Below are 115,343 nucleotides of genomic sequence, written 5' to 3' on the forward strand. Positions count from 1 at the left end.
TCGCTCAGCCGCAGCAGCATGTCTTCGGCCGATACCTTGTCTTCGTCAAGCAGGGTAATGATGGCGTGCAGCGTGTTGAACAGGAAATGCGGTTGCAGCTGGGATTTCAGGGCGACCAGTCGTGACTGTGCGAGATCGGTGGCCAGTTGACTGGCCTCCAGCGTGCGCTGCGCCTGCTCGGCATGGAAGTGCATCGCCTGCTGTATCGCAAACAGGGCCCAGTAGGTCAGCATCCCCACCGCGAAATGCTGGGCAAGGAAATAGCCCAGCTGATCGACGAAGCCGCTGGGCTCGAACAGCGTGGAGACCAGTGCGCCGGTGATCATCGCCATGAAGGTGACGGCGAGGCTGGCGACGAGTTGTGGGCCCAGCCCGAGCAGGTGCCGCCCTGGCTGCAGGGGATAACGCACGGCCAGCCGGAACACCAACGGCGCCAGCGCAGCCCAGCTGTACCACTGGATCATCGACCAGCGCAGGTGATCGAACAGGGCAGCGGCCTCGCCATTGAGCGAGCGGGTGAGTGCGTTCTGCAGGGCGAACACGATGGCCACTGCAGTCCAGACGGCGAGGTAGGACGTCCATCCGATGCGGGTCGTGCCGAGGCGGATCTTCATTGCGGTATCCCGTGCGCCCGACGTTCGGAGCTGGCCCATCCTAGGCCCGGTGGGGAGCGGGCGGAAGCGCTGTGGCGGCCGGCTGCGATTGGTCCGCGCTGGCTGACGATTGGTCCCGGATCGCTTGTGGGGCGAGTGCGTGCAGCGCGTGATGCAGAGGCCGGACCGCGCCGCCACGTCGCTGCGACCGGTCCACCGCCACCTACTGGAACCCGTGACATGCCCATGATCCGATTCGCTGTCCTTTCCCTTCTCTCCGCTGCAGCCACCGTGCACGCAGGTGAGGGCGTCCGCTATCTCGAACTGCTCAACCGCGCCCATGACAGCGTCACGGGTGTCGCGGTGGCACCGGCCGGTACCGACCGCTTCCGGCAGGTCGACATCGACCTGCTGCCTGGCGGCGGCGGGGCCACCCGGCTCGCGGTGGCCAACACCGGTTGCCGCTACGATCTGCGCGTTGCGTTCCGCAACGGCCAGCAGGTGGTGTATCCCAACGTGGATGTGTGCAAGGGCGGCAAGCTGGTGATCAGCAGCCAAGCCAAAGATGGACGTTACCCGCTGACGGCATCCACGCCGTTGTAGCGCCGAGCCGTGCTCGGCGGACTGCGTGGTCGTCCAGCCCGCTGCGCTCACCGACCGTGGGTCGGCGCTACCGAACTGCCTCGGCCGTTGTAGCGCCGAGCCGTGCTCGGCGGACTGCGTGGTCGTCCGGCCCGCTGCGCTCGCCGACCGTGGGTCGGCGCTACCGATCTGCGTCGGCCGTTGTAGCGCCGAGCCGTGCTCGGCGGACTGTGTGATCGACCGGCCCGCTGCGCTCGCCGACCGTGGGTCGGCGCTACCGAACTGCCTCGGTCGTTGTAGCGCCGAGCCGTGCTCGGAGGACTGCGTCGTCGTCCGGCCCGCTGCGCTCGCCGACCGTGGGTCGGCGCTACGGAGCTGCTTCGGTCGTTGTAGCGCCGAGCCGTGCTCGGCGAACTGCGTGGTCGCCCGCCCCGCTGCGCTCGCCGACCGTGGGTCGGCGCTACCGATCTGCTTCGGCCGCTGTAGCGCCGAGCCGTGCTCGGCGGACTGCGCGGTCGTCCGGCCCGCTGCGCTCGCCGACCGTGGGTCGGCGCTACCGATCTGCCTCGGCCGTTGTAGCGCCGAGCCGTGCTCGGCGGACTACGTGGTCGTCCGGCCCGCTGCGCTCGCCGACCGTGGGTCGGCGCTACCGATCTGCTTCGGACCCTGTAGCGCCGAGCCGTGCTCGGCGGACTCCATCCGGCCCGCGAATCGTCAGGGCTTGGCCTGTCCGGTCCACGATTTGCTCATGATCATCCACTTGCCGTCGGTCTTCAGCAGCACGACGTAGTCCACGCCATCCCAGCCGGGATAGTCCAGCGTCACTCTGACGGCAGCCAGGTTATGCGCGATGTCGACGATTTCGTAGCTGCGCTTTCGCTGGGCTTCGTTGGCCGCCGGTTTGCCGTTGAAGCCTTCGGCGAACTGCTCTCCGGTGCGCGTGACCAGGCCGCTGCCGCGGGCGGCCGAGTAGCCGATCATCACCCCGTCGCTGCGGAAGACCTGTTTGGCGCGTGCGTTGTCAGCCGTAGTGTAGGCACGCATGAAGGTCTGCATGACCTGGTCGACGGCATCGCGGTCGCTGGCCTGTGCCATGACGTAGGTGGGGATCAGCAGGAGCAGGCTGCCTGCGAGTGCAACGGATCGGATCAGGGTCTTCATGAGGATTCTCGATGGTGGGTGTGTGGCGACGCGCGTTGGTTCAACGAATCAGGATTTAACCTGGCCTGACCAGGATTTGGAGACGACGATCCAGTTACCGTCGATGCGGGAGAGCGCCAGATAGTCCTGCCCTTTCCAGCGGGGGTAATCGAGGATCAGCTTCACCACGGCGGCGTTTTCGCTGACGTCGAGGATTTCGTAGCGGCGGTAGCGCTGGTCTTCGTCAGCGGCCACGCCGGTAAAGCCGGTGGCCCATTCCTCGGCGCTCTGGGTGACCACGCGGCGCTGCCCGGCCGAGTAGCCGAGCACGACGCCGTCGCGTCGCAGGACCTCGAACATCCGGTTGGCGTCACCGGCTTCGAACGCCTGCACGACCTTCTGCATGACCTTCTCCACCTCGGCGCGACCGCCGCGCAGCACCTCCACCACGGCCTTGGCCACCGGCGCGGCCGAGGCGTAGTTCTGGCCGGTGACCACCCGCCCATCGACCTGGATGTACGGCTGTTCGCTGTCGATCGCGCTGAAGGTGCCGCCGCGTGCGGTGACCGTCTGGCCGATCAGGAACGGGAACTGCTTGAAGTAGGCCGCGTCCTGCTGTTCGTGCTGTTCCGGATAGCCGGTGATGCGTTTGCCGGCGAGCAGGCGCTGGCCGCCGCTGAGGGTCAGGTCCACGATGCCGGCGGTGCCGTGGCAGACGGCCGACACCACCCCACCGTTGCGCTCGTAGACATGCACGGCGATGCGCTGCAGTTGCGGGTTTTCGGCAACGCCGTACATGGCGTTGCTGCCGCCGACGTAGTACACGGCGCGATAGAGCGACGGATCAACCTGTGCGGGCGTGGTGGTGTTGCGCAGCCCGGTCATGATGCGCGGGTCCTGCTGGCGCGCGGCCACATCGTCGCTGACGTAGGAATCCAGGATAGGCACGGCCCCGCCATCGGGCGAGACGAAGTCCACGGCATACCCGGCTTCGTGGAAGACATCCCATGCGTGGACGACCTCGCCGAAGCTGACGCTGGCCGGCAGCGCCGAGCTGCCGTGGACTTTGCTGCTGGAAAGGACGAACAGAATGCGCTGCGGGGTGGCCGCCTGGACTGTGTAGACCGCGCCCAGGCAGGCGGCCAGCAGCAGCATCAGCAGGGGGCGGATGAAGCGGGATGTGTACATGGTGCGGACTCACGGGAAGGAGTCCGCACGTTAGGTCATCCCTTTCAGATCAATATGTTGCGTCGTGTTTCAGGAGTGCTGGAATGCATTTCCGGAGTCCGTGCGGCGACTGCGGAAGGCGGCGGGGGTGATGCCCTCGTGCTTCTTGAACGCGCTGTGGAAGGTCGACATCGACTGGAAGCCGGCTTCGGTTGCCACGATCTCCAGCGGCTTCATCGGCACCTGCAGCAGCAGCGACTTGGCTTCGGCCACCCGCAGTTGCGCCAGGTACTGCTTGAACGAGGTCTGGTTGTCGGCGTTGAGCAGCTGCGACAGCCGGGTCTGCGGCACGCCCATGCGACGGGCCAGGCGCGGCAGGGTCAGGCCGGGATCCAGGTGCAGGCGCTCGCGGGCCATCAGTTCGGCCAGCGCCTGCAGCTGGGTGGTTGCCTCGTCGGTCGGGATGCGGCGGTCCTGGTAGGGCTCGATGGCGGCCTTCCCGGAGCGCAGCCGCAGGTAGACCAGCACGCTGGACACCAGCACGAAGGTGAAGCACAGCGCGCCGACGATGTAGGAGGTGTAGCCGGCGGTGTAGTAGGCGGTCCAGATCAACCAGATGCCGACCAGCGCGCCCAGCAGCAGCGGGCCTGACGGGCTTCGCGCGAGATGCACGCGGTGGCGATAGAGCTCTACCGTGGCCAGCAGCAGGTAGGCCAGCCAGGCGTAATTGATGCCGGGGGTGATGAGGTTTCGCCACAGCAGATCGTTGCCTGCGTAGGGCAGGAACAGGTTCACCGCCAAGGTGATGATGACCAGCGCGGTGATATGCCAGCGGTCCACGCGGCTGGCGCCGGGCGTGTTGCCCTGGGTGGAGCGGATAAGGAAGTACAGGCAGGGCCCGATCAGGAAACAGGCGGTGAGGCCGAGCTGCAGGGCGATGCGCGGGATGTCGGGCCAGAAGTGGAAGACCACGGATTTGCCGGTGCGCACGCCGACCGCCAGCACCAGCAGGGACAGCCAGCGCTGGGTGGGTTCGCCCTTGGCACGCCACCAGAGAAAGCTGGCCAGGCCGAGCCCCATGAACGCGCCAAGCATGGCGAAGAAGAACAGGAAGTGCTGGCTCAGCATGGTCTAGGCGTCCTTTCGCTAGGGCGATACTGGCAGGGGGTGTGGGCGATTATGGACCGGGCGGTGAAGCGTGACGACCAGCGGGCGTCAGTATCGAAGGTTGACGGCCAGCGGCCGTCACTACCGGCTAGTGATTGCGTTCTATGGCCAGGCGGCCGAGGGCGCGCAGCGCATCGGCTTCTTCGCCGTAGTGGGCCAGGGCGTCGTCCATCACTGTGCTCAGCTCGGCCAGCCTGGCCTTGGCGCCGTCCATTCCCAGCAGGGCGGGGAAGGTGGATTTGTCCTGCGCCACGTCCTTGCCGGCGGTCTTGCCGAGCTGCTCGGAGCTGGCTTCCACGTCCAGGATGTCATCACGCACCTGGAAGGCCAGGCCAAGCGCATCGGCGAACTGGTCCAGACGGGCCAGATCGATTGCCGGGGCGTGGCCGCACAACGCGCCCATGCGAACGGCAGCGCGGATCAGCGCACCGGTCTTCAGCGCGTGCATGCGGGTCAGTGCGTCCAGCGACTGCAGTTGGCCGGTCGCATCGATATCCAATGCCTGACCGCCGCACATGCCGGCCGCGCCGGAGGCGTGGGCCAGCGCCTGTAGGCAGGCCACGCGCAGTTCCGCCGGCAGTGCCGCTTCGGCCAGCAGGCTGAAGGCGCGGGTCTGCAACGCATCACCGGCGAGGATGGCGGTGGCTTCGTCGAACGCGATGTGGGTGGTCGGCTTGCCACGGCGCAGGGCGTCGTCGTCCATCGCCGGCAGGTCGTCGTGTACCAGCGAATAAGCGTGTACGAGTTCCACCGCCATCGCCGGGGCATCCAACTGGTGCGGGTCGGTGCCGAACACGTCGCCAGCCGCATAGACCAGCAGAGGACGCATGCGCTTGCCGCCGCCCAGCACCGAATGGCGCATGGCCTGGTGCAGCCGATGCGGGGCGTCGGTGGCCGAGGGCAGGGCGGCGTCGAGCTGGCTTTCGATGCGATCGCGCAGGCGCGCGAACATCGCTTCAACCGTCATGGGACGGCGGGTCGAAGGGCTCGGCGTTTTCCGGCTGGGCCGGATCGGTGAGCAGGCGCACGCGCAGTTCGGCCTGCTCCAGCGCCTGCTGGCACTGGCGGTACAGGCCGACGCCGCGTTCGTAGGCGCTGAGCGACGCTTCCAGGCTGAGCTCTCCGGTTTCCATCTGCTCGACGAGCTGCTCCAGCGATTCGAGCGACTGCTCGAACTGGGCTACCGGGGACGCATTTTCGGGGGTTTTCTTAGCCATGCGACAAGTGTGGACGGCCCGCGCGCAGGGGTCAATTCACCAGCCGCCGGGACGCCAGTGCAACTGGGCATCGTGCTGCTGCAGCCAGGCCTGCAGCGGCGCGGACAGCACCACGTCGGCGGCGGCCTGCAGCTGGCCATCGGCGGCGAAGAGCAGCGGCAGCTGGCGGCGTCGCCATGGGGCCAGGTGCTCACGCTGCAGGCAGTCCTTCAGCGCATGCTGGTGGCGGCGGCCGGGCAGCTGGATGCGTTCGCCGCCTTGCCGGGCCGTCACATGCAACGGCGCATCGAATGCCGCCGCGCCCTGCAGTTGCAGTTGGCCGCCATCGGGCAGGGCCAGCGGTGCGCGGCCATCCCAGGTGGCCTGCCAGCCGGCAGGCAGCTGCGGCAGCTCGGCCGGCAACAGGTACCAGTGGCCGCGCCATTGGCGGATGCTGTGCTGTTGCCAGCGCACCTGTGCCTCGCGGTCAGGCCCGGCCGGCAGCACTTCGTTTTCCAGCTGCGCGAGCACGCGCGCGGGCAGGGCGGCAGCGCCCTGGGTCGATACCCAGCGACGCAGCACGCGGGCACGGCGCGGCGGTGACACCTGCTGCAGGCGCTCCACCGACACCACGCGCGCGGCGGCCTGCACGTGCTGCAGCAGCTCGTCGTCTTCTTCGTCCAGCATGTCGCGCAGCTGACCGCAGTGCGCGGCGCTCGCGGCCAGCGCGGCGGCAGCGTGCGGCCACCGCTCGCGCAACAGCGGCAGCACGTGCAGCCGCAGAAAGTTGCGATCGGGGCCATCGTCACTGTTGCTGGGGTCCTCGATCCACTCCAGTCCGTGTTGCTGCGCGTAGCTCAACAACGCCGAGCGCGGCGTCTGCAGCAGCGGTCGCCACAGCCGATGTGTATCCAGCGCCGATACGGGCGACATCGCCGCCAGCCCATCCACGCCGGAACCGCGCAGCGCACGCAGCAGGAAGGTTTCGGCCTGGTCATCCTGGTGCTGCGCCAGGGCCAGCGTCTCGCCAGCGCGTAGTTCCGCTACGAAGGCGTCGCGCCGTGCCTGGCGTGCTGCCGCTTCCATGCCGATGCCGGAAGAAAGATCCACCTCTACCCGGCGCACGCTCAGCGGCACGCCCAAGGCATCGCACTGGCGTTGGCAATGCACCGCCCAGGCATCGGCCGACGCCTGCAGTCCGTGATGGACATGGACCGCCCTCAGGGTGAATCCCCACGCCTGCGCCGACTGCAGCAGCCAGTGCAGCAGCACCGTCGAATCCAGCCCGCCGCTGTAGCCGACCAGCAGGGGCGCATCGACAGGCGTGATAACGGAGAGGTCAGGCACGTTCAACGCGTTTCAGGGCTCGATCCAGCGACGGAAACTGGAGTCCGCAGCACATAGTGCGCCGACGTCCGCTCATGGTGCAGCACACCCTCATCGACGAGCCACGTCAGCCAGACCTGCGTCTGCGGGAGCGATACCTCCAGCGCCGCTGCGATCTCGGCCGCCTGCAGGGGTTCACGCAACAGCCGTGAGAAGGCGGCACGCACGCCCTGCTGGAGAAGCTCACGTGCACCCTGCGAAGCAGGCTCCGCAGGCACGGCGTAAGGCTCCATGGCGTCGCTGTCCTGGGTGGCATAGGGTGCAGCGGCTTCAGCGACTGCGCGGATGGAATCTTGCCCACGCGATGCGGTGTAGCCGCTCGATTCGCGGAACACCTGTTCCAGCGCGGCGACGTCGAGTGGCGCGGGCCAAGGCGACGCGCCCTTCGCCTGCAGTCCGTCGAGGCCTGCACTGGACTCGCCTGCAGATCGTACGAACAGTGGCACAAAGCGGTGCTTTTCCAGCTGTTCAACCGCGCCTGCCCAGGTTCCCCCCTTGCCGAGATCTGCGTTGACCACCAGCGCCACATCCGCCAATGCGTAGATCAGCTTGTTGCGTTGCATGGCGTGGCCCACGTTGAAGCTGGCAGATGGATCGTACGGAGACACCAGCGTGAGGCGACCCTCCAGCAACGGATCGCGCTGCGCGCGGGTCATGCTGTGCTGTTCCAGGCTGTCTGCCACAACCCCGCAGACCCGGCCGCCTGCGCTCAGTGCGCCGCCCATGGCCGCTTGATCGACCCCTCGCGCCCCGCCAGACACAACCGTCCTCCCTGCTTCCGCGGCCAGACGTCCAAGGGCGGTGGTGTAGTCGATCAAAGTGTCTGTCACTTTTCTTGATCCCACAACGGCGAGCCCACCCTGCTCCAGATTGTGCGGATCGCCGCATCCGTAGAGCACGGCGGGTGCGTCTTCGCGAAGGCGTGTCTTGAGACGTCGCGGGTAGCCGGGGTCTGCGCGGCTGATAACCCAGATTGCGCGCGCACCCCAGCGCTCCAGGGCTTGGCTGAGCAGGAAACCACGGCCCAGCAGTCTCTGCAGGCGCGCGCTGTCAACAAGGCCAGTGCAGTCGCGCAGCACCGAATCCATGTCAGCTGTGACAAGGTCCGCAGGTTGCCGGTGGATGCTGCGCAGGTGGCGTGCAAGTGCCTTGTACTCACCCGGTGTCAGCGGATCAGAAGAGGCGCTCGCCTTCCCGATGATCAGGGGGGCCGTCAGCAGCAGAATGGCCTGGGTGTTCGGCGAGATGGGGGTGGTCATCCGCCATGACCTGTCTTGGCAAGCACCATCGGCCAGACGAGGCCGCTTCCGCTGCGACGAAGCAGCCAGGCGGCCACGGTCAGCGTCCAACGCGAATCCACGATGTCGTCAAGCAGCAGGACCGGCCCATTGGACAACGGCAATCCGGTGATGGTGAAAGCGCCATCCAGGTTCCGCGCCTGCTGCGTGCTGTTTGCCATCGTCTTCTGCTCTGGTCTTTCGTGTGATTCCGCAATGACCACCGAGAAGGGAAGGCCCAATGCATGGGCGACGCGCATCGCAAAGTCTGGCATCAGGTCCGGGCGTCGCGGGGAGGGCACGCAGGTCACCCACGTGGGCGCGGGATGCGGGCTCCAATCTTGCAGCATCTCCACACAAGCGGCAACCAGACGGTCGGGGAAGTGATGGTCGGCATATTTTCCCTCCTGCACAAGGCGGCCGAGACCGGCGTCATTGAGCATGCAGAGGGCCTTTCCAGCCTGCGCCACGTGCGAAATGGAGCTGGCGTTGTGGATTCCGAAGCGGGGCATTCCGCCCACGGGCCACTTCAGCCTGGGGGCAATGGGCAGACAGGTCCGGTTGAGGAAGGCCTGGGCGCGCTGTAGCAGCGTCGTATCGATGTCCGAGGGAAGGGCAGGCAGGCGAGGGGGCATGAGCATATCGCTGTTGCCATCGAGGGCATCAATGAGAAATGCCATGTGGCTGCCAAAGGGCTGAGCGACGTAGGTCCTCATCTGCTGCAGTTCCTGATAGCGGAGTGCCGTCAGGCGTTCGGCCCGCGACCAGAATTCAGGACGCAGCAGGGCGGACGTGAGCTGCCACCGGGTCTGCTGCCGTGCGATCGGTGCGGGTGATTCGAGCGACAGCGCGGTGATCGTCTTCTCGATGCGCCCCTTTCCCAGATTCACGCGCGCCATCAAGTCCGGCACGGAAAGCCCCTCGGGCGCGCTTTCAAGCGCAGCCAGGATCAGGGTGACTTCGTCCCGGCTGGGGAATGCGCTGCGGATGAACCAGTCGAGGGTTGCTTCCTGTTCGTCTCCGCTGAGGAGCACTCCGTATGCAGATTCGAGCGCGCGTCCCGCACGCCCTGCCTGCTGGTAATAGGCGACGACGGAACCCGGCATCTGGTAGTGGATGACGAACGAAAGATCGGGCTTGTCGTAGCCCATTCCCAAGGCAGTCGTTGCGACCAGCGCCTTCACCTTGTTGTCCTGCAGAGCCTGCTCCAGCGCAGGGCGGTGTTCGCCGGACTTGCCGGTGTAGGCGTCGACTGCGAATCCCTGCAGCCGCAGCCATGCTGCGACTTGATTGGCGTCGTCTATCGTGAGGGTGTAAATGATGCCGTGACCGGGCAGTGTGTGCAGTTGCCGCGCCAACCAGGCCAGACGACTTGCCTTGTCGGGCATCTGGAGCGTTTGCAGGGTCAACGAGCTTCGATTCAGATCGCCTCGCATCACCCGCATCCCCGGTCCCAGGACAGCGGTCAGGTCCTGCATGACGCGGTCATTCGCGGTGGCCGTCGTAGCCAGCAGGCGAAGGTTCTGCGGCAGTCGCTTCACCACGCGTTCCAACAGGCGATAGTGCGGACGGAAGTCGTGGCCCCAGTCTGATATGCAGTGGGCTTCGTCGATCACCATCAACGCGATGTCCGAAGCGATCGGTGCAAGGATTTCCGCAGTGAAATACTCATTTCCCAGCTGCTCAGGCGAGATGAGCAGGATGTCGATGTCGTTGCTGTGCAGTCGTGCCGTGATGGCATCCCACTCATCGCGGTTTTCCGAGTTCAGCGTCGCAGCGCGAAGGCCCATGCGCTCCGCTGCAAGGACCTGATTGCGCATGAGTGCCAGCAAGGGCGATACCAGCAGAGCAGGGCCGGCACCCCTGTCGCGGAGCAGCCGGGTCGCGATGAAGTACACGAAGCTCTTGCCCCAGCCGGTTTTCTGCACAACGAGCAGACGCCCTGCGCCCTCCACGACGTGACGTATGGCGGCTTCCTGGTCTTCCCGGAAATCTGCCATCACGTTGCCTGAGCCGAGCCTCAGAAGTTCAAGCGCACGCGTGTGATCGTAGGTCATGACCTGCTCTCCTCAGTCCTCCATAAGGTCTAACGGATCGGTCTGCCTTTGTCCAAGTGAAAGAAAAGGCGGCAACCCGCAGGGGTCGCCGCCTTCGCTTCACATCCTCCCAGCCAGCGCCTTACTCGGCAGCCGGTTTCCGCTCGAACTTCACCGGTGCCGGCAGTTCCACCGGTACGCCGTTGCCATCACAGGTGCCGGCTTCGCACAGCCGCTCACGCAGGCGCGGGGTAGCCTGCACGATCATGTGGTAGATCGCGTTCTGCTCCAGCGTGCCGCGGATCGCCTTGCTGCCCGGGCCGCGCGCCCAGATGCCCACGTCCTCGCCACCGTGCGATTCACTCTTGCCCGGCACCAGCGCTTCCTGCATGTAATCCGGGTGCTCGGTATCCACCGCGGTCAGGTCGGGACGGCCGGTGGACGGGTCGAAGCTGGACGGATTGTGCGGGTAGCGCTTCGGGCCGGCCGGCTGCTGGTTGGTGGCGCCGGTGAAGCCCGGGCCATTGGCGTAGGTCAGCGTGGTGTACGGCTGGCCGCCCCCGTCCCGTGCCAGATCCAGCGCGCCCAACCCGTCTTCGCCGCCCTTGTCCTTCACCTTGCCCAGAATCGGGTTGCCGCGCGCCGGATAGCCGACGAAGTTCAGGGTGTGCGAATGGTCGGCGGTGACGATGATCAGCGTGTCGTCATCCTTCGTCAGTTCGGTCGCCACCCGCACGGCGTCGGACATCGCCACGGTGTCGGTCAGCGCACGGTAGGCGTTGCCGCTGTGGTTGGCGTGGTCGATGCGCGCGCCTTCGATCATCAGGACGTAGCCTTCCTGGTGCCGGGACAGGTTGGTGATGGCGGTGCGGGTCAGCTCGGCGAGGCTGGGCTCGCCGCCCGGATCCTGCGCGCGCTCGTGTTCGTACTGCATGTGGTCCGGCTCGAACAGGCCGAGGATCGCCGGCGCGTTGCCGGCGGCCTTGAGCTGCGCGGCATTCCACACGTAGGCACCCTGCGGATGGGCCTGCTGCCATTCGGTGACCAGGCTGCGCCCGTCCAGGCGCTGGCCGACCTTGTCGTCGTATTCGGGATCCCGTTCTTCCACGGTGGTGAACTCGCCGCGGCCACCGCCCAGGGCGACCAACGGACCGCGGCCGAAGCGTGCAGTGGATAGCAACTGCTGGGCGATGTCCTTGCAGCCGGCGGCCTTGGCCTCTTCGGTCAGGTCGGTGTCGTTTTCCCAGTTGCGCTCGGGCGAATGGGCGTACGTGGCGGCCGGGGTGGCGTGGGTCAGCCGCGCGGTCGACACGATGCCGGTCGCCATGCCGGCGCTGTCGGCCAGCTGCAGCCAGCTCAACAGGCCTTTCTGCAGGCTGTCGGCACAGTCCGGACGCTTGCCCGCACTGACGCCGATGGCGCCCATGTGGGTCTTCACGCCGGTGGTGATGGCGGTCATGGTGCCGGCCGAATCCGGGGTCTGCGAGTCGACGTTGTAGGTCTTGCTGAATGCCGTCGCCGGGAAGTGCTCCCAGGACAGCAGGTTTTCTTCACCCGAGCTGCCCTTGCGCTGGCCTTCAAAGATGCGCGCGGCGGCCACGGTGGTCAGGCTCATGCCATCGCCGAGGAACAGAATCACGTTCTTCGCTTTGCCGTTCATGGCGCCATTGCCGGCGGCCTGGGCGGCGCCGCTGCGGTACCACCACTGCGGGGTCTCGCCATCCGGGTGGGTCACGGCAGGCACCGCGACCGTCAGGCCGGCAGGTCCCGCTGCCTGCGGCGTGCTGGAACAGGCGCCCAGCAGCAGCGTGGCGGCGGTGGCGGCGAGCAGGGTGGTGGTACGGATCATGGACAGCGGGCCCTCACGAAACGGAACAGGCGTTCATTATGACGCGTACGACAAGGCACGCCGATGACACGCTGATTTGCCGCTCGGGCTGTCGTACCCGAAGCTGGGTTGGGCTAAGGTGCGATCAGTATTCTCTCCCCCTTGGAATTTCCATGAAGCTGGTCTCTGCCTGGCTGCGCATCCCGTTCTGGCAACGCGTGGTCGCAGGCTTCGTCCTCGGCGCCCTGGCCGGCTGGTTGATGGGCCCCGCTGCCGAAACCTGGTTCGGCCCGTTGGGCGACCTGTACGTGACGCTGATCAAGATGATCGCGGTGCCGCTGGTGTTCTTCGCGGTCATCAATGCCATCTCCTCGCTCAGTGGCCAGAAATCGGTCGCCGCGCTGAGTGGCCGCACGTTCCTGTGGTTCGTCATCACCGCTGCGCTGGCCGTCGGTATCGGCCTGCTGGTCGGCACGGTGATGCAGCCTGGTGCCGGTGGACTGCAGTTGGCGATGCCGCACAACTACGTGCAGCGCGAAGTCCCCAGCGTGATCCAGGTGTTGCTGGATGTGGTGCCGTCGAATGTCTTCTATGCGCTCAGTGGCATCGGCACGCGCGTCAATGCCGCCGGTGAGACCGTGCTGGCCGCCGGACGGGGCTCGATCCTGCCGGTGATCTTCTTCGCCGGGCTGGTCGGCTTCGCCATCGTCAAGCTGGGCGAGAAAGTCACCCAGGCCCGCCTGCTGGTCGGGCAGTTGAGCGAGATCATGATCCAGGTGACCCGCTTCGTGCTGGAAGTCACCCCCATCGGGACGTTTGGCCTGATCGCCGCGCTGGTGGGCAGCTACGGTTTCGAGAAGCTGCTGCCGCTGGGCAACTTCGTGCTGGCGCTGTACATCGCGTGCACCCTGCACATCGTGGTGGTGTACAGCACGCTGCTGCTGGCGCACGGCCTGAATCCGCTGAAGTTCTTCCGCGGGGCCGCGCCGGGTATGCAGGTGGCGTTCGTCAGCTCGTCCAGCTTCGCGGCGATGCCGGTCGCATTGCGTTCGATCACCCACAACCTGGGCGTCAACAAAGATTACGGTTCTTTCGCGGTGCCGCTGGGTGCCAGCATCAAGATGGATGGTTGCGGGGCGATCTATCCGGCGCTGTGTGCAGTGTTCATATCGCAGTACAGCGGCGTGCCGATGTCGGTGGAGCAGTACGTGATCGTGCTGATTGCTTCGGTGCTGGGCAGCTTCGGTACCGCCGGTGTACCGGGCACGGCGGTGGTGATGGCCACGGTGGTGCTGAGTGCGGCCGGATTGCCGCTGGAGACCATCGGCTACCTGTACGCCATCGATCGCATCCTGGACATGATGCGCACCATGACCAATGTCACCGGGCAGATGCTGGTGCCGGTGCTGGTGGCCAAGGAGACCGGCCTGCTGGACCAGGCGGTGTATGACAATCCATCCACCAACGTGGGTATCGACGATCCGGATCCCGCGCCACGCGCGTGAGCACCGTCAGCCCCTGCGCCGGCAGTGACGGCCAGTGGCAGCCCATGGGCCGTCACTACCGGCGTACGAACATCGGCAGCTGAAGCGGGGGCGTACGGGGGTGTGTCATCCCCTGTAACAGGGGTGATACACCCGCGCCCGCGCCATGCGGGGCGGTCGCCTTCGCTGATTCATCGAGCGCCCGGCATTCACCCGGGTGTAACGGTCGGCATCCATAACGCCCCGCCCTGAGCCACGAATTCCCTTGCCAGGCGGGCCTTGCGTAGTTGGCACGAATGCTGCGTTCCCCTCTCCATACGTAACGGGAGAGCGGCATGGACAGCAGCACGCGCAATACCTACCTGATGGCCAGCCTGATCGTGCTGACGGCGTGCCCCGCCGTTGCCGGGGCCTCCGGTGCGCGTCAAGGTGTCAACGCGCGTCCAGGTGAGATGGTGCTGCTGCGTGACGTGCACGCCCGCACCGCCTACCGTCCGGCGCCTCCGGGCATTGCCCTGATCGCCGATCCCTCGCCACAGCGCGAAGTCAGCGCGGCACTGGGCACCTCCAACGGCATGGCCGAGCTCAGCGACGACGATTTCGCTGGGCTGGGTGCTGGCCAGGGCGTGGCTCCCGCGCATACCGGCAGCACCACCGTGGAGCGGGTCACCACCACGGCGCTCGGTGGCGCGGTAGGCCGGCTGGGCAGCGGCAACGGCGGCATGATTTCCGGCAACCAGATCAGCGGCGCGCTCAGCGGCCCACTGAGTGCGATGGGCAACAGTACCCGCGGCATCGGCGATACGGTGCGCGGCGCGCTGGCCCAGTTCCCGATGGGCGGCGCCCCGGCAGGTGGCAAATGAAGCGGTGCGGCGCAGGGCTGATGGCAGGCCTGCTGCTGCCGTGTGCGGCGTTTGCCGACGAGTACGCCGGCATGCTGGGCTACCTCAATCAATCACGCATCGAGGGCCACGCGCTGGCAGGTGCCAACGGCCTCATCGCGATCAACCAGGCCGCCGGTGATCTCAATGCCCAAGCCAACCTGATCGGCATGGCGCAGGGGGGGCAGGCGCGCGTGGATATCGATGCGCGGAGCACCTCGGCACGCAACACCGTGCTGCTGGATGGCCCGCTGCATGCCAGCGCGCACATCGACGGCCAGGCGTTGCAGGGCGCCAGTGGCATCGCAACGATCAACCAGGCCAGCGGCATCGCCAACACGATGGTGAACATCGTCAGCGCGACGCTGGCCCGTGAAGGAATACGCGAGTCCGACGACGCGGCACTTGCCGCAGCGCGCGTACCCGCGTCAGCAGGGGGGCAGGGCAATGCCGGTGACGGCGACGCCATGGGCACCCGCAACGTCGGCGTGGCAGCGTCGGCGTTGCAGGGGTTCGATGGTGTCCTGCAACTCAATCAAATCGCGGGAGCAGGAAACGATACGGCCAACATCCTCGGTATGGCCGTGCACGGCACCCCGTGAGTGGTACCCACCCGTTACACCACTGATGAGAGAGAAGGCACCATGAAAGCGATCGTAAAAGGGACTGTACTCGCCATGGCCATTGCAGGCGTCGTGGCAACCGCCTCTGCAGCTGACAACCAGAACCAGAGCGCGAACATCAACCACAACCACAACGTCAATGAAAACTGGACGTTGAACGATACCCGCAACGTCACCCGCAACAACGTGACCAGCAACACCAACACCGATACTGACAACGACAACTACACGCTGAACGACAGCCGCAACCTGGTGCGCAACACCACGCGCAACACCAATACCACCAACAACACCAGCACCACCAACAACACGGCCAACACCACGTCGAACGTGCGCTACAGCAGCACCACGACCAATACCGCCACCAACCGGTCCAACGTCGATTTCTCCGACGTGGACCACACCCGCGATGTCACGGTCAACGAGACCAGCAACATCTCCGCCGATGAGCGCAAGGAAAAGAACAACCACGGCGTGGACGTGAACCTGGAGAAGGACCTGCGCCTGAGCTCGGACATCAACTTCTCCGGCGATCCGGAGATCACCGGTGCCATCGATCTCGATTCGGCCGCCATCGCCGTCATCGACAACCGCCAGAGCATCACCGCCAACGATGCGTCCAACGAAATGCTGGACAACACCGCCACCATCTCCGACGACGTCGCCTCGGGTGCCTCGGGCAACCTGGGCTTCAACGTCGCCGCTGGTGACAACAACGCGCAGGACAACGCCGCTTCGCTTTCCGCGGCCGATGCCTCCTTCAGCTTCGGCATGGCCGATGCCGAGGTGTTCGTCAACCAGGGTGTGGGCGGCAACACCACCATGAACGAAGGCGTGACCAACGCGGCCGGCCTGGGTGGCAATGCGTTCTCGGGGGCTTCGGGCAACATCGGTGTCAACGTCGCGTCGGGCAACAACAACGCGCAGAAGAACGCGCTTGCCGCCTCCGTAGCGACCGCCGCCATGGCGCAGTCGAGCATTTCCTCCAACCAGGTATCCAGCGGCAACTCGGTGACCAACGCCGGTTACGTGCAGCGCTTCAGTGACACCACTGAAGTCAGCCTGCGTGGTCGTGTGGCCGGCGCCACCCTGGCCATCGGTGCTGGCACCTATCAGGGAACCGGCAACGCCTACCAGCAGGACAACTACTACCTGGACAGCTGGAGCGGCGCACTGCCGCACGCCAGTGGCAACCCCACCGGGCACATCGACCTGGATGACGAAATCCAGAACGCAACCGACAACCCGTACCGTGACGGCGTCGGTGGCATCGCGTTCGACACCGATGAGGAAGGCACCAGCCAGTTCGTCGAACTGGGCGTGGCCGACCTGTATGCCAGCCTGAGCGGCACCGTCCGCACCTCGCGCTGGGTGGCAGTCAATGCCACCAACACCGCTGGCCTCAACGGCAGTGCGTTCTCCAACGCGTCGGGCAACATCGGCGTGAACGTGGCCTCCGGCAGCGGCAACCTGCAGGCCAACAGCCTGGCCCTGGCCGTCGCACAGCCCTCGACCGGTCCGGCACCGGGCGGCGGCGGCGGCGAGTAAGGACCAGGCGTGACCGCTTTCGCAGGCTGACTGCGTTGAGCGCAACAAACCCGGTCATCCGCCAATGACCGGGCTCCCCGGGAGCCCCTGTTCCATCTCCCCCTTTGGGGCAGGGGCTCCTTTCTTGGAAGGAGCCGTTGCAATGCACGTGTCCTGGATCGCAAGCCTGCTGCTGGGCGTGGTCGTGTCGAGCAGCGCCGTTGCGGCGCGGGCCGGCGAAGTGAGGTTCAGTGGCGTGCTGCCCAATGGCGCACTGATCGAACAACGCGTGGAGAGCATGCAGGAACGGCGTTTCCGCAACCTGGTGCGTCAGCACACGGACTACAGCTGCGGCGCTGCGGCGCTGGCAACCATCCTCAAGTACGCCTATCACCTGGATGCCGACGAAGCGACGGTGATTGAAGGAATGATGGGGGTGTCCGATCAACAGCTGGTACGTGATCGCGGCTTCTCGTTGCTGGATATCAAGCGTTATGTCGAATCAATGGGCATGCGGGGCCGCGGCTACCGCGTTGATGAGGCCCGCCTGCGCAACCTGCGCGTGCCCGGCCTGGTGCTGATGGACGTACGTGGCTTCCGCCATTTCGTGGTGATGAAGCAGGTACGCGGCGACATCGTCGAAGTCGCCGACCCGATCCTTGGCAACCGCAGCCTGCCCTTGGCTGAATTTCTTGAAGCATGGCCGTCGCGTGCCGTTTTCATCGTCATCGGCAGTGACTTCGATCGCAACAGCGTACTGCTGCAACCCAGCGAACGACCCAGCGCCCGCGCACTGTACGCGCGGCAAGGGCCGATCACCGATGCCGAACTGGTCGACTTCGGCTTCAGCCACGCCGACCTGTTCTGAAGGAGAACCGTCATGGATACCCGTCTTCTGCTACTGGCCACCGCGCTGCTGGGGTTGATGCCCGCTGCGGTACTGGCCGAGCAACCCCGTGGCAATGGACTGACCGAAATACCCGATCCGGAACTCAACCTGATGCGCGGGCGCTACACGGTCGGCGGCAACAACGTGGCCTGGTTCGGCGTCACCATGATTTCGCAGTGGCAGGCCGCCAACGGCACCGCCATGCAGGGCGCGCTGACGCTGGGCATGGACTTCCGCCAGGGCAGGACGCCGAAAGTGAGCTTCACCCCCAGCGTCAACATCACCGCCGTCGACGCGCCGCTGCCGCAGGGCGGCAGCATCGCCAGCGTGGACAGCAGTGGTCTGGCCAACGCATCCGGGCTGGTGCAGAGCGTGCAGGTGGCCGGTGATGGCAACGTCGCGCGCAATGTCACCTCGCTGACCCTGCGCGATGGTGAGGTACCGGCCATGACCGGCAGTGCGGTCGGCACGGCGAGCGCCCAGCAGGGCGGAGCGCGTGCCACGGCGTCCTTCGACAACAACCAGGCGCGCTTGCTGCTGCAGCTGGACGGCGTCGGCGAAGTGCAGCAGTGGATCCGCAACGGCAGCGTAGGGCAGAGCATCGCCCTGGCCGGCGATGGCCAACAGGTGGGCAATCGCCTGCAGATTGAACTGGTCCGGCAGAACCTGGCCAGCAACACCCCGTTGACGCAGAACATCGCGCAGGCAATGGCACTGACGCGCGGGATCGGGCCGGGCCAATAGATCGGTCGGGCAAAGGGGGAATGGCACTCACCGGAAAAGGGACATGCACACCACACACCGCTTCACCCCACTGGCGCTGGCGGCGCTGGTCTACATCGGAAGTACCGCCACGGTCCACGCACAGGCGACGTCAGGCGAACACGCTGACGTGCAGGCTCTGATGGCTCAACTGGAATCACTGAAAGCCAATTACGCGCAGGAAGTGCGCCGGCTGCGCGAGCTCGACATGCAGGTGCAGGCCATGCAGGCGCGCCTGTCGGGCAAGGCCTCGGTCGCCACGGCGGGCCCGCCCGCTCCGCCCACCCTGCCTGACCAACCCCCTGTCTCAGCGGGCGGTGGTGAGGGTTACGCCAGCTCTGCAGCCGAAGCACAGCAGGCAAAACAGGCCGCCCGACGCAGCGTGGATGATGTGAAGCAGCAGCAGGCCGCGTTGTTCTCGCGTCGGTTCACGGTGGAAAACAGCATTACCTATGCACGGTATGACCGAAAGCAGCTGACCTTGAATGGCTTCCTCGCACTGGACGCGATTTTCCTGGGCAACATCGGCATCGAGAACGTCGAATCCGATTCGATCACTTACAACCTGGCGGCACGCTGGGGCATCAGTCCTACCCTGACGGTCAACATGGATGTTCCGTGGATCGCACGCAAGACCGTGTACCAGAAGGGGGGCGCAGGAGGCTCGGCTGCGGCGATCGCCGAAGAAGAGACGACCGGCAACGGGATCGGCGACGTCAGTCTGGGGGCCAACTACAAGGTGTTCGGCGAACGCGGCTGGCGGCCCGAGACCGTGCTGACTGCCGGCGTCACCGCCCCCACCGGGCGCGCGCCGTACGGCGTGGACTGGACGGTGCTGGAACGCGATGACGATGACTACATCCGGTTCGCCGTGCCCAAGGACCAGCCCACTGGTAACGGGGTATGGCAAGCCAACATCGGCCTGTCCATCGTCAAGACGGCGGACCCGGCGATCCTGTTCGCGAATGCGGGCTACATCCACTCATTCGAACAGAGTTTCGATGACATCGACGGTAATCCGGATACGGTCAATCCCGGGAATGTGAAGCTGGGGGGCTCGTACTACTTCGGCGCCGGCGTGGCGTTTGCGTTCAACGAGCGCACCAGCCTGAGCATTTCCTTCAGCGACAAGCTCAGTGCGCGTGCGTCCACGCGGTACAGCAACGGGCAGTGGATGAAGGTGATCGGCAGTGATGCGAATGCCGCGACATTCAACCTGGGCGTTACCTATGCACTGAACCAGAAGACCACCCTGGTCAGCCTGCTGGGCATCGGCCTCACCCCGGACGCGCCCGACTTCAGCCTGGCCTTCAAGGTGCCGTACATGCTGTGACCGCGTGCGTTGAATGCCCGCGGATCCCGGTAGCGCCGACCCAGGGTCGGCGAGCGCGCAGCGCGGCGCTTTGTTCTCCCGCCGAGCACGGCTCGGCGCTACCAACCAAGTGCGTTGAATGCCCACGGATCCCGGTGGCGCCGACCCAGGGTCGGCGAGCGCGCAGCGCGGCGCCTTTGTTCTCCCGCCGAGCACGGCTCGGCGCTACCACGCGCGTGCGTTGAATGCCCGCGGATCCCGGTAACGCCGACCCATGGTCGGCGAGCGCGCAGCGCGGCGCTTCTGTTCTCCCGCCGAGCACGGCTCGGCGCTACCGGCGACGACAGGCATGGATTCACCGTATCGCGGGCAACTCCACCTGGTGCTTGCGGCATAGCCGATACACCGTCACCCGCGATACCTGCATGTGCCGTGCGCAGGCAGAGACATTGAACTCATTCTCGCGCAACGCCTGCACCAGCAGATCGCGCTCCACCTGCTCGCGTGCGTTCTGCAGCAGCGCACGCGCAGCTGCCGGCAGGGTCGCAACCAGGTCCAGATCCGACGGCTCGATCAGTTCACCGTCGGCCACGATCGCCGCACGTTGCACGCGGTTGAGCAGCTCGCGCACGTTGCCCGGCCAGTCGAAGCGTTGCATGGCCTGGCGCGCGCAACTGCTGAAGCCCCGTGCACGGCCGGGGTGGCGTGCCCGGAACTGGCGCAGGAAGTGCTCCGCCAGCACCAGCACATCCCCGCTGCGTTCACGCAAGGCCGGCATGGCCAGCCGCAGCACGTTGAGGCGGTAGAACAGGTCGCGGCGGAAGCGTCCTTGGGCGACGGCCTGCTCCAGATCGACATGGGTGGCCGCCAGCACGCGCACATCCACCCGCAACGGCTGGCTGCTGCCCACGCGCTCGATGGTGCCTTCCTGCAGCACGCGCAACAGGCTGGTCTGCGCATCCAGAGGCAGGTCGCCGACCTCGTCGAGGAACACCGTGCCACCGCTTGCGCTTTCGAACAGGCCCAGACGTCGCTGCGCCGCGCCGGTGAACGCGCCGCGCTCGTGGCCGAACAGTTCCGACTGCACCAGGTTGGCCGGGATCGCGCCACAGTTGACGGCCATGAACCGATGATCCGCGCGCGCGGACATGGCATGCAGCGCGTGTGCGGCGAGCTCCTTGCCGGTCCCGGTTTCGCCGGTCACCAGGACCGGCAGGTCGACCGGGGCGAATTTGAACAGCGATGCACGGGTGGCCAGCAGCGCGGGGCTGTCGCCGATAAGGCGCTGTGCAGGGCTGTCGGCGTCGGTGCTGGTGCGCTGTGGATGATGCGCAAGCTGCTCAAGCAGTGCCTGCTGTTCCAGCGGCAGGTTGAAGTGACCCTGGCACGCATCAAGAAGCGGCTGCCAACTGGGGGGAGGGCTGCTTACCCCTGAAGGCAGCACGGCCAGCAGCGGCAGGTGATCGTGCCGCTGCGTCCACTCGGTCACCGCCGTCAGCGCGAGAGCGGGAATCTGCCGGAGATCGATCACGCCAACCACCTGGTCCCGGCCACGCAGGCCCACGGCCTGCGGCTGCAGGGGATCTACGCTGCGCACTTGCCAGCCGGCCGCCGCCAGCGCTGCCCGCTCGGTCGCAAGTGGCTGGCCGAACCAGATCGCGCAACGTGCCTGGATATCAGAGACCACCGCCATGCCTCACCTGTCCTTGTAGAGGGGCGGCCCTGGATGAAAAAAGTGCGTACGTGCCGCCCCACGCCGCGCCCCCGGCCGGGCATTGCTGCCACAGCCGCCCCTGGATCCAATCCGGGGGATACACCATGCGAACGCGGTCGGCGGTCAGGACCGGCCACGCAGCTCGCAGGCGGGAGGCAAAAAAAAAACCGCTGCAGGGCAGCGGCTTTCGGAGCGGGAACGGCGTGACCGGTTACAGGTCGACGCGGCGTGCCTGCATGAACTTGTTACCCCAGTAGCCGGTCAGCAGGGTGTCCACGCGGACGTCCTTGCCGGTGCTCGGCGCATGCAGGAACCGGCCCTCGCCGACGTAGATCCCGACGTGGTCCACCCGTCCCTTGCGGCCGAAGAAGACCAGATCGCCTTCGCTCAGCGCCGTACGGTCGGCAATCAGTTCGTTCTGGCGGTCGCTGGCCATGTCACGCGACACGCGCGGCAGTTCGATGCCCAGCGCAGTGCGGAAGACGTAGCCGACCAGGCCACTGCAGTCGAAGCCGCTGTCCGGGGTGTTGCCGCCCCAGCGATAGGGCGTGCCCAGCAGGGTCATCGCGCGGCGCAGGACGGACTGGATCTTGCCGTTCTCTTCGGCACCACCGACCACGATCGAACCGGAGGCACTGGTGTCGTAGTTGGCGAGCAGGCGGCTGAGGTCGCCGGCGACCATCGCCGAACGGTCCATCAGCGGAATGCTGTCGTTGGCGGCAAGGTGGGGAAGGAGGGCGGCGAGGGTGGCGCTGGCGGCGGCATCGGCGCGGCTGCGGGTGGCAGCGACCGGCTCGGCCTTGGCAGCAGCCTTCACTGCGGTGATGGCGGTGTCGGTCGGTACGGCGACCGGTGCGCTCTGTGCCCAGGCCGGTGCACTGGTGAGTGCAAGGGTCAGCGAGAGCAGGGCGACGCGCGTGATGCGCTGGGTCAGGCGAGGTGAATTTACGGCGCGCTGGCCTTCACACATCAGTTCGTCGGTCGTCACTCGGCGGTCACAGGGTTGGAAGCGATGGGCAATCATGCCTTGCGAAAGCGTCAAATAAGTACAAATTCCGTTAAAGTTTCGTTGGAATGGGTGTGATGGCCATCACGTTTTGGGTCATCTACCCTATTCACGTTAGTGGAGGACGCGTTTGGCTCCTGTGTAGTGGTCCTTCCAGTAGTGTCCGCCCAGCGAATCCAGCCGGACCGTGCCGCCGGTGCTGGGGGCATGCACAAAGCGCCCTTCGCCGACATAGATGCCCACGTGGCTGACGTTGCCGCGGCTGCCGAAAAAGACCAGGTCGCCCGTCGCCAAGCGCTGGGGTTCGATCTTCGGGCCCTGCACGGCGGCCAGCTCGCGGGAGGTGCGTGGCAGCTTCAGGTCGACCATTTCACGATAGACATATGTCACCAGGCCGCTGCAGTCGAAGCCCGACTCGGGGGTGTTGCCCCCGTAGAGATACGGTGTGCCGACCAGACCGATGGCGCGCATCAGCACGGCGTTGGCCACCTGCGGGTTGGCCGGCGACACGCTGGGCCAGACCTGGGTGACGGACGGGGCAGGGGGCGGGGCGGGGCGGGACGCTTTGCCGCCACCGCATCCACTCAGTGTGGCGGAGAGGGCGAGCGTCGCGGCGAGGGAAAAGAAACGGCGCAGGCCGGGCGAAACTGGCGTCATGTCCATGATCTCCGGATAATGCGCGACCTCAGATAGGCCGCCATGATGGCGGCGTACCCGTCGGGCGGCAACCCGCCCCCTCCCGCCTGCCCTCGGCAGCTACCAGACAGAGTTACGCATGAAGATCGAAAAAGACCGCGTCGTCCGTTTCCACTACACCGTTTCCGAAGTCGGCCAGGAGCCGATCGAATCGTCCAAGGACCGTGAGCCGCTGGCCATCCTGTTCGGCCACGGCAACATCATTCCGGGCCTGGAAAAGGCGATGGAAGACAAGGAAGCGGGCGCCACCTTCGGCGTCGACGTTGCCTCGGCCGATGCCTACGGCGAACGCCGCGAGGGCCTGACCCAGCGCGTGCCGAAGAAGCATTTCGGCAAAGAGAAGCTGGTGCCGGGCGCGCAGGTCGTGCTGCAGACGAACTTCGGTGCGCGTGCGGTGACGGTGCAGAAGGTGGGCATGAGCGTGGTCGACGTCGACCTCAACCACCCGATGGCCGGCAAGGATCTGCACTTCGACGTTGAAATCATCGACGTGCGCGAAGCCAGCGAAGAAGAAGTCCAGCACGGCCACGTGCACGGCGACGGCGGCCACCAGCACTGAGTGTCAGTGGTTGCAGTGTTTCGAACGGCCCGTGCAAGCGGGCCGTTTTTTTTTGCGTCAACGTCAACGTCAACAGCTGCAGGGCGGTGGGTCGGCGGGGCGGATCGGTAGCGCCGACCCATGGTCGGCGGAATGTTCCCGCCAACGGCCCGCTGCGCTCGCCGACCATGGGTCGGCGCTACCGCGGACCTCGTTGACCCGTCTGGTGGAGGGAGCCCCTGAGTCAGGGGCGGCCGCGAAGCGGCGGGGTGTGGGTGCTGGTGAGACGGGGCCCACGGTTTGCGCAGCAAAGTGTGGGAGCGGCAGCGCGAATGCGATGACGTGGACCCCGCCATGGATGGCGCGAAACGAGGCACGCAGGAGCGGCTCTTGCCGTCCCCCGCCCAGCCTCACCGCCCGGCCTCTGGCACGTAGCGTTGAGGCAGCCGCCCGCGAGGGGGTCTAACCCGTTCGATCCACCCTCACCGCATAATGATGCCCCGCCCTCCCGGATTCCCCGTGACCATCGCGACCTCCTCCCTGCCGCCGTTCGCGGACGCCGACCGCATCACGGTGATGGACATCCTGCGTGGCGTGGCCCTGTTCGGCATCCTGCTGATGAACATCGAAGCGTTCAGCGGGCCGCTCGATCTTTCCTTCACCGGCATCGACCCGCACTGGCAAGGGCTCGATTACGCGGCGGACGCGCTGGTCTACGTGCTGGTGCAGGGCAAGTTCTTCCTGTTGTTCTCCTTCCTGTTCGGTGCGGGTTTCGCGGTGATGGCACGACGTGCCGACGAGGCCGGCCGCGCGTTCACGCCGATCTACCTGCGGCGCAGCCTGGTGCTGATGCTGATCGGTGCCTGCCATGCCTTGCTGGTGTGGTCCGGCGACATCCTGATGGTGTACGGCCTGCTGTCTTTCCTGCTGCTGTGCACGCGGCGTTGGCCGGTGCCGGTGCTGCCCGTCGCCGGCGTCCTGGTGTACGCCTTCGCGGTCGGCTTGACCCTGTTGTTCGCCCTGCTGGTCTGGGCGGCCGCGCAGGGCGGCACGGCGTTGGACAGCGCAGGCGGCCTGCGTACGGCGCAGGACATCATTGAAGCGCAGCGCCAGGCCTACGGTCATGGCACGTGGAGGCAGGGCACCGTGCAGCGGTTGGCCGATGTGCGCCACATGGTTGGCGGCATCCTGATCACCGGTCCGGAGATCTTCGGCATGTTCCTGCTGGGCGCATGGTTCACGCGCAGCGGCGCACTGTCCGATCCACAGCGCCATGCGACGCTGTACGCACGCCTGCGCTGGATCGCGATGCCACTTGGTCTGCTGCTGATGGTGATCAGCGCAGTATGGAATCCGTATCTGGCGCCCGGCGAGTTCACCGTACAGACCGGGCTGTCCTATGCACTGGCGGCGGTCGCGAGCCTGCTGATGGCGCTGGGCTACCTGGCGTGGATCGTGCAAGCGCGCCAGGCGCTGGGCTGGTTGGCAGCACCAGGACGCATGGCGCTTACCCACTATCTGCTGCAGTCGTTGCTGTGCACGTGGGTGTTCTACGCGCCCGGCATGGGTTTCTTCGAGCAGATGCCGCGGGTCTGGCAGTTGCCCTTCGCATCGGCGGTGTTCGCCGCGCAGGTGGTGATCAGCCATGCATGGTTGGCGCGTCTCCGCCACGGGCCGATGGAATGGCTGTGGCGCGCGCTCACCTACATGCGCCTGCCGCCGATGCGCCGCACGGTGGCAGCCCGCTGAGCGGGCGTCGTCACGTCTGCCGCGCAGCGGGACATGGCATGCTCTTGCCCTGTAGCACCCTGATACGTAACGACGCGAGCGATGCCGATGACCACGACTTCCCATGACTACGACCTGATTGTCCTCGGTGGCGGTTCCGGTGGCCTGGCGGCTGCCTTCCGCGCCGCACAGCACGGCAAGCGCGTCGCGATGCTGGAGCCGGATGAGCTCGGCGGCACTTGTGTCAATGTCGGCTGCGTGCCGAAGAAGGCGATGTGGCTGGCCGCCGATCTCGCCGGCCGTATCGGCTTGGCACGTGCGATGGGATTCGACGTGCCGCTGCGTCCCGCGTTGTCCTGGAAAGAACTGATCGTCCATCGCCAGGGGTATATCGAGAACATCCACGTCAGTTATCGCAAGCGGCTGGACGAGACCGGCGTGGTGCGCGTGCCGCGCCGCGGGCGACTGGTGGACACGCACACGGTGGAGTGCAGCGATGGCGTGCGCATCAGCGGCGAGCACATCGTGCTGGCCACCGGTGCTCACCCGCAGCGCCCGGACATTCCCGGTGCGGAACTGGGCCTCGTCTCGGACGACTTCTTCAACCTGTGCGATGCACCGGCGCACGTTGCCATCGTCGGCGGTGGCTACATCGCCGTGGAGTTGGCTGGCCTGCTGCAGGCGTTGGGCAGTCGCGTGACGATGCTGGTGCGCGGTAGTCGCCTGCTGGACCGCTTCGATGGCGAGCTCGCCGCGCAGTTGGCGGACAATCTCTGCCATCAGGGGGTACGGATCCAGTTCAATTACCGGCTGCGCGAACTCCAGCGCGACAGCGAGGGCGATCGCGTGCGTGTACTGGGCCACGACGGCCCGTTGGACAGTGTGTTCGACAAGGTGTTCTTTGCGATCGGCCGACGTGGCAACTCCCGGGACATGGGGCTGGAGCAGGTTGGCGTGCAGATCGGCGAGCGCGGCGAAGTGAGGGTCGACGAGTGGCAGACGACCTCCGTTCCCAGCGTGCATGCGGTGGGCGACCTGGCCGGCAAGGAAGGCTTGACGCCGGTGGCGATCGCCACCGCGCGCCACCTCATGGACCGCCTGTTCGGCGGCAAGCCGCAGGCGAAGATGGATTTCGACAACATTCCCAGCGTGGTGTTTTCGCACCCACCGCTGGGCAAAGTCGGCCTCGGCGAAGAAGAGGCCCGCCAGCAGTTCGGCGACGTCCGCATCTACCACAGCAATTTCAGGCCCATGCTGCAGGCACTGGCCGACGGCACCCAGCGCAGCATGTTCAAGCTGGTCTGCGTCGGCCCGGAAGAACGCGTGGTGGGCGTGCACCTGCTCGGTGAAGCCGCAGACGAGATCCTGCAGGGCTTCGCAGTCGCGGTGAAGATGGGCGCGACCAAGGCACAGTTCGACGCAACGGTGGCGATCCATCCCACATCGGCCGAGGAAATCGTGTTGATGCACCGCTGAGCCCGGCATTGGTAGAGCCGACTTCAGTCGGCTGCCTGTCAGCGCCAGCCGACTGAAGTCGGCTCTACCCCGGGGCACCACACCACGGCACCACACCGAAGCCACCACACCGAAGCCACCACACCGAAGCCACCACACCGAAGCCAAAGCACCACAGGCCAGGCCCGCCCGCAACCCGTGCGACAATAACCGGCCTCATGAACACCCCCTCGACCTTCCCCACGTCCTCCGCCCGCCTCGCCGTGGGCGGCGTAGGGCTGGCAGCCATCGGCGCCATCGCCGCGTCGGGCAAGGCGATCATCGTCAAGCTGGGTCTGCGTCATGGGGTGGACGCCACGACGCTGCTTGCGCTGCGGATGGCGATGGCCCTGCCGCTGTTTCTGCTGCTGGCCTGGTGGTCGTCGCGCCGCGCCGCGCCCTTGTCCTGGGCCGACCGCGGACGCATCGCGTGGCTCGGCTTCACCGGCTACTACCTGTCCAGCTGGCTGGACTTCCAGGGCCTGCAGTACATCAGCGTGACCTTGGAACGGCTGATCCTGTACCTCAATCCCACCTTGGTATTGCTGATCCATGTCGTGCTGACGCGACAGCGACCAGGCCGCTGGCAACTGGTGGCGCTGGCGCTCAGCTATGCCGGCGTGCTGGTGGCGTTCGGCCATGATCTGCAGCGCGAGGGCGGGCAGATCATCCTCGGCAGCCTGCTGGTGCTGGGCAGTGCCATCAGCTACGCCTTGTACCTGTTCGGCAGCGGCCAGATCGTGGCCCGCATCGGTGCCGTGCGCCTGACCGCGCAGGCCAGTTGCGTGGCCTGCGCGCTGGTGCTGCTGCACTTCGGGCTGACCCATCCGTGGCCTGTGCTATGGCAGGCACCGCACGCGGTGCACTGGTTGTCGCTGATCAATGCCACGGCCTGCACGGTGCTACCGGTGCTGGCGATCATGCTGGCGGTCAAACGCATCGGCTCGTCGTTGGCCGCGCAGGTCGGTATGCTCGGGCCGGTGTCCACCATCGTGATGAGTCTATGGCTGCTCGACGAACCCATGGGCCCGGCGCAGATCGCCGGCACCGTCCTGGTGCTGTGCGGGGTGCTGCTGGTGACCCGGCTCCGGCGCTGACGCCGGAACAGGCGCGTGAGCGCATCCTGGCGGTGATCCGTGCCATCCCGGTCGGCCAGGTAATGGGCTACGGCCAGGTCGCGGCGCGTGCGGGGCTGCCAGGACGCGCGCGCTTGACTGCCCGCGTGCTGGGCATGAATGACGACCCGGAGCTGCCCTGGCATCGCGTACTGCGTGCCGACGGACGTATCGCCATGCCGGAAGGGTCGACAGGCTGGCGCGAGCAGAGTCGGCGCCTGCGTGCCGAGGGCGTGGCGGTGGAGCGGGGCAGGGTGCGGATGCAGGCCGTCGACCCATCCGCATCGCTGGATGCCGCGCTGTGGGGGCCCGGTTGACCCTGGCCGCGTGCTGAACCTGTCCTCGTCCGGGCGTGCCGACGCGCCGCGGCGCTGCCGCTATGATGGAGGCCGTTCCCGAGGGTACCCCCATGCTTCCGCGACTGCCTACCGTCACCAAGGCGCTGTTGATCGCCAATGCGATCCTGTTCCTCCTGCAGCAACCGTTCCTGCTGGGCGATGCGACGTTCGCGCCGTTCATGCTGCAGCCGTTGCAGGGCAGCTTCGATGCCTTCTCACCCGGCGGTAATTTCCAGCCTTGGCAGCTGCTGACCTACGGCTTCCTGCATGGCAGTTTCAGCCACCTGTTCTTCAACATGTTCGCCGTTTTCATGTTCGGCGCCGCGTTGGAGCAGACCTGGGGCGAGAAGCGCTTCCTGATCTATTACCTGGTGTGCGTGGCCGGTGCCGGCCTGTGCCAGCTGCTGGTGGGCAGCCTGATGGACAACCCGGCGACCGTACTGGGCGCATCCGGTGGTGTGTTCGGGCTGCTGCTGGCCTACGGCATGCTGTTCCCCAACCAGCGGGTGATGCTGCTGTTCCCACCGATCCCGATGAAAGCGCGCACGTTCGTGATCCTGTTCGGCATCGGCGAGCTGGTACTCGGTGCCACAGGATGGCAGCCGGGAGTGGCGCATTTCGCGCACCTCGGGGGCATGCTGTTCGGCTGGCTGCTGATCCGTTACTGGCGCGGCCAACCCCCGTTCAAGCGGCGCCCCCCCGGCCCACCCAAGCGCCCCAACCACCTGCGCAGCGTCTGACAATGAAAAAGGGGACGGAGGGGATTAAGTCGTTTCTGGCCCCCCGCGATGCAGGGGGGCCAGAAACGACTTAATCCCCTCCGTCCCCTTTTTGTCGTGAAGATCCTGCTGCTGGGGGGGTATGGGGTGTTCGGCGGGCGTCTGGCGCGCTTGCTTGGCGACCTGCCGATGCTGGAGCTGATCATCTGCGGTCGCCGCCTGGCGGCGGCACAGGCGTTCTGCGTGGCGTATGGGGGGCAGGCAAGGGTGACGCCGCTGCAGGTGGATCGGCAGAACATCGCTGGGGCACTGCATACCCATCTGCCCGATCTGCTGATTGATGCCTCCGGGCCTTTCCAGGACTACGGTGCCCACCGCTACCTGGTGATCGAGGCCTGCATCGCCGCCGGCGTGGACTACCTCGACTTCGCCGATGCCGCGGAGTTCGTCGCGGGTGTCGCGCAGTACGACGCGGCGGCCAAGGCGGCCGGGGTGTTCGTGCTGTCGGGCGTCAGCAGCTTTCCCGTGCTCACGGCCGCCGTGCTGCGGCAGATGGCCCAGCAGATGGACATCGTCAGCGTGGAGGCTGGCATTGCGCCGTCACCGTATGCCGGCATTGGCTTGAACGTGATGCGCGCGGTGGTCGGCTATGCGGGTTCGCCGGTGAAGCTGCGTCGAAATGGTCGTGATGGGCACGGTATCGGCTTGGCCGAGAGCCGCCGTTTCACGGTAGCGGTGCCGGGTAAAGTGCCGTTGCGCAACCTGCGTTTTTCGCTGGTGGATGTGCCCGACCTGCAGGTGCTGCCGCCCGAGCATCCCACCCTGACCGATATATGGGTCGGCGCCGGCCCTGTGCCGGAGCTGTTGCACCGCCTGTTGAACCTGCTGGCCAAGGCGCGCCGGCGACTGCGGCTCCCGTCGCTGGTGCCGTTGTCGCGCCTGTTCTACACGGTGTTGAATTGGATGAAGTTCGGTGAGCACCGCGGCGGCATGATCGTGCGCGCGTTTGGCACGCGTGATGGGGTGCGGGTGGAGCAGAGCTGGCATCTGCTGGCCGAGGGCGACGACGGGCCCTACATACCCTCGATGGCCATCGAAGCGGTGGTCCGCAAGCTCGTGCAGGGAGAACGGCCGGACATCGGCGCGCGCGCCGCCACGCGGGCGTTGGAGCTTGCCGATTACGCGCGACTGTTTGCTGGCCGCGCCATCGCCACGGGCTTCCGCCACGACATGCCCGGTGCCAGCCTGTACCAGCGGCTTCTGGGCTGCGCGTACGCCACGTTGCCCACCCGCGTGCAGGCCTTGCACGCACCCTCGGCACCGGCGTGCTGGACGGGCATCGCGACGGTGGAGCGGGGAACGGGCGTGTTGTCGCGGCTGATCGCCCGCGTGTTCGGATTTCCCGCGGCAGGCGACAACGTACCCGTCAGCGTAAGGTTCACGCCGGAAGCCGGTGGCGAGCGCTGGACGCGCACCTTCGAAGGTCGCCGTTTCTCTTCATTGCAGACGGCCGGCACGGGGCATGACGAGGCGCTGCTGGTCGAGCGGTTCGGCGCGATCGCCGTAGCGCTGGCCGTGGTGGTAGAGGGAGACAGGCTGCGGCTGCTGCCACGCCGCTGGTCGCTGCTGGGCATTCCCCTGCCCACATCCCTGCTGCCCGGTGGCACTAGTTTTGAAACAGAACGCGACGGTCAGTTCGTCTTCGACGTGGAGATCGCCGCACCGCTGGTCGGCCGCATCGTCGCGTACCGCGGCACCCTCAAAGAAAAAGGGGACGGAGGGAATTAAGCGAACTTAATTCCCTCCGTCCCCATTCTTTGTTCAGCGCCAGATGCGCAGCTGTTCGGCGTCGGTGCGCTGCATCGGCTGGCCCGGCTTGCAGCTGAAGCTGGCCGAGAAGGCCGGCAGGTTGGACAGCGGGCCGTTGGTGCGCCACTTGCCCGGTGCGCGGACGTCCGTGCTCAGGCGTGCAGCCGCTTCATTCGGCGACAACTGCTGGCCCCACAGCGTGGCCCATGCGCTGAAGAAGCCCTGCTGGTCTGCCGGCTTGGCGTTGGCTTCCACGGTGCGGTAGGCGTCCCACGCCAGCTCCAGGCCGGCCAGGTCGGCCAGGTTCTCTTCCTGGGTCAGCGTGCCGTTGACCTTGGCACCCTTGACGCCCGGGAACTCGTACGCACCGTACTGCGCGGCCACGCGGCTGCCCAGCAGGGTCCATGCGGTCTTGTCGGCCGGCGTCCACCAGCTGCGCAGTTCGCCCTTGGCATCGATCAGCGAACCCTTCGCATCGATCGCACGGGTCAACTCATGGCCGACCAACGCGCCGTAGCTGCCGAACTTGTCGGCGGCACTGGCCTGAGCGTTGAAGATCGGGCCCTGCAGCGCGGCGGCGGTGACGATCAGGCGGTTCTGCGCCAGGTCATAGGCCAGCGACGGCTGCTGCGGCAGGACGTCCCAGCGACGATCCGCGTTGCCCTTGCCGATGCGCTTCATTTCTTCGCGATGGCGCCAGGTGGAGGCGATCAGCATGTTGCCACCGAAGCTGCCGCGGCCCATCGGCTGCACGCTGTAATCCAGGTCGCGCCGCGGGGTGCCGATTTCGATCTTCATCGCGCCCAGCTTGGCCTCTGCTTCGGCCTTCGCCTCGGCGCTCAGCCACGTGCTGCGCTTCACGGCTTCGATCTGCGTTTCGCGCAGCTTGTCGATGATCCAGGCGGCCTGGCGGCGATCTTCCGCCGACAGGTGCTTGGCGGCGTACTCGCGACCGACCATCGGACCGGCGGCGACGTTGATCGCGTCCAGCACCTGCTCCCAGCGCGCGGCCGGCAGGGTCTGTGCGCGCAGCACGCGGCCACGGAACTCAAACTCGGCATCGCGGTAGGCCTTGGACAGGTACGGCGCCATCGCATCGCCCACGCGCCAGCGCAGGTAGGCCTTCCACTGGTCCGGCTTGATGCGCGTGACCATGCCATCCAGCGCGCGGAACAGGGCTTCGTCGGACAGCGACACCAGATCGTCGTTGACGCCCTGTGCCTTCAGGAAGGCATCCAGCTGCAGGTTCTTGTAGCGGCCGTTGAGATCCTTGGTGGAGATCGGCGCGTAGTTGCGGAACGGGTTGTTGAGGTCGGCCAGCGACTGCGCGTTGCGGGCCAGCTCGGTCTCCAGTGCGATGACGGCCTGCGATTCGGCATCCAGCTTGTCCGCCGCGGTGCCGGTCAGTGCCAGGATCTGCTTGACGTAGGCGCGGTAGCGGCCCATCACGGCCACGGTATCGGCGTCGGTGCGGGTATAGAACGCCGGGTCCGGCAGGCCCATGCCGCCCTGCATGAAGTAACCGATGTGGCGGTCGAGCGCCTTCAGGTCCACGTCGGGGCTGAAGTTGAAGGCCACCGGGATGCCGACCTGGTGCAGGGCGGCGATCGATGCCGGTACATCCTTGGCGCGCTTGATCGCGTTGATGCGGGTCAGCAGCGGGGCGATCGGATTGGAGCCGTCGGCTTCAACGGCGGCTTCGTCCAGGCCGCTGGCCCAGAAGTCACCCAGCAGCTTCTGCACGTTGCCCTGCGGGCTGTTCATTGCGGCATCCAGCAGTTCGCGCTGCTGCGCGCGACTGCGGTCGACCAGCTGGCCCATGGCCGTGGTGGCGCCGCTCTGCGGGACCGGGTTGGCCTTCAACCACGTTGCGTTGCTGGCGTCGTAGAAATCCGTGCACTGGGCGCTGACGGCCGGTGCACGCGCCGCCTTCTTCTTCGCCGCCAGGGCATCGGTAGCGGGAACCAGGAAGGCCAGGCTGACGCCCAGGGAAATGGCAAGCGGACGAAGGTTGGGCATGGAAGAGCGAATCCGTCGAGGATTAAGGGCGGGCGAACTATAGCAAGCCCTGCATGTGCAGAGCATGCAGACGCGGCGATACACCGCGATGTACAGGGCTGCCAACGAAAAGGCCCGGGTTTCCCCGGGCCTCCATGGCAACAAGCGGTAAGCCGTGGCTTACCAGATCACCACCTGTGCATCGCCTGCGCGCACCATCGGCGAACCGGCCTTGCACTGGAACGCCGCCGCGAACGTCGGCAGGTTCGACGGCGCGCCCATCGCGCGGAACTGCGCCGGTGCGTGCGGATCGGTCGCCAGGCGGACCTTGGCGTTTTCCGGGGTGTACTTGGTACGCCACACGGTGGCCCAGTTGAAGTAGAAGCGCTGATCGCGGGTGAAGCCATCGATCTTCGGATCTTCCTTGCCTTCCGATGCCTTCTGCAGCGCATCGTAAGCGGTGGCCAGGCCACCCAGGTCGGCGATGTTCTCACCCAGCGTCAGGCTGCCGTTGACGGCCTGGCCGTCGACCTTGTAGCCATCGAACTGCTTGACCAGCTTGCCGGTCAGGCCCTGGAAGTTCTTCTTGTCGGCGTCGGCCCACCACTCTTCGAAGTTGCCGGTCGGGCCGAAGCGCGCGCCCTGGTCATCGTAGCCGTGGGTCATTTCGTGGCCGATCACCGCACCGATGCCGCCGTAGTTGAGCGCGTCGTCCGCGTTGGGATCGAAGAACGGCGGCTGCAGGATGGCGGCCGGGAACACGATCTCGTTCTGCAGCGGGTTGTAGTAGGCGTTGACCGTCTGCGGGGTCATGCCCCACTCGGTCTTGTCCACCGGCTGGCCGATCTTGGCCAGGTTGAACTTGTAGTTGAAGGCATTGGCCGCACGCACGTTGCCGAGGAAGCTGTCACGGCCGGTGTCCAGGCCCGACCAGTCACGCCACTTGTCCGGGTAACCGATCTTCGGGGTGAAGGTCTCCCACTTGGCAATGGCCTTCGCCTTGGTCTCAGCGCTCATCCACGACAGACCCTGGATGCGTTCCTTGAGGGCGGCGGCCAAGTTCTTCACCAGCGTTTCCATCTTCGCCTTGGCTTCCGGCGAGAACGCGACCTTGACGTACAGCTGGCCGAACGCTTCGCCCGCACCGTTTTCGATGGTGCCGAGCACGCGCTTCCAGCGCGGCTTCTGTTCCTTCTGACCGTTCAGGGTCTTGCCGTAGAACTCGTAGTTCTCGTTGGCGAAGGCATCGCTCAGGTACGGCGAGGCGCTGTCCACGGTATGGAAGCGCAGGTAGGCCTTCCACACGGCCGGATCGGTATCGCCCAGCGCCTTGCTCACTTCCTCGTGGAAGCTCGGGATGGCCAGCGAGAACTTCTCCGGCGCGGCCACGCCCTGCGCCTTGAAGAACTCGGTCCAGCTGAAGTTCGGGGTCAGCGTGTCCGCATCGGCCAAGGTCACCGGGTGATAGAACAGCGAAACATCGCGCGACAGTTCAACGCTGGACTTGGAGGCCTTGGCGAGGCGGGTTTCCAGCGCGACCACGTCCTGTGCCTGCTTGGCGGCGTCGGCCGCCGGCACGCCGGCCAGCTCGAGCACCTTGGCCACGTGGGCCTGGTAGGCCTTCAGCTTGTCGGCCTTGCTGGCTTCGGTATAGAAGGTCTTGTCCGGCAGGCCCAGGCCGCCCTGGCTGGCGTAAGCCATGTTGACCGCGGAGTTCTTGAAGTCCGCTTCGGCGCCGAAGCCGAACAGGACGTTCTCGCCCTTGGCCGCGCTGTCGCGCAGGTAAGCGGCGATGGCGCCCTTGTCGTTCAGCGCATCGATGGCAGCAAGGTCGGCCTTCAGCGGTTCGATGCCCTGGGCATTGATCTTCGCTTCGTCCATGCCGGTGGCCCACAGGTCACCGACCACCTTTTCGATGTGGTTCGGGTTCTTGACCTGCGCGACCTGCTCGGCGAGCTGGTGCTGCACGGCCACCGAGCGCTCGTCGAGGATGGTGAAGGCGCCCCAGCTGGTGCGGTCGGCCGGAATTTCATTGGCGGCCAGCCACTTGCTGTTGACGTAGTCGCCGAAGGCCGTGCAGGCGTCCAGCGTGCTGTCCAGGTCGCTGGGCTGGAAGGCGTTGTACGCCGGCAGCTTGGCCTGGTCCAGGGTGTAGGTGGTGGCTTCGGGTGTGGCGGCCGGGGTGGAGGCGGCGCCTTCCGTGGCCGGGGCTTCGCTCTTGCCGCAGCCGACCAGCGCGGCCGAAACGGCCAGGGTCAGCAGGACGATCTTGGGAGTACGGGTCACTTTGTTTGGCCTCCAGGCCGCGTGATAGCTGAGAAAGCCCCCGCAGGGGCCGTAGGGCGGACGATACGCCTCCAGCCCGGCCCGCAAGGGTGTCGAAGGTCATGCCGGGACGCAAGTGGGCGAACGGACAAGGTTGGCAACATACCGACCCGCGCCCATGAAAAAAGGAGGCGACCGGGGTCGCCTCCTTCGGGTGTCACGTCGTGCGGATTATCAGAACTTGTACTTCAGACGCACGTACGGGGTGCGGCCGTACAGGTCGTACTGCGTAGCGAACGCGGCGGTGTTGCCGTAACGCGTGCCGGCACCGGTGGAGATCAGGGCCGGCTTGGTGTTGAACACGTTGGACACGCCGACCAGGATTTCCCAATCCGACTGCTCGTAGCTCAGCGACGCGGTGTGGTACAGGCGTGCGTCGGCGGTCAGGTCGCGGTAGGAGTTCGGACGACCCTGGTAGGTGAACACATTGTTCAAGTCCTTGTTCTCGGTCGAGCCGATGTACTGGGTCAGCCAGTTGTAGCTCCAGTCGCCACGGGTCAGGCTCAGGCCCAGGTTGGCCACCACGTCCGGCCGGCCGATGTAGCCCAGCTGGTCCGAATCAGACAGGCCGCTGGCTTCGGCGGTGTCGAAGATCTGCGCCACGTCTTCCATCGTGTAGGTGACCTGGGTGTCGACCGCGAAGGTGCCGAAACCGAACTCACGTTCCCAGTTTGCCGTCAGGTCCCAACCACGGGTGCGCTGCTGGTTGATGTTGAGGTACTGGGCGTAGATCTCGCGGATCGAGTTGGCATCCGGACCGGTGGTCGGGTTGCGCACCAGCAGCTCGCAGTAACGGTTCGGGAAGGTGCTGGAGGTATAGCAGCCGTCCACGATGTCGGCCGAACCCAGCGCGGTGATCTGACCCTTGACCTTGTAGTCGAAGTAATCGATCGCGATGCTCAGGTCGGTGAACGACGGGGTGAACACGATACCGGCGCTCTTCGCCCGCGAGGTTTCCGGCGTCAGGTTGCCGGCGCCGCCGCTGGTGAACACCGTGGCGCTGGAGCCTGCACCGGTGTAGTCCGCCGGGATGCCCGCCGCGCCGCAGTTGGTCTGCAGGTTGGTGTTGTTGCTCTCGCCCCAGCGGATGCACGGATCGATCGCGGTCTGTGCCTGGAAGCCGGTCTGGTTGCCCAGGTACAGCTCATACAGGCCCGGTGCGCGGTACGACGTACCCAAGGTGCCGCGGACACGGAACGCCGAATTGATCTGCCAGTTCAGGCCGAGCTTCCAGACCGAATCGCTGCCATCGACCGAGTCGTATTCGAAGATACGGCCGGAGGCGTTGGCGCTCAGCGATTCGATGCCGGTGATGCCCTTCAGCAGCGGAACGTCGAACTCGACGAAGGCTTCCTTGACCTTGTCTTCGCCCTTGGTCTGGTCAGCGGTGGACGCGCCCCACAGATCCTTGTACTCGACGCCCGGCTGATCGTTGATCTTGTAGTTGCGGTACTCGAAGCCGATGGCCGTGCCGACCGCGCCGGCCGGCAGGTCGAACAGCTCACCGGTGAACACCGCATTGATGCTGTACTGGTCGTAGGTGGTCTTGCCCGGGGCCCACACGCCCAGGATGTCGACCAGTTCGTCGACCTTGGCGCCGCTCAGGTAGCCCGGATCGAAGTAATTGGCGGCCGGCGTTTCGCCTGCGCCTTCGGTGAGCAGGTCACCGGTGATCGAGTTCTTGATGCCCAGCGTGTTGTACTTGCCGCTGGACCGGCTGTAGTTGCCGTTGACTTCCCAGCCCCACGACTCGGTGCCCTTGAACAGGCCATCGAACTTGGTGGCGCCGTAGAAGTAGTCAACCTCGGTGTGGGACTGCGACTTGAACGGCAGCACCGGCTGGGCATAGCCATTGGTGGTGCCCGGCGCTTCCACGGTCGGGAAGAACTGGCGCCACTGGAAGTTGTCCGTGGTGCGCTTGTTGTACAGGAACTGGGTCTTCCAGTTGAACGAATCGAAGCCGAAATCAGTGGCCAGGTAAGCCGACTTGCGCTCCTGGCGGTTCATGATGTGGCTCTCGCCCCAACGCGAGAAGTTCAGCGGTTCCTGGTAGAACGCAACCGGGTTGCCACCGGCATAGGTCTGGTTGGCGCGCGGGCGATAACCGGCGAACGGACCGACCGTGCTGCCATCGGCAGAGGGCACGTAGCGGATCGGCGAATCGTATTCGTCGATGACGTTGTGCAGCAGGTTGTTGCAGTTCGCCAGCGGAGTGCCGGCATTGATGGAACGATCCTGGCGATCGATACGGTTGCCGTCGGCATCCTTGATCAGATCTTCGCCGCACTTGAGGTAATCGCGGTCACCGCGGGTCAGCTCGTTGTGGCGGTACCACTCGACCGCAGCGACGACGCTGCCGGTTTCGAAGTTCCAGCCATTGGCCAGCGACGCGGCGAACACTTCACCGCCGCCCTGGGTCGGGATGCGCGAGGTCACGGTCAGTTCCGGACGATCGAAGTTCTTCTTGGTGATCAGGTTGACCACGCCGGCAACGGCGTCGGAGCCGTAGATCGAGGACGAACCGTCCTTCACGATCTCAGCGCGCTGCAGCACGGCGGTCGGGATCACGTTCAGATCGAAAGCGCCCACGGCGCCGCGGGTGCCGGCCGGGCCGGGACGCTGGCCGTCAAGCAGCACCAGAGTACGGTTCGCGCCCAGGCCGCGCAGCGAGAACGTCTGCACGCCGGTACCGCCGTCGACGACGAAGCCGCCGAACTGGTGGGTGATCTGCGTTTCAGCGGCGCCGATGGCCGAGCGCTGCAGGAATTCGCCAATGTTCACCTGGCCCTGAGCGGCGTTCTTCTCGGTGTCGATGGTGAACACGGGGGAGGAGGTCTCGTAGTCCGCACGGCGGATCAGCGAGCCGGTGACAGAGACTCTGTCCAGATCCCGGGTCGTCGGCTCAGCAGAGGCAGCCGTTGACTTGGCGGTGTTGCTCTGATTGCTCTCCTGCGCGAAGGCAGGTGCGGCGGTGAGGCAGGCCAGCACAGCGAGGGTCAGAGGGACACGGCTTGGCGAGAGGTGGCGATTGGCTTTGCGCATTGCGTTGACTTCCCAGTTGTTATGCTCCGGTTAACCGAGTCTATGAGCGCTATTTGCTAAATGCAACGTAAATGTTGCGACATTTTCATCACACTGTCGTAATCACTGATTCAGGTTCGCAGACACGAAAAGAGCTCCGGCGAGGTGATCGCCGGAGCTCTGTGCTGACCGTTGCGTCGCGCTGGATCGATTTACAGACCGCCCGGACCGCACTCCTTGGCGAGGAAGTCGGACATCAGCGGCAACGTCTTCTGATAGTGGCTGGGGTACCACGGCATGCTGTGCGGCATGTCGGGGATCAGCTCGAACTTGGCGGGCACCTTGCCCTGCACCGCGTTGTAGAAGCTGCGCGCATGGAACGAGGGCGTGCGTACATCGCGGTCACCCACGTAGAGCAGCACGGGGATGGTGGCCTTGGCGGTGTTCTGCATCGGGTCCATGCCCTTCACTGTCTGTCCCTGCAGGATGCGCTGCAGCCGGTTTTCGCTCCAGGACACGCCCAGTCGTGCCAGGTCGGTCACCGGTGCACCGGCGATGGCGCACTGGTAGGGCGATGGGCTGCGCACGGTGGCTGCCGCCGCCGCGAAGCCACCGTAGGAATAGCCGAAGATCGCGATGCGATCCTTGGCGGCAATGCCCTGCTGCACCATCCAGGCGGCCGCATCGTCGTTGTCGTCCTGCATCTTCTGGCCCCACTCGCGGTCACCGGCAATCCAGTGCTCGCGGCCGAAACCGGTGGAGCCGCGGTACTGCGGGCGGATCACCGCATAGCCACGCGAGGTGAAGTAGGGCACCCAGCCCGAGCGGTCCCAGCCGGTGTAGTCGCGTGCCCACGGGCCGCCGTGCGGATGCACCAGGGTGGGCAGAGCGGTGCTGCCTTCCTTCCAGCCGACCGGCAGGTCGACGATGGCGGGAATCTTGCGGCCATCCCGTGCGGTGTAAGTCACCCAGCGCTGCTCGCCGATCTGCTTGCCATCGATCCACGGACGTTCGCTGCCCAGGGTGGTCACGTTCTTGCGGTCGCGCAGCACGTAATAGCTGACCGGCGACTGCGCGCTGTCGGTGGTGAACAGCACGCGTGACAGATCGTCGTTGTAGCCGGTGATGGTGACATCCAGACCCGGGTACGCCTGCTTCAGCCCGTCCTGCAGGGCCTTCATCTGCGGATCGACGTAAATCGTTTCACGGGTGGGGCCATCGACGTGGAAGCCCAGCACCTGGTTGAAGTTGCTCGGGCGCGTACCCAGCACCAGGCCGCCGATCGGATAGGTCGGGTGCGCGGCGAGTGGCTCCGGATCGAAGGCGCGGGTGGTCGGGTCGTACATCCGCGCCTGCACCTGCGGCGAGAAGCGATCGGTCAGGATGTAGAGCTTCTTCGATGCTTCATCGATGCCGACGATGTCCATCGTGTAACGATCGGTGAGCTTGGTGGTCAGCGGATCGTGCTTCTCGAACTGCCCGGAGGCCGGGTTCTTGATCAGGATCTGCTGCTCGTACTCGTTGGCGCCGGCTGGCTCGATCTGCACGCGGGTCAGCAGTTCACCGTTGCGCGGATTGAACAGCCCCGGCGAGGAACGCGCGCCGCCGCGGAACAGGAGTTCGGTCTGCCCGGTGCGCAGGTTGAACAGATAGTAGTTCGCCGACAGGGTGGTCTGGTTGACCTGGGAGATGACGACCTTGTCCGGGTCCAGCGGCAGCGCGTGCACCAGCGACGCGGAACCGGCGATCTCAAGGCAGCGCTGGGTCTGCTCGCTGATACCCAGTTTGCGCGTGTTGTCGGCGAACGCTTCGTCGAACTTCACCTGGCTGGAATCGGTCAGGTAGGCCTTGGTCAGGAAGGTCTTGGTGGAGCCGATCGAATTGCCTTCGCCGCAGCCGGACAGCTGCGCGGTCAGCTCCTGGCGGCTGAGCACCAGGTTCTTGCCGGCCTTCAATGCACTGGCGGCAACGAACTTCATGCGGTCACCGGACGGGGTGATCGCCACCGGACCGGCATCCAGCTTGTCCATGTCCCAGTTGGCAAGAGCGGTGTCGCCGTTGTTGCTGCCCGGGGCGGAGATGATGGCCACCAGCTGCTTGCCGTCGGCGCTCATGGTCACCGACTGGATGGCCGGGATCTTCGAGAAGTCGTCGACCGGCAGGGGGGCGGCCATCGCCTGCGAGACAGAGGCGGCAAGCAGCGACAGCGCGGTGCAGAAGCGAAGCGATCGGGTGAGGTACATGGTGAAAAGCGTCCGTTGCAATGAGGTTGCGAAGATGAACGAAGCGTGAGTGTGAGTCAACTTCGATCACGTTGTTGGCTGTGGGATTCACGTCACGACGGGCGGCCGCGGGCCATTGCGCGGGAACGAAGGCGTGGGGCCACGCGTATCATCTCCATGTCCCGCACTATTTCCCCCGGAGTCCCGAAGTGAACAACCCGCCACGCCGCCCGCACGTCAGCCAGGTCCAGAAAGGGCTGACGCCGCATCCGCGCATCCGCAACGTGGTGGCCGTGGGCTCTGGCAAGGGCGGGGTGGGCAAGAGCACCACGTCGGTCAACCTGGCCGTCGCGCTGCAGCAGTTGGGTGCCCGCGTCGGCCTGCTGGATGCCGACATCTATGGTCCGTCGGTGCCGGCGATGATGGGCCTGTCCGGCCGGCCGGAGAGTCCGGACAACAAGAGCATCGAGCCGCCGCGTGCATTCGGCGTGGACACCATGTCGATCGGCTACCTGATCGACGATGAGACACCGATGATCTGGCGCGGCCCGATGGCCACCTCGGCGATGACCCAGTTCTTCAACGACACCCTGTGGGACGACCTGGACGTGCTGCTGATCGATCTGCCGCCCGGTACCGGTGACATCCAGCTCACCCTCACCCAGAAGATTCCGCTGGCCGGGGCGGTGATCGTCACCACGCCGCAGGACATCGCCACGCTCGACGCGCGCAAGGCGCTGAAGATGTTCGAGAAGGTCGAAGTGCCCGTGCTGGGTATCGTGGAAAACATGGCCGTGCATACCTGCAGCAACTGTGGTCATGTCGAGCACCTCTTTGGAGCGGGCGGCGGCGAGAAGATGGCCGCGCAGTACGCTGTACCGTTGCTCGGCTCGTTGCCGTTGCAGATCGACATCCGCGAGCAGGGCGATGCCGGCACGCCGATCACCGCCGCGCAGCCGGATTCAACCGCCGCGCAGGCCTACCGCGTCGCCGCGACGCGCCTGCTGGAAGAGCTGGCCAAGCGTCCGCGGGCCTCGATTCCGATCCTGTCCTCGCTGGTCTGACGGCCGGTGATCGCCGGAACGCCACGCGAGCGGCCGCTGGTCGTCACCCCGTGGCCGCAGCTGTAGAATCAGGCCCCGGGTTATTGCCTCCCTCCCCAGCCAGGATCAAGCATGAGCATCAAGAGTGACCGTTGGATCCGCCGCATGTCCGAGCAGCACGGCATGATCGAGCCGTTCGAAGCCGGGCAGGTCAAGCAGGCCAACGGCGAGCGCATCGTCAGCTACGGCACCTCGAGCTATGGCTACGACGTGCGCTGCTCGCGCGAGTTCAAGGTGTTCACCAACATCAACTCCACCATCGTCGACCCCAAGCACTTCGATCCGAAGAGCTTCGTCGACGTGGTGGCCGATGAGTGCATCATTCCGCCGAACAGCTTCGCGCTCGCACGTACCGTGGAGTTCTTCCGCATTCCACGCGACACGTTGGTCGTCTGCCTGGGCAAGAGCACGTACGCGCGCTGCGGCATCATCGTCAACGTGACCCCGCTGGAGCCGGAGTGGGAAGGGCACGTGACGCTGGAATTCAGCAACACCACGCCGTTGCCCGCGCGCATCTACGCCAACGAAGGCGTGGCGCAGATGCTGTTCTTCCAGGCCGACCAGGACGATGTCTGCGAGACCTCGTACAAGGATCGCGGCGGCAAGTACCAGGGCCAGACCGGTGTGACGCTGCCGCGCACCTGATCAACGCCGCATGCCGACCGGGCAGGTCGGCATGCGCGCGATCCGCGCAGTTACTTGCCGCGGCCGAACAGCATCCCGATGCCGACCGCCACCAAGCCCACGGGCCACCACGTGGCAAGCAGGCGGGTAAAGTTCATGTTGGTCCAACCGAGGTTGGTGGCGAGCATGAACAGCCCGACCAGGATCAGCAGGATGGCGGCGACTAGATTGAAACGCATCGGGGTCTGCTAACGCTCAAGGGTGGGGCGGATATCCTAGCTTGTCCTTCCAGTGCAGGACACGTTGTTCCAGCACCTCCGGCGCGAAACGATGTGCTTCGCCGTGGCCCCACACCGGTGCCGGCCATGCCGGATCGCCCTCATGACGCCCGATCACATGGAAATGCAGCTGCGGCACGATGTTGCCCAGCGCACCGATGTTGATCTTCTGCACCCCGTCTTCGACCTTCAGCGCCTTGGACACCCGGTTGAGCTCGGTGCGCAGCTTGTCCTGCTGCTCGCCATCCAGGTCGATCCATTCGGTGACCCCGGGCAGGCGCGGCACCAACAGCAGCCAGGGGTAACGTTCATCATTCATCAACCGGATCTGCGACAACGGCCCCTCGGCGACCAGTACGCTGTCGTTGGCCAAGCGCGAATGCAGTTCGAAATCACTCATCCAAGATGCTCCTTGAAGAATTTCAGGGTGCGGTCCAGCGCCAGGGCGGCGCTGTCTGGATCATACGCATGTCCGACGTCCCGGTTGAAGCCGTGGTCGGCCGGGTACACGAAGGTCTCCATGTTGGGCAGCTTCTCGCGGTGGGCGGCAATGGCCTCCGGCGGGATGCTCTTGTCCTGTGCGCCGAAGTGGAACATCACCGGTGCCTTGGGGGCTTCATCCAAGAACTGCACGTTGCGGGCGCCGTAGTAGCTGACCGACGGCAGGCCCAGCCGCAGCGCGGCGAGCAGGGCGATGCTGCCACCCCAGCAATAGCCGACCGTGCCCACTTTGCCATGCACGGCCAGCCGGCTGGCCGCGGCGCGGACCAGCACCAGTGACTTCTCCACACCGACGGCGTCCACCTTTTCCAGCCCGGCCTTCACGCCGTCACCGTCGTAGGGCAGCTCGACCGGCGGGGCGTCCGCGTCATCGCTGAGCAGGTCGAAGAACGACGGCGCGAGGACCGCGTAGCCCTCGGCGGCAAAGCGTTCAGCGACCGAGCGCATGTGCGGGTTCACCCCGAAGATTTCCTGGATGACCACCAGGCCGCCACGGGGCGTGCCTTCCGGCAGGACTTCCCAGGCGCGTGCCTTGCCGTGGTGGGTATCAAGGTTGATCCAGTTGCCCATGGTGCGAGGCCTCTTCAATAGGGTTGACGCACCATTATCCCCTTCGGCGGCGTAAGCAGGCTGTCAGGGAGGCGGTGCGGCACCTCGATCACGCCGTCCTGCTCGCCGTGGTTCAGGGGGCGGCGGCTGGCCCGGTATACTTGCCCGATCCAGGCCCCCAGGCCACGCCCGGCCCAGGCCCCCAGAGTCCCCGATCCATGTCCCAGCTGAACCCCAAAGTCGGCTTCGTCAGCCTTGGCTGCCCGAAGGCCCTCGTCGATTCCGAACGCATCCTCACCCAGTTGCGGGTGGAGGGGTACGACATCGTGCCGACCTACGACGCCGCCGACGTGGTGGTGGTCAATACCTGTGGCTTCATCGATTCGGCAGTGGCCGAGTCGCTCGACGCCATCGGTGAGGCCATGAATGCCAACGGCAAGGTGATCGTCACCGGCTGCCTGGGCAAGCGCCCCGAACAGATCCGCGCGGCGTATCCGGACGTGCTGGCCGTTTCCGGTCCGCAGGACTACCAGAGCGTCATGGAAGCGGTGCATGCGGCGATTCCGCCACGCCACAACCCCTTCGTGGACCTGGTGCCGGATTACGGCATCAAGTTGACGCCGCGCCACTACGCCTATCTGAAGATCTCCGAGGGCTGCAACCACCATTGCAGTTTCTGCATCATTCCGTCGATGCGCGGCAAGCTGGTCTCGCGGCCGGTCGATGACGTGCTGCGCGAAGCCGAGCGGCTGGTGCGGGGTGGCGTGCGCGAACTGCTGGTGGTCTCGCAGGACACCTCGGCCTACGGCGTGGATGTGAAGTACGCCGAGCGGATGTGGCGTGACAAGGCCTACCAGACGCGCATGAAGTCGCTCTGCGAAGGCTTGTCCGAACTCGATGCCTGGGTGCGGATGCACTATGTCTACCCGTATCCGCACGTGGACGACATGGTGCCGCTGATGGCGGAAAACCGCATCCTGCCCTACCTGGATATTCCGTTCCAGCACGCCAGTCCGCGCATCCTGCGCCTGATGAAGCGCCCGGGTGCCGTGGAAAAGACCCTCGAACGCGTGCAGAACTGGCGCCGCATCGCGCCGGACATCACCGTGCGGTCGACCTTCATCGTGGGCTTCCCCGGTGAGACCGAGGCGGAGTTCGAAGAACTGCTGTCCTTCCTGGACGAGGCGCAGCTGGACCGTGTCGGTGCGTTCGCGTACTCGCCGGTGGAAGGCGCGACCGCCAACAACCTGCCTGATCCAGTGCCGGAAGAGGTGAAGCAGGAGCGTCTGGCGCGTTTCATGGAGAAGCAGGCACAGATTTCCGCGTCGCGGCTGGAAGCCAAGATCGGCACCGTGCAGCAATGCCTGGTCGACGCCATTGAAGGCGACATCGCGGTGGCCCGCTCCAAGGCCGATGCACCGGAGATCGATGGACTGGTGCATATCCAGAACGCCGACGAGGTCACCCTGCGGGTGGGCGATTTCGTCGACGTGGAGATCACCGAAAGCGATGAGCATGATCTGTACGGCGACGCGCTGCCGCCGGCGGCCGTGCCTGCCGCACGCAAGTCGCTCGACCTGAAGATGCTGTGACCCTGTCGGGCCCCGGGGGCGTCGTGCGTGGCAACGAGTGACTGTCACGCTGTGGCGCCAGACGGACCGCGTCGGCGCTTCGTTGCCCCGCAGCGACAGGACGTGGATATATCCTGCTTCGCGCACCCGCTGTTCGACGCGGTGCGCGCATACGGCGATCTACTGACCGCACGTGACTGGCCAGCGATCGACGGTCTTGCCGGCCGCCTGCTGTTGCCCGGCAAGCATCTTGTCCCGCAGGATGAGAGGCTGCTGGCCGATGGCCTGCACTATGAGTGCCGCATTGCCGAGCGCGGGCAGATCGCTACCCGCGCGGAAAACTGGCACGACCTGTTCAATGCGTTGGTCTGGGCGCGCTACCCGGCCATCAAGCTTGCCCTCAACGCGTGCCAGTGCATGCACATTGCGGCCATGGGGGCCAGCCAGCGCAATCGCGTGCAGGCCGCGCTGACCCAGTTCGACGAAACAGGTGTGATCGTCCGGGTGCGCGATGCTGCGGTGATGGCAGCGTGGGATGCGCACGATTGGCAGGGTCTGTTTGTCCAGCACGCGAGATCGTGGCGTAACGGCGACATCAGCGTAGCCGCGGTGATCGGCCATGCGCTGATGGAGCAGGCGCTGCTGCCGGGCCGTCTGCTGGTCGGCAAATGCGTGGTGGTGCAAGGCGAGGAGGATGCGATGTGCGTCGACGCGGTGGCGCAGGCGATCAGGCATCAGGACGTCCTGACAGACCCCCTGCAACTGCGGCCCCTGCCGTTGGCCGGCATTCCCGGATGGCATGCACCGCAGGACGCCGGATTCTATCGCCAGACAGCGTATTTCCGACCGCTGCGCGACGGCCGTGTCTACCCGCTGCCGGTGGAGCCGGCGGTAGAGCCGACTTCAGTCGGCTGCACTTCACGCGGTGCAAGGGCAGCCGACTGAAGTCGGCTCTACCCATCGGCTCTACCACCACCAGCTCTACCCGCCGGTGTCAGTCGCTGTTGTACGTCACCGATACGATCACGAAGCCGTGCCGGCCCCCGGGCAGGTCGACGTCGAACTCGTCGTCGACGCGCTTCTTCAACAGGGCGCGGGCCAGGGGCGAATCAATGCTGATCCAGCCGGTGCTGGCGTCGGTTTCGTCCGGGCCGACGATGCGGTGCCGACGCACTTCGCCGCTGTCCACGTTCTCCAGTTCCACCCACGCGCCGAAGAAGACCGCCTGTGGGTCGCTGGGTTCACCGTCGACCACGCGCAGGGCTTCCAGTCGCTTGCTCAGGTACCGCACGCGCCGGTCGATCTCGCCGAGCTGCTTCTTGCGGTACGTGTATTCGGCGTTCTCCGAACGATCGCCTTCTGCGGCGGCCGCCGCCAGGGCCCGCACCACCTCCGGGCGGCGTACCCGCCACAGGTCGTCCAGCTCTGCTTTCAGGCGCGCATGGCCGCTGGAGGTGATCAACGCAGTACTTTTCTCTGCCGGTGGACGCCAACGCGACATCAGCGCTTGCCGCCGAAGATGCCACCGAGAATCCCGCGTACGATCTGGTTGCCCAGCTTGGTGCCGACGGTCCGCGTGGTCTGTTTGGCCATGGTCTCGATCATGCCTTGGCGGCGTTTGGTGCCGAAGATGGCGTCCTTGATGGTCTGGCCGAAGCCGCCGCCTTGGGCGTCATCCTGTTCGCGCGTGCGGGCCTTGGGCGCGTCGGTCGTTTCCACGGTTTTCTGCGCCCGCTGTGCCAGCCGTTCCGCCGCCGATTCGCGGTTGATGGCAGTGTCATAGCGCGTCCCGACCGGACTGCCTGCACGCACCTGCGCACGTTCCGTGTCGGTCACCGGCCCCATCCGGCAGCGGGGTGGGGCGATCAAGGTCTGCTGCACCGGCATCGGAATGCCTTTGTCCTGCAACGTGGACACCAGCGCTTCACCGGTGCCAAGCGAGGCAAGGACGCGTGCCACGTCCAGCTTCGGATTGGGGACGAACGTCTCTGCGGCGGTCTTGACCGCCTTCTGGTCGCGCGGGGTGAAGGCGCGCAGCGCATGCTGCACCCGGTTGCCCAGCTGGCCGAGGATGTTGGCGGGCACGTCGTCGGGGAACTGGGAACAGAAATACACACCGACCCCCTTGGAACGGATCAACCGCACCACCTGCTCGATACGCTGCACCAGCGACGACGGTGCGTCGTTGAACAGCAGGTGCGCCTCGTCGAAGATGAAGACCAGCTTCGGCTTCTCCAGGTCGCCCACTTCCGGCAGCGTTTCAAACAGCTCCGACAGCAACCACAGCAGGAAGGTGGAATACAGCCTGGGCTTGAGCACCAGCTGGTCCGCTGCAAGGATGCCGATCACGCCGCGTCCGTCATGTTTGACCCGCATGAGGTCAGCCAGTTCCAGTGCCGGTTCGCCGAAGAACGCTTCACCGCCATCCTGGGACAGGCGCAGCAGCGCGCGTTGGATCGCCGCAACCGACTGCGCGCTGACCAGGCCGTATTCGGTGGAGATGTCCTTGCGTTCTTCAGCAACCAAGCCAAGCAGGGCGCGCAGGTCATCCATGTCCAACAGCAGCAACCCGCGGTCATCGGCCAGCTTGAACACGATATCCATCACGCCGGACTGGGTGTCACTCAGTTCCAGTATTCGCGACAGCAGGGTCGGCCCCATTTCGCTGATGGTGGTGCGTACCGGGTGCCCCAGCTTGCCGTACAGGTCCCAGAAGATGGCCGGACTGGCCGCCGGTGCGTAGTCGGCCACGCCGATCTGCGCCGCGCGCTGCAGCAGGGCATCACCACCGGCCCCGGCAACCGCCAGGCCGGATACGTCGCCTTTTACGTCTGCCATGAATACCGGAACGCCGATGCGCGAGAAGCCCTCGGCCAGCGTCATCAAGGTGACCGTCTTGCCGGTGCCGGTGGCGCCGGCGACCAGGCCATGGCGATTGCCCAGTTTCGGCAACAGGGTGACCGCTATGTCGTCGGTGATGCCGTTGCCGAGCAGAATCGGGTCCATGGTCCAGCCTCTCTGATGAATACGCGCAATGTACGCGCAATGTTAACGGGCCGCGCCGCGCTGTCGTTGCCCGGGTTGCTCCGACCTTGGCGGCACCGCTACTCTGCCCGTCTGATCCGCACACAGTGCCAAAAATGCCCGTTCCTGTCCTGCTTGCTCGTGCCTTGCCCGTCCTGGCGCTCGCCAGCCTGCTGGTTGCCGTCCCCGACGCCCATGCGCAGCGTGTATCCAACCGTGACCGGGCCAAGGCCGATGCGCTGCAGCAGCGCATGGGCGTGGCCGAGAAACGCTACACCGACGCGCTGCTGCGCGTGGCCAATGCCGATCCCAAGGGGGCCGCCGAAGCCGATGCGGCACTGGAAGACATGGAGGACGTGCTGAGCGCATGCGTGGCGCAGAAGGGCTGCCAGATGAGCAACCTGCTGGCGACCTACAAGCGGCTGCTCAAGCGGGATGCCGATGCGGAAGGCGAGGACAGCGTGGCCGACGAGGCGGGTGACACCTTGCAGGCCGACCCTGACCACATCGGGCCGCTGGCCGCCGACGTGCCCGAGGCGGCGCGTGCCGCCGCCCTGCTCAACGACAAGCGCCACGCCTTCGACAGCATGGTGGAGTACAACCCGGCCATCCAGGCCGGCATCCGCCGTTGGCTCACCGACATGCGCCCCGCGTTGCTGACCAGCTACGAAAATTACCAGAACGTGCGCGCGGTGATGTGGCCGGAGTGGGAGAAGCGCGGTCTGCCCGAGGCGCTGCTGTTCGGCATCATGGCCAAGGAATCCAACGGGCGCGTGCATGCGTCATCGCGTGCGGGCGCGGCCGGGCTGATGCAGTTCATGCCGGCTACCGGTCGGCGGTTCGGGCTGGGCCCGGATGGCACCGGCTTCGATACCCGGTTCGATGCGCGCAGCGCGGCTGAAGCCAGCGCGACCTACCTCAACGAGCGCATGCGCCAGCTCAACAACAACATCGAGCTGTCGCTGGCCGGCTACAACGGCGGGGAAGGGCGGGCGCTGCGTGTGTTCCGCCAGGGCGGTGGTCAGAGCTTCTGGGTGGACAGCGTGTACAGCGAGTTCCCGGCAGAAACCAAAGACTACGTGCCGATGGTGATCGCGGCGGCCTGGATCTTCCTGCATCCGCAGCAGTACGGCGTCGAGTTCCCGAAGGTCAACGCACAGCCGGCCACGGTGCGCCTGGCCAAGTCGACGACGATCTACGAGCTGACCATCTGCCTGGGCAGCCAAGGCACGCGTGATGGCTACATGCGGACGCTGCGCAACCTCAACCCGCGCTACGAGGCGGACGGCTGGATCCCGGCCGGTACGCTGATCAATGCCACCACCCGCATCGCCGGTCTGTACACGCGCAATTGCGTCAGCGGCCCGCGTGCCGATCTGGCACGTACGCTGATCACCGCCGATCTCAATGCGGCGATCGTGCGTCCCAGCGCAGCCAGCTTCACCGGCAGCGTGGCGGTGGGGGGCGTGGTGCCGGTGGCGGCTGCAGAAGCGAGCGTGGTCGGCACGGCGCCGGCCGCCCCGGTGGTCGCACCGCGTCCTGCCGCAGCGCGTCCGCAGCCGGTGCGCACCCACAAGGTGGGGAAGGGCGACACGCTTGGCAGGATCGCGGCAAAGTTCCGCTGCGATGTGCCGACGCTGGCCCGCGCGAATGGGCTGAAAGCGCCCGCGTACAGCCTGCGCCAAGGCCAGACGTTGAAGCTGCAGGGCTGTGGCAACTGACGTGCCCCGGTAGTGACGGCCGCTGGCCGTCAACGGACAGAGCCGCCGAGCATGGCTCGGCGCTACCGAAGCGAGGGGCGCGTCCAAGGGCGCGCGTTGGCGGGATACCCGGTAGCGCCGAGCCACGCTAGGCGAGCGCGCAGCGCGGCCTGCATCAGGCGACGCGCGCGGTGTCGGTAGTGACGGCCGCTGGCCGTCAACGGGCAACCGCGCCGAGCATGGCTCGCCGCGAGCAAGGCCGTCTTACTGCAGGTCGCGCAGGTTCAATCGCCGCAGCGTGGGATTCTTCCAGGCGGTAATGCCCGCCACGCTGAGCACGGCGAAGCCGCCCAGTACCACCGCCGGCACCAGCCCCAGCCACTTCGCCATCGTGCCCGCGTAGAACGCGCCGAGTTCGTTGGACGAGCTGATGAAGATGCCGTTGATGGACGACACGCGACCGCGCATCTCTTCCGGCGTCGCCAGCTGCAGGATGGTCGAACGCACCACCACTGACACGCCGTCAAACGCGCCGTAGAACAGCAGGATGAGCGCCGACAGCCAGAAGTGGTGGGACAACCCGAAGCTGATCACACACACGCCGAAGCCGGCCACGGCGAACAGCAGCACGCGGCCGGCGTGCTGCTGCAACGGGTGGCGCGCAAGCCACAGCCCGACCGCGATGGAACCCAATGCCGGGGCCGCACGCAGGATGCCCAGTCCTTCCGGGCCGTAATGCAGAATCTCCTGCAGGAAGGCGGGCAGCATCGCCACCACGCCGCCCAGCAGCACCGAAAACATGTCCAGCGCCATCGCCCCGACCATGATCCGGTTGCCGACCACGAAGCGCGCCCCTTCGGCGATGCTGCGGAAGATCGGCGCGGCCGGCCCGGTGTGCACCGGCTCGGTGACGCGCAGCGAGGCCAGGCAGCCCATGGCCACGACCGCAAAGCCGGTCGCCACACCGTACGCCACGCCCTTACCGCCCCAGCCGACCAGCACGCCGCCCAGCGCGGGGCCAACCACCATGCCGGCCTGGAAGAACACACTGCCCAGCCCGGCGCCACGTGCGAACTGATGGCGCTCCAGCACGCGGGCAAACAGGGCGTTGTAGATGGGTGACAGGAAGGCGCGGACCATGCCGGTCAACGCGATGGCCGCATAGATCGGCCAGACGCCGTGGAAGGGGAGCCAGCCGAACGCTACCGCGCACAGCACCAGCGCGGTGGCGACCAGGCCGGCACACGCGGCCATGCCCAGCCGGCGCCGCGGCAGGTGGTCGACCAGATAGCCCGCGAACGGCGCCACGCAGAAGAACGGCAGCACTTCGGCCAGGCCGACAAGGCCCAGCGAAAATGGATTCCGGGTGACCTCGTAGATGTGCCACCCCACGGTGACAGCCACGATCTGGTACGACAGCATCGCGAAGATGCGGTAGGCCAGCAGCTTGGTGAAGCCGGGACGGGCCAGCAGCGTGCGCGCGCTTTCTTCGGTGGGGGCCGGCACGCTCACGGGGCGGGGTGCGGTTGCTGGGCCTGTGCAGTCTCGCGGATGAAGGACAGCATCGCCGCCACGCCATTACTGCGGGTAGGCGAGAGGTGGCGCGACAGACCGATGTCCTGGATGTAGGTCGGTTCGGTGGCGAGTATCTCGCTTGCGCTCCTGCCGGAATACACCCGCAGGGCCAGGAAGATCAGCCCTGACACGATCGCCGAGTCACTGATCGCATGGAAGCGCAGGTTATCTGCATTGCCCTCGGGCACGATCCACACCATCGACTGGCAGCCGAGCAGGCGATGCTCTTCGGTCTTCCATGCCTCAGGGAAGGTCGGCAGCTTGCGGCCCAGGTCGATCAGGTACTGGTAGCGCTCGGACCAGTCGCTGAAGAACGAGAACTCGTCGGCGATCGTGGTCTGTGCCTCGGCAGCGGTGGCTTCAAGGGGAAAGGGGGAGTCGGTCATTTCAGTCTTCAAAGGGCGGAACAGCCGGCCGCAGCGGCCGACCGAGGGACCATCAGGCGCGCTTGCGTACCCAGCGCACACCTTGGGCGGTGTCTTCCAGCACGATGCCTTCGGCCGCCAGCTGGTCGCGGATGGCGTCGGAACGGGCGAAATCGCGGCTCTGCTTGGCCGCCGCCCGCGCGTCGATCAGCGCCTGGATGCGGGCATCGTCGTCGCTGTCGCCAGCGGCGTTGCCGAACCATGCGCCCGGATCCTGCTGCAACAGGCCCAGCGCGAGGCCGGCGCCGAGCAGCTCCTGCTTCAGCTGCTGGCGTGCAGCGGGATCGACGGCTTTGCGCGCTTCACCGGCGATGCGTGCCAGTTCGGCCAGGGCCAAGGGCGTGTTGAGGTCGTCATCCAGCGCCGCTTCGATGGCTGCCGGAATCAGTGCCTGCGCCTCGACATCGGCCAGATCACGCAGCGTGCCGTACAGGCGGTCCAGGGTGCGTCCTGCCTGCTCGATCACAGCGTCGGACCAGTCCAGCGGCTGCCGGTAATGGGCCGACAGCAGCGCCAGGCGCAGCGCTTCCGGAGGGTGCTGGCGCACCAGGTCGTGCACGCGTTCGATGTTGCCGAGCGATTTGCTCATCTTGGCACCGCCGAAATTCAGCATGCCGTTGTGCAGCCAGAAGCGCGCAAAGACCTTCCCGCCATGCGCGCACTCACTCTGCGCGATTTCGTTTTCATGATGCGGGAACTGCAGGTCCACACCGCCGGCGTGAATGTCGATGGTCGGGCCCAGGTGCGCGGCAGCCATCGCCGAACACTCGATGTGCCAGCCGGGGCGGCCACGCCCCCACGGGGACGCCCAGCCCGGGAGGTCGTCGCTCGACGGCTTCCACAGCACGAAGTCACCCGCGGCGCGTTTGTAGGGCGCCACCTCCACGCGGGCACCGGCCAGCATTTCCTCCGGGTCGCGGCGCGACAGCTTGCCGTAGCCCTCGAAGGTGTCCACGGCGAACAGGACGTGGCCTTCCGCCGCGTAGGCATGGCCGTTGGCGATGAGCTGCTCGATCATGGCGATGATCTGCGCCATGTGCGCGGTGACTTCCGGCTCGATATCCGGCGGTACCACGCCCAGTGCGGCCATGTCGTCGCGGTAGGCAGCGGCGAAGCGGTCGGTGATAGCGCTGATCGGCACGCCCTGCTCTCGCGCAGCGGTGTTGATCTTGTCGTCCACGTCGGTGATGTTGCGCGCATAGCGCAGGTTGCCGAAGCGGCGGCGCAGCAGGTCGGCCAGCACGCCGAATACCACCGGTCCGCGCGCGTTGCCGATGTGCACGTAGTTGTAGACAGTAGGGCCGCACACATACAGGGTCGGACAGGCAGGATCGAGCGGGGTGAACGTTTCGAGCTGTCGTGTCAGGTTATTGTGCAGGCGCAGTGTCATGGCGGGAGGACTGGGGGACAAGCCGTTGATTCTAGCGCCGCAAGGGCCTGCGGGGTACCGCCGGGCACTGCGCGCGACCGCGTGGGGTGGCCCCGCGCGCGACGGACGGGTAATGTTCAGCCCCTTGGCGTCCGTGCTGCCTACACTATTACCGTGCATCTGATCCCCTCGCCAATGAGAACCGCCCTCCTGCCTGCGCTGGCCTGCCTGCTGGCCGGGCCTGCCGTGGCCCAGTCCGAAGAGGGCGAACCGCGCAACCGGGTGGTGATCGTCGAGAACCTGAAGTTCGACTACGCGCAGGTGCTGAACGTAGAGCCGGTGTTCCAGACGCTGCGTGCGACACGCACCGAGGAGCATTGCGAGCCGGTGACCACGCGCAACCTGCCACCGGTGAATGTCACCGGCGAGGAGCCGGTGGAGGACAAGGGGCGGTTTGGACGGCTGTGGGAGTCGGTCCGGTCGATCTTCAAGCCGGGCGAGCAGGATCCGGCGGCCGCGCCGGTCGCGCCGTCCGAGACGCCGTCCAGCAATGCGCCGATGCTTACCCGTGACTGCCGGATCGTCCCGGTGGGGCGCGAGTTCCGCCGGCCCATCGCCTACGATGTGGATTACGTCTACAAGGGCACCAAGTACCGCTCGCGGCTGGCCGAAGACCCGGGCAACCGGTTGAAGATCCGCGTATCGATCACCCCGTGGGTGGGGGCCGAGCAGGGCGCCGCCGCAAATCCCTGATCAGCCTCTTGCACCGCACCATCGGCCATGCCACCATGGGCGGAAATGAACGCAACCGACTTCCAGCACGACACGAGCGCCGCCCGCCAGGCCACCGGCATGACGTCGCGTGCCCGCCGACCGGAATCCCACATTTCCGCTGGGTGACCGGAGCTTCGTGCTGTCTGTTCGGTAAAAAACCCAGCCCCCCGGCTGGGTTTTTTCGTTTCAGCGTCTGAAAAGTTACATCTGCACTCATTCCCAACCCCGCGCACTGGACGCTCCGCCCCGCCCGTGCCCAACGCAAGGATCGATTGATGTCCCTCAAGCATTTCCTGAACACCCAGGACTGGAGCCGCAGCGAGCTTGATGCGCTGCTGACCCAGGCGGCGCTGTTCAAGCGCAACAAGCTCGGCGACCAGCTCAAGGGCAAGTCGATCGCACTGGTGTTCTTCAACCCGTCCATGCGCACCCGCACCAGCTTCGAGCTTGGTGCGTTTCAGCTGGGTGCCCACGCGGTGGTGCTGCAGCCGGGCAAGGATGCATGGCCGATCGAGTTCAACCTCGGCACGGTGATGGATGGCGACACCGAAGAGCACATCGCCGAAGTGGCCAAGGTGCTGGGGCGGTACTGCGACATGATCGCCGTGCGTGCCTTCCCGAAGTTCGTCGACTGGTCGGTCGACCGCGAAGACACCGTGCTGAAGAGCTTTGCGAAGTATTCGCCGGTGCCGGTGATCAACATGGAGACCATCACCCACCCGTGCCAGGAGCTGGCGCACGTGATGGCCCTGCAGGAGCACTTCGGCACGCAGGACCTGCGCGGCAAGAAGTACGTGCTGACCTGGACCTACCATCCCAAGCCGCTGAACACCGCGGTGGCCAATTCCGCGCTGACCATCGCCACCCGCATGGGCATGGACGTGACCCTGCTGTGCCCGACCGAGCAGTACATCCTGGATGAGCGGTACATGGGCTGGGCCGAGCAGAACGTGGCCGAGAACGGTGGCTCGCTGCAGGTGAGCCACGACATCCAGAGTGCCTACGCCGGTGCGGACGTGGTGTATGCCAAGAGCTGGGGCGCGCTGCCGTTCTTTGGCAACTGGGAGCCGGAAAAGCCGATCCGCGAAAACTACAAGCACTTCATCGTCGACGAGCAGAAGATGGCGTTGACCAACAATGGCGTCTTCAGTCATTGCCTGCCGCTCCGCCGCAACGTCAAGGCCACCGATGCGGTGATGGATTCGCCGCAGTGCATCGCCATCAACGAGGCCGAGAACCGACTGCACGTGCAGAAGGCGATCATGGCCGCGCTGGCCGGCCGCTGAGTTCTTTCTGATTGAACCCTTCCGCCGGGCACGGCCCGGCGCTACCAGGATCCTACCCCCATGAGCAACAAAGACGTCGTCCTCGCCTTCTCCGGCGGCCTTGATACCAGCTTCTGCGTGCCCTACCTGCAGGAGCGCGGCTACAACGTGCACACCGTGTTCGCCGATACCGGCGGCGTGGATGATGAAGAGCGCGACTTCATCGAAAAGCGCGCCGCCGAGCTGGGCGTCACCAGCCATGTCACCGTCGACGGTGGCCCGGCGATCTGGGAAGGCTTCGTCAAGCCGTTCGTCTGGGCCGGCGAAGGCTACCAGGGCCAGTACCCGCTGCTGGTGTCGGACCGTTACCTGATCGTCGATGCCGCGCTCAAGCGCGCCGCCGAGCTGGGTACCCACCTCATCGCCCACGGCTGCACCGGCATGGGCAACGACCAGGTGCGTTTCGACCTGGCCGTGAAGGCGCTGGGCGACTACCAGATCATCGCCCCGATCCGCGAGATCCAGAAAGAGCACACCCAGACCCGCGCCTACGAGCAGAAGTACCTGGAAGAGCGCGGCTTCGGCGTGCGCGCCAAGCAGCAGGCCTACACCATCAACGAAAACCTGCTGGGCCTGACCATGTCCGGCGGTGAGATCGACCGTTGGGAAGCGCCGGGCGAAGGGGCCCGTGGCTGGTGCGCACCGCGCAGCGAATGGCCGGAGAAGGCGCTGACGGTCACCCTGAAATTCGTTGACGGCGAAGCGGTCGAGCTGGATGGCAAGGCGCTGCCGGGTGAAAAGATCCTGGCCACGTTGAACGCGTTGTTCGCACCGTACGGCGTGGGTCGTGGCGTGTACACCGGCGATACCGTGATCGGCCTGAAGGGCCGCATCGTGTTCGAAGCGCCGGGCCTGGTCTCGCTGCTCGCCGCGCATCGCGCGCTGGAAGATGCCGTGCTGACCAAACAGCAGAACCGCTTCAAGCCGGACGTGGCGCGCAAGTGGGTGGAGCTGGTGTACGAGGGCTTCTACCACGACCCGCTGAAGACCGACATCGAAGCGTTCCTGAAGTCGTCGCAGGCCAAGGTCACTGGTGAAGTCGTGCTGGAAACCCGCGGTGGCCGTGTCGATGCGGTGGCCGTGCGTTCGCCGCACCTGCTCAACACCAAGGGCGCCACGTATGCGCAGTCGGCCGATTGGGGCGTCGAAGAAGCCGAAGGCTTCATCAAGCTGTTCGGCATGAGCTCGACCGTTTACGCGCAGGTCAATCGCTGAGTGACAGGCGTGGCCTGCCGCTCAGCGGTTGACCACGCATTCCACCTTGACCCCGCGCCGTTGGCGCACCCCCTTAAACAAACCGCCAGCGGTTTGCCCACGCATTCCACCTTAACCCCCGCGCCGTTGGCGCACCCCCTTCAACAAGAAGGGGGTTCTCCTCCATCTGGATTTACGTTGTCCTGAAGGATCTACGCAACATGTTGGAACAGACGCTTCATCACCTGCAGGCCTTGGTGTCTTTCGACACCCGCAATCCACCGCGCGCGATCACCACGGGGGGGATTTTCGATTACCTGCGTGACCACCTGCCTGGCTTCCAGGTGGAGGTGATCGACCACGGCGACGGAGCGGTCAGCCTGTATGCGGTGCGCGGTACGCCGAAGTATCTGTTCAACGTGCATCTGGATACGGTGCCGGATTCGCCACACTGGAGTGCGGACCCGCACGTGATGCGGCGCCTGGACGATCGCGTGGTGGGGCTTGGTGTGTGTGACATCAAGGGTGCAGCGGCGGCGTTGGTGGCTGCGGCCAATGCCAGCGATGGCGATGCCGCGTTCCTGTTCTCCAGCGATGAAGAAGCCAATGATCCGCGCTGTATCGCGGCGTTCCTGGCGCGCGGCATTCCCTACGAAGCGGTGCTGGTCGCCGAGCCGACCATGAGCGAGGCGGTGCTGGCCCACCGTGGTATCAGCTCGGTGCTGATGCAGTTTGCCGGCCGCGCCGGCCACGCATCGGGCAAGCAGGATGCGGCGGCCAGCGCGCTGCACCAGGCCATGCGCTGGGGCAACCGGGCGCTGGACCATGTGGAGTCGCTGTCGTCGGCGCGCTTCGGCGGATTGACGGGCCTGCGCTTCAACATCGGTCGCGTGGAAGGTGGGATCAAGGCCAACATGATCGCGCCGGCTGCGGAAGTGCGTTTCGGTTTCCGGCCGCTGCCGTCGATGGATATCGATGCCTTGCTGGCCACGTTTGCCGGGCTGGCCCAACCGGACGCGGCGCAGTTCACTGAGACCTTCCGTGGCCCCAGCCTGCCGGCCGGCGACATCGCCGATGCGGAGAACAGACGCCTTGCCGCGCGCGACGTGGCCGATGCACTGGACCTGCCGATCGGCAATGCGGTGGACTTCTGGACCGAAGCGTCGCTGTTCTCTGCAGGTGGCTACACCACGATGGTGTTCGGCCCGGGCGACATCGCCCAGGCACACACCGCCGACGAGTTCGTGACGCTGGAGCAACTGCAGCGTTACACCGATGCGGTGCACCGGATCATCAGCGCCGGCGCCTGAGTACTTCCACTGCCGTCGTGCCATTGGTACGGCGGACCTGCAACGCGGCCCAGCCGCCTGTGACGAAACCGAAATGTCCCCAGCCCTCCAGCCTCATCGCCAGACCCGCCAGACCATCGTCCGCCTGCTTTCCAGCATGGCCAGCGCGAAAGAGATCAGCCAGTACCTCAAGCGCTTCTCGCAGCTCGATGCCAAGCGCTTCGCCGTGGTCAAGGTCGGCGGTGCCGTGCTGCGCGATGACCTGGATGCGCTGACGTCTTCGCTGTCGTTCCTGCAGGAAGTCGGCCTGACGCCGATCGTGCTGCACGGCGCCGGCCCGCAGCTGGATGCCGAACTGGCCGCGGCCGGCATCGAGAAGCAGACCGTCAACGGCCTGCGGGTGACCTCGCCGGAGGCCTTGGCGATCGTGCGCCAGGTGTTCCAGCAGTCCAACCTGCGACTGGTCGAGGCGCTGCAGCAGAACGGTGCGCGCGCCACCTCGATCACCGGTGGCGTGTTTGAAGCGGAGTACATGGACCAGGACGTCTACGGTCTGGTCGGTGAAGTCCGCAAGGTCAACCTCGCCCCGATCGAGGCCAGCCTGCGGGCCGGGTCGATCCCGGTCATCACCAGCCTGGGCGAAACGCGCAGTGGGCAGATCCTCAACGTCAACGCGGACTTCGCGGCAAACGAGCTGGTGCAGGAGCTGCAGCCGTACAAGATCATTTTCCTGACAGGCACCGGCGGCCTGCTTGACGAGGACGGGAAGGTGATCGATTCGATCAACCTCTCCACCGAGTACGCCGACCTGATGACCCAGCCTTGGATCCACGGCGGCATGAAGGTGAAGATCGAACAGATCAAGGACCTGCTGGATCGTCTGCCGCTGGAGTCGTCGGTGTCGATCACCCGGCCGGCCGATCTGGCCAAGGAACTGTTCACCCATAAAGGATCGGGCACGCTGGTGCGCAAGGGCGAGAAGGTCCTGCGTGCCACCTCGTGGGACGAACTGGACCTGCCACGCCTGCGCGGCTTGATCGAATCCAGTTTTGGTCGCGTGCTGGTCGCGGATTACTTCGACAGGACCCGGCTGCTGCGTGCCTATGTCAGCGAGAACTACCGGGCGGCGGTGATCCTGACCGACGAAGCGGAAGGCGTGTATCTGGACAAGTTCGCCGTGCTCGATGATGCGCAGGGCGAGGGGCTGGGCCGTGCGGTCTGGAATGTCATGCTGGACGAGACGCCGCAGCTGTTCTGGCGGTCGCGCAACGGCAACCCGATCAACCACTTCTACTACGCCGAATCCGATGGCTGCTACAAGCAGGGCAGCTGGAAGACGTTCTGGTACGGTGCGGATGGCTTTGACCGCATCAGGGCGTATGTCGAGCATTGTGCGCAACGTGCGCCGAGCCTGCAGGGATGAGCAGCGCTGACCACTGGGTGCAGGTGCCCACGCTTCGCGGCCGCCATGTCAGCCTGGAACCGCTGCAGCCGTCGCATGTGCCGGGGCTGCAGCAGGCCGTGCAGGGCAGCGGGTTGGACCAGTTGTGGTTCACCCAGGTGCCAGCGCCGCCCGACGTGGCGGCGTACGTGGACGCAGCATTGCAGGCGCAGGCAGAAGGCCGCGTGCTGCCCTTCGTCATCCGTGACGCGGCCGGCGATATCGTCGGCAGCACCCGTTATTACGGGTTGGATGCCAGCGTTCCCACGCTGAGCATCGGCTATACCTGGCACGCGCCGCGCGTACAACGCACCGGCCTGAATACCGAAGCCAAGCTGCTGTTGCTGCAGCACGCGTTCGAGACGCTGGGCTGCCTGAGCGTGGTGTTCGAAACCAGCTGGTTCAACCACGCATCGCGTACGGCGATTGCGCGCCTGGGTGCCAAACAGGATGGCGTGCTGCGCAATCACCGGCGACATCCCGATGGCACGCCACGCGATACCGTCATCTTTTCCATCATCGATGCGGAATGGACAGGGGTGAAGCGCCACCTGCAGTTCCGCCTGGACAGCCACTCATGAATGACAGCACGACCTTCACCCTTGGCATTGTCGGCGCCCGCGGCCATACCGGCGCGGAGCTGATCAAGCTGGTCGCCGCTCATCCGCGGCTGGCGTTGGCCTTTGTCTCTTCGCGCGAGCGGGCAGGGCAGCGCCTGGCCGATCATCATCCGGAGATCGAAGGCGATCTACAGTACGAAAACCTGGACGCCGACGCGGTGGCCGGCAAGGGCGTGGACGCCGTGATCCTCGCCCTGCCCAACGGCCTGGCGGCGCCCTTCGTGGCCGCGCTTGAGGCGATCAAGCCGGACACGGTCATTGTGGATCTGTCGGCCGATTACCGCTTTGAGGGCAGCTGGTACTACGGCCTGCCTGAGCTCACCCGCAGCGGCTACAACGGCGAGAAGCACATCAGCAATCCGGGCTGCTACGCCACGGCGATGCAGCTGGCGATCCATCCGCTGCTCGACCTGCTGGCCGGCCCGCCGCAGTGTTTCGGCGTATCGGGATATTCCGGTGCCGGCACCACGCCTTCCGACAAGAACGATCCGGCCCTGCTGGCCGACAACCTGATGCCGTATGCACTCACCAACCATGTGCATGAGCGCGAAGTGTCCGCGCATTTGCGCGTGCCGGTGGAGTTCATGCCACATGTGGCGCCCCACTTCCGCGGCATCACCATGACCGTCAACCTGTGGCTCAACCAGCCGCAGACCCGCGAACAGATCGTGGCGCGCTTCACCGACGCCTATGCCGCCGAGCCCTTGATCGAGGTGGTGGATGAAGCGCCATGGGTCAGCCGCATCGCCGGCCGCCATGGCGTGCAGATCGGTGGCTTCACCCTGGCGCCGGGCGGCAAGCGGGTGGTGGTGGTGGCCACGCTGGACAACCTGCTGAAGGGCGCGGCCACCCAGGCCATGCAGAACCTCAACCTCGCGCTGGGCATCGACGAACTCACCTCGATCCCGCACTGATTGACATCGACAGGCGGCCGTGGCCGCCGATGGAGCACAACATGGCAGACCTTCTGTGGCAGAAGCCGGGCGTCGCGGTCGACGCAAAGATCCAGACCTTCCTTGCCGGCGATGACGTGATCCTTGATCGCGAATTCTTCCTGCACGACATTGCCGCCAGTGCAGCGCACGCGCAGGGACTGCAGCACATCGGCATCCTCAGCGCGGACGAGCTGGCCGGTCTGCAACGCGAGCTGGAGGTACTGGCCGACGATTTCCGCAGTGGACGCTTCGTGCTGGACGAGCAGTACGAAGATGGTCATTCGGCCATCGAAGCGCGCCTCACCGAGCGCTTGGGCGACGCAGGCCGCCGGATACACACCGGCCGCAGCCGCAACGATCAGGTGCTGGTGGCCACGCGCCTCTGGCTGAAGGAAAAACTGCTGCGCGTGTCCCAGCTGAACGCGGAGATCGCCAAGGTGGCGCTGGACCGTGCAGAGGCGGAGAAAGATCTGCCGATTCCCGGCTACACCCATATCCAGCGCGCAGTCGTCTCGTCGGCTGGGATGTGGTGGGCGGGCTGGGCCGAAGCCTTCATCGACAACGCCATCCGCGCCCGCGACACGCATGCACTGGTGGATGCCAATCCACTCGGTACCGCAGCCGGCTATGGCGTCAACCTGCCGCTGGACCGGGCGCACACCACGGCGGCGCTGGGCTTTGCGCGCATGCAGATCTCGCCGATCTACGCGCAGCTGTCGCGTGGCAAGTTCGAGATGGCCGCCTTGGAAGCACTGGGCAGCGCCACCCTGGACCTGCGCCGCATCGCCTGGGACCTGTCGCTGTTCACCAGCGCCGAGTTCGGCTTCGTCGCACTGCCCGCGCAGTACACCACCGGCAGTTCGATCATGCCCAACAAGCGCAATCCGGATGTCATCGAGCTGATGCGCGCCACCCATGCCAGCGTGGCCGCCGCGCGTACCGAGATCGAGCAGCTGCTGTCGCTGCCGTCGGGTTACCACCGTGACCTGCAGGGCTCCAAGGGGGCGATTTTCCATGGCTTCGGCCGCGGACTCGCTGCGCTGGAGCTGCTGCCCGCCTTGCTGGCCAATCTGGAATGGCGCAACGACAAGTTGCTGGCGGGCATTGATTCGGGCATGTATGCCACCGACGTGGCGGTGGAGGCAGCGGTGGACGGTGTGCCGTTCCGCGAAGCCTACAAGGCCGCCGCTGCAGGCGCCGACAGCGCAGGGCAGGGGCGGACACCGGAAGGCAGCCTGGCCGCGCGCGTCTCGCCCGGTGCGGCAGCGGACCTGCAGCTGGATGCCCTGCGCGCGCGCTGGCAGGCGCTGGGCTGATGGCCGGCACCCTGTATCTGGTCGTGGCCCTGCGCCGGCCTGATTTCGACGCGCAGGCCATACCGCCGCATGTGGCGTTCCTGGACGCGTTGCGTGACGCGGGGCAACTGCAGCTCACCGGCGGTTTCAGTGACAGCAGCGGCGGTGCCTACGTGCTGTGCAATGTGGGCAGCCTGGAGGAAGCGCGCGCCATCGTCGCGCGCGATCCGCTGGTCACGATGGAGACGTCGGACCTGACCGTGCACGAGTGGATCACCCGATGAGCCGCTCATGAGTACATCGCCCTTCGTCGAGCAGCCCCTGCCCCCTTGGCGACGCGCGGTGTTGAAAGTCGGCAGCAGCCTGCTTGCTGCCGACGGTGGCGGGTTGTCGCCGCGCTACGCATTGGGGCTTGCGCAGTTCGTGTCTGCCCACGTGCTGGCAGGTCGAGAGGTGGTCATCGTGTCGTCCGGTGCGGTAGCGGCCGGTCGCGCCATCCTGCCGAAGGTAGAGGCCGCCGGTGCCGCGATGGCCGCCCGCCAGGCACTCGCCGCGCTCGGCCAGGCGCAGCTGATCGGCCTGTGGCAGCGGTTCTTCGAACGTCCGGTTGCGCAGGTCCTGCTCACCCACGATGACCTGCGCAATCGGCGTCGCTATCTCAATGCCCGTGCCACGCTGACTGAACTGCTGCGGCTCGGTGCGCTGCCGGTGGTCAACGAAAACGACACCGTGTCTGTGGATGAACTCAAGCTCGGCGACAACGACAACCTGGCGGCGACCGTCGCTGCGCTGGTCGACGCGGATGTGCTGTTCATCGCGACCGATATCGATGGCCTGTACAGCGCCGACCCGCGCCGCGACCCGGGCGCTCGCCCCATCATCGACGTGCGCGAGATCACCGCCGAGGTGCTGGCGATGGCCGGTGGCAGCGGCAGCAGTGCGGGCACCGGTGGCATGCGCACCAAGCTGGAGGCCGCCGCCAAGGCGGCGCGGCTGGGCATCGAAACCATTCTGTTCAACGGTCGCGATGGCGATGTGGTGCGTGCCCTTGCGCAGGGCCGGCTGCACGGCACACGCCTGCATGCGTCACAGAGCCGCGAGGCGGCGCGCAAGTACTGGTTGCGCCACGCGCCGGTCGAGCCCGGGGTGATCTGGATCGACGACGGTGCGGCACAGGCCATGCGGGCAAAAGGCGCGTCGCTGTTACCCGGTGGTATCACGGGCGCCGATGGCGATTTCCGCCGGGGTGACATGGTGGAGATACGCAGCCGCTGCGAAGGCGCCGCGTCCCGCGTCGCGCGCGGCGTCAGCCAGTATGCTGCCAGCGATGTCAGGCGTATCGCTGGCCGCCACTCGCGCGATATCGAAACTGCGCTGGGATACAACTACGGTGGCAGCGTGGTCCATCGTGATGACCTGGTCCTGCTCTGATCGCATTGCGGCCTGCCACGCGATGGCACATGCGCCGGGTCAGGTCACGTGTCGTCAGGACCTGGGACGTCTTCGACCAGGAAGGTGCGACGCGTCTGCTCCCGCTTGTGGTTGGCTGCGGCAGATCGCGCGATCACGGTGTGTATGCCGGGTGCAAAGGGACCCAGTACGACCTTCCAGGCGTGCTCCTTGTCCGGCGTTACCCGCTGCTTCACGCCATCGGGCAGTTCGATATCGAACTTCAGTGCTGCAAAGCCGCTGAATTCCACGCTGGGTCCGGTGACGGCGCCTTCCTCTGGCGACGTGATGACGGGCGGTTGCAGTTCTACCGTGTAATCACGAATCAGGGGATCACCTGGGCAGCGGAGATAGAGTCTGCCCATCCGGAAGGGCGGCGGCGGGGGAGGCGGTGCCACGTGTTCGAACCGCCAGCGCAGATCCTCGCCCACCGTTGCCAGGTCGGTCCAAGGCTCCTCGCCGCGCACGCTGTACTGGATCGTGTCCCCTTGCTCGCCGCGTCCTTCGGCAACGGCACCGGCGCGGGTCACCAGTCCGCTTTCGTCAACGATTGGTCCGGCGAACAGGTGGGTGACATCCCACACGGGAAAAGACTCCACGTCCACACTGCGTCGCAGGGCCTCACCCGTGTCCGGGGTTTCCACGAACACGTCCACCAGACCCGGCGTGTCTGAACGCGCCTCGGGCACTTCCCACGCCCCTCCGGGACCCGCCCGCGTGACAGCGACCGGACCGCCGCCCACTGACACCTCTACCCGCGTCTTCGGCCTGGCGGTACCGGTGACGCGGGTGAGCCGGCTTATCTTCCTTCCTTCTTCGGGAAACAACAGCCGCAGGGGAATGGCGGGTGCCTTGGCCACCACCACCTGCACAGAGACCCTGGGTGAATCTGGAAGGGGTCCACCAAGGCACTGGGCGCTGGCCGTGTACGTGCCTGGGGCTGCGTCGATGATGGCGCGCCATGTCCCATCTTTCCCTGCCTCAACCTTGCTGGACGTCTTGTCCAGACGCACCAGTACTTCTCCGTAAGGCAGCGCCCTGCCGGTGCATATGACGTTCAAGCCGCCATCTCGTGCAGAGAATTCCGTGGGGGCTGGCACTGCGGGCAGCACGATATCCACGTAGTTGCTGACGCGTACCGGATCTTCCCGATTCCAGGCGGCGAAGAACCGCATGGTCGTTGCCGTGTGCCGAATGGCGTGAGCCCACCATACGCGCGTCCCGAAGGGCCGCTGGTGCATTTCAGCGTTATCTTTGGTGCTGCTGTGTCGGAAGAAGCCTCCCGATTCGTCTTCACTCCACAGCTGGTAGCCGTCCACGTGGGCTACGTTTGCCTTGGCAGTGATTTTGAAGTCGATCGCGGCATTGCCCTCGGGCGCCACCGTGACCGAATCAATGGTCAGTTCAATCTGGAAATCCGGGTTGGGAGCAGAGGGGGTGTCTGTAACGGGTCTGGTCGTCATCGGTCGTTCCTCTTGGCCTCGTCAGGCAGACAGGTTCTGCCGGTTGCGAGGCTCGTCTGCAAGATTGCATGCACAAAGGCGCTGCGCATTCGATTGAGCCGGTGGCGGAAACAAATGACCATCCGAGAACGTTGGCATCGGATCAGGCAGCAACCAGGCAGGCCGGAAGCGAACGTCACGGTTGCGGGCAAGGCACGCGGATTGACGCGGTAAGCCTTCGCTATACTCGACGCCAGTGTATGCCTACCTCAGTCTTCAGCAGGTTCTGCCATGACGCCGTCGCCCTTTTGCCTTTTCTGCTCTTCTGCGGGGTTCAACCATGTCAGGAATTGAACAGCAGGCACGTGCCTGCCGCAGTGCCGCCACCGTGGTGGCTGGCTTGGATGCGGGTCAGCGTGCGGCCCTGCTGCAGGCGATGGCTGCCGCGCTGGAGAGTCACGCCGGACAGATTCTTGCCGCCAATGCGCGCGACGTCGCGGCGGCACGCGCGAGGGACATTGGCAGTGCGATGCTGGACCGGCTGGCGCTGGATCCTCCGCGTCTGTTCGCCATGGCCGAGGCGCTGCGTGAAGTGGCGGGACTGCCTGATCCGGTCGGTCAGGTCACCCGCGACGAGGTGCGTCCCAACGGCATCCGCGTGCAGAAGGTGCGCGTCCCGCTGGGGGTGATTGCGATGATCTACGAAGCGCGCCCCAACGTCACGGCGGAAGCGGCGGCGTTGTGCCTGAAAGCGGGTAACGGGGTGATCCTGCGCGGCGGGTCCGAAGCGATCCATTCCAATACTGCGATTGCTGCGGCCTTGGGCAGCGCCCTGCGCGGCCAAGGCATACCCGAGGCGGCAGTCACCGTGCTGACCGACCTGCGCCGGGAAGCGATGCTGGAACTGCTGCAGTTGCACGAGCTGATCGATCTGGCCATCCCGCGCGGCGGCGAGGGCCTGATCCGCTTCGTCGCCGAACACGCGCGCGTGCCGGTGATCAAGCACTACAAGGGCGTGTGTCATCTCTTCGTGGATGCCAGTGCGGACGTGGCGCAGGCCGTTGACCTGCTGGTCGACGGGAAGTGCAGCCGGCCCTCCGCGTGCAATTCGCTGGAGACGCTGCTGGTCCACCGCGATATCGCCGATGTGTTCCTGCCGTTGGCCGGCAAGGCGCTGGCCGAACGGGGTGTCCAGCTGCGTGTCGACGTGGCGTCGCAGGCGTTGCTGCCAGGCAGCGTGGCGGCGACGGAAGATGACTATGCCGCGGAGTTCCTGGACCTGGTGATCGCAGTCAAGGTGGTCGATGACGTGGACGCGGCCATCGGACATATCCGCCGCTTCACTTCCGATCACACGGAAGTCATCGCGACCCGCGACGCCGCGCACGCCGAGCGTTTCATCACGGCATTGCGGTCGGCGGTGGTGATGGTCAATGCGTCGTCGCGGTTCTCGGACGGCGGCCAGCTGGGGCTGGGCAGCGAGATCGGGATCTCCACCACACGCCTGCATGCGTATGGCCCGATGGGCCTTGAGTCGCTGACCGTGGAGCGTTTCGTCGTGCGGGGCAAAGGGCAGGTCCGCGCGTAGGCGGTAGAGCCGACTTCAGTCGGCTGCGCTCACCACACCGCGCTGCGCGCTCGCCGAGCATGGCTCGGCGCTACCCGGCATGCGGCCCAGCCCGGAAATCCGTCATGCCCGCAGCAGGGCGCGTCAGGTGGCCTGCAACGGGGTGACCGGCAGCTGCTGCTCGGTCAGACCCACCGGTCGTGCGTCGTCATCCATGTGCAGCATCACGGCTTTGGCGCCCGCCAACTGACGGGCAAGCGCATCGGTTGCGCCGAGGTCACGGGCGATCTCCGCATGCGCTACATCGATGCGCGGCGCACGCCGCTCCTTGCCCGAAAAGCGGAAGCGATTGTATTCCGCCCACACGATCAGCAGCGTCGCGCAGCCCACCAGCAATACCGGCAGTGCGATGATCAGGAAAGGATCCAGCTGCTGCTTGCGCTCGTACAGCTGCACCCAGGCCAGGCGCCCCCCCACCAGCCAGGAAATCAGCGTCAGCACCGGCGCCCATAGATAGAAATAAAAGGCCCAGAACGCGAGGGTGACGAATCCCCACGCGGTGCGTTGCAGACGGGGTTGCTGGCGCGGCTTCTGGATCAGGCGCGAGTCGAAACGGCGGGACGGCTTGTTGGCGTTCATCGTATTCCCCGGTCCGGGCTGACCCAGGTGGCGCGCCTGCGGCCCCGCTTGAGCAGGGTTTTCGGGAAGGCCACCAGGGTGGTGAACAGGCTGATCAACCAGTACGCCATCGGGTACCAGATCACCCAGAAATAATTGCGGCCGATGTGGGTTTCGTAACGACGGTCGATGATCAGGCTGCTGGCGAACTGCAACAGGCAGACCAGCGCGAGGATCACGCCATGCCACTGCGGCAGCAGCGTCTGGATGTACAGCGACGGCGGCAGTTCGACGAACTTGCCGAGCGCCCAGAGCACGATGATGAGCAGCATCACGTAAGCCCACAGCACGCTGAAGATGTACTCCACCAGCACGCCCCACATGCGTCGCTTGCGCCAGTCGAACAGGCTGGCGCCGTGCCGCAGCAGGACTTCCACGCCGCCTTGTGCCCAGCGCAGGCGCTGCTTCCACAGGCCGCCGAGGGTTTCCGGCATCAGGATGAAGCCCAACGCATTGGGCTCATAGCGGATGTCCCAGTGATCCAGCTGCAGGCGCCAGCTGATGTCGATGTCCTCGGTCACCATGTCATCGGCCCAGTAGCCGATGCGGTGCAGGGCGGTGCGTCGGAACCCGGCGATGACCCCGGAGATGGTGAAGATGCGGCCATAGACGCGCTGCGCGCGCTTGATCATGCCGATGATCGAGGAGAACTCGGCGACCTGCAGGCGGCCAAGCAGGGTGGAGCGGTTGCGGATGCGTGGGTTGCCGGTCACCGCACCCACGCGGGGACCACTGTTCAGGTGCCAGACCATCCAGTGCATGGCGTGCTCTTCGAGCATGGCATCGCCGTCGATGCAGATCAGGTACTCCGACTGCGCCGCCAGCGCACCCATGCGCAGTGCGTTGGCCTTGCCCAGGTTGCGGTCCAGGTGCACCACACGCAGTCGCGGGTGTACGGCGGCCAGTGCATCGAGCCGTGCGCCGGTAGCGTCGCTGCTACCGTCGTTGATCGCGATGACTTCGAAATCCGGGTAGCGCTGAGCGAGGGCCGCGCCGATGGTGTCGTCCAGGTTGTCCGATTCGTTGTGGCATGGAATCAGCAACGAGGCGAACGGATACTCCGCCATCGGCGGCGGATCAGCGCGGTCGCGTGATTTCCGCTCGCGGCGGAAGAAGTAATAGAGCCCCCCGGACATCCAGAAGAACGCCATCACCATCGGGTAGAAGAAGGCGAACTGGAACAGGTAGTAGACCAGGGTGTGTTCCATGTCACCGCTCCGGATAGGGGAAGTTGCGTGCGGACATGGCGGCCCGGGCGTCAGCAGTGGATGGCTTGTCGGCGATGAAGTCATCCGGGTACCACGCCAGGTGACGCACTCCCTGCGCCTGCAGGCGACGCACCTGGGCACGCAGGCGCTCGCCCGGAATAGGCGTCTGCGTGCGCCAGTCCACCGTCTGCAGCTCGAACAGCGTGTGCTTCAGCTCGGGGTCGTGCTCACGCACCGCCGCCACCAGCCGGTCCAGCCAGTGCTCGGGATCTTTGCTTCCCTCCATCCACGGCATCGCCATCAGCGCGGTGCGATCGTAGGCGGCATTGAACAGGTCAAGGCGTTGTGCGAACCAGGCGGCGCTCTGCGGTTCCAGCACCGGCTGGGCATACAGGTTGCGCACGGTGGCCAGCTTGGGCCGCCAGCGCTCCGCACGGTCGCGCAGGGCCAGGGTGAAATCGATCAGCGCCTGGGTACGGTTGCCGTCCGCGCCTTCCTGGTCGAGCGCGGTGAGCTCGGTATCGCGCACGTACGCATCGTCATGGAACAACAAGCCTTCGAAGTACGAATTGATCGCCAGGTCTTCGTAGAGGTCCAGGATGATCTGGCGCGCGGCGGGCTGGGTGAAGTCCATCCGGTACATGCCATCCTTTTCCGGGCTGGCGATGCCCAGCGCCTGCCTCTGCGCGGGGTCGGGCAGCTCGAACCCCAGCACCGGCAGCCACGCATACACCTTCACCCCTGCGCGTGTTTTCAGCTGCCACGCCACCCGGTTGAACAGGTCCGCGCGCATCGGCAGGTGGCGGTTGGGAAAGTACAGCGCATCGGCGGTGTTGTTACCGTCGGGGTCCGCAAAGGCCTGCAGGTAGACGTGGGTCGGGCCGATCTTCTTGACCCGGTCGATGAGCACGTCGAGGTTGCGTGCCAGCTGCGCTGGATCGGCGTCATACACCGCGTCCATGTCGATCTGCAGGGCCCGGGTGCCATCCAGGTTGGTATTGCGACGCAGCTCGAACGCCAGCCCGGTGACGTTGGGATTGCCGGTCACCAGCAGGCGCGCAAGTCCGTGCAGATCGCGCGTGATCGGCGTGCTGCGGCCTTCCAGGTCGAATGACACCGGCATGCCCAGCTGCTCGGCGATCGTGTTGCTGAGCTGGTTGTAGGCCGCATAGGGCCAGACGATGGCCTGCGGGCGCACGCCCAGGTGCTTCTCGATGAGATCGGCGCTGCGTGACAGGTCATCGCGCAGGCGCTTCTCGTACGCGTCGGCGGTCTCATAGGTGCCGCTTGCGGGATCGTAGGCGCGGGTGATCACCGCCGGGGTCGAGTTGCCCTGTGGGTTGGACTGCACGCCGTGATGCTGGTTGTCGGTATGGCTGGCCAGCTCGATCAGGCCACTGTCCTTCATCTCACGCAGCTGGTCCCAGGTGAGGAAGTCATCGTGGCCGAACGGGCGGTAGCCGTAATCGATCGTGCGATCGGGCGCCATGTCCACGTAGTCGGTGATCACGGCCACCAGGGCGGGATAGTTGTAGGCGCGCAGCAACGGGTAGACCTTGCTGTACACGCTGCGCAGGCCATCATCGAAGGTCAGCAGTACCGGCCGCGTCGGCAGCGCAGCTTCCCCGCGCGATGCCTTGATCAGCTGGCTGAGCGACACCGGGTGATAACCGTGCGCAGACAGCCAGTCCAGGTGCGCGGCAAAGTTCTGCGTACTCACCGCGTACGCATCGGGGTCGCCCTTGGCGGCGACGTCGTCGCGCACATCGTGGTAGCTCAGGACCAGCAGGCCATTGCCGGCCGCATCCAGTTCCGTGCGTTGCTGCGCCTGCAGCGGCGCGCACAGCGCCAGCAACAGCAGCATCATCAACACCGGCAGTCGCATCGTGATCATCCGCATCTCATTCTCCCCAGCGCAGGCCGGCTTCCAGGCCGACATGCTGCTCGCGTTGGCCGTCATACACCGGGCGCGACCAGCGCACGCCGTACTCGAAAATCCGACCCGCACCGATCTGCCATTCGTGGCGATACTCGGCCGACGGGACCAGGGCGCTGCCGAAGCCTTCCTGCCAGTAGTCGCCGACCGACACGGTCAGCCGATGGCGGAAATGCTTCTCGTAGTGGCGCCACAACTGCTGGTCGATGCGCAGTCCGATTTCCACCGAGCGATCGCGCGCGGGGTTGAAGTAGGGCACATCGTCACGACTGCCACGGCTGGCATACAGGCTGCCCAGGCCGTCGACCAGCACGGTGGGCGTACTGACCAGACGCTGCACCACCGACGTGTTGACGGTATCGCGTCGATTGCCGTCGTCGTAACGGAACTGGCTGGCACCCATGCTCCATTGGGTGCGCTCGTTGCGGGTGTAATCGGCGGTGAGCGCGACGCTGTCGGCGGTGATGCCTGACACACGGGCCTGCATCGATGCATCGGCGTCGTTGCGCGCTGCGCTGACACCTGCATGCCATTGGTCGCTGAACTGCCAGCCCAGGCCGCCGCGCAGCCCGGTATCGCCGAGCTGATCATTGGGGTGCACCACCGTCAGCTCGCCATCGAGTCGATCGAAGCGGTAGTTGACACCCGCGCCGAACCACCACGGATTGATGCGCTGGTCCTGGAAATCCACCGAACGTCGGTCAGCGAAGGCGAGCACGCGCCAGCGGTCCGCGATGATCGGCGAAGCCGCCTGCACGCGGTAGCTGCCATCGTCGTTGCCCAGCGGCGACGCACCGCCTCCGCCACTGCTGCGTCCCACCTCGGCGTTGGCCTGCAGCTGCCAGCCGCGGTGGGCACGCCACGCGCGGTCCATCCGCTGTACCGACGGCTGGTTCGGATAGCGTGCCAACAGGTCGTCGTGCAACGGGCGCGCCAGATCATCGCGCTGCAGCGCGATATGCGATTCGAACATGCCGATGCGGGGGGAAACATCGCGCGGGTCCAGCGTGTAAGCCATCTGGTGGCGCTCCATGGCCCGACGAGGCCAGCCGCGCATCTGGTAGACGCCGCCGAGCGCGGTCTGCAGGCCACCATTGCCCGGACCGATGGCAACCATCTGCTGCAGCTCGCTCTGTGCCGTCGGCAGGTCGTTGCTGTAGGCGCGGATCATCGCCAGGTTGAGGTCTGCTTCATAGCGCGCCCAGTTCGCGTAGGGTGCACGTGCATTCGGACCCCATCGCCACACGGGTTCTTCTTTCTGCCAGCGCTGTAGATAGTCGATGGCGGTCGTTGCCTGTTCGGTTTCCAGGTAGGCGTAAGCGAGCTCGGATCGCGCCTGGAAGCGCGACGGATCGTTCTTCACCGCGCGCTCCAGCACCGGAATGGCTTCTTCCGGATGCTGGGTGGCCATCAGCGAATCGCCGACGGCCGGCAGCACGTAGTCCGGCAGTTCGATGCCATCGGCGATCAGGGCGTGGTACTCCTCGCGCAGCTGTGCATGGCGTGACAGACGGTTCAACAGGATCAGGCGATCCAGCCGGATGCGCTGCGGGGCCTGCGCCAACGGAGTGCCACCGCGCTGCAGGTAGCGCTCCATCAACGCCAGTGTGTCTTCGGCTTCGTCCAGCCGGGTGTCTTCGCTTTCGCCGTAGGCCAGGCTCCAGCCCACCAGGCGGGCCAGGTAATCCGCTTCGAAGCGTTGCTTCTGGCCTTCATCGAACAGCGTCGGACGCGCCTGGTACAGCTGCCACGCACGGCTGGCGTTGCCGATGTCGCCCAGCGTCAGCACCTTCAACTTGTAGAGCAGATCATCGTCCGGCGTGGACGCCTGCGCGCGCTCGATGGCCGCCAAGGCATCCAGCCAGTGTGCCTGGTCGCGATGGCGGCTGATCTCGGCCATCTGCTCGGCATGGCGGGGTGGCGCGGTGGCAGCCTGTGACCCCGACGCAAGGACGAGGCAGGCCAGGCCGACGCAGTGCGCCAGCGGACGGTGGAAAGACATGGGACCCCCAATAGCGACGTTCTGGTGTTGCGTTCAGTGCAAAGTGTGACGCACATCACGTGCCAGCAGCGTGCATGCCCGGGCAAAGCACCGTGGGCAGGCCATGTCGATCCTCTCTGTGAGCACGCGCCTCCCCGACAACCCGGTCTGGAAGCGCGCGCAGGGTCACTAGCTGACGCAGTCCGTCACCTGCGATGGATCATGCTGGCCTGGCGGCCATCCCGGTGTCCATCAAACGGGCGACGGACCCCACAGGTCTTCCAGTTTGCGTGGCTTGCAGGCGAACCACGATGCGCAGAGCATCACCAGCGCACAGCAGAACAGGAAGCCGAACGGCACCGTCCAGTTGCCGCTGAGGTCATGCAGCCAGCCGACCACGAACGGGCCCAGGCAGCTGAAGCTGTAGCCGACGCCCTGCATGAATCCGGACAGGGCGGCCGAGCCGGTGGGGGTGCGCGTGCGCAGGTTGATCAGCGTCAGTGCGAGCGGGAACGTGGACGGCCCCACGCCAAGCAGGCAGGCCCACAGCAACGGCGCCTTCATGGGGGCGAGCAGCAGCCCGGCGAACGCGATGGTGAATGCACTGAAGCCGATCAGCACCAGCGGAAAAGGATTCTGCATGCGTACCGCCAAGGAGGGAATCACCAGCGACGGCAGCAGGCCCAGGGCGGAAAACATGGCCACCATCAGCCCGCCAAAGGCAGGCGTCGCACCGGCTTCGACGACGATGCGCGGCAGCCAGGTGAACATCGAGTAGGTCATCAGCGAGGTCATGCCGAACATCAGCGTCATGCCCCAGCCCAGCGACGTGCGGGAGACCTTGCCATGGGGTTGCGCGGACGGATCCGGCGCGTCGTTGATCGTGTCGTGCCGTGGCGTGCGCCGGACCAGCATCAGCCACGGCAGCATGGCGGCCAGCGCCAGCAGCGCCCACATGCCCAGCGACACCCGCCAGCCGGCCGCGTTGGCCACCGGCACCGCCAGCAACGCCGGCAGCATCGTGCCCAGTTGCAGCACGCTGATGTACAGCGTACTCATGGCGCCGACCTTGTTGGCGAAGTAGCGCTTCACCAACGGGGGCACCACGACGTTGCCGATGCCCATGCCCGCCAGGGCGATGATCGAACCGGCCAGCAGGCTGCCCACGCCGACGGCACTGGAGCGCAGCAGAAGACCGACGGCGGCCAGGGCCATCGCCAGCAGGGTGGCGCGCTCCAGCCCGATCCGCCGCGCCAGCATCGGCGTACACACACCAAACAAGGCGAACGACGCGGTGGGCAACATGCCCAGCACGCCGGTCATGGTCGTGCCGAAGCCGAAGGCGTTGCCGAGTACGTCCAGCAGCGGAGTGACCGAGGTCACGGCGGTACGCAGGTTGACCGCCGCCAGCAGGACAGCAGCGAATACCAGCGCGCGCCCGTGCAACAGCGAAGGCGCGGGGGACAGCGGAGAGGAGGCGGGGGTCATCATGGATCCTTGCCGGCGGCGCGTGGCAGCGACCGGATGCAGCAGCGGCACCGGGCAGAGGCCGGTGCGGCAGGTGGGGGAGGGCATCATTGTACGTCGACCGGTCGCCCCCCGCCGATCCTGGCCCGGCGAGCGCGTTGGCGGCTCGATGTCAGGACGGCAGACATGAAAAAGCCCGGAAGACCGTCGTCTTCCAGGCTTTGTCACGACCAACAAGTGGTCGGGGAGACAGGATTCGAACCTGCGACCTCTACGTCCCGAACGTAGCGCTCTACCAGACTGAGCTACACCCCGAAGGGTAGCCGCCTATCATATCGATTTCCGCGAAGGGCGGCAAGGGAAATCGTTTTTTCCTTCGGTCGTTCCGATCACCTGAGTGGTCGGGGAGACAGGATTCGAACCTGCGACCTCTACGTCCCGAACGTAGCGCTCTACCAGACTGAGCTACACCCCGAAGGAGCCGCCTAAGATACCGTGTGAAGGCCAAGGCGGCAACACTTTTGTTACATCAATTGCCGTCTCGATCGTCGATGCTGCCCGACTCACGCGCTTCGAACCACATGCCGTTGAGGATGGCGACGACCGAGGCCAGACCGGTGCCAAGAATCCAGGCGAAATACCACATGGTGTGCTCCTAGGTAGGTGCCGGCCCGCAGGCCGGCAGGGTCAGTCAATACGCGTTGGGGTTGTCGCCCATTTCTTCGGCGCTGGTCTTGCCTTTCATCACCCGGTAGACCCAGGTGGTGTAGGCCAGGATGATCGGCAGGAAGATCGCCGTGGCGACCAGCATGATGCCCAGAGTGAGATGACTGGACGAGCTGTCCCAGACGGTCAGGCTGGAGCCGGGCTGGCTGGAGGAAGGCAGCAGGAACGGGAAGATCGCAAAGCCGACGGTCAGGATGATGCCGGTGATCGATGCGCCCGAGGCGAGGAAGGCCAGCCCGCCGCGGCGAGCGCGCAGCAGTGCTGCACTGGCCAGTGCACCCGCCAGGCCGATGATCGGCGCGAGCAGGGTGGCGGGCATGCTGCCGTAGTTGCGCAGCCACCCCCCGGCTTCGGCCCCCACGGCCGCGGTTTTCAGCAGTGGATTGGTCGGCCCATCGGTGACCACCTGCGAGGTGATCTCATAGCCGGGCAGGCCGAACGCAACCCAGACACCGGCCAGGGCGAACAGGACGAAGGTCAGCAGCGCCGCGACGCTGCCGTAGCGGGCCGCGCGCTCGGCGACCGGACCGTCTGTCTTGAGCACCAGCATCGCCGCCCCGTGCGAGACCACCATCGCCACGCTCACCAGGCCGGCCACCAGGGCGAACGGGTTGAGCAGGCCGATCAAGGTGCCGGTGTAGAAGATGCGCATGCTGTCATCGAAGTGGAAGGGCACGCCGAGCAGCACGTTGCCCACCGCCACGCCGGCGATCAGTGCCGGCAGCAGGCCGCCGATGAACAGCGCACGGTCCCAGTTTTCGCGCCAGCGCTTGCCCGGCATCTTGCTGCGGTACTTGAAGGCGACCGGGCGCAGGATCAGCCCGAACAGCATCAGGAACACCGCGAGGTAGAAGCCGGAAAAGCTGACCGCATACAGCGGCGGCCAAGCGGCGAAGATCGCGCCGCCACCGAGCACCAGCCACACCTGGTTGCCTTCCCACACGGGGCCGACGGTGTTGATCACCAGCCGACGTTCGTCATCGGTCCTGGCCACGAACGGCAGCAGCGTGCCGACGCCGAGGTCGAAGCCATCCATCACGGCCCAGCCGATCAGCAGGATGCCCAGCAGCAGCCACCAGATGATGCGCAGGGTGGTGTAATCAAGTCCAAGGATTTCCATTCGGGTTCTCCTGCCTTATGCCTGGCCTGGGGCCGGGTGGGCGGTATGGGAAACGGACGCACGCGGCGCCTGCAGGGAGGGCAGGATCTCGTCAGGTCCCTTTCTGATCGCCTTGAGCATCAGCTTGACCTCGATCACCAGCAGCACCGTGTAAAGAAGGGTGAACACGGCCAGGGTGGTCAGGATCTCGTGCAGGGCCAGGCCCGATGCGGCGTAGAACGTGGGCAGCACACCATCGACGGCCCAGGGCTGGCGACCGTACTCGGCGACGAACCAGCCACACTCGATGGCGATCCACGGCGCCGGCAGCGACCACACGGCCAGTGTCAGGAACCAGCGCTTGTCCTGGAAGTTGTTGCGGCAGGAGTAGTAGAACGCGAGCGCAAAGAACGCGATCAGATAGAAGCCCAGCCCGGCCATGATGCGGAAGGTCCAGAACAGCGGGGCAACGCGCGGCACGGTATCCATCGCCGCCTTGGCGATCTCGTCCGGGGTGGCGTTGCCGATGTCGTCGCGATAGCGCTTCAGCAGCAGGCCATGACCAAGGTCCTGCCAGTGGCGATCGAATACCTCGCGTGCTTCCAGGTCGTTCTTGTCGGCGCGCACCCGTTGCAGGGCGCCGTAGGCGATCTGTCCGCCGCGGATGCGGTGCTCGGCACGCTCCACCAGCTCCAGGATGCCCGGGATCGGCTGGTCCAGCGAGCGGGTGGCGATCAGGCCCATCAGGTACGGGATCTTGATCGCGTAGTCGTTTTCCTGCGTGGCCTGGTTGGGGATGCCGAAGGCAGTGAAGTCGGCCGGCGCACGCTCGGTCTCCCACATCGCTTCGATCGCGGCCAGTTTCATTTTCTGGTGTTCACTGGCGGCGTAACCACTTTCATCACCCAGCACCACCACCGACAGCGAGGACAGCAGGCCGAAGGCGGCGGCAACGGCGAACGAGCGCCGCGCCATGTCCTTGTGCTTGTTGCGCAGCAGGTAGAGTGCGCTGATGGACATCACGAAGATCGCGCCGGTCACATAGCCGGCACTGACGGTGTGCACGAACTTGGCCTGCGCCACGGGATTGAGCAGCACGGCGGCGAAATCCACCACTTCCATGCGCATCGTTTCCGGATTGAAGATGGCGCCGGTAGGGTTCTGCATCCAGCCGTTGGCGATCAGGATCCACACCGCCGACAGGTTGGTGCCCAGTGCCATCAGCCAGGTCACGGTGAGGTGCTTGACCGGGGTCAGGCGCTTCCAGCCGAAGAAGAACAGGCCGATGAAGGTCGCCTCCAGGAAGAACGCCATCAAGCCTTCGATGGCCAGTGGCGCACCGAAGATATCGCCGACGTAATGGCTGTAGTAGGACCAGTTCATGCCGAACTGGAACTCCATCACCAGGCCGGTGGCCACGCCGATGGCGAAGTTGATGCCGAACAGCGTGCCCCAGAACAGGGTCATCTGCCGCCAGACCGGCTTGCGGGTCATGACGTACACGCTTTCCATGATGGCCACCAGGAACGACAGGCCAAGGGTCAGGGGGACGAAGAGGAAGTGATACATCGCGGTCAGGGCGAACTGCAGCCGCGACAGTTCTACGACTGTCGAATCGATCATGGCCTGGCTACCTCGTGGGATAAAGCCGTGTGGGGTGCGGGAAGGTGGGTCTACGTGGAGTGATGATGTGACCGACGACTTCGAACAGCCTTGATTCAGATCAATGTGCGGATGGATCCCCGGGCCGATCGTATGCCAACACCGCAGGCGATGCGACCGACTGCCGCAGTACCGTCGCGACCACGGCCTACAATGCGCCCAGCTACCGAGGCCAGAGCCCCGCAGGGGGCCGACCCCGGCTTCTTCTTCCCAGCCCAGAATCCAGTGAGCCAGGCCATCGACAACGAACAGCAGCAGGCGCAGCAGCACCAGCGCGAGACCGCACAGCGCAAGGATCGCCAGCAGTGGCTGGAGGGGCTGGCAACGGCAGCGGCGGGCAAGCGGCGGCTTGCGGCGGTGTCGATCAGCCTGTCGGGCATCCTGCTGGTCGCGCAGGCCGCCGCCATCGCCTGGCTGGTCCAGCACGTGCTGTTCGAGCGGGCGCCCCTGGCGGACGGCATGGGGGTGCTGGCCGGCCTGGGCGGGGTACTGATGCTGCGCACCCTGCTGGGCAGCGTGACCCAGGCCGCTGCGGGGGAGGTCGCCGATGCGGCACGCCTCGCGCTGCGCGAGCGCGCCTACGCCAGCGTGCTGGGCAAGGGGCCGCTCTGGCTGCGGCAGCAGCGCAGCGGCGAGCTGGGTGAGGTGATGCTGGCCCATGCCGATGCCATCGAGAACTACTTCAGCGGATTCCAGCCGGTGCGCATCGAAGTGGTCGTCGTGCCGCTGGTCATCGCGCTGGCCGTCGCCTGGGTGGACTGGGTGGTGGCGGTCATCTTCATCGCCACCGCGCCGCTGGTGCCGTTCTTCATGATGCTGGTGGGCTGGGGTGCGGAGGCGGCAGGGCGCGCGCAGTTGGGCGAGCTGGCGCGCATGAGCGGGCACTTCGCCGACCGCATCAAAGGCCTGGGTCTGCTGCGCCTGTACGGGCGTGGGCAAGCTGAGCTGGATGGCGTGGCGGCCGCTGCGGAGGGGGTGCGCGAGCGCACCATGAAGGTGCTGCGCATCGCGTTCCTGTCGTCCACGGTGCTGGAGTTCTTTGCTTCGGTCAGCGTGGCCATGGTGGCGCTGTACCTGGGCCTCAGCTACCTGGGGATGATGTCCCTGCACGCACAGGTCCCCACCTTGGGAGCGGGCCTGTTCTGCCTGCTGTTGGCGCCGGAATTCTATGCGCCGCTGCGGCGGCTGGCAGCGCACTACCACGATCGCGCCAACGCGTTGGCCGCCGCCGCCGAGATCGAGCGTCTGCTCGGCGGATTGCCGGCAGCGGCCACCGCGCCCGCCGCGCCGCGGGCCACGGTGGTGGCCACCGAGCCGCTGCTGTTGCACGCGCCGCCTCTGCAGGCCCGCGCGTTGGTGCTGCGGCCCTTGGGTGCCGCTCACGATGTTGTGCGCGACATCAGCTTCCAGCTGGAACAGAACCAGCGACTGGCCCTGGTCGGGCCCAGTGGCAGCGGCAAGAGCACGCTGCTGGAGGCACTGGCAGGCTGGCTGCCGCCACGCGGGGGCAGTGTCATCCTGCGCCCGGGTATCGAGGTCGGCTACGCCGGGCAACGGCCCTACCTGTTCCACGGCAGCATCGCCGACAACCTGCGCCTGGCCGATCCCACCGCCAGCATGGCGACGCTGCGCCAGGTGGCAGACGCGGCGCAGGTGCTGGCCTTCGCCGACCGCTTGCCGGCCGGTCTGGACACGGTGATCGGAGAGCGCGGATTCGGCTTGTCGGGGGGGGAGGCACGTCGTATCGGCCTGGCCCGGTTGCTGCTGCGCAATCCCGGCATCCTGCTGCTGGACGAACCTACCGCGTTCCTTGATCCGCGTACCGAGGCCGCACTGCTGCATGCACTGGCTATATTCGCCCGCGGCCGCAGCGTGATCGTCGCGACCCACAGTCCGGTCGTGATGGCGTGGGCAGACAGCACGCTGGTGCTTCCGCAGGGACAGCTGCACGATGGCGCGCCCGAGGTGCCGGCATGAGCGCCGCGCAGCGCGACACGCTGCGGGCGGTGTTCCGCCGGCACACACCGCGGCTGCTGCTGACCGTGCTGCTGTTGTGGACCACCATGCTGGCAGGCAGTGCCCTGCTGGGCCTGTCCGGCGGCTTCCTCACCGCGGCGGCGCTGGCCGGTGCCGCTGGACTGGGCAGTGGCTTCAATTTCTTTTCGCCCTCGGCCGGCATCCGCGGCCTGACCATGGCGCGCATCGCATCGCGTTACTTCGAAAAGCTGGTGGGACACGACGTCACCCTGCGCATCGCACGCGATGCGCGCGTGTGGTTCTTCCGCCGCGCACTGCCCTTGGCACCGGCGCGGCTGGGCACGACACGCACGGCCGAACTACTGGCCCGGCTGCTCGGCGACATCGCCGAGGTGGATGGACTGTGGGTGCGCGCGCTTGGCCCGCTGCTGGCATTGGCGGCACTCAGCGGGGTGGCGATGGCATCGGCGTGGCTGATCCTGCCCAGCGCTGCTGCACTGCTGGCTGCGATGAGCGTGCTGGTTGGCCTGGGCGTGCCGTGGCTGGGCGTGCGTGGGCGCGATGAGGAAGAGCGTGATCGCGCCCAGCATCGGGCGCAGCTGCGCAATCTTTCTTTTGAAGGCATCGAGGGCGCTGCCGATCTGACCGCGCTGGGCGCGGTGGATCACTGGCAGGGCCGGGTGGAGGTCGCGGCGCGGCAACTGCGCGCGCGGGATCGGCGGCGACGCTGGCGGCTGCTGGGGGCGACCACCCTGCATGGCGTCGTGACCGGTGGTGGGTTGCTGGCCATGCTGGCGCTGGTGCTGTCGGCCCATGAGCACGGACGGCTGGATGCACCACTGGCCGCCGGTCTGCTGTTCCTGACCGTGGCGATGATCGAGCTGTGGGCCGGCCTCGGCCTGGCGTGGCAGTCGCTGCAGTCAGGCCAGGTCGCCGTCGCGCGCCTGCAGTCCATCGTTGACCAGCCGCCGATGGTCGATGAGCCTGCCGCGCCTGTTGCGATGTCCGACGTAGCCGCCGTGGTGAAGTGGGAAGGCGTTTCGTTCGGCTGGGAGCACGGCGGTCGCACGCTGTTGGAAGGGATCGATCTGACCTTGGAGCCTGGCCGTCGGATCGCCATCCGCGGCGACAGCGGGAGCGGCAAGACCACCCTGTCCAGCCTGCTGCTGCGTCTCTATGACCCAGGTGCGGGCCGCATCACCCATGGTGGCGTTGACCTGCGTGCGTATGCGCAGGAAGACTGGCACCGGCAACTGGCCTGGCTGCCCCAGCATGCCCCGGTGTTTGCCGGCAGCGTCGCCGACAACCTTCTGCTGGGTAATCCCCACGCCAGCGATGCGGTGCTGTGGGCAATGCTGGAGCGGGTCCGGCTGGGGGAGTGGGCGCGTGCCGTTGGCGGACTGGACGGCTGGGTCGGCGAAAACGGCGCCACGCTGTCGGCCGGGCAGGCGCGTCGGCTGGCGCTGGCGCGCGCGCTGCTGCGCGGGGCGCCGATCCTGGTGCTGGACGAGCCGACCGAAGGGCTGGACGTGGACACCGCCCACGCGCTGCTGCGTGATCTGCCGGCATTGCTGGAGGGGCGCAGCCTGATGTTGATCACCCACGACGAGTTGCCCGATGGCGTGGTCGATGTTGTGTATCGCGTGCAGGGCGGTCGGATCGCGGAGGAGTCGTTACAAACCGCGAGCAACACGGCCCCTTAGCCGGTATCCGCTGTTACGCTTTTTGCTCCGCGCACTGCTTCAGGTGTATTGGCCAGCAGCGCGCAGCAGCACCGCGACCGAGGCCACGTTGGCCACCACACACACCCAGAACACCTGCTGGAAACTGGCCTTGCGGCTCTTGTGGCGCAGCAGTGACTGCGCGAACAGGGCGCCGGGCCAGCCGCCGGCAAGCGCCAGCATCTGCAGGGTGCGCTCAGGCGTGCGTCGTTGCGTGGCGCGCATGGCGGCACGTTTGTCACGCCAGTACAGACCGAATGTCCACAGGCTTGCGATGAGCAGCCACACCGCCAGCCATCCCGGCAGCCAGCCCACGACCGTGCAGGCCAGCAGTCCACCTGCCACGCACAGCGCCAGCGCGGTACGGGGCGACAGGCGCGGTTCGGGGCGCGGTGCGACAGGCCGACGGCGGGGCGCGGGACGGCGGCTCACAGTGCGTCGAGGAATTCGCGCACGGGGGGGGCAAAGCGCTCGAAATCGACGAGGAACGCGTCGTGGCCCTGCGGTGAATCCAGCCCGATGAAGCGTGCCCGGGCACCGCCTGCCCGCAGCCCGTCCGCGATCTGCTGCTGTTGCTGCACCGGGAACAGGATGTCCGTGTTCGCCCCGATGGCCAACGCCTGTTCCACCTTGATCGAAGACAGGCCGGCCAGCACGTCGCCGTCACCTTCGTCGGCCAGATCGAACCAGTCCATGGACCTGCTGAGATACAGATAGCAGTTCGGATCGAAGAAGCGCACAAAGCGTCGCGCGTGGCCTTCGAGGTAACTCTCGACCTGGAACTCAAGGCCGAACGGGTCGTCGTCGGCCTGATCGGAGTCCAGTCGCACGCGACCGAAACGCCCGTCCCATTCCAGCGCCGAGCGATAGGTGATCACGCCCAGCTTGCGTGCCATGCGCATACCCGATTCCGGGTAATGCGCGTCGTCGTAGTCTCCGTTGTTCCATTGCGGATCCAGCCTGATGGCTTCGCGCTGCAAGGATCGGATGGCGATGGAGAACGGTAGTGCCTGTGCACTGCCCGAGATGTTGATGTGGCTGCGTGCGATGCCGGGGTGCACCATCAGCAGCGCCAGCGCGGTCATGCCGCCCATCGAGTTGCCGATCACGCAGGCCAGTTGCTGCACACCCAGTGCGCGCACCACCTCCACCGACGCACGTGCTCCGTCTTCCACCGACAGTTCCGGGAACGTAAGACGGTAACGCTCACCGGTTTCAGGGTTGATGCTGGCAGGGCCGGTGGAGCCTTTGCAGCTGCCCAGCGAGTTCACGCAGATCACGAACCAGCGGTCGGTGTCGATCGCCTTGCCGGGACCGACCATGGCCTCCCACCAACCCGGGGCCGGATTGGCTGCGTTGGATGCGGCATGCGCGTCCGGCGACAGCCCAGTGACGATCAGGATCGCATTGCCGGCGTCGGCATCCAGCGTTCCCCACGTTTCGAACGCAACACGGGCGCCGTGCAGGGCGCCGCCGCGCTTGAACGCAAACGGGGAGGGGAGGGCGTGGAAGCGGGTGCCGGGCGGGATGAATTCAGTCATGGCGGCATTCTAGCCGCTGCGCTTGCCGAGCATGGCTCGGCGCTACCAGGTGCCAGGCGGGCGCAGCGGCACGCCGCTCGATCAGCGCAGCGTGGCCAGCGCTTGTCCCAGCTGCACGGCATGCTCGGCATCCAGGTGCGCGGCGAAGTCCGCCACGCCCGGGGGCAGCAGCACGATCACCGTGGAGCCGTAATTGAAGCGCGCCATTTCGGCGAAGCGGTCCAGCACGATACCGCGGCCACGATAATCCTTGCGCGTGATGCGATCGCCGTAGTGGGGGATCTCCTCGCCACTCCAGACCGTCTCCACGCCGGACACCAGCAACGCGCCGACCATCACGCTGACCATCGGGCCGAATGACGTGTCGAAATGGCAGACCAGCCGCTCGTTACGGGCGAACAGGCCGGGCACCTTGTTGACCGCGGCCGGGCCCACGCTGAACAAGCGGCCGGGCACATGCACGGTCTCACGCAGCGTGCCGGTCCACGGCATGTGCACCCGGTGGTAATCCTTGGGTGACAGGTACACCGTGGCAAACAGACCCTCGTTGAACGGCTTGGCATCCGCTTCGCTGCCCAGCAGTTCGGCGGCGGTGAATGACTGGCCTTTGGCCTGGAAAATCCGACCGGCGTCGATGCGGCCCAGCTGGCTGATGCGGCCATCGGCGGGCATCACCAGGCTGCGCGGATCGGCATCGGCCACGCGCGCGCCGGGCTTCAATGCACGGGTGAAGAACTGGTTGAAGGTGGGATAGCTGCGCGGGTCCGGGTTGGCTGCCTCGTCCAGGTTCACGCCGAACTTCGCCGTCACCGTGTCGATCAGCCACTGCGATACACGCGGATTGTCCGAGTACGCCAGCGAACGCGCCATCGAGGACAACAGACGGTGCGGCAGGGCGTAGCTCAGGGTGGTCATCAGGCTCATGGGGCGGATTTCTCGGTCAGCTTCTGCAGGTCGCGGGCCATGGCCGGCGCGTTGAACGGGGGGCGGATGATGCCGGCAAGGCGGCCTTCGGGATCCAGCACCGCGAGGGTGGCCGAATGCTCGACCGAGTAATCTTCCGGGTTCTCGTCGAAATGCGTCCCCGGCACCTTCTGGAACACGAACCCCAGGGCGGTGGCGAACTTCTCCAGCGACGGCACATCGCCGGTGGCGGCCAGGGTGTCCTTGTGGAAGGCATGGACGTACTCGCCCAGCCGGGTGGCGCTGTCGCGTTCCGGGTCGACCGACACGAACAACACGCGCGGGCGCAGGCTCTCCGGCACGGTCTCCCACTGCTTCTGCGCACCGGCCAGCTCGGCCAGCGTGGTCGGGCACACATCGGGGCAGAAGGTGAAGCCCAGGAACACCAGGGTCCAGTGACCTTTCAGCTCGCCGGGGATCAGGCGGGTGCCATCGGATTGGGCGAGGTTGAAGTCAGGCAGCGGGCGGGGTTGCGGGTAGAACGTGATCGATTCGGTGGCCGGCAGCCCGCTGGGGGCCTTCGGCGCGAAGACCTTCTGCGCCACGAGCAGGCCGAGACCGGCTGCCAGGGCGATCAGCAGGATGATGCCGACGTTGCGGTTGAACATGAGGGCCTGCGCTGCCGAGGGATCGGCCCCCATCATAACGGCTGTACGGTGGCGGTTTCCCCTGCAACGGATGCCGAGGCAGGCGCCAGCCCCTATAATCGGGGGCCAATTTCCCCGTCGTACCGCCATGACTGCCGAAACGGCCGCCGAACTCCACACGATCATCGACCTGATCCGCTACGGCACCAGCCGTTTCAATGCTGCTGGCCTGACCTTCGGGCACAGCTACGACAATGCCCTGGACGAGGCGACCCAGCTGGTGCTGCACAGCCTGCACCTGCCGCACGACCTCGGCCCGGCCTATGGCCAGGCCCGCCTGCTGCAGTCGGAGAAGCAGCAGGTGCTGGAACTGTTCCAGCGCCGCATTGATGAGCGCATCCCGGCCGCCTACCTGACCGGTGAGGCATGGTTTGCCGGGCTGAGCTTCAAGAGCGACGCCCGTTCCCTGGTGCCGCGTTCGCCGATCGCCGAGCTGATCGAAACCGGCTTCGAGCCTTGGCTGGCCGGCCGCCACGTGCAGCGCGCGCTGGATCTGTGCACCGGCTCGGGCTGCATCGCCATTGCCATGGGCCACTACTACCCGAACTGGGAAGTGGACGGCGTGGACCTGAGCGATGACGCGTTGAGTCTGGCGCACGAGAACAAGGACCGCCTGCAGGCGCACAACGTGACCCTGCTGAAGTCAGACCTGTTCAATGGCCTCGGCGGGCGCCACTACGACCTGATCGTGACCAATCCGCCGTATGTCACCAACGACGAGACCGATGCGCTGCCGCAGGAGTATTCGTACGAGCCGGACATGGGTCTGCGTGCCGGCGACGACGGCCTGGACCTGGTGCTGAAGATCCTGCGTGATGCGCCGCTGCACCTCAGCGAAGATGGCCTGCTGATCTGCGAAGTGGGCGAATCCGAACAGCACCTGATCAAGCTGCTGCCGGAAGTGGACTTCGCCTGGGTGGAGTTCAAGGTCGGCCAGATGGGCATCTTCGCGGTGGAATGCCGTGACCTGATCGCCCACAGCGCTCGCATCACCGAACTGGCGGCGCAGCGACCGTGAGCTCCAATTCGTTCGGCAAGCTGTTCACCGTCACCACCTTCGGCGAGTCGCACGGTCCGGCCATCGGCTGCGTGATCGATGGCTGTCCGCCGGGACTGGCGCTGGATGCGGCCGAGTTCACGCATGACCTGCAGCGTCGGGCCACCGGTAAAAGCCGGCACACCTCGGCGCGGCGCGAAGCTGACGAGGTGGAGATCCTGTCCGGGGTGTACGAGGGGCTGACCACCGGCACGCCGATCGCCCTGCTGATCCGCAACACCGACCAGCGCAGCAAGGATTACACCGCCATCGGCCAGCAGTTCCGTCCGGGGCACGCCGATTACAGTTATTGGCACAAATATGGGATCCGCGATCCGCGCGGTGGCGGGCGCTCTTCGGCGCGCGAAACCACCATGCGCGTGGCCGCCGGCGTGGTCGCCAAGAAGTGGCTGGGCGAGCGCTTCGGCGTGACCGTGCGCGGCTACCTGTCGCAGCTGGGCAGCATCACCCCGCGTGGGTTCAACTGGTCGGCGGTGGAAGACAATCCGTTCTTCTGGCCCGATGCCGCCCAGGTGCCGGAACTGGAAAGCTACATGGATGCCCTGCGCAAATCCGGTGACTCGGTAGGTGCGCGGGTAGACGTGGTGGCCGACAACGTGCCGCCGGGTTGGGGCGAGCCGATCTACGGCAAGCTCGATGGCGAACTGGCCTCCGCGCTGATGAGCATCAACGCGGTGAAGGGCGTGGAGATCGGTGACGGCTTCGCCAGCGCCGCACAGAAGGGCACCGAGCACCGCGACCTGCTGACCCCGCAGGGCTTTGCCAGCAATCATGCCGGCGGGATCCTGGGTGGCATCTCCACCGGCCAGCCTGTAACGGCCTCGATCGTGCTCAAGCCGACCTCCAGCCTGCGCCTGCCCGGTGCGTCGCTCGACAGCGAAGGCAACATCATTGAAGTCGTCACCGTCGGTCGCCACGACCCGTGCGTCGGTATCCGTGCCGCACCGATCGCCGAGGCGATGATGGCCATGGTGCTGATGGACCAGGCCTTGCGTCACCGTGCGCAGTGTGGCGATGTCGGCAGCATCACCCCGCGCATTCCGGGCATGATCGATGGCTGAGCCGCGGCCGCGCGTATGGGTCAGCCAACCGCTCATCGATGCGGTGATAGAGCCCCTGCGCGCGCAGGTCGAGCTGATCACCACCGATGAGGTCACCGCCTGGACGGCGGAACAGCTGGCTGCGCGTCTGGCCGACGTGGACGGTGCGATCATCACGCTCAACGAGCGGGTGGGGGCGGCGCAGGTTGCCGGTGCCACGCGGTTGCAGGTGATCGCCAATGTCGGCGTGGGCTACAACAACCTGGATGTCGAGGCGCTGAGCGCTGCCGGTATCGTCGCCAGCAATACCCCGGACGTACTGACCGAAACCACGGCGGACCTGGGTTTTGCGTTGCTGATGGCAGCGGCGCGCCGGATCACCGAATCCGAGCGCTGGCTGCGCGAGGGCCAGTGGGGCCAGTGGTCGTTCCAGACCATGCTCGGCGCCGATATCCATGGCAGCACGCTGGGCATCCTCGGCATGGGCCGCATCGGCCAAGGCATCGCGCGCCGCGGTGCACACGGCTTCGGCATGCGTGTGCTGTACCACAACCGATCGCGGTTGCCGGAAGCGGCCGAAGGCGAGGTGGGGGCGCAGTACGCCGACTTCGATACGCTGCTGGCGCAGAGCGATCATCTTGTTCTGGTCCTGCCGTATACCGCTTCCTCGCACCACATCATCGATGCAGCGGCATTGGCGAAAATGAAACCGACCGCGACGCTGGTGAACATCGCCCGCGGTGGCATCGTCGACGAGCTGGCGCTCGCTGATGCGCTGGCCACTGGCCGCCTGGCCGCAGCCGGCCTGGACGTATACGAAGGCGAGCCGGCCGTGCGCCCGGAGCTGCTGGCGCTGCACAACATCGTGCTGACGCCGCATATCGGCAGTGCCTCGCTGGCCACGCGCAAGGCGATGGTGCAGCTGGCGGCGGACAACCTGCTGGCCGCGCTCAATGTGGACGGCGCAGCGGCCCGCATGCCCAGCGCGATCAACGCAGAGGCCGCCTTCGCGGCGCGCACTGCCTCGGGCGACAAAAGCAAAAAACGATAGGGAGCCTCCGCGCCTGCACGAGGAGGTTCCCCGAACCCTGCCGCATTGCGTGAATTCCCCCTTTTTTGTCGAGAAACATCCCATGAGTACCGAACCACGTTCCTTCCATGTCGCCGTCGTGGGTGCCACCGGCGCCGTCGGTGAGGCGATGCTGTCCATCCTGGCCGAGCGCAATTTTCCGATCGCCAGCCTGAGCCTGGTTGCCTCGTCGCGCTCGGCGGGCGGCGAAGTGGAGTTCAACGGCCAGAAGCACACCATCAAGGACCTGGCCGACTTCGATCCGAGCGGCGTGGACATCGCGCTGTTCTCCGCAGGCGGCAGCGTGTCCAAGGAATATGGCCCGAAGTTCGCCGCCGCGGGTGCGGTGGTGATCGACAACTCATCGGCGTTCCGCTACGACGACGACGTGCCGCTGGTGGTGTCGGAGGTCAACCCGGAGCAGGTGGCCAACCGCCCGCGCGGGATCATCGCCAACCCGAACTGCTCGACCATGCAGATGCTGGTGGCACTGGCCCCGCTGCACCGCCGATACGGCATCGAGCGCATCAACGTGGCGACCTACCAGTCGGTGTCCGGCGGCGGTCGTTCTGCGCTGGAGGAGCTCGGCAAGCAGACCGGCCAGCTGCTGAGCTTCCAGGAAATCGACCCGCAGCGCTTCCCCGTGCAGATCGCCTTCAACCTGATCCCGCAGATCGACGATTTCCTTGAGAACGGCTTCACCAAGGAAGAAATGAAGCTGGTCTGGGAGACCCGCAAGATCCTCGGTGACGACAGCATCATGGTCAATCCGACCGCCGTTCGCGTGCCGGTGTTCTACGGCCACTCTGAAGCAGTGGCGATTGAAACCCGCGACAAGGTCACTGCCGAGGCCGCACGCGAACTGCTGTCGCAGTCGCCAGGCGTGGAAGTGGTGGACCGTCGCGAAGCCGGTGGCTATCCGACACCGGTGACCCATGCGTCGGGTACCGACGCGGTGTATGTCGGTCGCATCCGCGAAGACATCTCGCATCCGCGTGGCCTCAACCTGTGGATCGTGTCGGACAACATCCGCAAGGGCGCCGCGCTCAACGCCGTGCAGATCGCCGAACTGGTTGCCGCCGAAGCGCGTTGATCTGCGGGCCGGGCGCCGGCTGCACAGGGCCCGGCCTGGCCGATAGGGAGCGCCGGACCCTGTGCTATCGGTAAGTGGCGGCCAACCGGTATATTGGCCGCCATGAACAAAGGGGCCCGCGGCGTTATGCGACCGCTCACGTATCTGACGACCCTGCTGCTGGCGCTTGCCAGCAGCTCGGCCATGGCCTTGGGCCTGGGTGACATCCGGGTGCTGTCCAAGCCAGGGCAGCCCCTGCTGGCCGAGATCCCGGTGATTTCCGCCGATCCGTCCGAGCTGCAGAACCTGCGCGTAGGACTGGCCTCGCCGGTAACCTTCGAACGGGTGGGACTGCAGCGTCCCTCCGGGCTGGTCAGCGAACTGCAGTTCGAACTCAGCCGCAATGCGCAGGGCAGGGCAGTGGTGCGTGTCACCTCATCCTCTCCAGTGGAGACGCCGGCGCTGGCCTTCCTGATCGAGGCGGACTGGGGGCAGGGCAGGCTGGTGCGCGAGTACTCCGCCCTGATGGATGCGCCGACGAGTGCCATGGCCGTCAGCGAACCGGAGATCATCGCGCCGGCCGGGGCGATGTCCAATGCCATCATCCGTGAAGCACAGGCACCGTCCGTGCCCGCAGCCAGCGATCGTGCTCCGATGCCGGCGGCTCAGTCCACGTCCGCAGCCGCCGCGCCACGCGCAGAGCGCGCGGCCGCAGCTGCGGAGGGCGCTGCAGTACAGCGGGGCCAGACGTTGTCCGGGATCGCGCAGGCCGTGGCCTCCAGCCAGCAGATCAGTCGCGAACGGGCGATGATTGCCCTGCTGCGCGCCAATCCAGACGCGTTCATCCGCGGCAACATCAACCTGCTCAAGCAGGGGGCGGTGCTGCGCATGCCCGATGCGGCAGCGCTTGCTGCCGTGGATGGCAACGAAGCCGCTGCAATGGTGCGCGAGCATGCCGCGCAGTGGCGCCAGGCCCGTGCTGTTCCGCAGCCGGCCGCCGTTGTAGCCGCCGTGCAGGGGCCTGCCACCGCAACGCCTGCAGTGGCCGCATCGGACAGCGGCGCCCGTCTTGAAATCGCTCCGGCGGTGGCGGCTGCGGCCGCCACGGCGGGCTCAACCACCGGCACCGGTGATGGCAACGAGGGTGACATGCTCGGCAACGAACAGCTGCGTCAGGCCAGGGAAGACGTCGCCACGCGCGATGCCGAAATCGATGAACTCAAGCAACGGGTCGCGGAGCTGGAGAAGCTGCGGACCGATCAGCAGACGCTGGTGCAGATAAAGGACAGCCAGCTGGCCGCGGCCGAACAGCGCCTTGGCCAGGCGCCGCCGCCGGTGCAGGAAGCGGGTGGCCCGTGGTACTGGCTGGGTTTACCCCTTCTGCTGCTGGCCGGCGCAGCCTGGTGGCTTGCCCGGCGCCGCAAGCCGTCGCCGTTGCCGCCGTTGCGACGCGATGACCATGATGACAGTGCGCTGGCGACCAGTCTTCCCGCCGGTGCCGGACTGGACGTACTGGCCGAGCGTGAGGGCTGGAACGACGATGACCTGCACGCGGCGCCCGCGTCGGACGATGCGGGCCCGATGGCAGTGGACGCTGCTGCGGCGCCGCCTGCCGTAGCGACGCTGTCCCCACTGGGGGATGACCCGGCCACGCCGGCCGATGCCTTGTCGCAAGGGGAAGATGTCGGGTCGTCTGTGGTCGCGGTGGACAACGTCGTGGCCGATGCCGGCCCCGATCCGGTGCCTGCCTATGCCCGTCAGGCGGAGCAGCAGGACGACTTCCGCGGTGTGTTCGAGCTGCCGGCAGACGACGTGCACTCCGCGCCCGCGTCTGTCGATGCACCCGTGGCACACGAGACTCCGGCATCGTCGACATCGCACGCCGCGGGCCATGACCGCCTTGAGCTGGCCATCGCCTATCTCGACCTGGGTGATGCGCAGACCGCGCGCGCGTTGCTGGAGGAGGTCGCCGCTGCAGACGATCCGCACCTCCGTGCGCAGGCACGTGAACTGTTGGCCCGCCTGGGTTGATCCATCAGCAAGGACAAACGGAGTTCCCGACATGCACCACGACAATCGCATCGATTATGTCGAGTTCGCCTCGCACGATCCTGCTTCCAGCCGTCGTTTCTTCGAGACGGTATTCGGCTGGACGTTCCAGGACTATGGCCCTGATTACACCGCCTTCGACGATGGTCGGTTGCAGGGGGGATTCTTCAGCGGAGAACCCGGCGGTTCGTCGACGGGGGCGCCCCTGCTGGTGCTGTATGCCGACGACCTGCAGCCAGTGATGGATGCCGTGGTGGCCGCTGGGGGGCACATCCTCAAGCCGGTTTTCTCATTCCCTGGCGGCAGCCGGTTCCAGTTCCGCGAGCCCGGTGGCAATGAACTTGCCGTGTGGTCCGAGCGCGACCCCGCCACGTAGGACGCGTCGGCCGCGTGCCTGCGCGCCCTTTTTCAGATACAGAGGTAGCACCATGCGTTACGCGCTAGGCGTCGAATATGACGGCAGCGGATTCAATGGCTGGCAGACGCTGGGTGATGCCGGTCCAAGCGTGCAGGCCAGCCTGGAAAAGGCCCTTTCCTCTGTTGCCGATGCGCCCGTGCGGGTCACCTGTGCCGGTCGAACCGATACCGGCGTGCACGGTCAATGCCAGGTGGTCCATTTCGATACCGAGGCCCAGAGGGACCCACGCGGCTGGGTGCTTGGCACCACCGCCCGCCTGCCGCATGCGATCGCAGTGCGCTGGTGTGTGCCGGTGGCGGATGATTTTCATGCCCGCTTCTCGGCGCGCGCGCGTCGTTACCGCTATCGCCTGCTGACCCGGCCGGTCCGTCCCGCGCTGCAACGGCAGACCCTGAGCTGGGATCGGCGTGCGATGGATGCGGCGTTGATGCACGAAGCCGGACAGGCGTTGCTGGGCGAGAACGACTTCAGCGCATTCCGCAGCACCCAGTGCGAGGCGCGGCATGCGCGTCGGTCCCTGCACGCGTTGGCAGTGACCCGGCATGAGGACATCATCGAAGTGTCGGTGCAGGCCAATGCATTCCTTCATCACATGGTCCGCAATATCGTGGGCTCGCTGATGCTGGTCGGCACCGGGGATCGGCCAGTGGAATGGATCGGCGAACTGCTGGCCGGCCGCAATCGTTCCGTGGCAGGACCGACGGCCCCACCGCAGGGTCTGGTGTTCCTGGGTCCGCTGTACCCCGATAACTGGCAACTGCCCGCCGAGGTCACTTTATGAGCCGTTCCTACTACCGCACCCGCATCAAGTTCTGTGGCATGACACGCGCCGGCGATGTGCGCCTGGCGGGCGAACTCGGCGTCGACGCGGTGGGTTTCATTTTCGCGCGCGAGAGCAAGCGCCGGGTCGCACCGGCGGAGGCACGCGCGATGCGGCAGGCCATCGCGCCGATGGTGGACGTGGTGGCGCTGTTCCGTGACAACACCCGCGAGGAGGTGCGCGAAGTATTGCGCACGGTGCGTCCGACGCTGCTGCAGTTCCATGGCGACGAAGACGAGAGTTTCTGCCGCGGCTTCAACATGCCGTACCTGAAAGCCATCGCGATGGGCGGGCGCGAGGACGTAAACGCGCGGACGCTGCAGCTGCGTTACCCCAGCGCGGCTGGCTTCCTGTTCGACAGCCACGCCCCCGGTGGTGGTGGTGGAACGGGCGTGGCGTTTGACTGGACACGCATTCCCAGCGGCCTGCATCGCCCCTTCCTGCTGGCCGGCGGGCTGACCCCGGACAACGTCTACGACGCGACGGTGGCGACCCTGCCGTGGGGCGTGGACGTGTCCAGCGGGATCGAATCCGAGCCGGGCATCAAGGACGGATACGCGATGCGCAAGTTCGTCGAAGAAGTCCGCCGCGCCGACTGCGCCAGCCTGGATTGAGTTTCCCGCGATACGCCCAGCGGCCGCATCGCATCACCCCGCCCCGGTAGCGCCGAGCCACGCTCGGCGAGCGCAGCGGCAGCGTCACCCCGCCCTGGTAGCGCCGAGCCACGCTCGGCGAGCGCAGCGGCAGCGTCACCCCGCCTCGGTAGCGCCGAGCCACGCTCGGCGAGCGCAGCGGCCCGGCATTCACGGCGTCCCTGCCAGTTGCCCCTTCAGCCACACCGCCAGCGCATCCACGCGCGCGTCCTCACGTCCCGTCGGGCGGGCCAGCACCCACATGCCGCCCGTGCCGGCGAATCCCCACGGGGCCAGCAAGCGTGAACTCGCCACGTCTTCGGCGACCAGCGGTTCCGGCGCAATCGCAACGCCCAAGCCTGCGACTGCGGCTTCCAGCAGGTAGTACAGATGCTCGAAACCCTGGCCAAGCTGGATGGCACGCGGATCAAGCCCCTGCGCCTCGGCCCATGCGGGCCACGCCTGCGGTCGTGACATCGTGTGCAGCACTGCTTCTGGCAGCAAGGCCGCAGGAGGCTGTCCCTGCAGCCGCTGTGCTGCCGGGTGGCCCGGGGATATCACCGCGCCCACGCGCTCCGCTGCGAGTTCGATGACCTGCCAGCCACTCGGCCACGGTGGCTCGGCCAGCAGCAACACCGCATCCAGTTGCGCCTGTTCCTCGCTGAAGCTGCCATCCAGGGCCGACCAGTGCACGTGCACTGCCGGCAGCGCGGCCTGCAGGCGTGGCAGCCGTGGAATCATCCAGCGCGCCAGCACACTGCTGCTGCAGCCCAGCACCAGCGCGGCCGCCCGGACGGGGCGGCGCACGGCGTCGACCGCCTCGTGCAGCCGGCCAAATGCCTCGCGGCAGGCCGCGTGCAGCACGTTTCCGGCATCGGTCAGCCGCAATCCGCGGCCCTCACGCTGGAACAGCACCGTCGCCACGTCCGCTTCCAGCAGCTTGATCTGTCGACTGACCGCGCCATGGGTGACGTGGAGCTCGTGGGCCGCGCGCCCGACGCCGCCGAGCCGCGCCGCGGCCTCGAAGGCGCGGAGGGCGTTGAGGGGAGGTAGCGGTCTACTGGTCATGTGAGAAATACTGACATGTCACGCCGGAAATATCGATATTCGCCCGCTGGAGCGTGCGCTAGAGTATCCATCCACCTGCACCACCGGTTGCCGACATGTCGCTCCCCCCGATCACTGATTTCCACGCCTATCCCGATGCCCGCGGCCATTTCGGCCGTTACGGCGGCAGCTTCGTCGCTGAAACCCTGGTCGGCCCGCTGCAGGAGCTCGCGGCAGCCTACGATCTGGCACGCAAGGACCCGGCATTCATCGCCGAATACGACCATGATCTGGCGCACTACGTGGGGCGACCCAGCCCGATCTATCACGCACGCCGCCTCAGCGACCACGTTGGCGGTGCGCAGATCCTGCTCAAGCGCGAAGACCTGAACCATACCGGCGCGCACAAGATCAACAACACGGTCGGCCAGGCACTGCTCGCCTCGCGCATGGGCAAGAAGCGGATCATCGCCGAGACCGGTGCCGGCCAGCACGGTGTCGCCAGTGCGACGGTAGCCGCGCGGCTCGGACTGGAATGCGTGGTGTACATGGGCGCCACCGATATCGAGCGTCAGAAGATCAACGTCTATCGGATGAAGCTGCTCGGCGCGACGGTGATTCCGGTGACCTCCGGATCGGCGACGCTGAAGGATGCGCTCAACGAAGCGATGCGCGACTGGGTGACCAACGTGCAGGACACGTTCTACATCATCGGCACGGTGGCTGGCCCGGACCCGTACCCGCGCATGGTGCGCGATTTCAACGCCATCGTCGGCCGCGAAGCGCGTGAGCAGATGCTGCTGGAGTATGGCCGGCTGCCGGATGCGATCACCGCCTGCGTCGGCGGTGGCAGCAACGCCATCGGCCTGTTCCACGCCTTCCTCAACGATCCGCAGGTGCAGATCTTCGGCGCCGAAGCGGCCGGTGACGGCATTGAAAGCGGTCGCCACGCGGCCTCGATCGCCGCCGGTCGCCCGGGCGTTCTGCACGGCAACCGCACCTATGTGCTGTGCGACGACGATGGCCAGATCATCGAAACCCACTCGGTATCGGCAGGCCTGGATTACCCCGGGGTCGGGCCGGAGCACGCGTTCCTTGCAGACAGTGGCCGTGCCACCTACCTGGGCATCACCGATGACGAGGCGCTGGAGGCGTTCCATCTGCTGGCGCGTACCGAAGGCATCCTGGCCGCGCTGGAGTCCAGCCATGCGCTTGCGCAGGCGATGAAACTGGCCCGTGAGCGCCCGCGTGACCAGTTGGTGCTGTGCAACCTGTCCGGTCGCGGCGACAAGGACGTACACACCATCGCGGCACGTGACGGCCTGATCCTGTGAATCCCACGGTGTATCAAGGCCGTGCGGTGCTGCGGGGACGGGCGCCATCCCCCCGCGAACGACGAGAAGCTCACCCTGCGCCATCCGGGCTTGGACCTGATGCTGAGGTAGGAGTTGCACCGTGGAAACGTGGAAACGTGACCCGCATGTACTGGGGAACCAGTGACGCTGTTGAACTGATTGAAGGATGTGCCTGATATGCCTGTTTCTCGACTTGACGCCTGTTTCGAGTCCCTGCGCGCGCAGCAGCGCAAGGCGCTGATCCCGTTCATCACTGCCGGCGACCCGTCGCTGGAAGCGACCGTGCCGGTGATGCACGCACTGGTGGCAGCGGGGGCCGACGTGATCGAGCTCGGCGTGCCGTTCTCCGATCCGATGGCGGACGGTCCCACCATCCAGCGCAGCTCGGAGCGGGCCCTGGCGCGTGGCGCCGGCCTGCGTTACGTGCTGCAGACGGTGGCGGCATTCCGTGAGCAGGATGCACGCACGCCGGTGGTACTGATGGGTTACCTCAATCCGGTGGAGATCCATGGTTACGCGCGATTCGCCACCGAAGCGGTCGCGGCGGGCGTGGATGGCGTCCTGCTGGTCGATCTGCCGCCGGAAGAGGCCGAAGAGGCGAACGTGGCATTTGATGCGGCGGGCCTGGCCCTGGTGCTGCTGGCGTCGCCGACCACCAGCACGGCCCGCGCCGAGACCCTGCTGGGCCTGGCACGTGGCTATCTGTACTACGTCAGCTTCGCCGGGGTGACCGGTGCCTCCGAGCGGCTTGACCACGATGCGGCGGGCACCCGTCTGGCGGCCCTGCGCGCGCGTGCAGGCGTGCCGGTGGTGGCCGGGTTCGGCATCAAAGACGCGGCCAGCGCAGCGGCGATGGCGCGACAGGCCGACGGCGTGGTCGTAGGCAGTGCCCTCGTGGCCGTGCTCGCCGAAGCCGATTCGATCGACGCCGCAGTACAGGCCGCGACCCGGTTCCTGGCACCGCTGCGCCAAGCCCTCGACGGCTGACCGTCCCGCACGCAGGCAGCGCCGAGCCACGCTCGGCGAGCGCAGCGGCCGGCTTCACCCAGGTAGCGCCGAGCCACGCTCGGCGAGCGCAGCGGCCGGCCCCGCCCAGGTAGCGCCGAGCCACGCTCGGCGAGCGCAGCGGCCGGCTCCGCCCGGATAGCGCCGAGCCACGCTCGGCGAGCGCAGCGGCCGTCCAGCGTACGCAGCAGTAGGGTTTTTCACCCGCCCCATACGCCGTCGCAGGGGTGCACGGGCAGGGAAGGCCTGAGCTAGACTGTCGGCCTTTGCGGCCTTCGGGCCGCCCTGAACGGAAGTAGCATCCCGCATGAGTTGGCTCAGCAAGTTGATGCCGTCGGGCATCCGCACCGACAACGTCCCCAGCAAGAAGCGCAGCGTCCCCGAGGGCCTGTGGGAAAAGTGCAGCAGCTGCGGCAGCGCGCTGTACGGTCCCGAGCTGGAAGAGAACCTGGAAGTCTGCCCCAAGTGCGGCCATCACATGGCGATCCGCGCGCGCGCGCGCCTGGCGGCACTGTTCGATGCGGACAGCACCACCGAAATCGCCGCACGCCTTGGGCCGACCGATCTGCTGAAGTTCAAGGACCAGAAAAAGTACGCCGAGCGCATCAAGGTCGCGCAGAAGAACACCGGCGAGTACGACGCCCTGATCGCCATGCGCGGTCTGCTGAAGGGGCGCCCGTTGGTCGCGTCCTCGTTCGATTTCGCCTTCATGGGCGGCTCGATGGGCTCGGTGGTCGGTGAGCGTTTCGCGCTTGCCGCCGAAACCGCGCTGGAGATCGGCGCACCGTATGTCAGCTTCTCCGCGAGCGGCGGCGCACGCATGCAGGAAGGCCTGTTCTCACTGATGCAGATGGCGAAGACATCGGCCGCGCTGGGCAAGCTGCGCGAAGCCGGGCTCCCCTACATTTCAGTGCTCACCCATCCCACCACCGGTGGCGTCTCGGCATCGTTCGCGATGCTGGGTGACATCAACATCGCCGAGCCGCACGCACTGATCGGCTTTGCCGGTCCACGCGTGATCGAGCAGACCGTGCGCGAGAAACTGCCGGAAGGCTTCCAGCGCTCGGAGTTCCTGCTGGAGCATGGCGCCATCGACCAGATCTGCGATCGCCGCGAACTGCGCGACCGGCTGTCCGACCTGCTGGCGATGCTGCGCAGTGAACCGGCACCCGCAGTCGCCGAATCCTGATGGGCGCGCGCAAGTACTTCGGTACCGACGGCATCCGCGGTCGTGTCGGCCAAGGGGTGATTTCGGCGGATTTCGTGCTGCGGCTCGGCAACGCCTTCGGGCGCGTGCTGGTGGCCCAGAAGCGCAACGAGGGCCGCCGCCCGATCGTCGTGATCGGCAAAGACACCCGTATCTCCGGCTATATGTTTGAAGCGGCGCTGGAAGCTGGATTGGTTGCCGCCGGCGTGGACGTGCAGTTGCTGGGGCCGATGCCGACTCCGGCGGTGGCCTTCCTGACCCTGACCCTGGGTGCCGACGCCGGCATCGTCATCAGTGCGTCGCACAACCCGCACTATGACAACGGCATCAAGTTCTTCTCCGCGCAGGGCGAGAAACTCGACGACGCCACCGAGCTGGCGCTCGAGGCAGGCATCGACGAGCCGTTCAGCACGGCGGAGTCCGAAAAGCTTGGCAAGGCGATGCGCGCGCGCGAAGCGATCGGCCGCTACATTGAGTTCTGCAAGTCCAGCGTTCCGCGCAGTTTCGACCTGCGTGGCATGCGCCTGGTGTTGGACTGCGCGCATGGCGCCACGTACCACATCGCACCGCTGCTGTTTCGCGAGCTGGGTGCGGAGGTGATCGCCATCGGCGCGGCGCCAGACGGGCTGAACATCAATGCCGGGGTGGGCTCCACGCACATCGACAGTCTGGCGGCCAAGGTCAGCGAGATGCGCGCGGATCTGGGCATCGCCTTTGATGGCGATGGCGACCGTGTGCTGATGGCCGACGACCAGGGCAACCCGGTTGATGGGGACGACCTGCTCTACATCCTGGCGCGCTCGTGGCAGGCCGAAGGCCGTCTTCGTGGCCCCGTGGTCGGCACGCTGATGACCAACTTCGGTCTCGAGCAGGCGCTGGAAAAACTGGCGATTCCGTTCATCCGCAGCAATGTGGGCGACCGCTACGTACACCAGGCGCTGACCGAACGTGGCGGTGTTCTGGGGGGCGAGGCGTCCGGCCACTTGCTGTGCCTGGACCGGGCGACTACCGGTGATGCGATCGTCAGTGCGCTGCAGGTGCTGGTAGCGCTGCGCCAAAGCGGGCAGACCCTCCGTGAGGCGCTGCAGCCGCTGGTCAAGGTGCCGCAGAAGACCGTCAACGTGCGCTTGGGCAATGTGTCCGCCAAGGCCACGGTGCAGGCGGCGAGCGTGCAGGATGCGCTCGCGCGTGCACAAGAGGCAGTCGCTGGTCGCGGCCGTGCCTTCCTGCGGCCCTCGGGCACCGAGCCGGTCGTCCGGGTAACGGTGGAAGCGGACGAAGCGGGGCTGATGCAGGACACGCTGGACCAGTTGTCCGCCGCGGTGCAGGCGGCCGCCGCCGCCTGACACAGAGCGTCGTCCGCGCCCGACCTTTCCCCGCTTCGGTAGAGCCGACTTCAGTCGGCTGGCGTTTGGCATTTCGGTAGAGCCGACTTCAGTCGGCTGGCCTTTGCCGCGGTGCCGGCTGAAGCCGGCACTACCAGGGCGTGGCTCGTGCGGTGCCGGCTGAAGCCGGCACTACCAGGCGATGCGGGCCACGGCGTGAATGCAATGGCTGCCCTAGTGACGGCGGAAACGCGTCAGCGCATCCCATGCTTCGCGCACGCTGGCCGTGTCGGGTTGCTGCACGGGTAGCGGCAGATAGTTCGCTCCCAGCGCGGTGGCATTGCCAAACTTGTCGAATACATAGATATCGTGGCCACGCCGGATGCCGCGCTGTGACCAGCTTTCCACCAGCAGCGAGCGCGTTCCCGGCGGTGCGGGGGCCAGCAGGTCCTGCCCCGTGCTGAAATCCTCCAGCGGATTCTCACACCCCAGCGCATGGCGCAGCACCGTAGGCACCCAGTCTTCATGCGAGCTCATGCGTGCGTCATGCGCTGCATCGCGCCCCGGCCAATGCAGCACGAACGGCACCTGCAACTGGTAGTCGGAGAAGTTGCCGTTGTGGCCCCAGTAGTTCAGGCCGAGATCGTTGAACTCTTCGGCGTGATCGCCGGTGACCAGCACGATCGTGTTCTCGTCCATGCCCGCATCGCGCAGGCCCTGCAGCAGTTCACCCAGCAGGCTGTCTGCGTAGTGCACTGCCGTGCGGTACCGATTACGTTCGGGCGTGGCGTCGTGGTCGTTGTCCAAGGCAAGGAAATCAATGTCCGGCGCCATCGGGCTGACCAGCGGCGGATAGTCTTTCGGCAGGTGATAGGGCGCGTGGGTGGCGTCCAGGAAGGCAAAGCCGAACCACGGCGCGCCGGGGGGGCTTGCCTTGATCTCCGCTTGCAACGTCTGCACCACATGGCGGTCCCGCTCGGCGACGGACAGTGCCGACGGCGCGGTCTGCAGCAGGTCTCGCACATCGGCAAAGGCGGTACGGTCGAACTCCGGGCTGTACAACGGTGCACTGCCATGGATGTGCAGCGCATACCCCTGTTGTTTCATCACCTGCAGCAGCAGCGAGCCACGCTGCTCGGCCAGCATCGGCTGCCAGTAGGCGCCGGGCAGGCCATACAGCAGGCCGAACAGGCCAAAGCGCGTGGCGTTGCCCGTGCTGTAGTGGTGGTCGAACACCTGCGAGCGCGCAGCCAGTGCCCAGGTGTTGGGCATCGTCTGCGGATCGAGCGCGTCGGCGCGCAGCGATTCCATCACGACCATCAAGATATTCGGGCGTTGATAGCTCTGGCAGCGCAGCGGCGCCAGCGGCCAGTCCAGCTCGCTGAATCGTGGGTCGGGTAGGGCACTGGCGCGCTGGAGCACGGGGACACCGAGTGCGCGCATCTGGCGCTTGGCCGTGATCGGCTGCGCCCACGGAATGTACGCCCACTGGCTGACCACCGCGCGTTCGCCCCGTGCATCGTAGTAGGCCGTTGCCAGCTGGCCGACGCCCATCACCAGGGCTGCCACCAGCAACGTGGCGGTCAGCACGCGCTGCGGCAGGCGGGCCGGCAGCAACCGCCAGCAGCTCCACGCAAGCAGGCCTTGCGCGATGAAGACCGCCATGAGCACGCCGGCCACCTGCAGCCAGTTCGTCCAGGACAGGCTGACCTGATCGTGCAGGGCACCGCCGAAGACCATGTTGAGCACCATGGCATTGAGGTGGAACCGGTAGAGCGCGAACACCTTCGCATCGACGAGCAGCAGGCACAGCCACAGGCCTTGGCAGACAACGGCAGCCACCGTCAGTGCGCGCGTGCGGCGCGGCCACAGTCCGATCAACAGGGCAGGCAGCATCGTCAGCGCGCCGAATGCGAGGAAATGGCCGGGCAGGGCGATAGCCAGGTAGGCCTTGCCGAGGGTTCCGCCCGGATTGGCGGACCACGGCGCGTAGGACGCCACGATGGCGATGGCGATCAGCGCGTTGAGGAGGGTGAACAGCGATGCCCAGGTCACTCGGGCGCGGCGTGTCACAGGGGGTGCGGAGGCGTCCATGTCGGTCGGGGGTATCGTGCGGAATCAGAGGGGGAGTCGACAGGCAGCGCATGCCGGGCGCGCGCATTGTATCGATTTGTATCCTCTGGTTGGCTGGCGGCAGGGGGCCGATCTGTCACAATGGCCATCCGCGCCAGCGTCTCTGCGCGGACCGTTCAATTGCCAGCCAGGACATGTTCGTGAGCCAGATCCCCACCCTCGACATCACCCGTTTTGACAGCGACCGCGACGCCTTCGTGGCCGAGCTGGGCGCCGCGTACCGCCAGTGGGGCTTCGCCGGCATCCGCAATCACGGCATTCCGCAGGCCGAGATCGATGCGGCCTACGAGGTATTCAAAGCCTTCTTTGCCCTGCCCGACGAAACCAAGCGCCAGTACCACGTGGCCGGTGGCGGTGGTGCGCGGGGCTATACCCAGTTCGGCGTCGAGACGGCGAAGGGTTCGCAGCATTTCGATCTGAAGGAGTTCTGGCATATCGGCCGGGAGATTCCGGATGATTCACCGTACCGTGAGGTGATGCCGCCGAATCTGTGGCCGAGTGAAGTGCCGGGCTTCCGTGAGGCGGGCTATGGCCTGTACCAGGCGCTGGACCACCTCGGTTCGCGCGTGCTGTCCGCGCTCGCGCTGCACATTGGTCTGGCGGAGGACTTCTTTGCCGACAAGACCAACCAGGGCAACTCGATCCTGCGTCCGATCCATTACCCGCCGATCACCACCGACGACGTGCCGAACGTGCGCGCCGGCGCGCATGGCGACATCAATTTCATCACCCTGCTGGTGGGTGCCAGTGCCGCCGGCCTGGAAGTGCAGTCGCACGATGGCAAGTGGGTGCCGTTTACGTCGGACGCGGACACCATCGTGGTCAACATCGGCGACATGCTGCAGCGGCTGACCAACCACGTGTATCCGTCGACGATCCACCGTGTGGTGAATCCGCCGGGTGATCTTGCGCGCCAGCCGCGGTACTCGGTGCCGTTCTTCCTGCACCCGAACCCGGATTATCTGATCGACGTGCTGCCCTCGTGCATCACCCCGGAGAATCCGAGCCGGTACCCGGAACCGATCACCGCCCACGGTTTCCTCGAAGAGCGCCTGCGCGAGATCAAGCTGAAGTAGTGGAGTGTCCGGCCTGCGGCCGGACCGCTTTAGGGCACCAGCAACGGCAACCTCAAGAGCTGCAGGCCTGCGTGCTGGCGGGGCGGGGTGGGTTGGCGGGGGACGGGTCCACGTCATCCCATTCGCGCTGCCGCTCCCACGCTTTGCTTCGCAAACCGCGGGCCCCGTCTCACCAGCACCCACACCCCGCCGCTTCGCGGCCGCCCCTGACTCAGGGGCTCCCTCCACCCGACGGGTCAACTGGGCCTGCGGTAGCGGAATGTTCCCGCCAACGGCCCGCTGCGCTCGCCGACCATGGGTCGGCGCTACCGCTTTTCTCTTTTTTCATACGCGGCGGGCGGCCACGGAACCTGTCAGGGGGCCGGGCGGTGGGGCTGGGCGGGGGCGTTGAGTGCCATGGATGGCACGAAACGAGGCACGCAGGAGCGGCTTTTGCCGTCCCCCGACCAGCCCCACCGCCCGGCCCCAAGCACGTAACCCGCTGTCAGAGCCCACCGCGAGGGGGTCCCACCCGTTCGATCACCCTCAAACCAACGTGTAACCGGTTACTACCCAACGGCGAATAATTTCATTCGTTATCATGTCCAGCTGATACGAAACGGAGCCATCGCCCATGCGCCGCAAGATCGTCGCCGGAAACTGGAAGCTGCACGGCAGCCGCGAATTCGCCACGTCCCTGGTCACCGACATCGCCAACGGCGCACCGGAGCAGGGCGTTGAACTGGTCATCCTGCCGCCCCTGCCGTATCTGGGCGAACTGGTCGACGATTTCGCCGACACCGCCGTCGCCTTTGGCGCGCAGGACGTCAGCAGCAATGAAAAGGGCGCGTACACCGGCGAAGTTTCCGCCGCCATGCTGCACGAGGTAGGCGCGCGCTACGGACTGGTGGGCCACTCCGAGCGGCGGCAGTTCCACCACGAAAGCAGTGAGCTGGTGGCGCGCAAGTTCGCTGCAGCCCTGCATGCCGGCCTGGTACCGGTCCTCTGTGTGGGGGAAACCCTGGAGCAGCGCGAAGCCGGACAGACCGAGAGCGTGATCGCCAGCCAGTTGGCCCCGGTGCTCGCGCTCGTGGGCGGGCAGGGCTTCCAGAACGCCGTCGTCGCCTATGAGCCGGTGTGGGCCATCGGCACCGGACGCACCGCGAGCAAGGAGCAGGCGCAGGACGTGCACGCGTTCATCCGTGGCGAAGTGGCCAAGGTCGATGCTAGAATTGCCGATTCCCTGACCATCCTTTACGGTGGCAGCGTGAAGCCCGACAATGCCGCAGAGCTGTTCGCACAGCCCGACGTCGATGGTGGGCTGGTAGGTGGCGCCTCATTGGTGGCTGCCGATTTTCTGGCCATCGCCCAGGCGGCGGCTGCAACCTGATTAGAAGTAGTCCGAGGACGGATTCCAGATGCTGATGTTGATCCTCAATGTCGTTTACGTGCTGGTGGCAGTGGCCATGATCGCGCTCATCCTGATGCAGCGTGGTTCCGGTGCGGCCGCCGGTTCGGGCTTTGGTGCCGGTGCCTCGGGCACGGTGTTCGGCGCACGGGGTGCCTCGAACTTCATGTCGAAGTCGACCAAATGGCTGGCCGTGGTGTTCTTCGGTATCAGCTTGTTCATGGCCTGGTACGCCGGTCATGGCAGCCGCCCGGCGGCGCAGCAGGATCTCGGTCTGATGGCCGCGCCGGCCGCCAGCGTGCCGGCCGCCCCGGCAGGCGAGCGCCCGGCCACGGTGCCGGCAGCCAATGCCGTGCCGGTCCAGCAGCCCGCGCAGCAGCCGGTTCCGGCCGCGACTGTGCCGGCTCAGGCGGAATCTTCAAATTCTGGTGAAGAAAAGCAGCCGGAAGGCTCCCAGAAAGACTGAAGACGGTTACAATACGCCGCGCACTGGAATGATAGTCCAGCGCGATCGTAAGCCCAGGTGGCGGAATTGGTAGACGCACTACCTTGAGGTGGTAGCGACTTAGGTCGTAGGGGTTCGAGTCCCCTCTTGGGCACCATTTAGTAAGTAAAGCGGGTACGTCCGGCGCGCTCTGCGCCGGGTAGCGTTGTCCCCGTCCACTCCCCCATGCCAAAGCGCCTGCAGGCGCGGCGGCAGAGGCAAGAGAGAATCGCTGTGCTGGCCGAATATTTGCCGTCTCTGCTGTTTCTGATCGTCGCCACCGGTATCGGCATTACGCTGATGCTGATTGGCCGATTCCTCGGCCCACGCCGTCCCGATCTGCAGAAGCTCTCGCCGTACGAATGCGGCTTCGAGGCTTTTGAAGACGCGCGCATGAAGTTCGATGTGCGCTATTACCTGATCGCGATCCAGTTCATCGTCTTCGATCTGGAAATCATCTTCATCGTGCCCTGGACCCAGGTCTTCATGGAGCTCGGCGCCCGTTCGCTGGTCACCATGGGTCTGTTCGTCGGCATGCTGTTCCTCGGCTTCATTTATGTCTGGAAGAAGGGAGCGCTGGAATGGGAGTGATCCAAACTCTCGACGGCCTGATGAACAACCCCAGCCCCGAAGGGCGGGTTGACGACATCCTGCGGCCGGCCGGCGATAATCCGCTGCTGGAAAAAGGCTATGTCACCACCAGCGTCGATGCCCTGCTGAACTGGGCGCGTACCGGTTCGATGTGGCCGATGACCTTTGGTCTGGCCTGCTGCGCCGTTGAAATGATGCACGCCGGCGCTGCGCGCCTGGATCTGGACCGGTACGGTGTGGTGTTCCGCCCGTCGCCGCGCCAGTCCGACGTGATGATCGTGGCCGGTACGCTGGTCAACAAGATGGCCCCGGCGCTGCGCAAGGTCTACGACCAGATGCCGGACCCGAAGTGGGTCATCTCGATGGGTAGCTGCGCCAATGGCGGCGGTTATTACCATTATTCGTATTCGGTGGTCCGCGGTTGCGATCGCGTGGTCCCGGTGGACATCTATGTCCCGGGCTGCCCGCCGACTGCCGAGGCGCTTGTGTACGGGATCCTGCAGCTGCAGAAGAAGATCTGGCGTACGCAGACCATCGCCCGCTGACCCTTCCCACCTTATCAAGAGCGCGCCAAGCCCCCATGGCAGAGCAAGCATCCTTCATCGACCGACTTTCCGCCCGCTTCGCTGGCGGCCAGGTCATCGTGGTCGAACCCCGCGGCGAAGTGACGCTGGAAGTGCCTGCCGCCGATTGGCACGCCACCGCGCTGGCGCTGCGTGACGAATTTGGTTTCGAGCAGGCCGTTGACCTGTGCGGCGTCGATTATCTCGGCTACGGCTCTGACGAATGGGACACCGCAGACGTGTCTTCGCAGGGCTTCAGTCGCGGTGTCGAAGGCAAGGGCGCCGGTCGCTTCGCCTGGGGTGAATTCCCCAGCGAAGAGGATGCCGGTGGCGCGCAGCCGCAGCACATGCCGACCCAGCGTTTCGCCGTGGTGGCGCAGGTGCGCTCGTACCAGCACAACCTGATGATGCACCTGCGCTGTTTTGCGCCGAACGAAGGCTTGCCGGTGGTCGCATCGCTGACCGACATCTGGCCGGGACTGAACTGGTTCGAGCGCGAAGCGTTCGACCTGTTCGGCGTTATCTTCGAAGGCCATCCGGACCTGCGCCGCATCCTGACCGACTATGGCTTTGTCGGTCATCCGTTCCGCAAGGACTTCCCGCTGATCGGCAACGTCGAAGTGCGCTACGACGAAGAAAAGAAGCGCGTGGTCTATGAGCCGGTCACCTCGGTGGAGCCGCGCGTCGGCGTGCCGCGCGTGATCCGTGACGACGCCCGCCTGCAGACCGCGGCCGGCGAGCGTTCGCAGGAGGCAGTGAAGTGAGTCAGTTCGAGCAGGCGCACCAGGCGTTCGCCAGCAACACGGCCGAGCGTCGGCAGGAAATCCGCAATTACACGATGAACTTCGGTCCGCAGCATCCGGCCGCGCACGGTGTGCTGCGCCTGATCCTGGAAATGGACGGCGAGACCATCATGCGTGCCGATCCGCACGTCGGCCTGCTGCACCGTGGTACCGAAAAGCTCGCCGAATCCAAGCCGTTCAACCAGTCCATCGGTTACATGGACCGCCTGGATTACGTGTCGATGATGTGCAACGAGCACGCTTACGTGCGCGCCATCGAGACCCTGATGGGAATCGAGGCGCCGGAGCGTGCGCAGTACATCCGCACCATGTTCGACGAAATCACCCGCATCCTGAATCACCTGATGTGGCTGGGCTCCAATGCGCTCGATCTGGGCGCGATGGCGGTGATGCTGTACGCCTTCCGTGAGCGCGAAGAGCTGATGGACTGCTATGAAGCGGTCTCCGGCGCACGCATGCACGCTGCGTACTACCGGCCGGGCGGTGTTTACCGCGACCTGCCGGACCATATGCCGAAGTACAAGGAGTCGCGCTGGCACAAGGGCAATGCCCTGAAGCAGCTCAATGCATCGCGCGAAGGCTCGCTGCTGGACTTCATCGAGAACTTCACCAACGAATTTCCGGGTCGCGTCGACGAGTACGAGACCCTGCTCACCGACAACCGTATCTGGAAGCAGCGTACCGTCGGTATCGGCGTGGTCACCCCGGAGCTGGCCCATCAGTGGGGCATGACCGGCGTGATGCTGCGTGGCTCGGGCATCGCCTGGGATCTGCGCAAGAAGCGCCCGTACGCGAAGTACGATGCCGTCGACTTCGACATTCCGCTGGGCAAGGAAGGCGATTGCTACGATCGTTATCTGTGCCGTGTGGCGGAAATGCGTGAATCCAACCGCATCATCAAGCAGTGCGTGGCGTGGCTGAAGGCCAACCCGGGCCCGGTGATCGTCAACAACTTCAAGGTCGCGCCGCCCAGCCGCGAGGCGATGAAGGACGACATGGAAGCGCTGATCCACCACTTCAAGCTGTTCAGTGAAGGCTACTGCGTGCCGGCCGGCGAGACCTATGCCGCCGTCGAAGCGCCGAAGGGTGAGTTCGGCTGCTACCTGATGTCCGATGGTGCGAACAAGCCGTTCCGCGTGCATCTGCGTGCGCCGGGCTTCGCCCATCTGTCCTCGATCGATTCGATCGTGCGCGGCCACATGCTGGCCGACGTGGTGGCGATGATCGGCACCTACGACCTGGTGTTCGGCGAGGTCGACCGGTGAATCCGGCCGACCTGACCCTCTTTCCTGCAGGCAGCCGGCGCAAGCCGGCGCCGCAGCATATGGAATTCCAAGACATGCATTTCGCTGAGGTCGGCCGATGAAGGCGACAGGTAATTTCGAGGCGGCGCGCGACGTCGATCCGATGGTGGTGCTGAGCGACAAGACCCGTGCTCACATCGAGCACTGGCTGTCCAAGTTCCCGCCGGACCGCAAGCGTTCGGCTGTGCTGCAGGGTCTGCACGCCGCGCAGGAGCAGAACGGCGGGTGGTTGACCGACGAGCTGATCGCCGGCGTGGCCAAGTACCTGGACCTGCCGCCGGTGTGGGCCTATGAGGTCGCCAGCTTCTACTCGATGTTCGAGCTGGAAAAGGTCGGCCGCCACAACGTGGCCTTCTGCACCAACATCAGCTGCTGGTTGAATGGCGCCGAGGACCTGGTCGCGCATGCCGAGAAGAAGCTCGGCTGCAAGACCGGCCAGTCCACCGCCGACGGCCGCATCTACCTGAAACGCGAAGAAGAATGCCTGGCCGGTTGTGCTGGAGCGCCGATGATGGTCATCAATGGCCATTACCACGAGCGCCTGACCGTCGAGAAAGTCGACGAGCTGCTGGACGGGTTGGAGTAAGCCATGGCACATCATCACGCACCCAGTGGTCCGGTCGGTCCCGCACCGTTGCCGCACCAGGTGGTCTACACCACCCTGCATTACGACACTCCGTGGTCGTACGAAAGCTATCTCAAGACCGGTGGCTATGCCGCCCTGCGCAGGATCCTCGAAGAGAAGATCAGCCCGGAGCAGGTCATCGAGATGGTCAAGCAGTCGAACCTGCGCGGCCGTGGCGGCGCTGGTTTCCCGACCGGCCTGAAGTGGTCCTTCATGCCCAAGGGCACGATGCAGAAGTACATCCTGTGCAACTCGGATGAATCCGAGCCGGGTACCTGCAAGGACCGCGACATCCTGCGTTACAACCCGCATTCGGTGGTCGAAGGCATGGCGATCGCCTGCTACGCCACCGGCAGCACCGTGGGCTACAACTACCTGCGCGGTGAGTTCCACCACGAGCCGTTCGAGAACTTCGAACAGGCACTGGCCGACGCGTATGCGAACGGCTGGCTGGGCAAGGACATCCTCGGCAGCGGTGTGGACATCGACATCTACGGTGCACTGGGCGCTGGCGCCTACATCTGCGGCGAAGAAACCGCGCTGATGGAATCGCTGGAAGGCAAGAAGGGCCAGCCACGTTACAAGCCGCCGTTCCCGGCGAACTTCGGCCTGTACGGCAAGCCCAGCACGATCAACAACACCGAGACCTATGCCTCGGTGCCGGCGATCATCCGCAACGGTCCGGAGTGGTTCGCCGGTCTGTCGCTGACCAAGAACGGCGGTCCGAAGATCTTCTCGGTGTCCGGCTGCGTACAGCAGGGCGGCAACTTCGAGGTGCCGCTGGGCACCACCTTTGACGACCTGCTGGAAATGGCCGGTGGCCTGAAGCCGGGCCGCACGCTGAAGGGCGCGGTGCCGGGTGGTGTGTCCATGCCGGTGCTGAAGGCCGAAGAGCTGAAGGGCCTGCAGATGGACTACGACACCCTGCGTGCCCTGGGCACCGGTCTGGGTTCGGGCGCCATCGTGGTGCTGGATGACAGCGTGTGCTGCGTCAAGTTCGCCTGCCGCATCAGCCAGTTCTTCCACAAGGAATCCTGTGGCCAGTGCACGCCGTGCCGCGAAGGCACCGGCTGGATGCACCGGGTGCTGGAGCGCATCGTCGCCGGCAAGGCCACGATGGAAGACCTGCACCAGTTGAAGGCCGTGGCCGGCCAGATCGAAGGTCACACCATCTGCGCGTTCGGTGAAGCGGCGGCATGGCCCATCCAGGGTTTCCTGCGCCAGTTCTGGGACGAATTCGAGTACTACATCGTCAACGGTCATTCGATGGTTGACGGCAAGAAGGTGGAGGCTGCTGCCGCATGAGCGCGCAACCCGTAAATCAGAGCGTGCCACCGGATCACGTCACCGTCGAAATCGACGGCCAGTCGCTGGTCGTGCCGAAGGGCTCGATGATCATCCAGGCGGCCGACAAAGCCGGCATTCCGATCCCGCGCTTCTGCTACCACGAGAAGCTGCCGATCGCGGCCAACTGCCGCATGTGCCTGGTGGACGTGGAGAAGTCGCCGAAGCCGGCGCCCGCCTGTGCCACGCCGGTGATGGATGGCATGAAGGTTGCCACCCGCAGCGAAAAGGCACTCAAGTTCCAGCGTTCGGTGATGGAGTTCCTGCTCATCAACCATCCGCTGGACTGCCCGGTCTGTGACCAGGGCGGTGAGTGCGAGCTGCAGGACGTGTCGCTGGGTTATGGCCGTTCGGTCAGCCGCTTCAACGAGCGCAAGCGCGTGGTGGTGGACGAGGACATGGGGCCGCTGGTGGCCACCGAAATGACCCGCTGCATCCAGTGCACGCGCTGCGTCCGCTTCACCGCCGACGTGGCCGGCACCTACGAGCTGGGTGGCATGTACCGCGGCGAGAATCTGCAGATCGGTACCTACGACGGCAAGCCGTTGACGACCGAACTGTCCGGCAACGTGGTCGACGTCTGCCCGGTCGGTGCACTGACCAACAAGGTGTTCCAGTTCCGCGCGCGTCCGTGGGAACTGACCGCGCGCGAATCGCTCGGCTACCACGATGCGATGGGCTCGAACCTGTTCCTGCACGTGCGTCGCGGCGAAGTGCTGCGCACCGTGCCGCGCGACAACGAGCTGGTCAACGAGTGCTGGCTGTCCGACCGTGACCGTTATTCGCATCAGGGCCTGTACAGCGAAGACCGTGCGGTCAAGCCGCTGCGCAAGGTCAATGGTGAGTGGAAGGAAGTGAGCTGGGCCGAAGGTCTGGCCGCCGCCGCGGACATCCTCAAGGCCAACCAGGGCGATGCCCTGGGCGTGCTGGTGCATCCGTCCACCTCGAACGAAGAGGGCGCGCTGCTGGCCCGCCTGGCTTCGGGCCTGGGCAGCACGAACCTCGATCACCGCATCACCAATCGCGACTTCTCCGACGCCGCCACGGCCGAGGTCTTCGGCCTGCCGCTGGCCGAGATCGAAGGGGCCGACCAGATCGTCGTGCTGGGCAGCAATGTCCGCCACGAGCTGCCCCTGCTGCACGCCCGCCTGCGCAAGGCGCAGACCAGCAACGGCGCGAAGATCCACGTGGTCAACCCCGTCGACTTCGACTTCGCTTTCAGCATTGCCGGCAAGCAGATCGTCGCTCCGTCGATGTTCGTCGACGCGCTGGCCAACGCCGAGCTGCGTACGATGGTGCAGGGCGGTCGCAACACCGTACTGATCGTCGGTGGTATTGCCGAGAACCATCCGCAGGCTGCTGCGATCCGCGCCGCTGCGCGTGATTTCGCTGCGGCAACCGGCGCCCGGTTGTGCCGTATCCCGCAGGGCGCCAATGCCATCGGCCTCACCCGTGCCGGCGTGCTGCCGGCGGGCAAGGATGTGGCCGCCATGCTGGCGCAGCCGCGGCAGGCCTACGTGGTCTATGGCCTCGAGCCGGGCCTGGATTTCGCCGACGCCCCCGCCGCCCGCAAGGCGCTGGCCGGTGCGCAGGTCGTGGCTTTCAGCCAGTTCGCCTGTGCTTCGACCCGCGACGTCGCCGACGTGATCCTGCCGATCGGTGCGCTGCCGGAAATCGACGCCACGCTGACCAACCTCGATGGTCGCACGCAGTCGGCACGTGCCGGCGGCAAGCTGCCGGGTGAGGCCCGCGAGGGCTGGCGCGTGCTGCGTGCACTGGGTGGCGAGATGGCGCTGGCTGGTTTCGAGTTCACCGATCTGGCCGGCCTGCGTGCCAGTCTGGCCCCGGTGAGCGTGAACGTGGCCGCTTCCACCGCCGTTGCCGTGAGCAACGAGGGTCTGGAAGTCGCGTCGACCGCGGCGATCTACCGTACCGACGCCGTCGTCCGCCGCGCCCCGGCGCTGCAGTCGCATCCGCTGAACACTGCCCCGCGCATCGTGCTCAATGCCGACGATGCCGCGCGCCTGCAGTTGCAGGAAGGGCAGATGGCCAAGGTCGGCACCGACGCCGGCCGTGCCACGCTGCCGGTGGTGGTCGACCGCCGCGTCGCGGCAGGGTCGGTCTGGATTGAATCGGGCCACGGTGCAACCGCACCGCTGGGTGCCGCTCGTGTAACGGTGGTGGCTGCATGAACGAATTGCTGTTGAACGCAGTGGACCCGCTGCACCAGTGGCTGCTTGGCCTTGGTGACATCGGCGCGCTGCTGTGGATCATCCTGAAGATCCTGGTGATCACCATGCCGGTGATCATCTCGGTGGCCTTCTATGTGGTCTGGGAACGCAAGCTGATCGGCTGGATGCATGTCCGCCACGGTCCGATGTACGTGGGCATGGGCATCTTCCAGGCCTTCGCCGACGTCTTCAAGCTGCTGTTCAAGGAAGTGCTGCAGCCGGCCAACGCGCACAAGGTGCTGTTCCTGCTGGCCCCGCTGATCACCCTCGCACCGGCCTTCGCGGCCTGGGCGGTGGTGCCCTTCGATGCGCAGCTGGTGTTGTCCAATGCCAACGCCGGCCTGCTGTACCTGCTGGCGATGACCTCGCTGGGTGTGTACGGCATCATCCTGGCGGGCTGGGCATCCAACTCGAAGTATGCGTTCCTGGGTGCGATGCGCGCCTCGGCGCAGATGATCAGCTACGAAATCGCGATGGGCTTTGCCCTGGTCGGCGTGATGATCGCGTCGGGCAGCCTCAACCTGACCGGCATCGTGATGGCGCAGGCCGGCAGCTCCGGCTTCCTCGACTGGTTCCTGCTGCCGCTGTTCCCGCTGTTCATCGTGTACTGGGTGTCCGGCGTGGCCGAAACCAACCGCGCGCCGTTCGACGTGGTGGAAGGCGAATCGGAAATCGTCGCCGGTCACATGGTCGAGTACTCCGGTGGTGCGTTCGCGCTGTTCTTCCTGGCCGAATACGCGAACATGATCCTGATCAGCTTCCTGATCGCGATCTTCTTCCTCGGTGGCTGGCTGAGCCCGATCCAGGGTTGGGTCAATCCGGGTGCGATCTCGCCGTTCATCGACTGGATCTGGACCGGTGGCTGGCCGTGGCTGTTCATCAAGGTCTTCTTCTTCGCCAGCGCCTACATCTGGTTCCGTGCCAGCTTCCCGCGTTTCCGCTACGACCAGATCATGCGGCTGGGCTGGAAGGTCTTCATCCCGCTGACCATTTTCTGGATCGCGGTCACCGCCTTGATGGTGTTCTTCGGCGTGATTCAAAAGGGTGTCTAACGTAATGAACAGGATTACCCATTACTTCAAGAGCCTGCTGCTGCTGGAGCTGTTGGCCGGTCTGTGGCTGACGCTGAAGTACAGCTTCAAGCCGAAGTACACGATGATGTACCCGATGGAAAAGTTCCCGCAGTCCCCGCGCTTCCGCGGCCTGCACGCCCTGCGTCGTTATCCGAACGGTGAAGAGCGCTGCATCGCCTGCAAGCTGTGCGAGGCGGTCTGCCCGGCGCTGGCCATCACCATCGATTCGGCCAAGCGCGAGGACGGCACCCGCCGCACCACGCGTTACGACATCGATCTGTTCAAGTGCATCTTCTGTGGCTTCTGCGAAGAAAGCTGCCCGGTGGACTCGATCGTCGAGACCCACATCCTCGAGTACCACTTCGAGAATCGTGGCGAGAATATCGTTACCAAGCCGCAGCTGCTGGCCCTGGGTGATCGGCTTGAGTCCGAAATCGCCGAGCGCCGTGCCGCCGACGCCGCTTACCGCTGAGGTCGAGACATGGATTGGGTAAATATCGCTTTCTGGGTTTTCGCCATCGCAGCCAGTGTGTCGGCAGCGGCGGTGATCAGTGCGCGCAGCCCGGTCAACGCCGTGCTCTGCCTGGTGCTGACTTTCTTCTCCGTCGCCTGTATCTGGATCCTGGTCGGAGCCGAGTTCCTCGGCGTGGCGCTGGTGCTGGTGTATGTCGGCGCGGTGATGGTGCTGTTCCTGTTCGTGGTGATGATGCTGGACATCGACACCGACAACCTGCGCGAGGGCTGGGTGCGTTACCTGCCGGTCGGGCTGGTGGTCGCGGTGGTGATGCTGGTGCAGATCGTCACCCTGATCGGCGTGCGGGGCAGGGCGGTGACGCCGTTCCCGGCCGACAACGCGGCGGCGCTGGCGGCTGACACCTCCAACATCACTTGGTTGGCACGCAGCCTGTTCACTGAATACCTGCTGCCGTTCGAGTTCGCCGCGGTCATCCTGACCGTCGCCGTGATCGCCGCCGTGATGCTGACCCTGCGCCAGCGCACCGGCATCAAGACGCAGAACCCGGGCGAGCAGACGATGGTCAAATCGCGTGACCGCCTGACGGTGGTGAAGATGGACGTCGAAACGCCGTTCGTGCACAGCAACACCAAGGCTGCCGTCGACATGCCGGCCGCCGGCGAGGAGACCAAGCCATGATCACGTTGGGCCATATCCTGGCGCTGGGCGCGGTGCTGTTCTGCATCAGCCTGGCCGGCATCTTCCTCAACCGGAAGAACGTCATCGTCCTGTTGATGTCCATCGAGCTGATGCTGCTTTCGGTGAACATCAATTTCGTCGGGTTCTCGCGGGAACTGGGTGACACGGCCGGCCAGCTGTTCGTGTTCTTCATCCTGACCGTGGCAGCCGCCGAGGCCGCTATCGGCCTGGCGATCCTGGTGACCCTGTTCCGTACACGTCGAACGATCAATGTCGGCGAAGTCGATTCGTTGAAGGGCTGATTAACAGATGGAAATCACACTCGCCAAGAGTCTGTTGATCGCAGCGGTGCTTGCACCGCTGTTCGGCAGCATCATCGCCGGCCTGTTCGGTCGTCAGGTCGGGCGCCTCGGCGCGCAGACCATCACCATCCTCGGGGTGGCCGTCAGCTGCGCCCTGTCGATGTACACCTTCTACCAGTTGCTGTGGGGCGGCGCGCAGCCGTTCAACGAAAACCTGTACACCTTCTTCGAAGTGGGCCAGTACTCGGCACACGTCGGCTTCATGGTCGACAAGCTGACCGCGATGATGATGGTGGTGGTGACCTTCGTGTCGCTGCTGGTGCACATCTACACCATCGGCTACATGGAAGAAGATCCGGGCTACCAGCGCTTCTTCAGCTACATCTCGCTGTTCACCTTCTCCATGCTCACGCTGGTGATGAGCAACAACTTCCTGCAGCTGTTCTTCGGCTGGGAAGCGGTGGGTCTGGTCTCCTACCTGTTGATCGGCTTCTGGTTCAAGCGCCCGACCGCGATCTTCGCCAACATGAAGGCCTTCCTGGTCAACCGTGTCGGTGACTTCGGCTTCCTGCTCGGCATCGGCGGCGTGATGTGGGTGTTCGGGACCCTCGACTACGCCACCGTGTTCGCCAAGATCATGGATCCGGAACTGGCCAACGGTGCGCTGCAGGTGTGGTCCGGCTCGATCAGCCTGTTCGGCCTGCATACCATCCAGGTACTCGACCAGCCGGTCATCTGGGGCAGTGCCACGGTGATCTGCATCTGCCTGTTCATCGGCGCCATGGGCAAGTCGGCCCAGGTCCCGCTGCACGTGTGGCTGCCGGACTCGATGGAAGGACCGACGCCGATCTCGGCGCTGATCCACGCCGCGACCATGGTCACCGCCGGCATCTTCATGGTGACGCGCATGTCGCCGCTGTTCGAGCTGTCGCCGACCGCGCTGAACTTCGTGCTGTTCATCGGTGCGACCACGGCGTTCTTCACCGGCCTCATCGGCATCGTGCAGAACGACATCAAGCGCGTCGTCGCGTACTCCACGCTGTCCCAGCTGGGTTACATGACCGTTGCGCTGGGTGTGTCGGCGTACTCGGCCGCCGTGTTCCACCTGATGACCCACGCCTTCTTCAAGGCGCTGCTGTTCCTCGGCGCGGGCTCGGTGATCATCGCCATGCACCACGAGCAGGACATGCGCAAGATGGGCGGCCTGCGCAAGTACATGCCGATCACCTTCATCACCATGTGGATCGGTACGTTGGCCCTGGTCGGCACGCCGTTCTTCTCCGGCTTCTACTCGAAGGACACCATCATCGAGGCCGCCGAGATCCACGCGCACATGTCCAACAGCTGGGTTGCGACTTACGCATACTGGGCGGTACTGGGCGGCGTGCTGGTCACCAGCTTCTACAGCTTCCGCCTGCTGTTCCTGACCTTCCATGGCAAGGAGCGCTTCCGTGACGTGGCGCATGACGACCATGGTCATGGCCACGATGCGACTGCGCACGATGACCATGCGCATGCCGCCGACGCGCATGCGGTCGATGCCCATGCGGTCGATGCCCATGCAGGTCATGACGACCACGGCCATGGCCACGGTCCGCACGAGCCGCACGAAACCCCGTGGGTGGTGACGCTGCCGCTGATCCTGCTGGCGATACCCTCGATCCTGATCGGCTTCTTCAGCATCGGTCCGATGCTGCACGGCACCGACTGGGCCGGGCATCACGCGCACGAAGGCATCAAGGGCCAGGCCACCAACTTCTTCACCGGTATCGTCGATTTCTACGACCCCGCAAAGAACACGGTCGGCTTCCTCGGCGAGCACTTCCATGGCCCCGTGGCGTTCGCGCTGCATGGCATGACCCTGCCGCCGTTCTTCCTGACCGTGGCAGGCTTCCTGCTGGCCGTGATCTTCTACCTGTGGAAGCCGGACCTGTCGGGCAAGGCGCGCA

At 66.0% G+C, this 115,343-nt stretch carries 100 protein-coding genes and 3 tRNA genes (2 of these 103 only partly in view); 61 read left to right on the top strand and 42 right to left on the bottom strand.

What is annotated here, in order from left to right:
• On the bottom strand, window positions 1-614 hold the 5' portion of the coding sequence (locus IFT58_RS08540) for a histidine kinase (protein ID WP_192094474.1). Its footprint begins 511 nt before the window's first position; 614 of the gene's 1,125 nt are visible here — the first part of the coding sequence; its start codon is at window positions 612-614; the stop codon falls past the left edge of the window.
• 225 nt (window positions 615-839) lie between these two features.
• Between IFT58_RS08540 and IFT58_RS08545 the strand changes: the two genes are divergently transcribed.
• On the top strand, window positions 840-1,196 hold the full coding sequence (locus IFT58_RS08545) for a hypothetical protein (RefSeq protein ID WP_192094475.1): 357 nt from the start codon (window positions 840-842) through the stop codon (window positions 1,194-1,196).
• A 693-nt stretch (window positions 1,197-1,889) separates the two neighbouring features.
• Here the strand turns inward: IFT58_RS08545 and IFT58_RS08550 are convergent.
• The 9 genes from IFT58_RS08550 to IFT58_RS08590 form a co-directional block, all read right to left on the bottom strand.
• Complete coding sequence (locus IFT58_RS08550; protein WP_192081854.1) at window positions 1,890-2,336, bottom strand: nuclear transport factor 2 family protein; 447 nt, start codon at window positions 2,334-2,336, stop codon at window positions 1,890-1,892.
• A 48-nt stretch (window positions 2,337-2,384) separates the two neighbouring features.
• Entirely contained in the window at window positions 2,385-3,503 is a 1,119-nt protein-coding gene (locus IFT58_RS08555; RefSeq protein WP_192094476.1) for a nuclear transport factor 2 family protein, read from the bottom strand.
• A gap of 69 nt (window positions 3,504-3,572) precedes the next feature.
• Window positions 3,573-4,610 carry a helix-turn-helix domain-containing protein gene (locus IFT58_RS08560; RefSeq protein WP_192094477.1) on the bottom strand — a complete coding sequence of 346 codons (1,038 nt, stop codon included), beginning with the start codon at window positions 4,608-4,610 and terminating at the stop codon, window positions 3,573-3,575.
• A gap of 127 nt (window positions 4,611-4,737) precedes the next feature.
• Window positions 4,738-5,616 carry a farnesyl diphosphate synthase gene (locus IFT58_RS08565; RefSeq protein ID WP_192081851.1) on the bottom strand — a complete coding sequence of 293 codons (879 nt, stop codon included), beginning with the start codon at window positions 5,614-5,616 and terminating at the stop codon, window positions 4,738-4,740.
• Window positions 5,606-5,866, bottom strand: a complete 261-nt coding sequence (locus tag IFT58_RS08570; protein WP_042612267.1) for an exodeoxyribonuclease VII small subunit — start codon at window positions 5,864-5,866, stop codon at window positions 5,606-5,608. The genes IFT58_RS08565 and IFT58_RS08570 overlap by 11 nt, the downstream gene beginning before the upstream one ends.
• Window positions 5,867-5,902: 36 nt before the next feature.
• Window positions 5,903-7,192: a tRNA lysidine(34) synthetase TilS gene (gene tilS / locus IFT58_RS08575; protein ID WP_192094478.1), complete on the bottom strand. Its 1,290-nt coding sequence runs from the start codon at window positions 7,190-7,192 to the stop codon at window positions 5,903-5,905.
• Between the two features lie 2 nt (window positions 7,193-7,194).
• Entirely contained in the window at window positions 7,195-8,490 is a 1,296-nt protein-coding gene (locus tag IFT58_RS08580; protein ID WP_192094479.1) for a DNA-processing protein DprA, read from the bottom strand.
• Window positions 8,487-10,565, bottom strand: coding sequence for a DEAD/DEAH box helicase (locus tag IFT58_RS08585; protein ID WP_192094480.1), 2,079 nt, complete (start codon window positions 10,563-10,565; stop codon window positions 8,487-8,489). The genes IFT58_RS08580 and IFT58_RS08585 overlap by 4 nt, the downstream gene beginning before the upstream one ends.
• A 121-nt stretch (window positions 10,566-10,686) precedes the next feature.
• Complete coding sequence (locus IFT58_RS08590) at window positions 10,687-12,393, bottom strand: alkaline phosphatase (RefSeq protein WP_192081846.1); 1,707 nt, start codon at window positions 12,391-12,393, stop codon at window positions 10,687-10,689.
• A 152-nt stretch (window positions 12,394-12,545) separates the two neighbouring features.
• Here IFT58_RS08590 and IFT58_RS08595 point away from each other — a divergent pair, with 152 nt between their 5' ends.
• The 7 genes from IFT58_RS08595 (at window position 12,546) to IFT58_RS08625 (ending at window position 19,871) form a co-directional block, all read left to right on the top strand.
• On the top strand, window positions 12,546-13,877 hold the full coding sequence (locus IFT58_RS08595) for a dicarboxylate/amino acid:cation symporter (RefSeq protein WP_192081845.1): 1,332 nt from the start codon (window positions 12,546-12,548) through the stop codon (window positions 13,875-13,877).
• Window positions 13,878-14,191: 314 nt separating this feature from the next.
• The gene (locus IFT58_RS08600; RefSeq protein WP_192094481.1) at window positions 14,192-14,719 is read left to right on the top strand and encodes a hypothetical protein; all 528 of its coding nucleotides are present in this window, start codon (window positions 14,192-14,194) and stop codon (window positions 14,717-14,719) included.
• Between the two features lie 20 nt (window positions 14,720-14,739).
• Window positions 14,740-15,339, top strand: a complete 600-nt coding sequence (locus tag IFT58_RS08605; protein ID WP_249405649.1) for a hypothetical protein — start codon at window positions 14,740-14,742, stop codon at window positions 15,337-15,339.
• 42 nt (window positions 15,340-15,381) lie between these two features.
• Window positions 15,382-16,908, top strand: a complete 1,527-nt coding sequence (locus IFT58_RS08610) for an adhesin (RefSeq protein WP_192094483.1) — start codon at window positions 15,382-15,384, stop codon at window positions 16,906-16,908.
• Window positions 16,909-17,050: 142 nt separating this feature from the next.
• Window positions 17,051-17,755 (top strand): C39 family peptidase, encoded by a 705-nt coding sequence (locus IFT58_RS08615; protein WP_192094484.1) that lies wholly within the window; start codon window positions 17,051-17,053, stop codon window positions 17,753-17,755.
• A gap of 57 nt (window positions 17,756-17,812) precedes the next feature.
• The gene (locus IFT58_RS08620) at window positions 17,813-18,520 is read left to right on the top strand and encodes a hypothetical protein (protein ID WP_192094560.1); all 708 of its coding nucleotides are present in this window, start codon (window positions 17,813-17,815) and stop codon (window positions 18,518-18,520) included.
• A gap of 43 nt (window positions 18,521-18,563) precedes the next feature.
• Window positions 18,564-19,871 carry a transporter gene (locus IFT58_RS08625; RefSeq protein WP_192094485.1) on the top strand — a complete coding sequence of 436 codons (1,308 nt, stop codon included), beginning with the start codon at window positions 18,564-18,566 and terminating at the stop codon, window positions 19,869-19,871.
• Window positions 19,872-20,205: 334 nt separating this feature from the next.
• On the opposite strand, the gene IFT58_RS08630 is transcribed toward IFT58_RS08625, so the two are convergent.
• From IFT58_RS08630 to IFT58_RS08640, 3 genes are all read right to left on the bottom strand, one after another.
• Window positions 20,206-21,543: a sigma-54 dependent transcriptional regulator gene (locus IFT58_RS08630; protein WP_192094486.1), complete on the bottom strand. Its 1,338-nt coding sequence runs from the start codon at window positions 21,541-21,543 to the stop codon at window positions 20,206-20,208.
• 232 nt (window positions 21,544-21,775) lie between these two features.
• A complete protein-coding gene (locus IFT58_RS08635; protein ID WP_223202999.1) occupies window positions 21,776-22,552 on the bottom strand; it encodes a C40 family peptidase in 777 nt (258 codons plus the stop codon).
• 132 nt (window positions 22,553-22,684) lie between these two features.
• Window positions 22,685-23,233 carry a C40 family peptidase gene (locus IFT58_RS08640; RefSeq protein WP_188326685.1) on the bottom strand — a complete coding sequence of 183 codons (549 nt, stop codon included), beginning with the start codon at window positions 23,231-23,233 and terminating at the stop codon, window positions 22,685-22,687.
• Window positions 23,234-23,345: 112 nt separating this feature from the next.
• Here IFT58_RS08640 and IFT58_RS08645 point away from each other — a divergent pair, with 112 nt between their 5' ends.
• The 7 genes from IFT58_RS08645 to IFT58_RS08675 all read left to right on the top strand — a co-directional run bounded on the left by IFT58_RS08645 (window position 23,346) and on the right by IFT58_RS08675 (window position 30,986).
• On the top strand, window positions 23,346-23,825 hold the full coding sequence (locus IFT58_RS08645) for a peptidylprolyl isomerase (RefSeq protein ID WP_188326686.1): 480 nt from the start codon (window positions 23,346-23,348) through the stop codon (window positions 23,823-23,825).
• A gap of 471 nt (window positions 23,826-24,296) precedes the next feature.
• On the top strand, window positions 24,297-25,553 hold the full coding sequence (locus IFT58_RS08650; protein ID WP_192094487.1) for a DUF418 domain-containing protein: 1,257 nt from the start codon (window positions 24,297-24,299) through the stop codon (window positions 25,551-25,553).
• An 87-nt stretch (window positions 25,554-25,640) separates the two neighbouring features.
• On the top strand, window positions 25,641-27,008 hold the full coding sequence (gorA, locus tag IFT58_RS08655; protein ID WP_192094488.1) for a glutathione-disulfide reductase: 1,368 nt from the start codon (window positions 25,641-25,643) through the stop codon (window positions 27,006-27,008).
• A 197-nt stretch (window positions 27,009-27,205) separates the two neighbouring features.
• Complete coding sequence (locus tag IFT58_RS08660) at window positions 27,206-28,123, top strand: DMT family transporter (RefSeq protein WP_192081836.1); 918 nt, start codon at window positions 27,206-27,208, stop codon at window positions 28,121-28,123.
• Entirely contained in the window at window positions 28,087-28,458 is a 372-nt protein-coding gene (locus tag IFT58_RS08665; RefSeq protein ID WP_223203000.1) for an MGMT family protein, read from the top strand. The genes IFT58_RS08660 and IFT58_RS08665 overlap by 37 nt, the downstream gene beginning before the upstream one ends.
• A gap of 92 nt (window positions 28,459-28,550) precedes the next feature.
• Window positions 28,551-29,219, top strand: coding sequence for a rhomboid family intramembrane serine protease (locus tag IFT58_RS08670; RefSeq protein ID WP_188326691.1), 669 nt, complete (start codon window positions 28,551-28,553; stop codon window positions 29,217-29,219).
• Between the two features lie 96 nt (window positions 29,220-29,315).
• Window positions 29,316-30,986 (top strand): SDR family oxidoreductase, encoded by a 1,671-nt coding sequence (locus tag IFT58_RS08675; protein WP_192094489.1) that lies wholly within the window; start codon window positions 29,316-29,318, stop codon window positions 30,984-30,986.
• A 33-nt stretch (window positions 30,987-31,019) separates the two neighbouring features.
• On the opposite strand, the gene IFT58_RS08680 is transcribed toward IFT58_RS08675, so the two are convergent.
• The 4 genes from IFT58_RS08680 to IFT58_RS08695 form a co-directional block, all read right to left on the bottom strand.
• Window positions 31,020-33,026 (bottom strand): M13 family metallopeptidase, encoded by a 2,007-nt coding sequence (locus IFT58_RS08680; RefSeq protein ID WP_192094490.1) that lies wholly within the window; start codon window positions 33,024-33,026, stop codon window positions 31,020-31,022.
• Between the two features lie 159 nt (window positions 33,027-33,185).
• On the bottom strand, window positions 33,186-35,291 hold the full coding sequence (locus tag IFT58_RS08685) for a M13-type metalloendopeptidase (RefSeq protein ID WP_192081832.1): 2,106 nt from the start codon (window positions 35,289-35,291) through the stop codon (window positions 33,186-33,188).
• Window positions 35,292-35,504: 213 nt separating this feature from the next.
• On the bottom strand, window positions 35,505-38,372 hold the full coding sequence (locus IFT58_RS08690; protein WP_192094491.1) for a TonB-dependent receptor: 2,868 nt from the start codon (window positions 38,370-38,372) through the stop codon (window positions 35,505-35,507).
• A 191-nt stretch (window positions 38,373-38,563) separates the two neighbouring features.
• Window positions 38,564-40,594, bottom strand: a complete 2,031-nt coding sequence (locus tag IFT58_RS08695; protein WP_192094492.1) for a prolyl oligopeptidase family serine peptidase — start codon at window positions 40,592-40,594, stop codon at window positions 38,564-38,566.
• 188 nt (window positions 40,595-40,782) lie between these two features.
• On the opposite strand from IFT58_RS08695, the gene apbC reads away from it, so the two are divergent.
• Window positions 40,783-41,637, top strand: coding sequence for an iron-sulfur cluster carrier protein ApbC (gene apbC / locus IFT58_RS08700; RefSeq protein WP_188326697.1), 855 nt, complete (start codon window positions 40,783-40,785; stop codon window positions 41,635-41,637).
• 111 nt (window positions 41,638-41,748) lie between these two features.
• Window positions 41,749-42,321 carry a dCTP deaminase gene (gene dcd / locus IFT58_RS08705; protein ID WP_188326698.1) on the top strand — a complete coding sequence of 191 codons (573 nt, stop codon included), beginning with the start codon at window positions 41,749-41,751 and terminating at the stop codon, window positions 42,319-42,321.
• A 50-nt stretch (window positions 42,322-42,371) separates the two neighbouring features.
• On the opposite strand, the gene IFT58_RS08710 is transcribed toward dcd, so the two are convergent.
• Genes IFT58_RS08710 through IFT58_RS08720 form a run of 3 tightly spaced genes read right to left on the bottom strand, consistent with a single transcriptional unit; the run spans window position 42,372 to window position 43,649 of the window.
• Window positions 42,372-42,539, bottom strand: a complete 168-nt coding sequence (locus tag IFT58_RS08710) for a DUF5668 domain-containing protein (protein WP_188326699.1) — start codon at window positions 42,537-42,539, stop codon at window positions 42,372-42,374.
• A gap of 16 nt (window positions 42,540-42,555) precedes the next feature.
• A complete protein-coding gene (locus IFT58_RS08715; RefSeq protein WP_188326700.1) occupies window positions 42,556-42,978 on the bottom strand; it encodes an HIT family protein in 423 nt (140 codons plus the stop codon).
• Window positions 42,975-43,649, bottom strand: coding sequence for a dienelactone hydrolase family protein (locus tag IFT58_RS08720; protein WP_192081829.1), 675 nt, complete (start codon window positions 43,647-43,649; stop codon window positions 42,975-42,977). The genes IFT58_RS08715 and IFT58_RS08720 overlap by 4 nt, the downstream gene beginning before the upstream one ends.
• 197 nt (window positions 43,650-43,846) lie before the next feature.
• Between IFT58_RS08720 and rimO the strand changes: the two genes are divergently transcribed.
• Entirely contained in the window at window positions 43,847-45,220 is a 1,374-nt protein-coding gene (gene rimO / locus IFT58_RS08725; protein ID WP_192081828.1) for a 30S ribosomal protein S12 methylthiotransferase RimO, read from the top strand.
• 102 nt (window positions 45,221-45,322) lie between these two features.
• A complete protein-coding gene (locus IFT58_RS08730; protein ID WP_342029545.1) occupies window positions 45,323-46,144 on the top strand; it encodes a DUF3025 domain-containing protein in 822 nt (273 codons plus the stop codon).
• 49 nt (window positions 46,145-46,193) lie between these two features.
• On the opposite strand, the gene greB is transcribed toward IFT58_RS08730, so the two are convergent.
• The gene (gene greB / locus IFT58_RS08735; RefSeq protein WP_192081826.1) at window positions 46,194-46,700 is read right to left on the bottom strand and encodes a transcription elongation factor GreB; all 507 of its coding nucleotides are present in this window, start codon (window positions 46,698-46,700) and stop codon (window positions 46,194-46,196) included.
• Window positions 46,700-48,205, bottom strand: coding sequence for a helicase HerA-like domain-containing protein (locus IFT58_RS08740; protein WP_192094493.1), 1,506 nt, complete (start codon window positions 48,203-48,205; stop codon window positions 46,700-46,702). Before IFT58_RS08740 ends, greB begins: the two co-directional genes overlap by 1 nt.
• Before the next feature lie 134 nt (window positions 48,206-48,339).
• On the opposite strand from IFT58_RS08740, the gene IFT58_RS08745 reads away from it, so the two are divergent.
• On the top strand, window positions 48,340-49,944 hold the full coding sequence (locus IFT58_RS08745; RefSeq protein WP_188326707.1) for a transglycosylase SLT domain-containing protein: 1,605 nt from the start codon (window positions 48,340-48,342) through the stop codon (window positions 49,942-49,944).
• Window positions 49,945-50,187: 243 nt separating this feature from the next.
• On the opposite strand, the gene IFT58_RS08750 is transcribed toward IFT58_RS08745, so the two are convergent.
• Genes IFT58_RS08750 through cysS form a run of 3 tightly spaced genes read right to left on the bottom strand, consistent with a single transcriptional unit; the run spans window position 50,188 to window position 53,313 of the window.
• Window positions 50,188-51,435: an MFS transporter gene (locus IFT58_RS08750; RefSeq protein WP_192094494.1), complete on the bottom strand. Its 1,248-nt coding sequence runs from the start codon at window positions 51,433-51,435 to the stop codon at window positions 50,188-50,190.
• Window positions 51,432-51,884 carry a SufE family protein gene (locus tag IFT58_RS08755; RefSeq protein ID WP_188326709.1) on the bottom strand — a complete coding sequence of 151 codons (453 nt, stop codon included), beginning with the start codon at window positions 51,882-51,884 and terminating at the stop codon, window positions 51,432-51,434. The genes IFT58_RS08750 and IFT58_RS08755 overlap by 4 nt, the downstream gene beginning before the upstream one ends.
• Window positions 51,885-51,936: 52 nt before the next feature.
• On the bottom strand, window positions 51,937-53,313 hold the full coding sequence (gene cysS / locus IFT58_RS08760) for a cysteine--tRNA ligase (RefSeq protein ID WP_192094495.1): 1,377 nt from the start codon (window positions 53,311-53,313) through the stop codon (window positions 51,937-51,939).
• Between the two features lie 174 nt (window positions 53,314-53,487).
• On the opposite strand from cysS, the gene IFT58_RS08765 reads away from it, so the two are divergent.
• From IFT58_RS08765 to proB, 10 genes are all read left to right on the top strand, one after another.
• Entirely contained in the window at window positions 53,488-54,045 is a 558-nt protein-coding gene (locus tag IFT58_RS08765) for a hypothetical protein (RefSeq protein WP_192081823.1), read from the top strand.
• A 296-nt stretch (window positions 54,046-54,341) separates the two neighbouring features.
• Window positions 54,342-55,352, top strand: a complete 1,011-nt coding sequence (locus tag IFT58_RS08770) for an N-acetylornithine carbamoyltransferase (protein WP_188326712.1) — start codon at window positions 54,342-54,344, stop codon at window positions 55,350-55,352.
• A gap of 60 nt (window positions 55,353-55,412) precedes the next feature.
• Window positions 55,413-56,606, top strand: a complete 1,194-nt coding sequence (locus IFT58_RS08775; RefSeq protein ID WP_192094496.1) for an argininosuccinate synthase — start codon at window positions 55,413-55,415, stop codon at window positions 56,604-56,606.
• Between the two features lie 200 nt (window positions 56,607-56,806).
• The gene (locus tag IFT58_RS08780; protein ID WP_192094497.1) at window positions 56,807-57,895 is read left to right on the top strand and encodes an acetylornithine deacetylase; all 1,089 of its coding nucleotides are present in this window, start codon (window positions 56,807-56,809) and stop codon (window positions 57,893-57,895) included.
• 73 nt (window positions 57,896-57,968) lie between these two features.
• Entirely contained in the window at window positions 57,969-59,297 is a 1,329-nt protein-coding gene (locus IFT58_RS08785) for an acetylglutamate kinase (protein WP_188326715.1), read from the top strand.
• On the top strand, window positions 59,294-59,896 hold the full coding sequence (locus tag IFT58_RS08790) for a GNAT family protein (protein WP_188326716.1): 603 nt from the start codon (window positions 59,294-59,296) through the stop codon (window positions 59,894-59,896). Before IFT58_RS08785 ends, IFT58_RS08790 begins: the two co-directional genes overlap by 4 nt.
• On the top strand, window positions 59,893-60,849 hold the full coding sequence (argC, locus tag IFT58_RS08795) for an N-acetyl-gamma-glutamyl-phosphate reductase (RefSeq protein ID WP_192081819.1): 957 nt from the start codon (window positions 59,893-59,895) through the stop codon (window positions 60,847-60,849). Before IFT58_RS08790 ends, argC begins: the two co-directional genes overlap by 4 nt.
• Window positions 60,850-60,890: 41 nt before the next feature.
• A complete protein-coding gene (gene argH / locus IFT58_RS08800; RefSeq protein WP_192094498.1) occupies window positions 60,891-62,186 on the top strand; it encodes an argininosuccinate lyase in 1,296 nt (431 codons plus the stop codon).
• On the top strand, window positions 62,186-62,449 hold the full coding sequence (locus IFT58_RS08805; RefSeq protein ID WP_188326719.1) for a YciI family protein: 264 nt from the start codon (window positions 62,186-62,188) through the stop codon (window positions 62,447-62,449). The genes argH and IFT58_RS08805 overlap by 1 nt, the downstream gene beginning before the upstream one ends.
• Window positions 62,450-62,456: 7 nt before the next feature.
• Window positions 62,457-63,596: a glutamate 5-kinase gene (proB, locus tag IFT58_RS08810; RefSeq protein WP_192094499.1), complete on the top strand. Its 1,140-nt coding sequence runs from the start codon at window positions 62,457-62,459 to the stop codon at window positions 63,594-63,596.
• Between the two features lie 44 nt (window positions 63,597-63,640).
• Here the strand turns inward: proB and IFT58_RS08815 are convergent, their stop codons facing one another.
• On the bottom strand, window positions 63,641-65,077 hold the full coding sequence (locus IFT58_RS08815; RefSeq protein ID WP_192081816.1) for a hypothetical protein: 1,437 nt from the start codon (window positions 65,075-65,077) through the stop codon (window positions 63,641-63,643).
• Window positions 65,078-65,396: 319 nt separating this feature from the next.
• Here IFT58_RS08815 and IFT58_RS08820 point away from each other — a divergent pair, with 319 nt between their 5' ends.
• Window positions 65,397-66,644, top strand: coding sequence for a glutamate-5-semialdehyde dehydrogenase (locus tag IFT58_RS08820; RefSeq protein ID WP_192094500.1), 1,248 nt, complete (start codon window positions 65,397-65,399; stop codon window positions 66,642-66,644).
• Window positions 66,645-66,767: 123 nt separating this feature from the next.
• On the opposite strand, the gene pgaD is transcribed toward IFT58_RS08820, so the two are convergent.
• From pgaD to IFT58_RS08870, 10 genes are all read right to left on the bottom strand, one after another.
• Window positions 66,768-67,262 carry a poly-beta-1,6-N-acetyl-D-glucosamine biosynthesis protein PgaD gene (gene pgaD, locus IFT58_RS08825; RefSeq protein ID WP_192094501.1) on the bottom strand — a complete coding sequence of 165 codons (495 nt, stop codon included), beginning with the start codon at window positions 67,260-67,262 and terminating at the stop codon, window positions 66,768-66,770.
• A complete protein-coding gene (gene pgaC / locus IFT58_RS08830; RefSeq protein WP_192094502.1) occupies window positions 67,259-68,509 on the bottom strand; it encodes a poly-beta-1,6-N-acetyl-D-glucosamine synthase in 1,251 nt (416 codons plus the stop codon). Before pgaC ends, pgaD begins: the two co-directional genes overlap by 4 nt.
• Before the next feature lies 1 nt (window position 68,510).
• A complete protein-coding gene (gene pgaB, locus IFT58_RS08835; protein ID WP_192094503.1) occupies window positions 68,511-70,403 on the bottom strand; it encodes a poly-beta-1,6-N-acetyl-D-glucosamine N-deacetylase PgaB in 1,893 nt (630 codons plus the stop codon).
• A gap of 7 nt (window positions 70,404-70,410) precedes the next feature.
• A complete protein-coding gene (gene pgaA / locus IFT58_RS08840; protein WP_192094504.1) occupies window positions 70,411-72,447 on the bottom strand; it encodes a poly-beta-1,6 N-acetyl-D-glucosamine export porin PgaA in 2,037 nt (678 codons plus the stop codon).
• Between the two features lie 231 nt (window positions 72,448-72,678).
• Window positions 72,679-73,914 (bottom strand): MFS transporter, encoded by a 1,236-nt coding sequence (locus IFT58_RS08845; RefSeq protein WP_192081810.1) that lies wholly within the window; start codon window positions 73,912-73,914, stop codon window positions 72,679-72,681.
• A 217-nt stretch (window positions 73,915-74,131) separates the two neighbouring features.
• Window positions 74,132-74,208 (bottom strand) — tRNA-Pro (locus tag IFT58_RS08850).
• 83 nt (window positions 74,209-74,291) lie between these two features.
• A tRNA-Pro gene (locus IFT58_RS08855) sits at window positions 74,292-74,368 on the bottom strand.
• A 54-nt stretch (window positions 74,369-74,422) separates the two neighbouring features.
• On the bottom strand, window positions 74,423-74,539 hold the full coding sequence (gene cydX, locus IFT58_RS08860; protein WP_188326728.1) for a cytochrome bd-I oxidase subunit CydX: 117 nt from the start codon (window positions 74,537-74,539) through the stop codon (window positions 74,423-74,425).
• A 45-nt stretch (window positions 74,540-74,584) separates the two neighbouring features.
• Window positions 74,585-75,739, bottom strand: a complete 1,155-nt coding sequence (gene cydB / locus IFT58_RS08865; RefSeq protein WP_192094505.1) for a cytochrome d ubiquinol oxidase subunit II — start codon at window positions 75,737-75,739, stop codon at window positions 74,585-74,587.
• 15 nt (window positions 75,740-75,754) lie between these two features.
• Complete coding sequence (locus IFT58_RS08870; protein ID WP_188326730.1) at window positions 75,755-77,341, bottom strand: cytochrome ubiquinol oxidase subunit I; 1,587 nt, start codon at window positions 77,339-77,341, stop codon at window positions 75,755-75,757.
• 264 nt (window positions 77,342-77,605) lie between these two features.
• Between IFT58_RS08870 and cydD the strand changes: the two genes are divergently transcribed.
• Window positions 77,606-79,357, top strand: a complete 1,752-nt coding sequence (gene cydD, locus IFT58_RS08875; RefSeq protein ID WP_342029547.1) for a thiol reductant ABC exporter subunit CydD — start codon at window positions 77,606-77,608, stop codon at window positions 79,355-79,357.
• Window positions 79,354-81,060 carry a thiol reductant ABC exporter subunit CydC gene (gene cydC / locus IFT58_RS08880; protein WP_192094507.1) on the top strand — a complete coding sequence of 569 codons (1,707 nt, stop codon included), beginning with the start codon at window positions 79,354-79,356 and terminating at the stop codon, window positions 81,058-81,060. The genes cydD and cydC overlap by 4 nt, the downstream gene beginning before the upstream one ends.
• Before the next feature lie 39 nt (window positions 81,061-81,099).
• Here cydC and IFT58_RS08885 read toward each other — a convergent pair whose 3' ends face one another.
• From IFT58_RS08885 to IFT58_RS08900, 4 genes are all read right to left on the bottom strand, one after another.
• The gene (locus tag IFT58_RS08885; RefSeq protein WP_192081911.1) at window positions 81,100-81,453 is read right to left on the bottom strand and encodes a DUF1294 domain-containing protein; all 354 of its coding nucleotides are present in this window, start codon (window positions 81,451-81,453) and stop codon (window positions 81,100-81,102) included.
• A 53-nt stretch (window positions 81,454-81,506) separates the two neighbouring features.
• Complete coding sequence (locus IFT58_RS08890) at window positions 81,507-82,619, bottom strand: homoserine O-acetyltransferase (protein ID WP_192081806.1); 1,113 nt, start codon at window positions 82,617-82,619, stop codon at window positions 81,507-81,509.
• A gap of 81 nt (window positions 82,620-82,700) precedes the next feature.
• Complete coding sequence (asd, locus tag IFT58_RS08895; protein ID WP_188326734.1) at window positions 82,701-83,543, bottom strand: archaetidylserine decarboxylase; 843 nt, start codon at window positions 83,541-83,543, stop codon at window positions 82,701-82,703.
• A complete protein-coding gene (locus IFT58_RS08900; protein WP_188326735.1) occupies window positions 83,540-84,190 on the bottom strand; it encodes an SCO family protein in 651 nt (216 codons plus the stop codon). The genes asd and IFT58_RS08900 overlap by 4 nt, the downstream gene beginning before the upstream one ends.
• 127 nt (window positions 84,191-84,317) lie before the next feature.
• On the opposite strand from IFT58_RS08900, the gene prmB reads away from it, so the two are divergent.
• From prmB to IFT58_RS08940, 8 genes are all read left to right on the top strand, one after another.
• Entirely contained in the window at window positions 84,318-85,247 is a 930-nt protein-coding gene (gene prmB, locus IFT58_RS08905; RefSeq protein ID WP_192094508.1) for a 50S ribosomal protein L3 N(5)-glutamine methyltransferase, read from the top strand.
• A complete protein-coding gene (gene aroC / locus IFT58_RS08910; protein WP_192094509.1) occupies window positions 85,244-86,347 on the top strand; it encodes a chorismate synthase in 1,104 nt (367 codons plus the stop codon). The genes prmB and aroC overlap by 4 nt, the downstream gene beginning before the upstream one ends.
• Window positions 86,340-87,377, top strand: coding sequence for a D-glycerate dehydrogenase (locus IFT58_RS08915; protein ID WP_192094510.1), 1,038 nt, complete (start codon window positions 86,340-86,342; stop codon window positions 87,375-87,377). The genes aroC and IFT58_RS08915 overlap by 8 nt, the downstream gene beginning before the upstream one ends.
• Window positions 87,378-87,459: 82 nt before the next feature.
• Window positions 87,460-88,488, top strand: coding sequence for an aspartate-semialdehyde dehydrogenase (locus IFT58_RS08920; RefSeq protein WP_188326739.1), 1,029 nt, complete (start codon window positions 87,460-87,462; stop codon window positions 88,486-88,488).
• 102 nt (window positions 88,489-88,590) lie between these two features.
• Window positions 88,591-90,498 carry a FimV/HubP family polar landmark protein gene (locus tag IFT58_RS08925; protein WP_192094511.1) on the top strand — a complete coding sequence of 636 codons (1,908 nt, stop codon included), beginning with the start codon at window positions 88,591-88,593 and terminating at the stop codon, window positions 90,496-90,498.
• 31 nt (window positions 90,499-90,529) lie between these two features.
• Window positions 90,530-90,892, top strand: coding sequence for a VOC family protein (locus IFT58_RS08930; RefSeq protein WP_192081799.1), 363 nt, complete (start codon window positions 90,530-90,532; stop codon window positions 90,890-90,892).
• A 52-nt stretch (window positions 90,893-90,944) separates the two neighbouring features.
• On the top strand, window positions 90,945-91,715 hold the full coding sequence (gene truA, locus IFT58_RS08935) for a tRNA pseudouridine(38-40) synthase TruA (RefSeq protein ID WP_192081798.1): 771 nt from the start codon (window positions 90,945-90,947) through the stop codon (window positions 91,713-91,715).
• Complete coding sequence (locus tag IFT58_RS08940) at window positions 91,712-92,368, top strand: phosphoribosylanthranilate isomerase (protein ID WP_192081797.1); 657 nt, start codon at window positions 91,712-91,714, stop codon at window positions 92,366-92,368. Before truA ends, IFT58_RS08940 begins: the two co-directional genes overlap by 4 nt.
• Before the next feature lie 189 nt (window positions 92,369-92,557).
• On the opposite strand, the gene IFT58_RS08945 is transcribed toward IFT58_RS08940, so the two are convergent.
• Window positions 92,558-93,454, bottom strand: coding sequence for a LysR family transcriptional regulator (locus IFT58_RS08945; protein WP_192094512.1), 897 nt, complete (start codon window positions 93,452-93,454; stop codon window positions 92,558-92,560).
• Window positions 93,455-93,549: 95 nt separating this feature from the next.
• Between IFT58_RS08945 and trpB the strand changes: the two genes are divergently transcribed.
• The 4 genes from trpB (at window position 93,550) to glmM (ending at window position 98,346) form a co-directional block, all read left to right on the top strand.
• The gene (gene trpB, locus IFT58_RS08950) at window positions 93,550-94,767 is read left to right on the top strand and encodes a tryptophan synthase subunit beta (RefSeq protein ID WP_188326745.1); all 1,218 of its coding nucleotides are present in this window, start codon (window positions 93,550-93,552) and stop codon (window positions 94,765-94,767) included.
• Window positions 94,768-94,965: 198 nt separating this feature from the next.
• Window positions 94,966-95,775: a tryptophan synthase subunit alpha gene (gene trpA, locus IFT58_RS08955; protein ID WP_192094513.1), complete on the top strand. Its 810-nt coding sequence runs from the start codon at window positions 94,966-94,968 to the stop codon at window positions 95,773-95,775.
• A gap of 325 nt (window positions 95,776-96,100) precedes the next feature.
• Complete coding sequence (accD, locus tag IFT58_RS08960; protein WP_188326747.1) at window positions 96,101-96,982, top strand: acetyl-CoA carboxylase, carboxyltransferase subunit beta; 882 nt, start codon at window positions 96,101-96,103, stop codon at window positions 96,980-96,982.
• Window positions 96,982-98,346: a phosphoglucosamine mutase gene (glmM, locus tag IFT58_RS08965; RefSeq protein WP_192094514.1), complete on the top strand. Its 1,365-nt coding sequence runs from the start codon at window positions 96,982-96,984 to the stop codon at window positions 98,344-98,346. Before accD ends, glmM begins: the two co-directional genes overlap by 1 nt.
• Window positions 98,347-98,559: 213 nt before the next feature.
• Here the strand turns inward: glmM and IFT58_RS08970 are convergent, their stop codons facing one another.
• Window positions 98,560-100,419 carry a sulfatase-like hydrolase/transferase gene (locus IFT58_RS08970; protein ID WP_192081793.1) on the bottom strand — a complete coding sequence of 620 codons (1,860 nt, stop codon included), beginning with the start codon at window positions 100,417-100,419 and terminating at the stop codon, window positions 98,560-98,562.
• 173 nt (window positions 100,420-100,592) lie between these two features.
• Here IFT58_RS08970 and IFT58_RS08975 point away from each other — a divergent pair, with 173 nt between their 5' ends.
• From IFT58_RS08975 to nuoL, 16 genes are all read left to right on the top strand, one after another.
• Complete coding sequence (locus IFT58_RS08975; protein WP_188326750.1) at window positions 100,593-101,534, top strand: isopenicillin N synthase family oxygenase; 942 nt, start codon at window positions 100,593-100,595, stop codon at window positions 101,532-101,534.
• A 613-nt stretch (window positions 101,535-102,147) separates the two neighbouring features.
• A complete protein-coding gene (gene tpiA / locus IFT58_RS08980) occupies window positions 102,148-102,903 on the top strand; it encodes a triose-phosphate isomerase (protein ID WP_192082580.1) in 756 nt (251 codons plus the stop codon).
• A gap of 28 nt (window positions 102,904-102,931) precedes the next feature.
• Entirely contained in the window at window positions 102,932-103,387 is a 456-nt protein-coding gene (secG, locus tag IFT58_RS08985; protein WP_188326752.1) for a preprotein translocase subunit SecG, read from the top strand.
• Window positions 103,388-103,438: 51 nt separating this feature from the next.
• Window positions 103,439-103,523 (top strand) — tRNA-Leu (locus IFT58_RS08990).
• Window positions 103,524-103,639: 116 nt separating this feature from the next.
• Entirely contained in the window at window positions 103,640-103,996 is a 357-nt protein-coding gene (locus IFT58_RS08995) for an NADH-quinone oxidoreductase subunit A (RefSeq protein ID WP_042614960.1), read from the top strand.
• A complete protein-coding gene (locus IFT58_RS09000; RefSeq protein ID WP_182339617.1) occupies window positions 103,987-104,541 on the top strand; it encodes an NADH-quinone oxidoreductase subunit B in 555 nt (184 codons plus the stop codon). Before IFT58_RS08995 ends, IFT58_RS09000 begins: the two co-directional genes overlap by 10 nt.
• Before the next feature lie 35 nt (window positions 104,542-104,576).
• Window positions 104,577-105,323: an NADH-quinone oxidoreductase subunit C gene (locus tag IFT58_RS09005; protein WP_188326753.1), complete on the top strand. Its 747-nt coding sequence runs from the start codon at window positions 104,577-104,579 to the stop codon at window positions 105,321-105,323.
• On the top strand, window positions 105,320-106,627 hold the full coding sequence (locus IFT58_RS09010) for an NADH-quinone oxidoreductase subunit D (RefSeq protein ID WP_188326754.1): 1,308 nt from the start codon (window positions 105,320-105,322) through the stop codon (window positions 106,625-106,627). Before IFT58_RS09005 ends, IFT58_RS09010 begins: the two co-directional genes overlap by 4 nt.
• 97 nt (window positions 106,628-106,724) lie before the next feature.
• Window positions 106,725-107,252 carry an NADH-quinone oxidoreductase subunit NuoE gene (gene nuoE / locus IFT58_RS09015; protein WP_188326755.1) on the top strand — a complete coding sequence of 176 codons (528 nt, stop codon included), beginning with the start codon at window positions 106,725-106,727 and terminating at the stop codon, window positions 107,250-107,252.
• A gap of 3 nt (window positions 107,253-107,255) precedes the next feature.
• Window positions 107,256-108,596: an NADH-quinone oxidoreductase subunit NuoF gene (gene nuoF / locus IFT58_RS09020; RefSeq protein WP_192094515.1), complete on the top strand. Its 1,341-nt coding sequence runs from the start codon at window positions 107,256-107,258 to the stop codon at window positions 108,594-108,596.
• Complete coding sequence (nuoG, locus tag IFT58_RS09025; RefSeq protein ID WP_192094516.1) at window positions 108,593-110,827, top strand: NADH-quinone oxidoreductase subunit NuoG; 2,235 nt, start codon at window positions 108,593-108,595, stop codon at window positions 110,825-110,827. Before nuoF ends, nuoG begins: the two co-directional genes overlap by 4 nt.
• Window positions 110,824-111,918, top strand: coding sequence for an NADH-quinone oxidoreductase subunit NuoH (gene nuoH, locus IFT58_RS09030; RefSeq protein ID WP_188326758.1), 1,095 nt, complete (start codon window positions 110,824-110,826; stop codon window positions 111,916-111,918). The genes nuoG and nuoH overlap by 4 nt, the downstream gene beginning before the upstream one ends.
• A gap of 4 nt (window positions 111,919-111,922) precedes the next feature.
• A complete protein-coding gene (gene nuoI / locus IFT58_RS09035; protein ID WP_005417924.1) occupies window positions 111,923-112,411 on the top strand; it encodes an NADH-quinone oxidoreductase subunit NuoI in 489 nt (162 codons plus the stop codon).
• Between the two features lie 9 nt (window positions 112,412-112,420).
• On the top strand, window positions 112,421-113,092 hold the full coding sequence (locus IFT58_RS09040; protein ID WP_192094517.1) for an NADH-quinone oxidoreductase subunit J: 672 nt from the start codon (window positions 112,421-112,423) through the stop codon (window positions 113,090-113,092).
• Complete coding sequence (gene nuoK, locus IFT58_RS09045; RefSeq protein WP_042614969.1) at window positions 113,089-113,394, top strand: NADH-quinone oxidoreductase subunit NuoK; 306 nt, start codon at window positions 113,089-113,091, stop codon at window positions 113,392-113,394. Before IFT58_RS09040 ends, nuoK begins: the two co-directional genes overlap by 4 nt.
• Before the next feature lie 7 nt (window positions 113,395-113,401).
• A protein-coding gene (gene nuoL / locus IFT58_RS09050) for an NADH-quinone oxidoreductase subunit L (RefSeq protein ID WP_192094518.1) crosses the window boundary here: on the top strand, window positions 113,402-115,343 show its 5' portion. Its footprint extends 278 nt past the window's final position; only the first 1,942 of its 2,220 coding nucleotides appear in the window; its start codon is at window positions 113,402-113,404; its stop codon lies beyond the right edge, outside the window.

Source organism: Stenotrophomonas sp. CFBP 13718 (assembly GCF_014842145.1).
In the GTDB taxonomy this organism is placed as follows: Bacteria; Pseudomonadota; Gammaproteobacteria; order Xanthomonadales; family Xanthomonadaceae; genus Stenotrophomonas.

Excerpts from the sequence above, each read along its gene's own strand:
- IFT58_RS08545 (WP_192094475.1), top strand. The coding sequence starts at position 840 with ATGATCCGATTCGCTGTCCTTTCCCTTCTCTCCGCTGCAGCCACCGTG.
- IFT58_RS08550 (WP_192081854.1), bottom strand. The coding sequence starts at position 2,336 with ATGAAGACCCTGATCCGATCCGTTGCACTCGCAGGCAGCCTGCTCCTG.
- IFT58_RS08555 (WP_192094476.1), bottom strand. The coding sequence starts at position 3,503 with ATGTACACATCCCGCTTCATCCGCCCCCTGCTGATGCTGCTGCTGGCC.
- IFT58_RS08560 (WP_192094477.1), bottom strand. The coding sequence starts at position 4,610 with ATGCTGAGCCAGCACTTCCTGTTCTTCTTCGCCATGCTTGGCGCGTTC.
- IFT58_RS08565 (WP_192081851.1), bottom strand. The coding sequence starts at position 5,616 with ATGACGGTTGAAGCGATGTTCGCGCGCCTGCGCGATCGCATCGAAAGC.
- IFT58_RS08570 (WP_042612267.1), bottom strand. The coding sequence starts at position 5,866 with ATGGCTAAGAAAACCCCCGAAAATGCGTCCCCGGTAGCCCAGTTCGAG.
- IFT58_RS08580 (WP_192094479.1), bottom strand. The coding sequence starts at position 8,490 with ATGACCACCCCCATCTCGCCGAACACCCAGGCCATTCTGCTGCTGACG.
- IFT58_RS08585 (WP_192094480.1), bottom strand. The coding sequence starts at position 10,565 with ATGACCTACGATCACACGCGTGCGCTTGAACTTCTGAGGCTCGGCTCA.
- IFT58_RS08590 (WP_192081846.1), bottom strand. The coding sequence starts at position 12,393 with ATGATCCGTACCACCACCCTGCTCGCCGCCACCGCCGCCACGCTGCTG.
- IFT58_RS08595 (WP_192081845.1), top strand. The coding sequence starts at position 12,546 with ATGAAGCTGGTCTCTGCCTGGCTGCGCATCCCGTTCTGGCAACGCGTG.
- IFT58_RS08600 (WP_192094481.1), top strand. The coding sequence starts at position 14,192 with ATGGACAGCAGCACGCGCAATACCTACCTGATGGCCAGCCTGATCGTG.
- IFT58_RS08605 (WP_249405649.1), top strand. The coding sequence starts at position 14,740 with ATGGCAGGCCTGCTGCTGCCGTGTGCGGCGTTTGCCGACGAGTACGCC.
- IFT58_RS08610 (WP_192094483.1), top strand. The coding sequence starts at position 15,382 with ATGAAAGCGATCGTAAAAGGGACTGTACTCGCCATGGCCATTGCAGGC.
- IFT58_RS08615 (WP_192094484.1), top strand. The coding sequence starts at position 17,051 with ATGCACGTGTCCTGGATCGCAAGCCTGCTGCTGGGCGTGGTCGTGTCG.
- IFT58_RS08620 (WP_192094560.1), top strand. The coding sequence starts at position 17,813 with ATGCCCGCTGCGGTACTGGCCGAGCAACCCCGTGGCAATGGACTGACC.
- IFT58_RS08625 (WP_192094485.1), top strand. The coding sequence starts at position 18,564 with ATGCACACCACACACCGCTTCACCCCACTGGCGCTGGCGGCGCTGGTC.
- IFT58_RS08630 (WP_192094486.1), bottom strand. The coding sequence starts at position 21,543 with ATGGCGGTGGTCTCTGATATCCAGGCACGTTGCGCGATCTGGTTCGGC.
- IFT58_RS08640 (WP_188326685.1), bottom strand. The coding sequence starts at position 23,233 with ATGGACATGACGCCAGTTTCGCCCGGCCTGCGCCGTTTCTTTTCCCTC.
- IFT58_RS08645 (WP_188326686.1), top strand. The coding sequence starts at position 23,346 with ATGAAGATCGAAAAAGACCGCGTCGTCCGTTTCCACTACACCGTTTCC.
- IFT58_RS08650 (WP_192094487.1), top strand. The coding sequence starts at position 24,297 with ATGATGCCCCGCCCTCCCGGATTCCCCGTGACCATCGCGACCTCCTCC.
- gorA (WP_192094488.1), top strand. The coding sequence starts at position 25,641 with ATGACCACGACTTCCCATGACTACGACCTGATTGTCCTCGGTGGCGGT.
- IFT58_RS08660 (WP_192081836.1), top strand. The coding sequence starts at position 27,206 with ATGAACACCCCCTCGACCTTCCCCACGTCCTCCGCCCGCCTCGCCGTG.
- IFT58_RS08670 (WP_188326691.1), top strand. The coding sequence starts at position 28,551 with ATGCTTCCGCGACTGCCTACCGTCACCAAGGCGCTGTTGATCGCCAAT.
- IFT58_RS08680 (WP_192094490.1), bottom strand. The coding sequence starts at position 33,026 with ATGCCCAACCTTCGTCCGCTTGCCATTTCCCTGGGCGTCAGCCTGGCC.
- IFT58_RS08690 (WP_192094491.1), bottom strand. The coding sequence starts at position 38,372 with ATGCGCAAAGCCAATCGCCACCTCTCGCCAAGCCGTGTCCCTCTGACC.
- IFT58_RS08695 (WP_192094492.1), bottom strand. The coding sequence starts at position 40,594 with ATGTACCTCACCCGATCGCTTCGCTTCTGCACCGCGCTGTCGCTGCTT.
- dcd (WP_188326698.1), top strand. The coding sequence starts at position 41,749 with ATGAGCATCAAGAGTGACCGTTGGATCCGCCGCATGTCCGAGCAGCAC.
- IFT58_RS08710 (WP_188326699.1), bottom strand. The coding sequence starts at position 42,539 with ATGCGTTTCAATCTAGTCGCCGCCATCCTGCTGATCCTGGTCGGGCTG.
- IFT58_RS08715 (WP_188326700.1), bottom strand. The coding sequence starts at position 42,978 with ATGAGTGATTTCGAACTGCATTCGCGCTTGGCCAACGACAGCGTACTG.
- IFT58_RS08720 (WP_192081829.1), bottom strand. The coding sequence starts at position 43,649 with ATGGGCAACTGGATCAACCTTGATACCCACCACGGCAAGGCACGCGCC.
- rimO (WP_192081828.1), top strand. The coding sequence starts at position 43,847 with ATGTCCCAGCTGAACCCCAAAGTCGGCTTCGTCAGCCTTGGCTGCCCG.
- greB (WP_192081826.1), bottom strand. The coding sequence starts at position 46,700 with ATGTCGCGTTGGCGTCCACCGGCAGAGAAAAGTACTGCGTTGATCACC.
- IFT58_RS08740 (WP_192094493.1), bottom strand. The coding sequence starts at position 48,205 with ATGGACCCGATTCTGCTCGGCAACGGCATCACCGACGACATAGCGGTC.
- IFT58_RS08745 (WP_188326707.1), top strand. The coding sequence starts at position 48,340 with ATGCCCGTTCCTGTCCTGCTTGCTCGTGCCTTGCCCGTCCTGGCGCTC.
- IFT58_RS08755 (WP_188326709.1), bottom strand. The coding sequence starts at position 51,884 with ATGACCGACTCCCCCTTTCCCCTTGAAGCCACCGCTGCCGAGGCACAG.
- cysS (WP_192094495.1), bottom strand. The coding sequence starts at position 53,313 with ATGACACTGCGCCTGCACAATAACCTGACACGACAGCTCGAAACGTTC.
- IFT58_RS08765 (WP_192081823.1), top strand. The coding sequence starts at position 53,488 with ATGAGAACCGCCCTCCTGCCTGCGCTGGCCTGCCTGCTGGCCGGGCCT.
- IFT58_RS08770 (WP_188326712.1), top strand. The coding sequence starts at position 54,342 with ATGTCCCTCAAGCATTTCCTGAACACCCAGGACTGGAGCCGCAGCGAG.
- IFT58_RS08775 (WP_192094496.1), top strand. The coding sequence starts at position 55,413 with ATGAGCAACAAAGACGTCGTCCTCGCCTTCTCCGGCGGCCTTGATACC.
- IFT58_RS08780 (WP_192094497.1), top strand. The coding sequence starts at position 56,807 with ATGTTGGAACAGACGCTTCATCACCTGCAGGCCTTGGTGTCTTTCGAC.
- IFT58_RS08785 (WP_188326715.1), top strand. The coding sequence starts at position 57,969 with ATGTCCCCAGCCCTCCAGCCTCATCGCCAGACCCGCCAGACCATCGTC.
- IFT58_RS08790 (WP_188326716.1), top strand. The coding sequence starts at position 59,294 with ATGAGCAGCGCTGACCACTGGGTGCAGGTGCCCACGCTTCGCGGCCGC.
- argC (WP_192081819.1), top strand. The coding sequence starts at position 59,893 with ATGAATGACAGCACGACCTTCACCCTTGGCATTGTCGGCGCCCGCGGC.
- argH (WP_192094498.1), top strand. The coding sequence starts at position 60,891 with ATGGCAGACCTTCTGTGGCAGAAGCCGGGCGTCGCGGTCGACGCAAAG.
- IFT58_RS08805 (WP_188326719.1), top strand. The coding sequence starts at position 62,186 with ATGGCCGGCACCCTGTATCTGGTCGTGGCCCTGCGCCGGCCTGATTTC.
- proB (WP_192094499.1), top strand. The coding sequence starts at position 62,457 with ATGAGTACATCGCCCTTCGTCGAGCAGCCCCTGCCCCCTTGGCGACGC.
- IFT58_RS08815 (WP_192081816.1), bottom strand. The coding sequence starts at position 65,077 with ATGACGACCAGACCCGTTACAGACACCCCCTCTGCTCCCAACCCGGAT.
- IFT58_RS08820 (WP_192094500.1), top strand. The coding sequence starts at position 65,397 with ATGTCAGGAATTGAACAGCAGGCACGTGCCTGCCGCAGTGCCGCCACC.
- pgaD (WP_192094501.1), bottom strand. The coding sequence starts at position 67,262 with ATGAACGCCAACAAGCCGTCCCGCCGTTTCGACTCGCGCCTGATCCAG.
- pgaC (WP_192094502.1), bottom strand. The coding sequence starts at position 68,509 with ATGGAACACACCCTGGTCTACTACCTGTTCCAGTTCGCCTTCTTCTAC.
- pgaB (WP_192094503.1), bottom strand. The coding sequence starts at position 70,403 with ATGATCACGATGCGACTGCCGGTGTTGATGATGCTGCTGTTGCTGGCG.
- pgaA (WP_192094504.1), bottom strand. The coding sequence starts at position 72,447 with ATGTCTTTCCACCGTCCGCTGGCGCACTGCGTCGGCCTGGCCTGCCTC.
- IFT58_RS08845 (WP_192081810.1), bottom strand. The coding sequence starts at position 73,914 with ATGACCCCCGCCTCCTCTCCGCTGTCCCCCGCGCCTTCGCTGTTGCAC.
- cydX (WP_188326728.1), bottom strand. The coding sequence starts at position 74,539 with ATGTGGTATTTCGCCTGGATTCTTGGCACCGGTCTGGCCTCGGTCGTC.
- cydB (WP_192094505.1), bottom strand. The coding sequence starts at position 75,739 with ATGGAAATCCTTGGACTTGATTACACCACCCTGCGCATCATCTGGTGG.
- IFT58_RS08870 (WP_188326730.1), bottom strand. The coding sequence starts at position 77,341 with ATGATCGATTCGACAGTCGTAGAACTGTCGCGGCTGCAGTTCGCCCTG.
- cydC (WP_192094507.1), top strand. The coding sequence starts at position 79,354 with ATGAGCGCCGCGCAGCGCGACACGCTGCGGGCGGTGTTCCGCCGGCAC.
- IFT58_RS08890 (WP_192081806.1), bottom strand. The coding sequence starts at position 82,619 with ATGACTGAATTCATCCCGCCCGGCACCCGCTTCCACGCCCTCCCCTCC.
- asd (WP_188326734.1), bottom strand. The coding sequence starts at position 83,543 with ATGAGCCTGATGACCACCCTGAGCTACGCCCTGCCGCACCGTCTGTTG.
- IFT58_RS08900 (WP_188326735.1), bottom strand. The coding sequence starts at position 84,190 with ATGTTCAACCGCAACGTCGGCATCATCCTGCTGATCGCCCTGGCAGCC.
- prmB (WP_192094508.1), top strand. The coding sequence starts at position 84,318 with ATGACTGCCGAAACGGCCGCCGAACTCCACACGATCATCGACCTGATC.
- IFT58_RS08915 (WP_192094510.1), top strand. The coding sequence starts at position 86,340 with ATGGCTGAGCCGCGGCCGCGCGTATGGGTCAGCCAACCGCTCATCGAT.
- IFT58_RS08920 (WP_188326739.1), top strand. The coding sequence starts at position 87,460 with ATGAGTACCGAACCACGTTCCTTCCATGTCGCCGTCGTGGGTGCCACC.
- IFT58_RS08925 (WP_192094511.1), top strand. The coding sequence starts at position 88,591 with ATGAACAAAGGGGCCCGCGGCGTTATGCGACCGCTCACGTATCTGACG.
- IFT58_RS08930 (WP_192081799.1), top strand. The coding sequence starts at position 90,530 with ATGCACCACGACAATCGCATCGATTATGTCGAGTTCGCCTCGCACGAT.
- truA (WP_192081798.1), top strand. The coding sequence starts at position 90,945 with ATGCGTTACGCGCTAGGCGTCGAATATGACGGCAGCGGATTCAATGGC.
- IFT58_RS08940 (WP_192081797.1), top strand. The coding sequence starts at position 91,712 with ATGAGCCGTTCCTACTACCGCACCCGCATCAAGTTCTGTGGCATGACA.
- IFT58_RS08945 (WP_192094512.1), bottom strand. The coding sequence starts at position 93,454 with ATGACCAGTAGACCGCTACCTCCCCTCAACGCCCTCCGCGCCTTCGAG.
- trpB (WP_188326745.1), top strand. The coding sequence starts at position 93,550 with ATGTCGCTCCCCCCGATCACTGATTTCCACGCCTATCCCGATGCCCGC.
- trpA (WP_192094513.1), top strand. The coding sequence starts at position 94,966 with ATGCCTGTTTCTCGACTTGACGCCTGTTTCGAGTCCCTGCGCGCGCAG.
- accD (WP_188326747.1), top strand. The coding sequence starts at position 96,101 with ATGAGTTGGCTCAGCAAGTTGATGCCGTCGGGCATCCGCACCGACAAC.
- glmM (WP_192094514.1), top strand. The coding sequence starts at position 96,982 with ATGGGCGCGCGCAAGTACTTCGGTACCGACGGCATCCGCGGTCGTGTC.
- IFT58_RS08970 (WP_192081793.1), bottom strand. The coding sequence starts at position 100,419 with ATGGACGCCTCCGCACCCCCTGTGACACGCCGCGCCCGAGTGACCTGG.
- IFT58_RS08975 (WP_188326750.1), top strand. The coding sequence starts at position 100,593 with ATGTTCGTGAGCCAGATCCCCACCCTCGACATCACCCGTTTTGACAGC.
- tpiA (WP_192082580.1), top strand. The coding sequence starts at position 102,148 with ATGCGCCGCAAGATCGTCGCCGGAAACTGGAAGCTGCACGGCAGCCGC.
- secG (WP_188326752.1), top strand. The coding sequence starts at position 102,932 with ATGCTGATGTTGATCCTCAATGTCGTTTACGTGCTGGTGGCAGTGGCC.
- IFT58_RS09000 (WP_182339617.1), top strand. The coding sequence starts at position 103,987 with ATGGGAGTGATCCAAACTCTCGACGGCCTGATGAACAACCCCAGCCCC.
- IFT58_RS09005 (WP_188326753.1), top strand. The coding sequence starts at position 104,577 with ATGGCAGAGCAAGCATCCTTCATCGACCGACTTTCCGCCCGCTTCGCT.
- nuoE (WP_188326755.1), top strand. The coding sequence starts at position 106,725 with ATGAAGGCGACAGGTAATTTCGAGGCGGCGCGCGACGTCGATCCGATG.
- nuoF (WP_192094515.1), top strand. The coding sequence starts at position 107,256 with ATGGCACATCATCACGCACCCAGTGGTCCGGTCGGTCCCGCACCGTTG.
- nuoG (WP_192094516.1), top strand. The coding sequence starts at position 108,593 with ATGAGCGCGCAACCCGTAAATCAGAGCGTGCCACCGGATCACGTCACC.
- nuoH (WP_188326758.1), top strand. The coding sequence starts at position 110,824 with ATGAACGAATTGCTGTTGAACGCAGTGGACCCGCTGCACCAGTGGCTG.
- nuoI (WP_005417924.1), top strand. The coding sequence starts at position 111,923 with ATGAACAGGATTACCCATTACTTCAAGAGCCTGCTGCTGCTGGAGCTG.
- IFT58_RS09040 (WP_192094517.1), top strand. The coding sequence starts at position 112,421 with ATGGATTGGGTAAATATCGCTTTCTGGGTTTTCGCCATCGCAGCCAGT.
- nuoK (WP_042614969.1), top strand. The coding sequence starts at position 113,089 with ATGATCACGTTGGGCCATATCCTGGCGCTGGGCGCGGTGCTGTTCTGC.